Source organism: Ectopseudomonas khazarica (assembly GCF_004521985.1).
Classification (GTDB): domain Bacteria; phylum Pseudomonadota; class Gammaproteobacteria; order Pseudomonadales; family Pseudomonadaceae; genus Aquipseudomonas; species Aquipseudomonas khazarica.
The window spans coordinates 54,907-158,445 of sequence record NZ_SBHZ01000013.1 but is presented as its reverse complement, the minus strand read 5'-3'; the positions used below and the strand labels follow the sequence as shown (position 1 = coordinate 158,445).

General features: G+C 62.6%; 108 protein-coding genes (1 of these 108 only partly in view). 29 read left to right on the top strand and 79 right to left on the bottom strand.

Annotation, left to right across the window (positions count from 1 at the left end; genetic code table 11):
* On the bottom strand, positions 1-94 hold a 94-nt coding region (locus EPK82_RS25050), incomplete at its 3' end, for a hypothetical protein (RefSeq protein WP_244230016.1).
* A gap of 87 nt (positions 95-181) precedes the next feature.
* Complete coding sequence (locus EPK82_RS17810) at positions 182-403, bottom strand: DUF2835 domain-containing protein (RefSeq protein WP_080756997.1); 222 nt, start codon at positions 401-403, stop codon at positions 182-184.
* A gap of 144 nt (positions 404-547) precedes the next feature.
* On the opposite strand from EPK82_RS17810, the gene EPK82_RS17805 reads away from it, so the two are divergent.
* Positions 548-1,426: a DUF6685 family protein gene (locus tag EPK82_RS17805; RefSeq protein WP_134677537.1), complete on the top strand. Its 879-nt coding sequence runs from the start codon at positions 548-550 to the stop codon at positions 1,424-1,426.
* Positions 1,427-1,436: 10 nt separating this feature from the next.
* On the opposite strand, the gene recX is transcribed toward EPK82_RS17805, so the two are convergent.
* From recX to EPK82_RS17790, 3 genes are all read right to left on the bottom strand, one after another.
* The gene (recX, locus tag EPK82_RS17800) at positions 1,437-1,898 is read right to left on the bottom strand and encodes a recombination regulator RecX (protein ID WP_037053237.1); all 462 of its coding nucleotides are present in this window, start codon (positions 1,896-1,898) and stop codon (positions 1,437-1,439) included.
* A gap of 15 nt (positions 1,899-1,913) precedes the next feature.
* Positions 1,914-2,957, bottom strand: a complete 1,044-nt coding sequence (recA, locus tag EPK82_RS17795; RefSeq protein ID WP_037053238.1) for a recombinase RecA — start codon at positions 2,955-2,957, stop codon at positions 1,914-1,916.
* 85 nt (positions 2,958-3,042) lie between these two features.
* Entirely contained in the window at positions 3,043-3,543 is a 501-nt protein-coding gene (locus tag EPK82_RS17790; RefSeq protein ID WP_134677536.1) for a CinA family protein, read from the bottom strand.
* 110 nt (positions 3,544-3,653) lie between these two features.
* Between EPK82_RS17790 and EPK82_RS25135 the strand changes: the two genes are divergently transcribed.
* A complete protein-coding gene (locus EPK82_RS25135; protein WP_134677535.1) occupies positions 3,654-4,958 on the top strand; it encodes a methyl-accepting chemotaxis protein in 1,305 nt (434 codons plus the stop codon).
* Positions 4,959-5,390: 432 nt separating this feature from the next.
* Here the strand turns inward: EPK82_RS25135 and EPK82_RS17780 are convergent, their stop codons facing one another.
* Complete coding sequence (locus EPK82_RS17780) at positions 5,391-6,746, bottom strand: hypothetical protein (RefSeq protein WP_134677534.1); 1,356 nt, start codon at positions 6,744-6,746, stop codon at positions 5,391-5,393.
* A gap of 550 nt (positions 6,747-7,296) precedes the next feature.
* On the opposite strand from EPK82_RS17780, the gene EPK82_RS17775 reads away from it, so the two are divergent.
* Together EPK82_RS17775 and EPK82_RS17770 are read left to right on the top strand one after the other, a co-directional pair.
* Positions 7,297-7,803 (top strand): hypothetical protein, encoded by a 507-nt coding sequence (locus tag EPK82_RS17775; protein WP_134677533.1) that lies wholly within the window; start codon positions 7,297-7,299, stop codon positions 7,801-7,803.
* A gap of 15 nt (positions 7,804-7,818) precedes the next feature.
* Positions 7,819-8,505 carry an SOS response-associated peptidase gene (locus tag EPK82_RS17770; protein ID WP_134677532.1) on the top strand — a complete coding sequence of 229 codons (687 nt, stop codon included), beginning with the start codon at positions 7,819-7,821 and terminating at the stop codon, positions 8,503-8,505.
* A gap of 110 nt (positions 8,506-8,615) precedes the next feature.
* Here the strand turns inward: EPK82_RS17770 and EPK82_RS17765 are convergent, their stop codons facing one another.
* The 6 genes from EPK82_RS17765 to EPK82_RS17740 all read right to left on the bottom strand — a co-directional run bounded on the left by EPK82_RS17765 (position 8,616) and on the right by EPK82_RS17740 (position 11,861).
* On the bottom strand, positions 8,616-9,116 hold the full coding sequence (locus EPK82_RS17765) for a hypothetical protein (RefSeq protein WP_134677531.1): 501 nt from the start codon (positions 9,114-9,116) through the stop codon (positions 8,616-8,618).
* On the bottom strand, positions 9,076-9,375 hold the full coding sequence (locus EPK82_RS17760) for an STAS-like domain-containing protein (protein ID WP_167494370.1): 300 nt from the start codon (positions 9,373-9,375) through the stop codon (positions 9,076-9,078). The genes EPK82_RS17765 and EPK82_RS17760 overlap by 41 nt, the downstream gene beginning before the upstream one ends.
* 25 nt (positions 9,376-9,400) lie before the next feature.
* The gene (locus EPK82_RS17755; protein ID WP_134677529.1) at positions 9,401-10,054 is read right to left on the bottom strand and encodes a hypothetical protein; all 654 of its coding nucleotides are present in this window, start codon (positions 10,052-10,054) and stop codon (positions 9,401-9,403) included.
* A gap of 642 nt (positions 10,055-10,696) precedes the next feature.
* The gene (locus tag EPK82_RS17750; RefSeq protein ID WP_134677528.1) at positions 10,697-10,963 is read right to left on the bottom strand and encodes a hypothetical protein; all 267 of its coding nucleotides are present in this window, start codon (positions 10,961-10,963) and stop codon (positions 10,697-10,699) included.
* The gene (locus tag EPK82_RS17745; protein WP_134677527.1) at positions 10,960-11,322 is read right to left on the bottom strand and encodes a hypothetical protein; all 363 of its coding nucleotides are present in this window, start codon (positions 11,320-11,322) and stop codon (positions 10,960-10,962) included. Before EPK82_RS17745 ends, EPK82_RS17750 begins: the two co-directional genes overlap by 4 nt.
* A gap of 53 nt (positions 11,323-11,375) precedes the next feature.
* Entirely contained in the window at positions 11,376-11,861 is a 486-nt protein-coding gene (locus EPK82_RS17740; protein ID WP_134677526.1) for a glycoside hydrolase family 24 protein, read from the bottom strand.
* Positions 11,862-11,953: 92 nt separating this feature from the next.
* Here EPK82_RS17740 and EPK82_RS17735 point away from each other — a divergent pair, with 92 nt between their 5' ends.
* Positions 11,954-12,424 (top strand): hypothetical protein, encoded by a 471-nt coding sequence (locus EPK82_RS17735; RefSeq protein WP_134677525.1) that lies wholly within the window; start codon positions 11,954-11,956, stop codon positions 12,422-12,424.
* Positions 12,425-12,619: 195 nt separating this feature from the next.
* Here the strand turns inward: EPK82_RS17735 and EPK82_RS17730 are convergent, their stop codons facing one another.
* The 8 genes from EPK82_RS17730 to EPK82_RS17695 all read right to left on the bottom strand — a co-directional run bounded on the left by EPK82_RS17730 (position 12,620) and on the right by EPK82_RS17695 (position 24,389).
* The gene (locus tag EPK82_RS17730; RefSeq protein ID WP_134677524.1) at positions 12,620-12,856 is read right to left on the bottom strand and encodes a hypothetical protein; all 237 of its coding nucleotides are present in this window, start codon (positions 12,854-12,856) and stop codon (positions 12,620-12,622) included.
* Entirely contained in the window at positions 12,856-14,382 is a 1,527-nt protein-coding gene (locus EPK82_RS17725) for a hypothetical protein (RefSeq protein ID WP_244230014.1), read from the bottom strand. The genes EPK82_RS17730 and EPK82_RS17725 overlap by 1 nt, the downstream gene beginning before the upstream one ends.
* Positions 14,383-14,612: 230 nt before the next feature.
* On the bottom strand, positions 14,613-15,446 hold the full coding sequence (locus EPK82_RS17720; protein ID WP_134677522.1) for a hypothetical protein: 834 nt from the start codon (positions 15,444-15,446) through the stop codon (positions 14,613-14,615).
* Positions 15,443-16,492 (bottom strand): hypothetical protein, encoded by a 1,050-nt coding sequence (locus tag EPK82_RS17715; RefSeq protein ID WP_134677521.1) that lies wholly within the window; start codon positions 16,490-16,492, stop codon positions 15,443-15,445. The genes EPK82_RS17720 and EPK82_RS17715 overlap by 4 nt, the downstream gene beginning before the upstream one ends.
* Positions 16,492-20,073: a hypothetical protein gene (locus EPK82_RS17710; RefSeq protein ID WP_134677520.1), complete on the bottom strand. Its 3,582-nt coding sequence runs from the start codon at positions 20,071-20,073 to the stop codon at positions 16,492-16,494. The genes EPK82_RS17715 and EPK82_RS17710 overlap by 1 nt, the downstream gene beginning before the upstream one ends.
* A gap of 42 nt (positions 20,074-20,115) precedes the next feature.
* A complete protein-coding gene (locus EPK82_RS17705) occupies positions 20,116-20,556 on the bottom strand; it encodes a hypothetical protein (RefSeq protein WP_244230012.1) in 441 nt (146 codons plus the stop codon).
* Positions 20,556-23,903: a tape measure protein gene (locus tag EPK82_RS17700; RefSeq protein WP_134677519.1), complete on the bottom strand. Its 3,348-nt coding sequence runs from the start codon at positions 23,901-23,903 to the stop codon at positions 20,556-20,558. The genes EPK82_RS17705 and EPK82_RS17700 overlap by 1 nt, the downstream gene beginning before the upstream one ends.
* A gap of 78 nt (positions 23,904-23,981) precedes the next feature.
* Positions 23,982-24,389, bottom strand: a complete 408-nt coding sequence (locus tag EPK82_RS17695) for a DUF6232 family protein (RefSeq protein WP_134677518.1) — start codon at positions 24,387-24,389, stop codon at positions 23,982-23,984.
* A gap of 298 nt (positions 24,390-24,687) precedes the next feature.
* Between EPK82_RS17695 and EPK82_RS17690 the strand changes: the two genes are divergently transcribed.
* Together EPK82_RS17690 and EPK82_RS17685 are read left to right on the top strand one after the other, a co-directional pair.
* The gene (locus tag EPK82_RS17690; RefSeq protein ID WP_134677517.1) at positions 24,688-25,620 is read left to right on the top strand and encodes a hypothetical protein; all 933 of its coding nucleotides are present in this window, start codon (positions 24,688-24,690) and stop codon (positions 25,618-25,620) included.
* Between the two features lie 47 nt (positions 25,621-25,667).
* Positions 25,668-26,255, top strand: a complete 588-nt coding sequence (locus tag EPK82_RS17685) for a hypothetical protein (RefSeq protein WP_134677516.1) — start codon at positions 25,668-25,670, stop codon at positions 26,253-26,255.
* 53 nt (positions 26,256-26,308) lie between these two features.
* Here the strand turns inward: EPK82_RS17685 and EPK82_RS17680 are convergent, their stop codons facing one another.
* The 24 genes from EPK82_RS17680 to EPK82_RS17565 form a co-directional block, all read right to left on the bottom strand.
* Entirely contained in the window at positions 26,309-26,746 is a 438-nt protein-coding gene (locus EPK82_RS17680) for a type II toxin-antitoxin system YafO family toxin (RefSeq protein WP_134677515.1), read from the bottom strand.
* On the bottom strand, positions 26,747-27,226 hold the full coding sequence (locus EPK82_RS17675; protein ID WP_134677514.1) for a hypothetical protein: 480 nt from the start codon (positions 27,224-27,226) through the stop codon (positions 26,747-26,749).
* Positions 27,227-27,488: 262 nt separating this feature from the next.
* Positions 27,489-28,241: a phage tail tube protein gene (locus tag EPK82_RS17670; RefSeq protein WP_134677513.1), complete on the bottom strand. Its 753-nt coding sequence runs from the start codon at positions 28,239-28,241 to the stop codon at positions 27,489-27,491.
* A gap of 40 nt (positions 28,242-28,281) precedes the next feature.
* Entirely contained in the window at positions 28,282-28,473 is a 192-nt protein-coding gene (locus tag EPK82_RS17665; protein WP_134677512.1) for a hypothetical protein, read from the bottom strand.
* 11 nt (positions 28,474-28,484) lie between these two features.
* A complete protein-coding gene (locus EPK82_RS17660) occupies positions 28,485-28,928 on the bottom strand; it encodes a hypothetical protein (protein WP_134677511.1) in 444 nt (147 codons plus the stop codon).
* A gap of 1 nt (position 28,929) precedes the next feature.
* Positions 28,930-29,241, bottom strand: a complete 312-nt coding sequence (locus EPK82_RS17655) for a hypothetical protein (protein WP_134677510.1) — start codon at positions 29,239-29,241, stop codon at positions 28,930-28,932.
* Positions 29,242-29,243: 2 nt separating this feature from the next.
* A complete protein-coding gene (locus tag EPK82_RS17650; RefSeq protein ID WP_134677509.1) occupies positions 29,244-30,242 on the bottom strand; it encodes a major capsid protein in 999 nt (332 codons plus the stop codon).
* Between the two features lie 69 nt (positions 30,243-30,311).
* A complete protein-coding gene (locus EPK82_RS17645; protein WP_134677508.1) occupies positions 30,312-30,944 on the bottom strand; it encodes a head decoration protein in 633 nt (210 codons plus the stop codon).
* Entirely contained in the window at positions 30,941-32,125 is a 1,185-nt protein-coding gene (locus EPK82_RS17640; RefSeq protein ID WP_134677507.1) for a head maturation protease, ClpP-related, read from the bottom strand. The genes EPK82_RS17645 and EPK82_RS17640 overlap by 4 nt, the downstream gene beginning before the upstream one ends.
* Positions 32,122-33,582, bottom strand: a complete 1,461-nt coding sequence (locus EPK82_RS17635; protein WP_134677506.1) for a phage portal protein — start codon at positions 33,580-33,582, stop codon at positions 32,122-32,124. The genes EPK82_RS17640 and EPK82_RS17635 overlap by 4 nt, the downstream gene beginning before the upstream one ends.
* Positions 33,582-33,800 (bottom strand): hypothetical protein, encoded by a 219-nt coding sequence (locus tag EPK82_RS17630; protein ID WP_134677505.1) that lies wholly within the window; start codon positions 33,798-33,800, stop codon positions 33,582-33,584. The genes EPK82_RS17635 and EPK82_RS17630 overlap by 1 nt, the downstream gene beginning before the upstream one ends.
* Positions 33,801-33,814: 14 nt before the next feature.
* The gene (locus EPK82_RS17625) at positions 33,815-35,809 is read right to left on the bottom strand and encodes a phage terminase large subunit family protein (RefSeq protein ID WP_134677504.1); all 1,995 of its coding nucleotides are present in this window, start codon (positions 35,807-35,809) and stop codon (positions 33,815-33,817) included.
* Positions 35,809-36,390 (bottom strand): terminase small subunit, encoded by a 582-nt coding sequence (locus EPK82_RS17620; protein ID WP_134677503.1) that lies wholly within the window; start codon positions 36,388-36,390, stop codon positions 35,809-35,811. The genes EPK82_RS17625 and EPK82_RS17620 overlap by 1 nt, the downstream gene beginning before the upstream one ends.
* A 161-nt stretch (positions 36,391-36,551) precedes the next feature.
* Positions 36,552-37,325, bottom strand: a complete 774-nt coding sequence (locus EPK82_RS17615; protein ID WP_134677502.1) for a hypothetical protein — start codon at positions 37,323-37,325, stop codon at positions 36,552-36,554.
* Positions 37,322-37,666 (bottom strand): phage holin family protein, encoded by a 345-nt coding sequence (locus EPK82_RS17610; RefSeq protein WP_134677501.1) that lies wholly within the window; start codon positions 37,664-37,666, stop codon positions 37,322-37,324. The genes EPK82_RS17615 and EPK82_RS17610 overlap by 4 nt, the downstream gene beginning before the upstream one ends.
* Positions 37,667-37,773: 107 nt before the next feature.
* Positions 37,774-38,028, bottom strand: coding sequence for a bacteriocin immunity protein (locus EPK82_RS17605; RefSeq protein ID WP_134677500.1), 255 nt, complete (start codon positions 38,026-38,028; stop codon positions 37,774-37,776).
* 3 nt (positions 38,029-38,031) lie between these two features.
* Positions 38,032-39,768, bottom strand: coding sequence for an S-type pyocin domain-containing protein (locus EPK82_RS17600; RefSeq protein WP_134677499.1), 1,737 nt, complete (start codon positions 39,766-39,768; stop codon positions 38,032-38,034).
* Positions 39,769-39,770: 2 nt separating this feature from the next.
* A complete protein-coding gene (locus EPK82_RS17595) occupies positions 39,771-39,944 on the bottom strand; it encodes a Com family DNA-binding transcriptional regulator (protein WP_134677498.1) in 174 nt (57 codons plus the stop codon).
* 690 nt (positions 39,945-40,634) lie between these two features.
* Positions 40,635-41,000: a PA0613 family protein gene (locus EPK82_RS17590; RefSeq protein WP_134677497.1), complete on the bottom strand. Its 366-nt coding sequence runs from the start codon at positions 40,998-41,000 to the stop codon at positions 40,635-40,637.
* Positions 40,997-43,237: a VapE domain-containing protein gene (locus EPK82_RS17585; protein WP_134677496.1), complete on the bottom strand. Its 2,241-nt coding sequence runs from the start codon at positions 43,235-43,237 to the stop codon at positions 40,997-40,999. The genes EPK82_RS17590 and EPK82_RS17585 overlap by 4 nt, the downstream gene beginning before the upstream one ends.
* Positions 43,234-43,524: a hypothetical protein gene (locus EPK82_RS17580; RefSeq protein WP_134677495.1), complete on the bottom strand. Its 291-nt coding sequence runs from the start codon at positions 43,522-43,524 to the stop codon at positions 43,234-43,236. Before EPK82_RS17580 ends, EPK82_RS17585 begins: the two co-directional genes overlap by 4 nt.
* Positions 43,521-43,739: a TraR/DksA C4-type zinc finger protein gene (locus EPK82_RS17575; RefSeq protein ID WP_134677494.1), complete on the bottom strand. Its 219-nt coding sequence runs from the start codon at positions 43,737-43,739 to the stop codon at positions 43,521-43,523. Before EPK82_RS17575 ends, EPK82_RS17580 begins: the two co-directional genes overlap by 4 nt.
* Positions 43,732-44,253, bottom strand: a complete 522-nt coding sequence (locus EPK82_RS17570; RefSeq protein WP_134677493.1) for a phage regulatory CII family protein — start codon at positions 44,251-44,253, stop codon at positions 43,732-43,734. Before EPK82_RS17570 ends, EPK82_RS17575 begins: the two co-directional genes overlap by 8 nt.
* A gap of 405 nt (positions 44,254-44,658) precedes the next feature.
* Positions 44,659-44,895, bottom strand: coding sequence for a transcriptional regulator (locus EPK82_RS17565; protein WP_208651151.1), 237 nt, complete (start codon positions 44,893-44,895; stop codon positions 44,659-44,661).
* Between the two features lie 82 nt (positions 44,896-44,977).
* On the opposite strand from EPK82_RS17565, the gene EPK82_RS17560 reads away from it, so the two are divergent.
* The 14 genes from EPK82_RS17560 (at position 44,978) to fdxA (ending at position 55,825) form a co-directional block, all read left to right on the top strand.
* Positions 44,978-45,742: a LexA family transcriptional regulator gene (locus tag EPK82_RS17560; protein WP_134677492.1), complete on the top strand. Its 765-nt coding sequence runs from the start codon at positions 44,978-44,980 to the stop codon at positions 45,740-45,742.
* 241 nt (positions 45,743-45,983) lie between these two features.
* Complete coding sequence (locus EPK82_RS17555; RefSeq protein WP_134677491.1) at positions 45,984-46,586, top strand: hypothetical protein; 603 nt, start codon at positions 45,984-45,986, stop codon at positions 46,584-46,586.
* An 8-nt stretch (positions 46,587-46,594) separates the two neighbouring features.
* On the top strand, positions 46,595-46,885 hold the full coding sequence (locus tag EPK82_RS17550; RefSeq protein WP_134677490.1) for a phage antirepressor KilAC domain-containing protein: 291 nt from the start codon (positions 46,595-46,597) through the stop codon (positions 46,883-46,885).
* Positions 46,886-47,041: 156 nt separating this feature from the next.
* On the top strand, positions 47,042-47,515 hold the full coding sequence (locus EPK82_RS17545; protein ID WP_134677489.1) for a hypothetical protein: 474 nt from the start codon (positions 47,042-47,044) through the stop codon (positions 47,513-47,515).
* Positions 47,512-47,835: a pyocin activator PrtN family protein gene (locus EPK82_RS17540; protein ID WP_134677488.1), complete on the top strand. Its 324-nt coding sequence runs from the start codon at positions 47,512-47,514 to the stop codon at positions 47,833-47,835. The genes EPK82_RS17545 and EPK82_RS17540 overlap by 4 nt, the downstream gene beginning before the upstream one ends.
* Position 47,836: 1 nt before the next feature.
* Complete coding sequence (locus EPK82_RS17535; RefSeq protein WP_134677487.1) at positions 47,837-48,118, top strand: hypothetical protein; 282 nt, start codon at positions 47,837-47,839, stop codon at positions 48,116-48,118.
* Positions 48,119-48,192: 74 nt separating this feature from the next.
* Positions 48,193-48,879 (top strand): hypothetical protein, encoded by a 687-nt coding sequence (locus tag EPK82_RS17530; RefSeq protein ID WP_134677486.1) that lies wholly within the window; start codon positions 48,193-48,195, stop codon positions 48,877-48,879.
* On the top strand, positions 48,876-49,421 hold the full coding sequence (locus EPK82_RS17525; protein ID WP_134677485.1) for a phosphohydrolase: 546 nt from the start codon (positions 48,876-48,878) through the stop codon (positions 49,419-49,421). Before EPK82_RS17530 ends, EPK82_RS17525 begins: the two co-directional genes overlap by 4 nt.
* Entirely contained in the window at positions 49,418-50,326 is a 909-nt protein-coding gene (locus EPK82_RS17520; protein WP_134677484.1) for a hypothetical protein, read from the top strand. Before EPK82_RS17525 ends, EPK82_RS17520 begins: the two co-directional genes overlap by 4 nt.
* Complete coding sequence (locus EPK82_RS17515; protein ID WP_134677483.1) at positions 50,323-51,330, top strand: hypothetical protein; 1,008 nt, start codon at positions 50,323-50,325, stop codon at positions 51,328-51,330. The genes EPK82_RS17520 and EPK82_RS17515 overlap by 4 nt, the downstream gene beginning before the upstream one ends.
* Positions 51,327-51,524: an excisionase gene (locus EPK82_RS17510; RefSeq protein ID WP_134677482.1), complete on the top strand. Its 198-nt coding sequence runs from the start codon at positions 51,327-51,329 to the stop codon at positions 51,522-51,524. The genes EPK82_RS17515 and EPK82_RS17510 overlap by 4 nt, the downstream gene beginning before the upstream one ends.
* Positions 51,491-52,732, top strand: a complete 1,242-nt coding sequence (locus tag EPK82_RS17505) for a site-specific integrase (protein ID WP_134677481.1) — start codon at positions 51,491-51,493, stop codon at positions 52,730-52,732. Before EPK82_RS17510 ends, EPK82_RS17505 begins: the two co-directional genes overlap by 34 nt.
* Before the next feature lie 50 nt (positions 52,733-52,782).
* Positions 52,783-55,362 (top strand): DNA mismatch repair protein MutS, encoded by a 2,580-nt coding sequence (gene mutS / locus EPK82_RS17500; RefSeq protein WP_394346204.1) that lies wholly within the window; start codon positions 52,783-52,785, stop codon positions 55,360-55,362.
* A 139-nt stretch (positions 55,363-55,501) separates the two neighbouring features.
* Positions 55,502-55,825 carry a ferredoxin FdxA gene (fdxA, locus tag EPK82_RS17495; RefSeq protein ID WP_037053831.1) on the top strand — a complete coding sequence of 108 codons (324 nt, stop codon included), beginning with the start codon at positions 55,502-55,504 and terminating at the stop codon, positions 55,823-55,825.
* Between the two features lie 516 nt (positions 55,826-56,341).
* Here the strand turns inward: fdxA and rpoS are convergent.
* The 9 genes from rpoS to EPK82_RS17450 all read right to left on the bottom strand — a co-directional run bounded on the left by rpoS (position 56,342) and on the right by EPK82_RS17450 (position 64,373).
* The gene (gene rpoS, locus EPK82_RS17490; RefSeq protein WP_037053828.1) at positions 56,342-57,349 is read right to left on the bottom strand and encodes an RNA polymerase sigma factor RpoS; all 1,008 of its coding nucleotides are present in this window, start codon (positions 57,347-57,349) and stop codon (positions 56,342-56,344) included.
* 101 nt (positions 57,350-57,450) lie between these two features.
* Complete coding sequence (locus EPK82_RS17485; protein WP_134677480.1) at positions 57,451-58,281, bottom strand: peptidoglycan DD-metalloendopeptidase family protein; 831 nt, start codon at positions 58,279-58,281, stop codon at positions 57,451-57,453.
* 85 nt (positions 58,282-58,366) lie between these two features.
* Positions 58,367-59,305, bottom strand: a complete 939-nt coding sequence (locus EPK82_RS17480) for a DUF368 domain-containing protein (RefSeq protein WP_037053825.1) — start codon at positions 59,303-59,305, stop codon at positions 58,367-58,369.
* 25 nt (positions 59,306-59,330) lie between these two features.
* A complete protein-coding gene (locus tag EPK82_RS17475; protein ID WP_037053822.1) occupies positions 59,331-60,005 on the bottom strand; it encodes a protein-L-isoaspartate(D-aspartate) O-methyltransferase in 675 nt (224 codons plus the stop codon).
* Positions 60,005-60,754 (bottom strand): 5'/3'-nucleotidase SurE, encoded by a 750-nt coding sequence (gene surE, locus EPK82_RS17470; RefSeq protein WP_037053820.1) that lies wholly within the window; start codon positions 60,752-60,754, stop codon positions 60,005-60,007. The genes EPK82_RS17475 and surE overlap by 1 nt, the downstream gene beginning before the upstream one ends.
* Entirely contained in the window at positions 60,742-61,800 is a 1,059-nt protein-coding gene (gene truD, locus EPK82_RS17465) for a tRNA pseudouridine(13) synthase TruD (protein WP_134677479.1), read from the bottom strand. The genes surE and truD overlap by 13 nt, the downstream gene beginning before the upstream one ends.
* Positions 61,797-62,270, bottom strand: a complete 474-nt coding sequence (gene ispF, locus EPK82_RS17460; protein ID WP_037053815.1) for a 2-C-methyl-D-erythritol 2,4-cyclodiphosphate synthase — start codon at positions 62,268-62,270, stop codon at positions 61,797-61,799. The genes truD and ispF overlap by 4 nt, the downstream gene beginning before the upstream one ends.
* A 76-nt stretch (positions 62,271-62,346) precedes the next feature.
* Positions 62,347-63,189: an S-formylglutathione hydrolase gene (gene fghA, locus EPK82_RS17455; RefSeq protein WP_037053812.1), complete on the bottom strand. Its 843-nt coding sequence runs from the start codon at positions 63,187-63,189 to the stop codon at positions 62,347-62,349.
* Positions 63,190-63,260: 71 nt separating this feature from the next.
* Positions 63,261-64,373, bottom strand: a complete 1,113-nt coding sequence (locus EPK82_RS17450) for an S-(hydroxymethyl)glutathione dehydrogenase/class III alcohol dehydrogenase (RefSeq protein ID WP_037053808.1) — start codon at positions 64,371-64,373, stop codon at positions 63,261-63,263.
* Between the two features lie 173 nt (positions 64,374-64,546).
* Between EPK82_RS17450 and EPK82_RS17445 the strand changes: the two genes are divergently transcribed.
* Together EPK82_RS17445 and EPK82_RS17440 are read left to right on the top strand one after the other, a co-directional pair.
* Complete coding sequence (locus EPK82_RS17445) at positions 64,547-65,443, top strand: LysR substrate-binding domain-containing protein (protein ID WP_037053805.1); 897 nt, start codon at positions 64,547-64,549, stop codon at positions 65,441-65,443.
* A 120-nt stretch (positions 65,444-65,563) separates the two neighbouring features.
* Complete coding sequence (locus tag EPK82_RS17440) at positions 65,564-65,887, top strand: HPF/RaiA family ribosome-associated protein (RefSeq protein WP_037053803.1); 324 nt, start codon at positions 65,564-65,566, stop codon at positions 65,885-65,887.
* A gap of 3 nt (positions 65,888-65,890) precedes the next feature.
* Here the strand turns inward: EPK82_RS17440 and ispD are convergent, their stop codons facing one another.
* The 24 genes from ispD to rpsB all read right to left on the bottom strand — a co-directional run bounded on the left by ispD (position 65,891) and on the right by rpsB (position 91,838).
* Complete coding sequence (gene ispD, locus EPK82_RS17435; RefSeq protein WP_134677478.1) at positions 65,891-66,589, bottom strand: 2-C-methyl-D-erythritol 4-phosphate cytidylyltransferase; 699 nt, start codon at positions 66,587-66,589, stop codon at positions 65,891-65,893.
* Positions 66,586-66,864 (bottom strand): septum formation initiator family protein, encoded by a 279-nt coding sequence (locus EPK82_RS17430; RefSeq protein ID WP_037053844.1) that lies wholly within the window; start codon positions 66,862-66,864, stop codon positions 66,586-66,588. Before EPK82_RS17430 ends, ispD begins: the two co-directional genes overlap by 4 nt.
* Before the next feature lie 47 nt (positions 66,865-66,911).
* Positions 66,912-67,112: a hypothetical protein gene (locus EPK82_RS17425; protein WP_134677477.1), complete on the bottom strand. Its 201-nt coding sequence runs from the start codon at positions 67,110-67,112 to the stop codon at positions 66,912-66,914.
* Between the two features lie 89 nt (positions 67,113-67,201).
* Positions 67,202-68,491, bottom strand: a complete 1,290-nt coding sequence (gene eno, locus EPK82_RS17420; protein ID WP_134677476.1) for a phosphopyruvate hydratase — start codon at positions 68,489-68,491, stop codon at positions 67,202-67,204.
* Between the two features lie 146 nt (positions 68,492-68,637).
* Positions 68,638-69,483, bottom strand: coding sequence for a 3-deoxy-8-phosphooctulonate synthase (gene kdsA, locus EPK82_RS17415; protein WP_037053795.1), 846 nt, complete (start codon positions 69,481-69,483; stop codon positions 68,638-68,640).
* A gap of 3 nt (positions 69,484-69,486) precedes the next feature.
* The gene (locus EPK82_RS17410; RefSeq protein ID WP_037053793.1) at positions 69,487-71,118 is read right to left on the bottom strand and encodes a CTP synthase; all 1,632 of its coding nucleotides are present in this window, start codon (positions 71,116-71,118) and stop codon (positions 69,487-69,489) included.
* Positions 71,119-71,273: 155 nt separating this feature from the next.
* Positions 71,274-72,596 carry a tRNA lysidine(34) synthetase TilS gene (gene tilS / locus EPK82_RS17405; RefSeq protein ID WP_134677475.1) on the bottom strand — a complete coding sequence of 441 codons (1,323 nt, stop codon included), beginning with the start codon at positions 72,594-72,596 and terminating at the stop codon, positions 71,274-71,276.
* A gap of 58 nt (positions 72,597-72,654) precedes the next feature.
* Positions 72,655-73,605 carry an acetyl-CoA carboxylase carboxyltransferase subunit alpha gene (locus EPK82_RS17400; RefSeq protein ID WP_037053788.1) on the bottom strand — a complete coding sequence of 317 codons (951 nt, stop codon included), beginning with the start codon at positions 73,603-73,605 and terminating at the stop codon, positions 72,655-72,657.
* Positions 73,606-73,742: 137 nt separating this feature from the next.
* Entirely contained in the window at positions 73,743-77,273 is a 3,531-nt protein-coding gene (gene dnaE, locus EPK82_RS17395) for a DNA polymerase III subunit alpha (RefSeq protein WP_134677474.1), read from the bottom strand.
* A 124-nt stretch (positions 77,274-77,397) separates the two neighbouring features.
* Positions 77,398-77,997 (bottom strand): ribonuclease HII, encoded by a 600-nt coding sequence (rnhB, locus tag EPK82_RS17390; RefSeq protein ID WP_134677473.1) that lies wholly within the window; start codon positions 77,995-77,997, stop codon positions 77,398-77,400.
* Positions 77,997-79,130, bottom strand: coding sequence for a lipid-A-disaccharide synthase (gene lpxB / locus EPK82_RS17385; protein ID WP_134677472.1), 1,134 nt, complete (start codon positions 79,128-79,130; stop codon positions 77,997-77,999). The genes rnhB and lpxB overlap by 1 nt, the downstream gene beginning before the upstream one ends.
* Positions 79,131-79,135: 5 nt before the next feature.
* Positions 79,136-79,912 (bottom strand): acyl-ACP--UDP-N-acetylglucosamine O-acyltransferase, encoded by a 777-nt coding sequence (gene lpxA / locus EPK82_RS17380; protein WP_134677471.1) that lies wholly within the window; start codon positions 79,910-79,912, stop codon positions 79,136-79,138.
* Positions 79,909-80,349: a 3-hydroxyacyl-ACP dehydratase FabZ gene (gene fabZ, locus EPK82_RS17375; RefSeq protein WP_017363778.1), complete on the bottom strand. Its 441-nt coding sequence runs from the start codon at positions 80,347-80,349 to the stop codon at positions 79,909-79,911. Before fabZ ends, lpxA begins: the two co-directional genes overlap by 4 nt.
* 49 nt (positions 80,350-80,398) lie before the next feature.
* The gene (gene lpxD / locus EPK82_RS17370; protein ID WP_134677470.1) at positions 80,399-81,460 is read right to left on the bottom strand and encodes a UDP-3-O-(3-hydroxymyristoyl)glucosamine N-acyltransferase; all 1,062 of its coding nucleotides are present in this window, start codon (positions 81,458-81,460) and stop codon (positions 80,399-80,401) included.
* Entirely contained in the window at positions 81,457-81,960 is a 504-nt protein-coding gene (locus tag EPK82_RS17365) for an OmpH family outer membrane protein (protein WP_037053771.1), read from the bottom strand. The genes lpxD and EPK82_RS17365 overlap by 4 nt, the downstream gene beginning before the upstream one ends.
* A 43-nt stretch (positions 81,961-82,003) precedes the next feature.
* Positions 82,004-84,364 (bottom strand): outer membrane protein assembly factor BamA, encoded by a 2,361-nt coding sequence (gene bamA, locus EPK82_RS17360; protein ID WP_134677469.1) that lies wholly within the window; start codon positions 84,362-84,364, stop codon positions 82,004-82,006.
* Positions 84,365-84,451: 87 nt separating this feature from the next.
* A complete protein-coding gene (rseP, locus tag EPK82_RS17355; RefSeq protein WP_134677468.1) occupies positions 84,452-85,804 on the bottom strand; it encodes a sigma E protease regulator RseP in 1,353 nt (450 codons plus the stop codon).
* Between the two features lie 63 nt (positions 85,805-85,867).
* On the bottom strand, positions 85,868-87,052 hold the full coding sequence (gene ispC, locus EPK82_RS17350; protein WP_134677467.1) for a 1-deoxy-D-xylulose-5-phosphate reductoisomerase: 1,185 nt from the start codon (positions 87,050-87,052) through the stop codon (positions 85,868-85,870).
* Complete coding sequence (locus EPK82_RS17345) at positions 87,049-87,864, bottom strand: phosphatidate cytidylyltransferase (RefSeq protein ID WP_037053759.1); 816 nt, start codon at positions 87,862-87,864, stop codon at positions 87,049-87,051. Before EPK82_RS17345 ends, ispC begins: the two co-directional genes overlap by 4 nt.
* Positions 87,864-88,607 (bottom strand): polyprenyl diphosphate synthase, encoded by a 744-nt coding sequence (uppS, locus tag EPK82_RS17340; protein ID WP_037053756.1) that lies wholly within the window; start codon positions 88,605-88,607, stop codon positions 87,864-87,866. Before uppS ends, EPK82_RS17345 begins: the two co-directional genes overlap by 1 nt.
* A gap of 17 nt (positions 88,608-88,624) precedes the next feature.
* The gene (frr, locus tag EPK82_RS17335; protein WP_037053747.1) at positions 88,625-89,182 is read right to left on the bottom strand and encodes a ribosome recycling factor; all 558 of its coding nucleotides are present in this window, start codon (positions 89,180-89,182) and stop codon (positions 88,625-88,627) included.
* Positions 89,179-89,922, bottom strand: coding sequence for a UMP kinase (gene pyrH / locus EPK82_RS17330; protein WP_037053743.1), 744 nt, complete (start codon positions 89,920-89,922; stop codon positions 89,179-89,181). The genes frr and pyrH overlap by 4 nt, the downstream gene beginning before the upstream one ends.
* Positions 89,923-90,104: 182 nt before the next feature.
* Positions 90,105-90,968, bottom strand: coding sequence for a translation elongation factor Ts (gene tsf, locus EPK82_RS17325; protein WP_037053740.1), 864 nt, complete (start codon positions 90,966-90,968; stop codon positions 90,105-90,107).
* 129 nt (positions 90,969-91,097) lie between these two features.
* Positions 91,098-91,838: a 30S ribosomal protein S2 gene (rpsB, locus tag EPK82_RS17320; RefSeq protein ID WP_037053735.1), complete on the bottom strand. Its 741-nt coding sequence runs from the start codon at positions 91,836-91,838 to the stop codon at positions 91,098-91,100.
* A gap of 250 nt (positions 91,839-92,088) precedes the next feature.
* Here rpsB and map point away from each other — a divergent pair, with 250 nt between their 5' ends.
* The gene (gene map, locus EPK82_RS17315; RefSeq protein WP_037053733.1) at positions 92,089-92,871 is read left to right on the top strand and encodes a type I methionyl aminopeptidase; all 783 of its coding nucleotides are present in this window, start codon (positions 92,089-92,091) and stop codon (positions 92,869-92,871) included.
* A gap of 70 nt (positions 92,872-92,941) precedes the next feature.
* On the top strand, positions 92,942-95,638 hold the full coding sequence (locus tag EPK82_RS17310) for a [protein-PII] uridylyltransferase (RefSeq protein WP_134677466.1): 2,697 nt from the start codon (positions 92,942-92,944) through the stop codon (positions 95,636-95,638).
* A gap of 45 nt (positions 95,639-95,683) precedes the next feature.
* Here the strand turns inward: EPK82_RS17310 and EPK82_RS17305 are convergent, their stop codons facing one another.
* Positions 95,684-97,576 (bottom strand): methyl-accepting chemotaxis protein, encoded by a 1,893-nt coding sequence (locus tag EPK82_RS17305; RefSeq protein WP_134677465.1) that lies wholly within the window; start codon positions 97,574-97,576, stop codon positions 95,684-95,686.
* Between the two features lie 204 nt (positions 97,577-97,780).
* On the opposite strand from EPK82_RS17305, the gene dapC reads away from it, so the two are divergent.
* Positions 97,781-98,977: a succinyldiaminopimelate transaminase gene (gene dapC / locus EPK82_RS17300; RefSeq protein WP_134677464.1), complete on the top strand. Its 1,197-nt coding sequence runs from the start codon at positions 97,781-97,783 to the stop codon at positions 98,975-98,977.
* A 123-nt stretch (positions 98,978-99,100) separates the two neighbouring features.
* Here dapC and EPK82_RS17295 read toward each other — a convergent pair whose 3' ends face one another.
* The gene (locus EPK82_RS17295; protein WP_037053723.1) at positions 99,101-100,735 is read right to left on the bottom strand and encodes a Na+/H+ antiporter; all 1,635 of its coding nucleotides are present in this window, start codon (positions 100,733-100,735) and stop codon (positions 99,101-99,103) included.
* A gap of 152 nt (positions 100,736-100,887) precedes the next feature.
* On the opposite strand from EPK82_RS17295, the gene EPK82_RS17290 reads away from it, so the two are divergent.
* The 3 genes from EPK82_RS17290 to EPK82_RS17280 all read left to right on the top strand — a co-directional run.
* Complete coding sequence (locus tag EPK82_RS17290; RefSeq protein ID WP_037053721.1) at positions 100,888-101,235, top strand: ArsC family reductase; 348 nt, start codon at positions 100,888-100,890, stop codon at positions 101,233-101,235.
* Positions 101,236-101,270: 35 nt separating this feature from the next.
* Positions 101,271-102,305 (top strand): 2,3,4,5-tetrahydropyridine-2,6-dicarboxylate N-succinyltransferase, encoded by a 1,035-nt coding sequence (gene dapD, locus EPK82_RS17285; protein ID WP_037053718.1) that lies wholly within the window; start codon positions 101,271-101,273, stop codon positions 102,303-102,305.
* Between the two features lie 73 nt (positions 102,306-102,378).
* A protein-coding gene (locus EPK82_RS17280; RefSeq protein WP_134677463.1) for an aminotransferase class V-fold PLP-dependent enzyme crosses the window boundary here: on the top strand, positions 102,379-103,539 show its 5' portion. The gene runs 45 nt beyond the window's last position; the window shows 1,161 of its 1,206 coding nt (coding positions 1-1,161); its start codon is at positions 102,379-102,381; its stop codon lies off the right edge, out of view.

The window sequence follows — 103,539 nt, the reverse complement described above, 5'->3', positions numbered from 1 at the left end:
CCAGACGCCCCCCCGCCCCGATCAGGTCGATGGACAGCTCGTGGGAGGTTTCCGGGGAAAGTTTGAACAGCAGCTCGCGGGCCAGGGTGTACATGGGCAGGCTCAGCTCGACAGATAGAGGGTGGGCGGACCGGCGATTATAGCCGTGCACGCATGACGGGCGCGAGGCACCTGCGCCAGATCAGCCCAGAGGGCGTAAGCTCAGCAGCTCGCCGGCATCATTGAATTCCAGCACGAAGGAACCATGGATGCCCGCATGGGTCAAATACGGCCGCAAATGATGCGCTGGCAAACTAACTCGGCGTCCGTCGCGGCTTTGCGCCATAATCCGGTTGGCCTGGCCCCGATAGATGGCCTGCACTCGTTCGGCCGATAACGCAATATCCAGCACCAAGCTGGGCATGGAGGCACCCTCGCAAATGAATGCGGCTATTTTGCCACAGACCTACGCAGCCACAGGCGCTCACGTGCCGCACCACGCTGTATGGGCAATAGCCGCCTGTGTCTGCCACACTGCAGTAGACGCTTCAGGAGCGACCTGTCGGCCATGAGCCTGCCCGAATCCTCCACCCTTGGTGGCCGCCTGACGGCCCTGGCACAACGCCTGGGGTTGCTGGGTCGTGCCTCGCGGCAGATCTTCGCCAGGGCCAGCGTGCTGCGTCTGCCATTCAAGGTGCTACCAGCGCCGGCCGACAGCATCTGCTGGCATGAGGGCCCGCAACTGCAACAGCTGCTCCACCTCCCTCGCGGCGCCCTGTCCGGCCCGGTGCAGGAGGACAAGGCCCAGGCGCATTCCGCCCTGACCCAGGTCGTGGAGGCGCAGACGCAACAGCTGCAATCCTTCGACCTGCGCCTGATCGACGGTTTCGCCTGTACGACTCCCGCCCCCGGCTACGGCAGTTTCGAAGACTATGCGGCGAGCGAGCATTGCCGGCAGGTCCGTATCATCAGCTACAAGGACTTCCTCAAGGCCATGAGCCAGCCCTTGCCACGCTTCATGGCCGGCGACCCGGTGGAGTTGCTGCAAGCCAATTGGCGCACCCGCACATTCTGGGCAGGGGAAACACGAGGGGAAGCCTTCGCCAGCGCGATTGCCTATGCACGCAGACGCGGCCTGGAAGTGCTGCTGCCCGCCAACATGGTGCGTTATCGCCTGAGCGAGGCGGGGCTGGACAACCTGCAGCACCGCTACCACGTACTGGCCATGCCTGAAGAGGCCTGGAGCGATCCAGGCTTCATGGGCTTGCTGCTGGACAACGGCATACCCTACGCGCGCCTGTCGCTGCTGAAGAAAGCCGGCAAGCCGGAGTTCCTCCTGCTCCCCAAGGAGCACCAGGACGCCACCGCCCTGGGCGAAGGACTGCGCCTGGCCGGCGCGCCAAACGTGCTGGATTATCTGCGCCAGCTGGCAAGCGTCGCCGAGTGATCGCTGGCGTCTATTCGTCGCTGCCGCGCAACAGACGTCCGATCATGTCCAGCGAATAACCTCGATAGGCGAGAAACCGCCCCTGCTTGGCACGCTCACGAGCGTCCATGGGCAACTGACCGGCAAACTTGCGCTGCCAGGTCTCACGCAATGACTCGAACCAGTCGATAGCGCTTTCGCGCAGCGCCTGATCGATGTCGCCGCGCTCCAGCCCCCGCTGCCCCAGTTCTTCGCGAATGCGCTGCGGCCCATAGCCGGCACGCGCACGATAGGCAACGAAACTTTCCAGATAGCGCGCCTCGGACAGCAGGCCTTCCTCGGACAAGCGCTGCAAGGCCGCCTCTATCAGCTCCTGCGGTGCACCGCGCTTGCGCAGCTTGCGCGTCAGCTCGACACGCCCGTGCTCACGCCGGGCAAGCAGGTCCATGGCCGCCCGCCGAACGGCGAGCGGGTTGTCCAGTATCGCGGTCATGCGTGCGCGGCAGGCTTAGAAGTCGACTTCTGCGTCAGCCAGGTCATCGGCAGTCGCCTTCGCCGGAGTGCTGCTGACCAGCAGCTTCTGGCGAATCTGACCTTCGATCTCGCGTGCCACGGCCTGATTGTCTTCCAGGTACTTGGCGGCGTTGGCCTTGCCCTGGCCGATCTTGTTGCCCTGGTAGCTGTACCAGGCACCCGACTTCTCGACCAGGCCCTGCTGCACGCCGAGGTCGATGATCTCGCCGTTGCGGTAGATGCCCTTGCCATAGAGGATCTGGAACTCGGCCTGACGGAAAGGCGGAGCGACCTTGTTCTTGACGATCTTAACCCGCGTTTCGCTACCGACCACCTCTTCACCCTCTTTCACCGCACCCGTGCGACGGATGTCCAGGCGAACCGAGGAGTAGAACTTCAGCGCGTTACCACCGGTAGTGGTTTCCGGGCTGCCGAACATGACACCGATCTTCATGCGGATCTGGTTGATGAAGATGACCAGGCAGTTGGCATTCTTGATGTTACCGGTGATCTTGCGCAGCGCCTGGCTCATCAGGCGAGCCTGCAGGCCGACGTGCATGTCACCCATCTCACCCTCGATTTCCGCCTTCGGTACCAGGGCCGCCACGGAGTCGACGATGATCACGTCGATGGCGTTGGAGCGCACCAGCATGTCGGTGATTTCCAGGGCCTGTTCGCCGGTGTCGGGCTGGGAGACCAGCAGGTCGTCGACGTTGACACCCAGCTTGCCGGCGTAATCCGGGTCCAGCGCGTGCTCGGCATCGACGAAGGCACAGGTGGCACCGAGCTTCTGCGCTTCGGCGATCACCGACAGCGTGAGCGTGGTCTTACCGGAGGATTCCGGACCGTAGATCTCGACGATACGGCCCTTGGGCAGGCCGCCGATGCCCAGCGCGATGTCCAGCCCCAGCGAACCGGTGGAAATGGCCGGAATCGCCTGGCGCTCGTGATCGCCCATGCGCATGACCGCGCCCTTGCCAAACTGCTTCTCGATCTGGCCCAGGGCAGCCGCCAAGGCACGCTTCTTGTTCTCGTCCATTCTATCCTCGCATGTTCAAGAGGGCCGGCAGGCCACCAACAACTGTATAAGTAGCCAGTATTATTCCACAGGGCAAGTCGTCCGCCTACCCCAGGGAAGGATTTTCCTCCGCCAACAGGGCGAGAAGCCCCGTCAGTGCGGCCTCGACCGTTTGTCGGCGCACCTGATCACGGCCTCCGGCGAACTGTTTGCGCACGCTGAAAAGCCGCTCACCATCGCCCCAGGCCAACCAGACAGTGCCCACCGGCTTCTCCGCCGAGCCGCCGTCGGGGCCGGCCACTCCGCTGACCGCGACTGCGTAACGCGCGCCGCTGTGCGCCTGAGCCCCTCGCACCATCGCCTCGACGACTTCCTGGCTGACCGCACCGACGCTGGCGAACAACTCGCTGCACACGTCCAGCTGCCTGGTTTTCTGCGCATTGGAATAGGTGACATAGCCCGCCTCGAACCAGGCCGAACTGCCGGGAATGCGGGTAATGGCCTCGGCGATCCCACCGCCGGTGCAGGACTCTGCGGTGCTCACCTGGGCGCCCACCCTTTTCAACCCGTCACCCAGTTGCGCGGCCAGCCGATCGATTCTGTCCATGTCCGTCCCTCGTTCATCGAACGGACAACCCTACACAGCTTGAACCGCCAGTGGAACGCGCAAATGTCGTCTAGTGTTATCTCCGGTGACGGAACGAAAGGAGACGCGAGATGTGGCTGTCACGCAATAAAGAGCAGAAGGACGCGCCCAGCGCCGGAACGGCCGAGCTGCAGGCCATACGACAATCGATGGCGATGATCGAGTTCACCCCGGACGGCATCATCCTCGATGCCAATCGCGCCTTTCTCGAGGTGGTGGGCTACAGCCTGGAGGAGATCGTCGGCCAGCACCACCGACTGTTCTGTTCGCGCAGCCTGAGCGAGAGCCTGGCCTATCAGCAATTCTGGCAGCGCCTGCGCCAGGGCGAACACTTCAGCGACCGCTTCCCCAGACTGACGCGGGATCGCCGGGAAGTCTGGCTCGAAGCCACCTACATGCCGATCCGTGACGCCCAGGGCATGGTGACCAAGGTCATGAAGATCGCCACCGACATCACCCGTCAGGTCGCCGCCGAGCACATGCACGAGAGCTACATCAAGGCCATCGACCGCTCCATGGCGGTGATCGAATTCAACCTGGATGGCGAGGTGGTCAGCGCCAACCAGAATTTCCTCGACCTGATGGGTTATACCCGCGACGAGGTGATCGGCCAGCATCACCGGATGTTCTGCCTGGCAGAAGACAGCCACAGCGACGACTACCGCGAGTTCTGGGCACGCCTGAACAAGGGAGAGTTCATGTCCGACCGCTTTCGCCGCGTCACCAGGCACGGCCGCCAGGTCTGGCTGCGCGCGACCTACAACCCGCTGTACGACGCCAATGGACGCGTGTACGGCGTCGTCAAGTTCGCCAGCGACATCACCACCCAGGTCGAGCGCCGCGACTCCGAAGCCGCCGCCGCGCAGCTGGCCCACGACATCGCCAAGGAGACCGACGTCTCCGCCGATCACGGCACCCGCACCGTGGCGCAGACCGTCGCGGTGGTCAACGACATCGCCAGCGAACTGGCCAACGTTGCGGAGCAGATCGAAGGCCTGAACAAGCAGTCGGAACAGATCACCAGCATCGTCCAGGTCATCCGCGGCATCGCCGACCAGACCAACCTGCTGGCACTCAATGCCGCGATAGAAGCCGCACGCGCCGGTGAACAGGGGCGCGGATTCGCCGTGGTCGCCGATGAAGTCCGCCAGCTGGCCTCGCGCACCAGCCAGGCCACCCAGGAAATCAACGGTGTCGTCCAGGAGAACCAGAGCCTCACGCGTAACGCCGTGGCCAGCATGGCCACGACGCGCGAACACGCACGCACCGGCGTGGACCTGGCCAACCAGGCCGGCGAGGTGATTCGCGAGATACGCAGCGAGTCGCAGCGCGTGGTCGAAGCCGTCGCCCAGTTCTCGGTGACGTTCACCGACTGAACGCGAATCGCTGCCGATTCAGGGTCCACGCGGTGGGCGAAGTATGGGAAAATTCCCGGCTTCGTCACACCCACCGCACCTAAGGCCCGGCATGACCGATCTCTCCGCTCACACCCCGATTGTGCCGGAGTATGCAGCGGTTTCAGCACAAAGCCCGGATGTGCTGGGCATGCAGCTATGTTGCGCGAAAGGCACGCAACCCTTTAATGGCATCAGATGGCATATGGCGGCGTATGGTTTGCCCCAAATTTGCCCCAGCCAAATCGCAGCACAAAAAGGTCCGCCGCCGCAGTGAATATCCCGTCGCACCGGACCTTTGACTCCATCCACAAGCAGTACTGCCCTACGTCCGCCGCAGAAAGCCAGTTCAGCACGTCACACTCCATCCTCTAGCGCCACGGCGAATAGATCATAAGTAGGGTTTTTCTTTGGCTAAAGATCTAGACCCTTCACATACTGCGTTGCTTTATCGAGAATATATTTTTTCATATGAGCTTCAGCCAAGGTGTTTTGCCCACCTTCTAGCTCTCCAGGAATACCTTTATCGGTTGATCGCCAAGTAGGCTCCAAACAGATAAAGTCATCCTCAGAAAGTTTAATGCTTACATCAGGCTTCAGCTCACAGTTCGGCAGCGATTGTTTTTCAGGTGTCACCTGCACACCAGGCGCATCCTCTTCGAGACATGCCTCCACAAGCAGCGCGACTGCCTTGTTCAGTTGTTTATCGCCCTTTCCAGCCGTGGCCTGTACCCGACGGTATTCATTTGCGGTTTCTTCAGTGTCACGATTTGCCCCCGCATACGGGGTCGTGTCAACACCAAGCTCTGTAAGAATTGCCTTATACAGTCGACTGGCACGCATTGCCGCCTTAGCATCATCCAACTTTACAGTTGACTGTTTGAGGAGAGATCGAGTCTTTTCGTCACCGAACGCACGTATTGCGGCCAGAGATACGTTTGGTGGCAAAGGGAAAAGTCGAAGATCAATTGCTCGTAAGAGATGCGCCATAGCTGCCCTCCTAGCCCTCCAGTCTGCCACATAGATTGCTTTGTTGTCGGGTTGATCAATGAACTCTGCAACAAGATCTAGATCGATGCGATTACGACTTCCTTGCGTCAATGAAGAAACGGTTGAACGAATGGCAGAAGGCCAATCGCCCGGTAATACAACCCAAAGTCGTGCACGGACATGCGCCTTGAGAACAGACCACGTTTTATCACGCTGTTCCTCAGCATGGAGGTCAACTGCGCTGAAAAAATCCGCGATGGTTTGGCCGCCCCTTACGAGGCCCGCCGCGACCTCCTCGGTAATTCCGAATGCCTCAAGCCCATCGCCCGTTAGATTTCGAGTCGTCGTGTCCGCGATTGAGTAAAATCGATCTTTAGACAGGCCTAGGAACTGGTAGAAACCGCGACTTTTCGTATCGACCATCGAGTCGCGACCTGTGTCCCAAGCCTCTGCAGCTATCTTACGCGCTGACTGTTCGCGAGTGATTGGCCATAGCACCAAAACTGCGCCGCGAGGATCACGGAACGTCTCAAGCAACTCAGCAAATGTGTCGGCAACCGCTTCCAGATCTTTCGGCAGAGGGTTGTCGCGGCGCTCCACAAGAATAATCCGAGCTTCTGTTTCATTAGGAATATAGCTATCCAGGATAAACTCCGGCAACTGAGCAAGAGCTTCATCCTTGGGGAACGAAAACAGCCGGACATTTTGAAAATGCTTGGGAAGCGTCTTTAGAAATGTCGTCTTCCCACTTCCTGATAGCCCGAAGAGCACTTCGAACATCCCCCCCCCACCCGTTCGCACACGCTGAAGTAGGTAGTCAATTCGATCTGCAGCATGCGGCACTCGCTCCACAAATTGGCTGGGGTCTAGTCCCGCGGCGGTTGCACGTTGCTCCAAGAACTCCCAACGCTTTGGCAATTCGAGTTTAGGAAGAGTGTTCATACTGACCTTCTAGTCGATAGATACGTTAAATGATATCCAGCTGTCGGCGTTGAAACCATAACGAACGGAACAGTAGCCTGAATGCCCGCTTTTGACTGACGGTTGCCTCTATACCACTGCCGATTCGTCAGGTGCACCTAGATTGTGCAGGGTAATTCGGTCGAGTAGCTCGCCAAACCGGCTTTTGCTGGGCCAGGTGGTATGTCCAGCTAGAGCCGGCATGCGTCTGCCGGCATGTGCTGGCGTAATAGCATGAAAGGTTGCCCCAAATTTACCCCACCTGAGATCGCAGGCACAAAAAAAGTCCCGGCGCCAGAGGGACTCCCCCACGGCGCCGGGCCTTTTTCATGGATAGACAAAACACACTGTATATAAATACAGTTAACACATGAGCCTCTACGACCTCCAACATCGGCGGCCCAGCCTCACGCGCTGGATCACTTCCTACCACTACGATGCCGCCTGGCGGAACCTCGCGGATGAGCACTATTCCTATCTGCGCGACCGCGCCAATGCGTTGCTGCTGTTCAGCGAAATCTCGCTGGATATCCGCAACACCCTCGTCACCGAGGCGTATGCCAAGTACCAGGCTTTCACCCGCCTCAATGCTGATGCCGAGCAGGCCTGGACCCTGAACTACGAATATGACGTGCGCGAAGGCGACACCATCGTTGCCAAGATCGGTGAGGGCGGCCATCTGACAGCGCCAGATTTATCGCTGCTGGGCTGTGTCAGCCAAACGCCCGGCGTCGTTCCACGGATCATCCAGTATGTCGACTATTCTCCAGTCGTCATCGGCACCCTCGACGGCCTTGTGATTTACCGCCCAACAGGTAAACCATGGCGGATGGCCCTGCGGCGCAACCTCGACTTGCAACACTCGGCGGCCAGCTAGACCAAAGGAGGCGTCATGTGTGGTCGTTACGTGCCATCAGATGATCGCGCCATTGAGCAGTATTGGCACATTGGCGCCCGAGATTCAGGGCAGTGGATACGCCGCTACAACGTGGCACCCTCCACCCAGGTGCCGCTCCTGCGCCACAACGAACAAGGCCAGCTCGAACTCGACGGCGCCCGCTGGGGGCTGGTCCCGCACTGGTGGAATAAGCCGGCCCTCCCCTCGCTCAGTTTCAACGCCCGCAGCGAGGAAGCCGCGAGCAAGCCGATGTGGCGCCAGGCGATCCGCTTGCAACGCTGCATCATGCCGGCGCTCGGGTGGTATGAGTGGAACGAGAAAGAGAAAGTGCGCAACCGCGCCGGCCGGCAGGTCAATCAGCCCTACTACCACCACGCTGCAGACGACAGCATGCTGGCCATCGCCGGACTGTGGTCAACCTGGACGAGCACCGAAGGCAACCAGGTGCTGTCGTGCGCCCTGCTCACAAAGGACGCGGCCGGACCGGTAGCAGCGGTGCACCACCGTATGCCGGTGATCCTTGAGCCCGAACAGTTCGAGCTATGGCTTTCGACGGCCACCAGCGCCGAGACGATTCATGCCGCAATCTCAACCAGCCGCGAGGACTTCGAGGCCTATCCGGTCACGACCGATGTTGGCAACCACCGCAACGACTACCCCGAGTTGCTGGAACCCATTTAGGTAGCATGACACCGGATCAACTGTCGAATTCGTACGCCGCGACAACCGCAGTCAAGCACGTAAATGACCGGAAGAGACGAGCCTGCAGAGCAGCAGACCTGAGCTAACAGCTATCGATGATAAGTAGCCTGGTAACTCAACTCCAAGCATTTAATCAACGCAGAAACTTCAACATGTATCGTATAAAGCCTTTGATCCGTAGCAGCAACGGATGGCTTCGTGTCCGAAAGATAGATATTGATCATAGTTATTGACTCGCGCAATGCTGACCCGGCAACATTTTTGCGCTCAGCATCTTTCAAAGAGAGAACCTGAAGCATGCCTTCAAGCCGCTGCAAACGAGGCGCAATGTTGGCACTTAGCTTGGCATATTCCGCATCATCAGTCGTGACATACATAGTAACTGCATCATTGCCAATCTCGGTAATCAACTCAATGGCCCTATCTAAGAGCTGACGCTTCTCTTTGCGCGTCTCTCTAGAGTTCTGATCCGACGACACGACCTTCCAGCCAATAATAATGAGAACAGCAGGCACAGCCACCCTTGCCAGTTGCCAGACCCACTGATGCTCAGGCTGGCCGAGCTTTATTAATATATCCCCAACAGTCATCAACATAGCTCACAATAGAAAATTTTATTTTTAGCCGTTTCTTTAACTGTGCTGCAGTAAATCCATGCTCGCGAACCAACCCACCAAAGGCTTCATCTAAAAATGAAGACCCAAGCCCGAGCGTGCCATCGAGATCGACTTCTACACACTCACTCTGCTCGAGTGCAGGGACTAGAATATCGACCCGAAATCTTTCACCACCGCGCTCACCTTTTCTACCACCAGGCAGAACAGCAAACTGCTTAGCCACATCAATCATTATGACACCCATTATAACCATCCACTCATGAGTTAAATGCTGCCAACGGTATCCGCCACTGCACAAGTGTTCCCATGATGTTCGATGCCTCACTGCGCGATGTTACATGCCCAGATTTGCCATCAAAAATATAAACGCCTTTATTACTATATATTTTGAGCAAGCCAACACCCTGCTCCTTGACAACTTTCAATATATCTTTCAAGCCTTGACCTCGATAACTCTTACCAGTTCTACTTCGCCCAACAGTAAGAGCCAACTCAATCATTCTGTGATCATCCTTCTTCTTTCCTGGCTTATTGTAGAAAAAGCTGGCCACCTCTTCAGGAAAAGTTCGACGCAACGATCGCGGAATTCCTATTCCCAGATCACAAATACAAACACTTATATCATCTTCCTCACGCCGCGCAAAAATCCACCAACGATGTGGAACACTGATATTCGTCCCATCCTTTCGTCTGTGGATATAAGCATGTTCGGATGAGTTAGCCACAGCCTCAGTCATACCACTTGTGACGGCAACCCGGAGCGCTTTGTTCCCGCTACTGATAAGTAACTCTGGCAAAGAACCAACAATAGAGTCAAGATTATCTTCATCACCAACCTCATAGAGCCAGACTATTACATTTTCAGCTTCGATCTTCTCGATTCGAGGCTGCAAGCCCAGCTTCTGAAGCAAGCCAATATGCTGAAAAAGCTGCTCTACAACATGATTTGTCGGGTACGTGCATCTCAGTTTAGACCTGCCAGCACTATCAGCGAGCAAACGCTCAATTTCCGCTACGAAAAGAAGCGTGCCACACGGGTGTAGGGCCTCGACACCATCGAAACACAGGGTCACTGTCCGAACGTGCGGATCGACAACATAGCGCCGAATTTTCCCAAGCGTCCCAACAAGCTTGTCCCTCATTTCAGACGATGCAATGAGACTGAGTACATCAGGAAGAACTACCCTACGACCAGTAGGCGACCTGTTCGCTTTAATGGCGAGCTTTTCCCGGCGTCTCTGAACCCGTCGTTTTATACGATCAAGCCGCCTATGGCGCCTCTGGAGACGCGCTCGGTGCAGGTGGGAACGCCGAGTCTCACGCGCTTGAGAAATCTTCGATATCCGTTTCATTTTCGCCCCCAACCCTCAGTGGGTCAGGATTCTATTCGATAGCACGGCATAAGTTAACGTCTGAGCTGTTACCCAAAATTAGATGGCGAGCATTACAATCCATGACTGAACATACCGGAAAAGCATTACGCCAGGGGCCGTCCAAGACGCTGGCGCCCCCTGGCGGTCGCCTTCTACTCTCGAGCTTCAGCTCCGTTGAACCTAGCGGCACGCCTCGACGGCAGCCTCCAGCCTCAGCTCGTACCCCTTCCGCTGCAGGCGATCAGCACGCAGCGCGCGCATCTGCTCGGCAATCGAGGCGCCGATGGGCAGCACGTCGACGGCGAACACCGGCCGCTGTACGCGCTCGGTGCGGCACGGGATCTGCACCGGCACCTCGACGCGCACCAACTGCGGCTCGGGCGGTTCTGCCACCTGGCCAGCACAGCCAGCCAGTGCCAGGCCCAGGACAGCTATCAGCCGCTTCATTGCGCACGCTCCCGCCGTAGCTCATCGTCGAATGCCTGGCTTGCATCGGCGCAAGCATCGACGCCGGCCGGCGTGCGCTCCTGTAGCACCTGCTGCGCCTGATGGTCAGCCTGCATCGCCATGCCCTCGGCCTGCGCTTGCAGGACCTGCACTTCCGCCGCTCGCACCTGCGCCGCTCCGCGCAGATCCGCCAGCGCGTCGTTCTGCTCGATGACCTGGCCGAGCAGCGTGGTGCGCGTTGCCCGGCAGGCGCCGAGCGTGTCCGCATCATCTAGCCGCGCCGAGCGCTCGGCCTGCAGGTCAACCTGCAGACTGCTGACGCGGATCTGCTGCCCCACACCAACGACCATGGACAGCACTACACCCACTATCCACGGCCAGGCCCAGGATGGGACCAGCTTTACCAAGGCCATCATGCGAGCCCCCCGCCAGCGGCCAGGTAGTGGGCGATCAGGTCATCCAGCCGGTGCTCGTGCTGGCCGTACCCGGCGCCCGGCAGGCTTGCCCAAATGTTGCTGCACTTCTCGATGGCCTCGGGTATACGCCCGGCCTGAATGTCCGGCACGGCGCGCCGCTCGCGGATCTGCTGTAGGGCGATGAGGTCCTGACTTAGCGGGCTGAAGTCACGCAAACCTAACTTTTGCTTGTATGCGTCGTAGTAACGAGACAACAGCTGGTAGCGGCCAGCAGCTGTGGACTTGATGCCAAGCTGAGGCAGCGGCACCAGCTTGCGCGGATGATCGGCGTAGCCTTCAAACAGCGCCCCACCAACGATGACGTCATAGCCCTTGTCGCGCGTGCGCTGCCGTGAATGATCAGTGCCCTCGCTCCAGGCCAACATATCGAGGAAAGCGAGCACGTTGACGCCGCCCGCCTGGGCAGCAGTAATTTGAGCCATACGATTTCTCCAGGCACAAAAAAGCCCGCACTGGGCGGGCTTGGCCTATGGTTGAGGTTTATCTTCAAACGTCTAAAGCAAGGGAGAGCTTCATGGACTTCGACTTCGATTTTGACACGTCACCCCACAGAGGAGGCGGGCCGGTACCAAACTCTGACAAACGATCCGAAAAGTCCGGAATGACCTTCGAAGAGGTAAAGCTGATCCTTATTAAAAGTGTGCTTCTCCGGGGAAGAGATCGAACATCCGGAACACACCACGAAGTTCTTGTAGTGCTTGTAAATGGCATAAACATCCGAATTTCGAGAACCAACGGAGAGGACACCCTCCAAGTTGGCGCGCTTGTAGAGGGTGGAAGCACCTACGAAATGCCCACCTTGAGAACTTTTGAACCCAAACCCGGGCTCACTGCTGCGGCAGCCACAGTCGCCTACGAAACGGTCAGAGCAATGTTTCCAAGCTACGAACATGCTGATTGCCAGACATTTGCGGCTTACGCAATTCTGGAGCTTACAAACGCTTCCAAACAGGATGTCGGAATCGAAGAAGATGACTTTATGTAAGAGAGAGCCGCCTGCACGCTGATCGGACAGTCACCCCAACAGCGGCGTGACAGCCGGCTCGTGCCGTGCCATAGCCTCCGTCAGATCATCCAGACGCAGGCCATTTTCGTGGACAGCAGCAACGGCGCATCAGCTAACGGTCCGCTGCATATTTCAGCCGTCCGTCTCGACAACGCTGGCAGAGCTGCTGACCAACTACACATCAACATCAAAATGCAGCAGATCCGGCGCCGGGCCGGTGATAACGCCGTCTGCTATGTAGGCCTTGCTGTTCACCGGCACGTCGACACCGCGCACGGTGACGCGCGCACCGGTGCGCAGCTCTACTTCACTCAGGCCCGCCGTGGTGTTGATGCTGCGGACGATGGCCACCGTCCGCACACCACCAGGTAGCAAGCCGATGAAGCGCTTCCAGGGATTGATAGTCGCCATCAGTGGTGCCGCTCCAGTCTGATCTGTTGCTGTACACGCACGGCGCCAGTGCCCTGGGCGCTGATGTCCACCCCCAGGCACAGGCCGACCCACGTGCCAGTTTCCTCGGGCACCCGGTAGAGGTGCGCCGGCAGGATCAGGCCCACCCCGTGATCGTCAGCGAACGGGAACAGCGGAATCGTCACGCTGACAATCTCGATGTTGCCGCCCTTGCTCAGCTCATGGGTTCCGCGCGCTTGGTTGGCCGGCTGGTCGGTCAGCCATTCCTCGAACACGTCTGGCGTTGGGTTGTCGCCGGCAGTACCGGCACGGCGCACGAGCATCGAGCAGCCGACCGAGGTGCCCGAGGTGTAGCAGGCGTTCCACGCGGGCTGCGGCATCCACTCCCCGCCCAGGTCCGTCATCATCGCGGGCGGAATCACCCGCGTGATGGGTGCATCCACGTCGTTCCACTGCCAGGGTGGCAGCGGGTAGCGCGGCACGATGTCGAGGTGGTCGCTGTCGCGGGCCGGCAGCACCACGCCGCCAATCGTCTCGGCCAGCTTGGCGATAACCTGCATCGCCGTCTGGCTTTGGTAGCTCAGCGAGCCGGCCGGAAAGGTCCAGTCCGTTGCGGTCCAGCTGAGCGTGAAGCCCGTATTCAGTAACTCCGCCTCGGCCGCCTGGCCGGCGTTGATCTGCGTCGCGTTCAAACCACTGCGCAACGGTGCATAGGGCGCCGCCAGCAGCTGGCCACGGGTCGCACCCGTGATGGTGTAGGCCTCGCCCGGGAACTGCTGCTTGCGGGTGTAGCGCTCGATCAGCACCACCCACTTCCAGCCGTTCACATCCAGCTCCAGCTCGCCAGCGCCCTCGGCATCCGGTTGCACCAGCTCAAGCGCCGCGCGGGTAAAGATGTCGGCGCTGAACGTCCAGCTGAAGCTGTCGGCATCCAACCCTATCTTGATGTTCTTCGCCTCGATGGGCGTGCGGCTTGGCAGCGCTACGAGGTTGACGGTGTTTGCGATCATGTAGGTATCCAGAATGGTCGGATCGGGCGGCGGCTCGGGCAGCGGATTGACCGGCCCCGGATAGTCGACATAGGGCATGTCGGTCAGTACGCCGTCGACCTTGCGGGCCTTTCCCCATGGCAGAGTGCGGCCGAGGTTCAGGCGGCGCGCAGTCGACCACCGAACCCCAATACTGCCGGTATCGGCCGGTTGAATCCGTGGCGTCTCCGGCTCATACCGGAAATGGAAGTACGCCTGCGGCGTCGTCGAAGGAAAATACGGCCGTCCGCCAAACGAGAACACGAGCGGGCCATTGCCAGGTACATAGAGGCTGTCTTGCAGAGCGGTCGCCGCGTCGTACCGTGGACCGAACGCATTCACCCGACGCACGCTCACACTGAGCAGCAGATCCTTGCGCGCGGGCAACGGGTTGTAGATCAGCCGTAGCCCCAGGTCCACGGGCCTTCTGCCTTGATCCCACCGCGTGCCGAGCAGCGAATCCTTGCGCGGCATATCCACCCAGGTAGAGGCTTGCACGGCCCCCTCCCGGAGCCTAGCCCAGGACCAAACCGAGGCATTCGACAAGTCCGACGCCGGCACTGGCGCCCAGGCTGCGCGCTGATCGGCGCCGTCCTGAACATTAGCGACCTCCCATAGGGAGCCGGCACCTAGGTCAGCGGCCCGCGTTACGCTCCAGGGCATGGCCAGGCTCTGGCGATTAGCTGCAGCCGCTCGGCCCCAGCCAGCACCAACAGTGATTGCAAGCATCAGATTCTCTCGACAGGTACAGGACCGTGGGCCAAGGGCCGAAAGTAGCGCACGGCGATTGCTCGCGCGGTGCCCAACGGGCGCGATGGGTTCTCACCGATCGCAGGCCACCACTCCGGCTCAGCCTCCGGCAACTCACCCGGCTCGGTCACTTCGTAAACCCAACCGACGAAGGCCGATGGCCGAACTCGATCACCAACCGCCACAGTCAGCCCCGACACGAAGGTGACACCGAAGTCATCCAGCGCGATGGCGTAGACCGTCCCGGAAGCGGTCACTTTCAAGTCGATGCTGCCCAGGCCATCATCGAGCGTCCGACCGTATCCGGCCACCCGCCATTGCCCATCAGCCATGCGCTCGACAATCACCGTTTCACGCGCCGCCCAGACTGACTCGACTGTCGCAGCCGCCTTTAGCCGAGCATCAACGGTTGGCACTTGGTTGCCGCCATCGTTTTCGGTGAGGTTGAACAGCAGGTGATTGGCCGTCTCGCTCAGGGTCGGCCAGCGCGACATACCGAGGCGCGGCTCGCTGTATTCGTAGGCCTGGGCCAACACCTCGCGGTAGATTGCCGTCCGGGCAAACCACTGTGGGTTGAAAGAGTCCTTTGAATAGATGGCCAGCACTCCACCAGTAGCAGCGTCTGACAGGCTCACCATGTAGTCGTCTGACATGTCCCCTTCGCGCCTTACCTCAACGAAGATAGGCACTCTGAGCAGGGTGAACTTGGCAATCATCAGCGCCGCCACCGGTTTGGTGGAGAAGTTACGGCGCAGCTTATTGGCGATCACATGCATCTGGCGGAACACGCCCATCCGCGTTACAGGAATCATGTCCAGTACTTCTCAAGCAGAGAGACGATTGACGTTCCGTATCCCGTCGGCACCAGATAGAACGGCTCCCCGCCGAAATCGATAGGCCGGAGTGCCTCGCTCCAAACCGGAGAGCGGTCAAACCGACGCAGAATGGCCGGAACCCGGCGGTGCGTGTAGTAGGTGCTGATGAACACACCTGGGATGTAGCCCACGTAACCGCTATCCCAAAATGGCCGGCGCTCCAGTACAAAATCAGGTGGGGTCAGATCAACGTCCAACTTGAACCCGGCGTAGCCGGTATAGATGTTGGGATGCGCTTGCAGCGCCGGTAGAGCGCCCTGCTCGATAGTGCCACTGAGCGGGCTTCTCAAACGGCTACGCCCGTACGCATTGAGGTAGGAAAAGGCCATCTCAGATGTGAAATCATGGCTCTCGGAATATTCGGCTCCGCCCAGCACCATATGGTTTTGCACGCCCGACTTAGGAATCGTCTGGTCTTTGAACACCACATTGCCGAGGAAAATCTCGCCTCCATAGCTGCCGCCATAACTGCCGCTTGAAGGGCTATCGCCACTAGGATCATCAATCCCGTAGTAGGTCAGAAAAGAGATGTAGACCTGCGACCCCCTTGCCACAATCGTCCATCCGATGTTGTTCCCGTTCTGATACCAACCACAGGCGACCCAGTGCCGGTTCGCGCTTGCAGAGCTTGAAGCGAAAGGACCGGATCGAACGTTCTGCCCAGTCGGTGGATAGGCAGCGACATCGGTCAGGGTCTCCGACATGTAGATCTGGCAGCTGGCTCGATAGCCTCGATCATTCCACACCGAACCACGGTAGAACGTGTAGTACACACCATCCGGCGCTTTCAGCTTGAAGCCCAGCGGCAGGTCAGCATGAACCAGCGTCCAGCCCTGACCGGGCTTGGCGTCTGCCCCGGTTCCGTAACCATTGACCAGGCAAGGCACCAACAGGTTGAAGAAGGCCACTACTGAGTAATTGGAACCCAGGTTCGCCGGAGTGGCGCCTGGATCAAGGTGCGAATAAAGCACTGCATCAGCCATCAGTCTGCATCCCCACGAATCTGAAGTTTGAACTGGTCATCGTTGACGGTGCCCTGCCCGCTGATGACCGTACGGATCACCCACATCGGCCCGAGCGCCGAGTCGGTGTTGAAGCGCACGGCGTTGCCAGCCGCCCATCCAGTGCCCCAGCCTTCGCGCCGGATCGTGAAATACGGCTGGCCAGTCAGGGCGTTGATGGGTGACAGGTCGCTGCCCGTGCTGCCGGTAGCGATCACACCGAGCCGCTGCTCCACCACGTTGAACGAGGTGTTGCTCGTGAACACCAATGCCCACTTGCCATCGGTAGCGCCCGCATTAGTGATGATCGGCGGGTAACTCAGGCTGTTGTATTGCGCGGTGGTGGTGTTTCCCGCCGGGGCGTCGGTCCAGTTGGGCGCGCCTTGGCTCCACGTCTGCTGGGTAAACCAGCTATAGATCCGCGACTGCAAATCGCCCCAGGCCACGGCACTGCTCACCAGCGTCTCACCGGCCGGCAGATCCCACGGCAGCGGCGCGCTAACCCCCAGCTCGCCAGTAATCTGCACCTCGGTGCACAGGGTCATGTGCTCCACCCGGTCACGCACCAGCAGCGGCAGGCCGAGTGGGTTGCCCTCCTCATCCTGCAGCACCAGCGGGTTCGCCCAGGTGACGGCGCCCTGCTCACGATCCACCGTGAACGAATCAGCCCGCAGCACCGTACCGGCGCCGTCGACAACGGTGATATCCGCCTGCTGTGTGCGGTCGAGCTGCAGCGTGCTGCCAGCAGCCGGCGACGGCACCACCGTCTCGGCCGTGTGGTGGATCACCAGCACGTCGCCATCGCGGTACACCGGCACGCGGCCATCGGCCGGCAGGCGCACCGGGTCAAGACCCAGGAGGCCGGCATCGAGCGGCAGACGCGTTTGCACCACGGCGTTGTAGCGCAGCAGCAGCGGAATCACGGCGATATCGCTGGCCCCGGTGTCGTCGTCCGGGTCGGTCGTGAACGTCAGCCGGGTGATGCCGGTAGTCGCGTCGACAGTGCCGTGAATGATCCCGCTGTCGAACTCCCCATTGAGGTTGCTCGCCGCCGTCACCACCTCGGCGGTATCGGCGCGTACTACGGTCACCTGCATGCTGCCGGCGCGCAGCGGCGCACCTGGCGTGCGGTAGGTGGCAGCGGTCACGCTGAAACCCACAGCCGCCGTCAGGCAGGCCAGCACGCTCACAGCACCGGAGGCGTTGCCGCCGTAGCTGCTGAGCGTGGCAGTGCGGTCGGCATAGTTGACGGTGCCAACCGCCGTGCCACCGTTGGTGTTGCTGGCCACATCGCGGTACAGGATGCCCGAGCGGTCGCAGTAGGTTGAGCCGTTCCAGCTGAACAACAGCGAGCCCGGCACGATGGGCTCGGCCACGCCGGGCAGCAGCTCGACGGTGATGCCGGGCTGTGGCTGGCTTGCGCTCTGCGGATCGGTGCTCACGCTGTCGGCCTGGGCCACGTGCGTGATGGTGCCGCCGAACGACTCGCGCATCTGCACGTTGGTGGTCACCAGCACCGGCTCGGTTGCGCGTGGTGCGATGTTCAGCCCCTTGGAGCGGTTGCTGTAGGTGTATTCGGTGTAGTCATACAGCACCGCCACCTGCAGGGTGACCTGCCCGGTGGTGTAGTTGATGCTGCCGGCGCGCCCGCCCTGCCAACCGCCGTTGCCGTTGTCGTTGGCGACATTGGCAATATCGCGGAAGCCGTCGTAGATCGGCAGTACGTTGCCCGCTTCGATCACGTCCCAGTTGATAGCCGGAGCGGCCTGGCGGCGCGTGGTCATCCAGTCCACGCGCACGCTGCCCGGCTTGAGCGGCGCACCGGGAATGGTGAAGGTCGCCACGCCACTGCCGTCGCTGCTCACAGCCAGCACACCGCTGTCGACAGCGCCACGGTCCCAAGCGTAGGCAATACCGCCCGATGGCGTGGCGCTCAGCACCATAACCACCTCACCCGAGGCATAGGCGATGGTGCCAGTACCACCCGTGCCGGACAGATTGCCCTGGCCGTCATCGGTGATCTCGCGCACGGTGCCAGCGGTGAAGGTAGCCGAGAACGAGCCCGGCAGCACCCCGCCCTCGGGCAAGGTGTAGCGCACCTCCAGCGTCGGCACGACGCTGCCGCCCGAGCGCTCGGTGATCGCGCTGTCGGCCGAGCTGACATAGCTGTACACCAGCGAGCTGCCAACGTCCGGCAGCGCGTTGAGGGTCAGCGATACCGAGCCCGAGCCAAAGGCGATGGTGCCAGCGCCCTCACCGGTCAGCAGGCCGTCGCCTTGGTCGCGCAGTTCGTACCACTTGCCCAGGGCCATGAAGCTGACAGACAACGTGCCAGCGAGCGGCACAGCACCCGACAAGTTCAAGGTGTAGACGTAGCCGCGATTGCCGAGGGTGATTTCGACCTCACCCGAGATTGTGTCGCCCGTTGCCGCTGCGCCCGGGCGATAGCTACCTGTGCCGGTGCCGGTCCAGCTGGTGCCGGTACGTACCAGGGTGATCTCCCCGGTCTGGTAGTCCACACGGCCGGAGCTGAGCCAGTTGCTGCCGCTCACGTAGCGCAGGCCACCTTTGCTGTCGTCTGCGTAGGTGCCGCCGTTGACCACGACAGTCAGCGTTCCAGGCGCGCAGCCGGTGCCAAGGAATGTGCGCGACTCACCCGCAACGGCGCCGGCAGCCACGGTGAGGTTGACCGCGCGCGAGGGACCGGCCGGCACGTAGATCTGCCGCTGATAGCCGCCGAGCACATCGACCAGGGCCGATTCCTTGGCGGTGCTCGGCACCAGCTGGCTGTAAACCGATTCGACTTTCAGGCTGAGTGCGCCGCTGGTCACCGCCTCGGCCAGGGGGCTGATGCTGTAGTAGCGCGCAGCGTCGGCCACCTGGGTAGACAGCACGCGGGCCTTGGCGACGCCGCTCAGCGCGGTTGCCGAGGTGCCGGACGGCGTGACCTGGCCACCTGGGAACTCGCTCAACAGCGGCGCGCTGATCTGCAGATCCAACCGGCGCCGGGTGAAGTTGACGAAGTTGCCGTTGCCATAGTCGTAGGTGAACTGTTCCAGGCCGGCATCCACGCCGGTCAGGCGCACGTACTGCGACGCGCTGACGGTGACCAGCTGGAACACCTCGCCGATCTCCGGCACGCGCTGTTCCTCCCGCTGCACACAGGCGATAGCGCGCTGGCCGGCAAGCTGGGTGCCGAGCAGATCGAACTGCGCCGTGGTCGCGGCGGCCACGTAACTCTCAATGGCGTTCTGTGCGTCGCGGCGCTCATCGATCTGGCTGCCGGTGTTGAACAGCAGCACGCTCACGCGCGGATCGGCCGGCGCCTGGGTGACGATGGCATGCGCGCCCAGGTAGGCGTCGGCATTCTGCGTCATCGGTCCACCAAACAGCTTGCGCAGGTTGATGCGGCCGGTGGTGCGATCGAGACGGCTGATGTCAGGGAACACGTTGTTGACTTCACCGTCCACCACGGCGTTGCCGGTGGCGCGGCCGCCGCCGTCGTCTTCGTCGGTCAGCAGTTGGCTTTTCAGCAGTTTTACGTCAGTTGCGGCGATGGTCATGCCGTATCTCCGGGCAACAAAAAGCCCGCACGGGGCGGGCTGTCAGGGTTCAGGGTCAAGTTCGGGAGCCGATGGCGGCGCCACGGTGATCAGGCGCAGGGTGAGTTGATAGAGCCAGTCGTCATCGGGCGCCACCGTGCGATGAAGCGCCGAGGCCTGCACGACAGCGCCGGCCACTCGATTCCACGTCACGTAGTGCTGTGCACCGGTTGGCAACGTGAGTAGGTGCACGGCGCCGCGCACGCTGGCCATGGCCTGCAGGGCGCGAACCTTGGCCAGCGTGAACCAGGCGCCGCCATTGCTGCTGAGCGTGATCGGGCGCCCGTAGAGCTTGATGCCCTCCTGCACGATCAGCGCGCCGGTCAACGAGCGGTCCTGCTCCTGCGCAACGGGGTCCCAATCGAACTCGTCCACCCACTCCATCTGCTCGCCACCCAGGTCCGGGTTGTCGGCCAGGTCGAGGCTATCCAGGGTCAGTTGCATTACAGGCTCCTCAAGCCGGCTTGTTCGAGAATGCTCAACAGGTTCGTCTCGGCGGCGTCACCGCTCACCGCCACGTCCACCGCCGGCCGGCCCGGAATCTCCAGGCGGATGACCTTGCTTGGTGTTTGCTCAGGCTGCTGGGCGGTAGGCTGGGCGGTCTGTTGCGCTTCCATGCGCTTTTTCTGTTCCTCGGCCTGCCGCTGCTGCGCGCTCTCGCTCTCGATCTGCCGGAGCAGACCCAGGGCGCGGTTTGCATTGGCTACCGCCTGAGCGTCGCCGCCTGCCTGCGCCTCGGCCAGTTGCGCCTGCAGCTCGCGCTGGCGAGCGGCAAAGCGACGACGCTCGATGTCGTCTTGCCTGCCCTGCAGCCCGTCCAGCTCATCCTGCAGGCTCTCCAGGGTCGAGCGCGTGGACTCGCCCATTTGCTCCATACGCTGGTTGGCCGACTCGATAGCCGATTCAAGGCTGCTCAGGCTCGACGCATCGAGCAGGCTTAGTGCGTGACGCATGCCATTTGCCCGGCGCACGAACTGTTGAGCAGAAATCGCCCCGCGTTCGTAGCGATCCATCAGCCCCTGTAGCGCGGCCTGCTGGCCGAGGAATGCCTGCTGGGTTTTCAGGCTATCGCGCTGCATCTCAGCAGCCCAACGGCCCAGGCTCTGGCCAGTCATACGCTGCAGGCCGCTCTCGACCTGGCCAAGCTCCCGGGCGACTTGAGCCAGTGAACGGCGGGTCGCTTCCAGGCTGCTGGTGTCGATGCTCGGCGCCGCAGAGCTGATGCCCCGCAGCCGGTCGAACGCTTCCAGCGCGGCCTGGCTGAGCGCCGCAGCACCCTCACGGGCACGGCCGACAACGCCGCTAAAGAAGCCCTCCAGGGCGCCCATGTCCTGCTTAGCGTCGCTGGATTCCTTGCGGCGGCGCTCCATCGCCTCACCGCTGGCCTTGCGCTCGGCTTCCATGCGTCGGCCGCTTTCGCGGCGCAGCTGCTCGCTGGTGACGATGGCCTGTTGGTCCGACTTGTTCTTGTCGTCCTGGGCTTTCTTCCCCTGCTCGACTGCGCTCTTGAGTTCCTTCTGCCTGGCGCTGGTTTCCTTGAGCGCCTGGTTGTACTGGGTCGCAGTAATCGCACCATCGCCGTAGAGCTTGCGAAGCGCGGCGCGGATGTTGTTGATATCCACGTCGGTACGGGCATTGCTGATCGCATCCTGCACCGATTTCAGATCACCCAACTTGTCGTCGAGATCCGATACCAGGTCAGCGGCCCCGCCAGCGGCAGTGCCCAGTTCACGCAGCCGCGTATTCAGCACGCCGGTCGCCTGGCCGTACTCAGCTTGGCTGATACGGCCTGACTGGTACGCAGCCAACAACGCCTGACGTAGACCTTCTAGCTGCTGGCGGCTGCTGGCGGTGTCGATCAGGTTTAGGGCATCAGCCATACCGGCAATTGCCCGCTGACCTTCTGCGGAGGCATCGACCGCCTGCTGGGCAAATCGATCGTTCAGTTCGGCAACTTTGTCAGCGGTTGCCTGCGCGGCATCAACCTTAGCCTGTTCTGCCGCTAGCGCGGCGTCCTGCTGCGCCTTGGCATTCTTGACCGCCGATTGCGTGTTGGTATCCCAGGCGTCGCGGATGTCCTGGCCGTCCTGCTCGACCTGCGCCACGAAGCCGGCGGTGAGTCCATCCAAAGTGGCGCGAGCCGCCCCCACGGCGGAACGTAGTCGCTCACCACCCAGCGCATCAGGTAAAGCTTTCGAAACGAGCTCAAGCGGAATCAAGAGCTTGCTCGCCAGATCCGTAGCGAACGCCCCTACCAGCGAAAGCCCCGCAGTCAAGCCGTTGAACATCGTACGGAACGGCGCAACGAACAACTGAACGCTCTGCGCTGCTCGGTCCAACGAACTCCCGAAGTTATTGAAGAAAGTGCTGCTGTCATCGATCAGCTTATTGAGGTCAATCTCAACCAGCCTGCCCAAGAATTCCTTGGCTTTTTCTGCACCCTGCTCGAAAGCTTTAGAAAGTGACTGAGCCAGCTTATCCAGCCGACCGTCACGACTCATCTGCTCGATGTAATCGGCCACGCCGGCCAGTTGCTGCTTGGCGTAGTCGAGCGCCCCGCTCTTCGCGATGCGGTCGAGAAAGTCCGTCCAGGTATCCGATAGGTTGCTCACCAGGCCGGTGAGCGTGCCCATGTTGTCAGCTGCAGCACCCTGCGCACTGGCGCCAATCTCCTTTACCAGCGCTGCAATGACATCGCGGCCGAGCCGGCCCTTGCTGGCCAGGTCGGCCAGTTGCGCGGCGTTCTTTCCGGTTACCTTCTCCAGCATCGACCACACGGGCACGCCACGCTCGACGAGCTGCAGGATCTCCTCGGTCTGCAGCTTCTGCTTGGCGTAGGCCTGGCCGAGGGCAGAGGCGATGCCCTGCAGGCGTTCCATGCCGCCGCCAAGCTGCTCGTTCTTGTCGACCACCGCTTGCAGGGTGCCGTCCATGGGGTCGAGCCCGTAGGACTTCAGCAGCGCGAAGGCCTCGGTCACGTCCTGCATTTGCAGCGGCGTATCCTTGGCGAACTGCCTGATCCAGGCGGTAGCCTGCTCTCCCGCAGCAACGCTCCCCATCAGCGAGGCCATACGCTTGCCGAGCAACTCGAACTCATCGCCCGTGGAGAGCATTGAGCGGATGCCCCCCGCAACAGCATTTAGCCCACGCTGCACCAGGCCGAACGCAGCGTTGAGGGAGATGTAAGCCGCAGCGAAGGCCAGTACCTGCTTGGCACCTCGACTCATGCTCTCGCGCGCAGCATCAACCCGTGACGTGTGCTCGGCGGTTGCACGAGCAGTGGCAGCCTGCTCACGTTGGGCAGCCTTGAGCTGGGCGTTGTTGGCATCGAGTGCCTGACGAGCCTTGTCGACCTCGGCAGCCAGGCGCTTTTCTTCATCGGCTAGGTTGTCGGTATCAATACCCACAGCACGCGCCGCCGCCTGTTGATCAGCAAGCCCGGAGCGCAGGGTATCGAGCCCACGCTGCAGCTTGCGCGCCTCGCGCTCGGCTTCCTTGAGCGACTGCTGCAGGCCTTCGGAGCCCGGCGCGGCGGTCAGGGCATCGCGAAGTTCTTTGACCTGCAGGTCCGCCTGCACCAGGCCTCGCTCGGCTTGCTCGGCGGCTCGCTGCGTCTGCTGCAAACCACGGGCAAGGCTTCGAGCATCCTTGGCAGTGTCCAGGGCCTGGCCAAGCTGTTCGCTGGCATCCTTGAGGCTACTCAACGCCTCCTCGGACTTCTTCGCGGCAGGTGAAAGCTCGTCCTTACCTCGAAGCACGAACTGAATCAGGCGCTCTTTCAGGCCGGCCATACTTTTCTCCAGGCAACAAAAAACCCGCCGAAGCGGGTTTTGGAATTAACGGTTGTTCAATCCGTACTGCAGGCTCTCTTACCCGCGATAGACAATTGCCTCGTTCAACGCATCCTCAACGACCCTGATATCCGGCTCGCTATTGCTAGTCAGCGCTGTGGTTTCTCCAGAAGAGGTAGTGAGCACAATCTTGTACTCAAAACGCGGTTTGATGGCTCTGAACCACATAACTCCCAGTACCACGATCACGAGCGGCACAAGCTTGGCCATCAAGCCCGGGGAGGCTAAAGCGCCAAGCAGCCATAGAGTGCCGATCACAATGAGCGCAATGGGCCCTGTCTTCGAGGGAGTCAGGTCGGTCACTCCGACTTTGACTGAACTGACTGACGCCATCGCATAAGTCTGCTTGTGCGCGATGAATCGCGCGTTTGTTACCTTGATCCCATGCTGATCAAAAAACACTTTTTCGGACGCTACAGCTTCCATGGCATTCTCACCCCTGTTGTTGATAAGGCTGAATCTACCATCACATTGCCAGCACCGAAACTCGACTAAGGCCGAGTACTTTCCGCGATGCTATATTCACGCCGTAGCGGGCAACGTATTCAGCACATAGACATAGGGCCGGCCCGCCGTGCTCAGGCGATGCGTTTGTAGCCCAATAAGCCAAGACATCGCCTACACCTATTTGCGTACCGCGATAATTGACCTGGCCCAGCGCGTCGCTCACCTGCTGACCGCTAAACCCTTGCGGCCAACTGTTGGCCACCAGGTGAGCGCGGATGTGCTGCTACAGTTCGTACTGCCAGCGCTGCGACTCGGGCAAGTCCGGCACAACCAGCTACCGGGTTGCGCCCAGTTCGGCAGCGAGGTCAATTCCCGCGTCGAGCCCCGCGGTACAGGAACAACCTGCCCCCACCAGCAAACAACACTTGTTGCCTGTGCTGGCGTTTGGCTACAGTCCCTCCTAGTCAAATCGGAAGGACCCCGTATCTACATGCCTGAATATGTCTTGAACCCCCCTTGGTGGGTGGTACTCATCATCTCCGTATTCCTCGCCAAGCGCTGGGATCGAGTAGAACACTTTATTAGCGCAACCAGCAGCTATCTGATGAATCACACAAGAGGAAAACTCAGAGGGCATTGGCGTTCAAGAAGAAAGAACAAATTACTAAAAATAAAAAACATCAGGAACAGCCATATTGAAATCACAAAACTAATAACAAAACGCTACACCTACCTCATACTATTCATTTTGCTCGCCGCAATTTTCGGCTTATTGATTACAGCAGCCAAAATTAGTGCAAGGCCTCTCCAGCAAGAGCTTCTCGCATACAGCCTTATCGCGGCAGCGATTAGCATTATGTACGAAATGCTCTGGCTAACCACATCTACAAAAGTAGATAACTACATAACACTCTACAAAGCCTTCAAGAAAACAGCATTACGAAACCAGAACAAAAAACGAAGCGCAACACAAGAAGAAATTGAATCAGAGATCATCCGCACCTATCTATCCAGAGCGGAAAAAGATCATCAAGAAATTGAAAGCTTCGGCTTTACTTACGATGACGATCTAAAGCGTGATGGTTATCTAATAGTCAACTTCAAAGTCTCGTCCGACAGGTATCACAAGCGATTTCGTACACACCACTCGTTTCGCGTCTGGAGATCCGAAACACCTGAAAGAATTTGTATTGCATTAACCCAAGGGTGACCTCTTACCAAAAATCAAACTTCATAAACCTCTCTGAGAGAAACAGAATGGAACCGCTGAGCACTGGCACCGCCGCCCTAGCCTCGATCATCGGCCTTATCGGCCAATTCAAATCCGGCCGCGACAGCGCCAAGAGCCAGGACTTCAACGAGTTCATGCAGTGGCTTGCCGAGAGCAACCATGCCGAACTCAAGTCACTGATCGAGCAGAATCAGGGCACCACGATTAGCATCAAGGCCATCCTGCATCAGAGCCAAGAGGTGCTCAGCGAAAGTCTGAGCCGCATCGACGACGCATTGGCAGCCATCACTTCCGCCCTTTCAGGTTTCGGCGAGCTGAGCAAGAGCATTCGGCCGGATGCTGTTCTTTCAGATCAAGCGATCTGGATTTTGAAGCAGTTTAAAAAAACCGGAACCAGCAAACTCTCCCTTCAGATTCATTACGGATTCAAATTTTTAGTTCCGCTAGATGGATTAGCCGGAAAACTTCCTATAAAAGAGCCTAATTTCCTCACAGACGACATAAGAATGCTCTGCGAGGCGAAATTGTTGATTCCCGAGACTGACAAAAAGGGTGAACCTATTTGGCATTACACGAGACAGGCTGAAGCATTTATTGCCTCCCTCCCTGACTAGGTATGCGCAGCCATTTCAGCCACCCAATAAAAAGCCCCGCATCTGCGGGGCTTTCAGTTTTCATCTCTGAACTCCTTCGCTAACCGGGCGAGGTATCGCATGGTTTTGTCCACGCGCGCCTTCGCATGCGCATCCGGATAGAGCACGCCGAGAATGCAGTATTTATCCTCCTCGAGCTCACCCCTGACGTAAATCAGTGCTGCATCCTTGTGGGGGGCACCCTTCCTGCACTTTCGATCAGGTTGCGGAAGATTGGCCGGGAACGTATCGGGCGGCAGGCATAGGTGAATGTGCATCAGGTTTACGTTGAAAGCCAGCTGAGGCTGCAGGTAGGGAACGTCGCAGCCGAAGTAGCTAGGAAGAACGCCAGCCTCCTTATAGATCCTGAAATCTCGCGCCAGATCCTCAGCGAGCGTCGGATAAGCAGCCAGAGGATCACTGAAGAACTCTTTGAACGATAGGTGGTGAAACTCGACAGTGACAGATCCCACTTATGCTTTCGCCAACTCAATAAGCCGGCGCGTCGTATGGGCAGCTAGCGCGCGAATTGCTTCTGGATCTGCGTGGCCAGGTACAATTACGGGAGCTTTCATGGCCTGTAAAGTCACGTCGTGCAGCAGCACCATGCTCGAGCGGAGCTTGGCAAGCGAACGGCGCAGCTCAGCATGGAGCAACACGAACTGGTCTGGAACGTCTACTACCTTTAACTTTAGTTCCGTGCTGCGAACCTGCTCGATGTACCCGAGCATTTCAGCGTACTCACTGTCCGAAAGCAGGCTTCCCAGCTTGGCGGTAGACATCGCACAGGCTTCTTTTATGGCAGCCTTTGTCTCCAGTTCCATGTTGCGACACTGCTTCACGAAAGCATTGATTTTATTGGCGACAATCAAATCTTCTTGAGAAAGCTGCTGCGTATAGTCGATGGCATACCGCACCGTATCCGCCGAGGCGACGGTGGTGTAGCTAGTCATAATCCCAACCGCCCCCGATAGAATCGCCGGCGCGAGATTCCTCATCAAGCTCATCGAGCTGCTCCGAAAAGAATTGTTCACCTTGACTCCGCGCTGCAAAATCGACAGCCGTGAATCCGAACGATGCTATTGCATTGGCAACCGTTGACCCATTTTTGATCAGTAAATGCAGTTTAGTCAACGATCTGTTGAATAGCAGCCGCTAAGCCTGACAGCCACCAGGTGCTACCCCTTGACGAAAGGCCATCCCTGGCCATCTGTATCACGCCGCCTTTTCCACGATGTTCATCTCGCAGAACTTGGACAGGTCGGTGGCGGTCACCAGCGGATCGGCCAGCAACTCGGCCGGGCCTTCCAGGCGCAGGTATTCCTGGCCAAACACCGGCAGCTCGCTCAGGAGGCCGAACTTCACACGCTTCAGGTGCAGCGTGTACGGCTCGCCGCTCTGCGCATCGTTGAGGCCGGCGATGAACATTTCCAGCTCAACCTGGCTGCCGTTGAGCATCTGCACCGCGCTGGACTTCAGCTTGGTGTAGGAGACCTTCACGCCGGTGTCATCGATGTTGCTGCCGGCGGTGACGATCAGCCCATGCGGGGTGAGCAGGTAGTCAGTACCGGCCTGCAGCTCGGCATCGGCAGCAGTCTTCACGGTGACTGCCTGGGTGAGGTCGGGCAGGTGTTTGAGCGGGATCAGCTCGCCCTCGACGCCCGCGCTGATGCGCAGCTCATCGGTGACAGTACCCGCAGCAATCGGGGTGACAGTGGAGCGCGTCACGCGCGACAGGTTGGTGGCGGTCATGTCGTACATGCCGATGGTCGAGGTCACGTCGGTGACCTGCTCGCGCACGTTGCGGTTGCCGCCACCGCCGCGATAGTTGCGCAGCGTCTGGCGGTCAGTGGTGAAGCTGATGTTGAAGGCGTCGCAGTTGCCGATATCGATCAGCGGGTCCTGCGTCTGGTAGAGACGAGCGTACGGAATGCCCTCGCCGATGAACGAACGGTCGATCTGAGCCATGGGACTCTCCTAATGATCGTGGGGGGTGCGGGAGGGGCGGTTACTTGGGCTCAGCGGCCGGCTTTGCTTCTGGCTCAGCAGCGCCGGCCTTGGCCTTAGCACCTACCAGATAGCCACGCTGCTTGGCATGCTCGGCTACGTCGTCGTCCACGGTTTGGTCGCCTTTGGCGAAGTGTTGCACCTTGCCGCCCTTCTGGTAGTTGAAGGGTTTTGCCACGTTGATCTTGGGCATGGGGGTGTTCCTCACTTGAACAGCTGCACGTAGGGGATCTGAACCGGCATCACCTGAGCAGCCCAGCGCCGGCCGTTGCGCGGCGCCATAGGGGTTTCGGGTTGGAAGGCGCCCTGCTGGACGCCCGCTTGTTTGAGGCCGAGCTGTTTGCCCGCGAGCTGTACCTTCACCGCCAAGCGACCTGCACGCAGCGCAGCGAGGTAATCGCGACGCCGGGTCATCAGGGTGATGTTGACGGTGAGTCGCTCGCGCACACCGCTCGATGCCTGCCGCTCGACTTCCTCAGTCGTGCCGGGCTGCAGGATGATCAGGTCATACGGCAGCCCTTCGTCGTCAGCATCGATCACGCGCAGCACGTCATCCTCGATCACCTCTGCGCCGAAGTTCGGCACCGATGCGAGCAAGGCCTTTAGCTCGGCGAAAATCGCTGACTGCATGTCGATGGGTTGGGTCATGTCAGGGCACCACGTAGAGGGTGATCATGTGGCCGTCATCGCGCTCGATGCCGTCGATGTGCCAGGTCTTGCCGTCCATGACGAAGGCGCCTTGGCGGTCGAAGGGTTGCAGATAGCGCTTTTGCACTTCGTGCGTGCGCACCCGATCAACCGCCCCACCCTCGCCAAAGCGCTCGACGTCCTTCTCGACGATCACCGGCACACCTTCCGCCAGTACCTGGCCAGTGCGGCTCAGGTACGTGGCGGTGCCGTCGCTGAGGCTGTCCATCACTGCATCGTCGAGCGCGGCGATGCAGTCACCGAAGCCGGCCATGGTCAGATGGTCAGCTCACGGACGGACGCCGGACGGGTGCACAGGTGCAGGGGGTTGGACTGCGCCTCGCCTTCCACGCCCTTGCCGAACTTCATCATCTCCAGCTTGGAGTAATACGGCATACCTTCGGTGTTGACCGTCTCCATATAGTCGGCCGGGGCGAAGGCGCTGATGAACAGCTCCGGCACACCCATGGGCACCACATGTGCGCGGTCATCGGCCACGAACGGGGTTTTGCCGATCTTGCCCTTGTAACGCTCCCAGGTGATGCCGCCGAACTCGAACGGCACACGACGATCACCCATCAATTGCGAGGCTGCCTGCCAGTTCAGATAGGCCTCTCGCACGCTCTTGTGAGCGATCAGTTTGGACCAGAGCACTTTGCCGCAGTAGGCATGCGCGCCGGTGCTGGTGACGTTGCCGAGTACATCGTCCTGGGCGTCGAGGATCTCGGCGCACTTCGCCGACACGTCGGTATCGGGGTTGTCCAACTCCAGGCTGAAAGCCTTGGGCCGGGTAATGTCGAAGCGCTGGAAGATGTCGAACAAGACACTCGTGCCATCGGCATCCACTACCTTGCCCTTGATGGCGCCAATGCGCTGGTACTCGTGGGTGAGATCGAGCTGGCGGCGTACCTTCTCGATACGGCGCGCGACGTAGGCTTGCACCTGCATCAGTTCGGTGAGGCTACCGACAGCGCGGATGCCCTGGATCTCGTCCGCCAGAATCTGGAAGGTCTGCGGCAGGTGGACGGTGTTGAACGGGATCATGCTGCGCTTGTCGCCGGTCACCGCCTGGCCCGGGGCGCCGCGTGGGGCGGCCTTGACCAGAGCGAGGGTCATACCGTCCTTTTCGATCTGCACGGTGGTACCGGCGACGCCCTGCTCTTCGAACAAACCAGCGGCAGCGATCTGACCCGGCAGTACGTGTTCTTCGTTGATGACGGCGAGCAGCGCGGTTACGCCGAACGCCTCGTCCTGAAAAATCGTGATTTCGGCCATTATGGGCTCCTAGAAATGCGAAGCCCCGCACCTGCGGGGCTTGGGGTGTTGAGTCGAAGGGATTGGCGTTCAGCTGCGAATGACGATGCCGGTGGCCTGCAGATCGGCGCGGCCGTTGGCATCCAGGCCGGTAAGCAGGCTCTCGATCACTTCGGCGTCACGCATCACGCCCACAGCGCGTACGTCGTTGGTGGTGGCGTCCACCGAAGCGAACAGGATGCCGCTGGCGGCGCGGCGACCATCGTCGGCGCCGTCATCGTCGTAGGCCGTGTACTCACCCAGGTTGGCCAGCACAGTCAGCGTGAAGCCATCGCCTTCGGCGAAGTCGGTGGCACCTCCGCTCAGGGTGAAGGTCAGGCCGCCACCGGTGAAGGCCTGGCCTACGGTCCCTTCACCCACCTGCGCACCGGTCGGGTCGACCAGTTCGAACTTGCCGCCGTTCTCGGCCGCCTCGGAGATGGCGAGGAGATAGGCGCCGCTGATGGCCGCGCTGGTAACAGTCACCGAACCAATGGTGCCGTTACCGGTATTGCCGGCATCGGCAACCGGGGTCAGTGCATTGGCAGCGGTGATCAGAGCGATCAGCGTGCCAGCCTTGAGGATGCCGGAGCCAGCGGCGATAACCACCTCCTCGCGGCTGCGCGAACCGTTGGCCTCTGAGAGGAGGAACTCACCGGTGTAAACACCTTCAGTCTTGATCATGCGTTGTTACCTCCTTTCGAGGTGTTTTTACGACGCTGGGCGTAGACTTCGCTCGGCGTCGGGGGCTGGTGAGCGCCGGCCTGGGGGGCGTCGTCCACCGGGGGTAGGTTGCTGATTTCCACCTGGCCACTCTTGGCGGCCAGCTTCTCGAACAGCTTCGCCTTGGCCTGTTCGCCGGTGAGCCCGCCTTCGATCAGCGCCTGGGCCTCATCCGGCGCCTTGGCGACCAGGCAAGCGGCGCGAACATCCTTGGCGCGGTTGAAGTGCGACTGCACTGCATCCGGGTTGGCCAGGGCGCTGGCCTTGATCAGGTAGCTGACGCAGTTGCTCAGGCCCGCCTCGGCGCAGTCCGCCACCAGCTTGGCAGCCAGTTCGACGGCCTCGGGGGTGTTCGGGACCGGATCGGGTTCCGGCTCGGGCCTTGGCGGCTGCTCGACTTCGCCGACCAGGCGCAGCGCCGCTTCGGGCACATTGCGGTAGCGGTTGAGGATCTTGCCCAGTGCCGCGTTGTTCACCAGCGGTGCGACCTCACCAAACACTTCGTCGACGAAACCATGGGTCATGGCCTCGCTGGCGGTAAGCCAGGTGGTGTCGTTGATCATGCGACGCAGCTCGGCGTCATCGATGTTCAGCGCGCGATGCTGGTAGCTGGCAACGATGCCCTCGAAGGCCTTGTCCATCATGTCGGCCATCTGGCGAAGTTCATTGCTGTCGCCGGCCATGTACGTCCACGGGTTGTGGATCATGAACATAGCGTTGTCGGCCATACGCACCTTGTGCGCACCGCACACAGCCACGCTGCCGGCACTGAAGCACGCACCGTCGATCTGCCCGGTGCAGCGTTCGCCCAGGGCGCGCAACGCGTTGTGGATGGCGATACCATCGAAGAGGTCGCCACCAATGGTGTCGAAGTGCACCAGCACGTCCGACACGCCATCGTCGATCTCTTTCAGGTCGCGGATGAAGTCCCCCGAGGTGACACCCCAGAAGCCAATCTCGCCATAGATGTAGACCTCGATGGGCTTGCCGCCCTCCTCCCCGGCGGCCTGGATGCTGTACCAGTGTTCGGCGTTCAGATCCGGTGCACCATCGAGGTTGAGCATGCGCGGCTGGGCGAAGGCGTCGATGCCCAGGCCGCCCAGCATTACCGCCAGCGCCAGGCGGTTGGTCATCTTCTTCATTGGGTTTCCTCTTTGTCACCAGCCGCTATGGCCGTGTCGGTGGTGTAGTCGAGCCCGAGCGCCTGGGCCCGGGCGTTGTCGTCGGCGTTTTCCTGGTCGATCACTTCGGCGTCGTAACCACTGCGCAGCGCGTGCTCGCTGCGGCTGGCCAGGCCGCCTTTGATCTCCAACAGCTTGCCCTGCACGTCCTGCACGGGGTGCATGTAGGCCCAGCCTTGCGGTACCCAGCGCGTGCGCAGGTAATCGCGGCGCTTTGCCTGGTAGTCCGGCAGCTGAATTGCCCCAGCGAGCCAGGCAGCATCGAGCCAAGCCGCACGAACTGGCCGGCAGAGCTGGAACACGTAGACGCCGAACTGCAGTTGCTCGATGCGGCGACGGAACTCGTTGAGCAGCACACGCAACACGCGATCGCTGATGTCGGCCATGTCGCCGGTCAGCAGTTCATAGGGCAGCTCGATACCGGCCGCAGCCGCCATGAGCTGCTGTCGCATGAAGTCGACATAGGTGTCACCGGCTGAAGGCGGCTCGGAGAATTTCACCTCCTCGCCTTCCATGAGTTCCTGCATGGTGCCGGGCTCGAGTGCGACCATCGGCACGCCATCGGTATCGGTCTTGAATGGCTGCCCGGTTGCTGGGTCCAGCGCTGGCGGTCCATCGCCTCGAGGCTTGGTGATGAAGCCGGCAAAGAGGTTGGCCACCTCCTGCCGAAACAGCACCGCGTCGTCGTAGTTGTCCAGCGACTTGAGGCGCAGCAGCACCGGCGCCAAGCGAGGGATTCCACGCAGCTGACCACCTTCAAGTGGCTCGAAGATGTGCAGCACCTCGCTGGCAGGTATACGGTTCAGCGTGTTGAAGCTGGTGCCCAGTGCTCGGGCGTCACCGGGGTGGTTCTTCCACATCCAGTACGCTACGCGGCGCCCCACCTGGTCGAACTCGATGCCAGCGCGAACCACGTTGCCACGACGGGTAACGAAGTTGCGATCCAGCGGCACGAACTCCGGCGGCAGGATCTGCAACTGCAGCGGAACCGCCAGGCCATCTTCAGCTCGCCGATAGCGCAGCCGCACGAAGCACTCGCCGGACTCCTCGACCATGCGCGCGATCAGCGCCTGCTGGCCGTAGAAGTCGGTGAGGTTGTCGGCGTCGGACTCGTCCGTCCAGTCGCTCCAGAGCTGGTTGATGGCAGAGCGCAGCGCTTCATCCTTGATCTGTGCACGCGGCGTGATGCCGGTACCGATCAGGCTGCTGACCCGCTTGCTGATGCCGCTGGCGGCCCAAGGGTTGTTGCGTACCGCCGACTTGGAGCGCTTGCGCAGCGCTGGCAAGGCGGGAATGGCGATAGTGTTCAGTGCGGCGTCCGGGGCGTCCCAGCTCTGCGCGCGGCGACCCTGGCCAGCGCCTTCGTAGCTGTTCACCACTTGCAGCCGTACCGGTTTGGCACGTACTCGATAGCCCATCACGCCCCCTTGCCACGGCTGTACAGCCGGATTTGCCGTGGCTGGCCTGCGCGAGATTCGCGGGCGGCATCTGCGGCGTATTGATCCTCAAGCATCCGCAGCGATGCGAGCGATGCGCGGTCAAGCCGGCGGTCGCCCTTGCTGATGCTCTGCCCCTTTTCGAGCAGCTCTTTGATCGCCGCCCGCACTTCATCCAGGCGCTGCTGTGCGCTTGCCATGGGGCGCCCTCTTTTCATCGTTTCAGGTAGGCGCTTCGGGATACCCGGCGCGCGGTTGGTTGCGGTGCTGGAAGGCTGACTGGAGCCGACGCCGAGACTGGTGCAGCCGGGGCGCTGGGCTCCGGGGCTGCCTCTGCGACCGGGGCCCGCTCAGGCTGGGCTGGCTGATTAAGCAGGTCGCCTTGGCACAATGCAGCCCGCAAGGCGGCCCACTGGTGTTCGTGATAGCGATGCAGCCCCAGGAAGTTTGCTGCAGCCAGGTTGTACACCAGCAGGTCGAGCGCTTCGTTGCGCTCCGACTTGGCCTTGACCCATTCAACGCGCTTGAAGCCCTTGACGTAGCGGATGGCCTTTCGCTCGGCCACGCACTGGTCGAAGAACTCATCGGACAGATCCGAGCAAAAGTGCAGCGCCCCTGGGCCAGCCGGGAGTTCGTAGCGGTTGTAGATCCAGTCCTTGGCGGTGTCGGTACCGATCATCCACAGCTCGGCGCCTTGCTTTTCGGTCTTGCCTTGCCAAGTCAGATCAACCTTGGATGGCCGTTGAGCCAGCACCGGGCAGCCACGGCGGCTGGCACCCTTGACCGCAAGCACGTTCCGCCAACGGCGCAGGCGAGTGAACTGGTAGACCTCGGCGGTGTGGTGGCCACCGGAGTCGATACAGGTTGCGCAGATCGACATATCGACGCCGTTCACGTGCCGATATCGCTGCTTAAGCCGCTCGTCCAGTTCGTTCCAGGTGCGCTGGTCAGCCGGGTCACCCGGTATCACCTGGAAGTCCACGACCCAACGTTCCATGCCGGCGCCCCAAGCCATCACCAACAACTCCAACCGGTTGTGCTGGGTGTCGACAGAGGCCGTGAGGATCAAACCACCATCGGGCACTCGGCCGAGAAGATGACCTTCGTCTTGTGCTCGCTTGCGCAGCTCGGATGCCTTGGTCATCTCCTCCGCGCTATCCCAGAGCCGCGCCAGGCGAGTGTTGTAGAACACTTGCATGGTGCCGGGATCACCGTTATCGCGGAGCTTCTTGGCTTCGTCATACTCCTTGGCTAGATCGGTCCAGCTGACCCAACCAGCCGGCGCGTACAGGGCACTCATAGTGAAGCTGACAGTCTCGCCATCACCCGTAGCATGGGCGCGCCATTCACCAGCGGCGAGCATCTGCGACTTGTGGTGCTCATCAATCAGCGCGCAGTCAGGCGTGATGCACTGGTACTGCACGAGCTTGTAATCGGGTGTGTACTTCAGCCCCTCCCATTCCAGCACCTGCATGGTTCCGCAGTGCGGGCACGGCACGTAGTAGTGGCGCTGGTCCCCCATCGCATACAGATCGGCGATGCGCGATACGCCCTTGATAGTCGGCGAACTGGAGTAGTAGAACTTGGCGCGTCGACCAAACGTCGAGCCACGCGCCTCGGCCTGCTTGACGGGATCGCCGTCGTCGTCGACATCCAGTTCCCAGCGGTCGATCTCATCGCCATAGACATAGCGAGCTGATAGCTCTGCCAGGTTGGATGCCGATGCCGCCGTGGCGCAGTACAGAGCCCCGCCCTCGAACTCCTTGGTGTCGAGGGTGTTGCGCGAGTCACGCGAGCGCGACTTGGCAACGCGGCCGGTCAGTTCTGGCACTGCCTTGATATTCTTGTCGATCCGGCCGGAGACGCGCTTGCTGAGCTTGTCGGTCGGCAGTAGCACAAGGAAGTTGGCGGGCGCCATGTGTATGCAGCCGCCAATCCAATTGAGCGCGACCTGCGTCTTCATCAGCTGCGACGCGATCATGGTCACGATGCGCTTGGCTGGATGCACCGGTGAAAGGCAGCGCATCGGCTCGCGAGCGAATGGCGTACGGTCGGTGTGGTACTTCCCGGGCTCGGCGGCGCCAGTGTCCTTGGGGATGTACTGGTACTTGTCGGCCCACTCGTCGATCCACAGTTCGGGATCAGGCATCAGGCCTCGGCGGTATGCCGCCAAATACGCGGCGGTACCGTCGGCATACGGCTGTTCCACTAGTTCGGCTCCTTGCCTCCTTGCTCGATCTCGGCATCGATCTGTAAGAGGCGGTCGGCATCCTCAAGGGCTCGGCGCAACGCCTGAACCAGGCGGCGCTCGATCTCCCAAGGATCTGTGAGGGTGACCAGCTCGCCAGCGATCTTGGGGGGAATCCCCATCAGCAGATCGCGCAGCGCGCGGGCAGCGGTGAAGGCGGCGGAATCGACCAGGGCGCGTTCGACCAGCAACCCGCGTGTCTTCAGGTGCTCGTCCTCTGCCAGCAAGGCCAGGGCGTGCTCACGCCGTGCGCGAGCCTTCTGGTAGTCCGGCGCGGCAGCGGTGCTTGGCGCTGCCGGACTTGGCGAAGCGTTCGGCGCAATGTGCGCGTACACCCCTTTCTCAAGCCGCTCTTGGTGGTGGTGCTCTGCGACACCGGCCTTGCTGGGGTCGGCGGTGTCGTTGAGCAACGCCAGGGTCTTCTCTACGTCGACCTTGCCGCCCTCGGCCAGCACCAGGCGCCCTTGCTTTCCCAGCTTGGATACATACGGCCGAGACCAGCCGCGACTATCCGCGAACTCAGCCTTTGTCATGACCGTCATGAATTCACCTGTTAACCAGAATTACCCCGTGGGATTAACCGAATTAACCCCTGTTAACTAACTCTCAGCGCCATCCACTAGCGCGAGAACGGGGTTCGAATTACCCTTGACGACCTCGCCGGCCCTGGGGCCCCCGGCCTGTTTGTGGCACGCCACTGGCATCAGTGCCGGCGCCGACCAGCCAGCCTGGGCAGCCGACCGTTCAAGGCGTCGGTGATGGCCTTGTCGATGTTGGCCTCGAGCTGCGCGTCGTTCTCAGCGACTCGGCGCACCACGTCATGAAACTTGAAGCGTTCGCGGTACTGCGGCTGGCGGACGAAAGCGAGCACCATCGCCACGCTCTTGCCACGGCGCTCGGCGATACCGATCGGCGTCTTGCCGCGCTTTATCACGAAGAACGCCCGCGCGTGCCCCTTACGCAGGGAGCGCCGGCTATCCGTCGCAGCGTTGTCAGAGCCTGATAGCTTCATCGCCTTCAAGCCCGACAGGATCTGCGTCATGTGCCCCTTCTGGATGTTCCCGTAGGCATCCAGCCTGGCACCCGCAGCCGGCACGACGAATCGACCGGCCGGAAGAATCCCCGACTCACGCAGGTACTTCTCCGACCGGCGCGTGATCCGCTCACCGCCCTCGACTTGCGGCAGCAGGTAATCCTCGGCGCTGTATGGGTTCTTGCCCGTGCCCTGGTCCTGCACCCACACCGCCGCCTCAGGGTCAGCCGATGGCTTGGCGTGGATGATGCGAATCGAGTTCAGCACCCACGGCGTCGGCCTTGGGTTGAAGATGCTTTCCATCTCAACCCGCAGAGCCTGGCGCGCCTGGTTCGCCGTATGGTTCAGCGCATCGGCCAGTGCACGCGGGGCAAGCCCGCTGCCCAGCTGCTGCAACGCCGCCAGCGCATCGTCCAAGTCGCGGGCGTTGATGCTGCCTTTCACTTGCCCGACTCGGGCGGAGGAACATCACCCACCCCAGCCCGCTTGGCCAGCCAGCGCTCATACAGCCCGCTCGCGACATCGGCGCCCATGGTCGCGACCACGAAGCCAATGGCAGCGGCAACCAGCACATGAGCGCCTGCCGCCCAAATCAGCAGTAGAGTACTCAGGCCGAATACCACCGAGGCACCAGCCCGCAGCACTACGCGGTAAACCAATTCCCATCCACGCAGCCCGGCCTTATCCGCTCGCCACATCTCACCGCTGAAGCCAGCGACGATGGCGATGACCACCACCACCCAAATGGGCAACTCGGCCAGCGCCTGCTGTTGCTCTTGTGTCATCGCACACCTCGAAAACAAAAGCCCGGCACTTGGCCGGGCTCAGAAATAAGTAGGGCCTTCATTGAAGGCCCCCGTGCGTCCATTTTTCGTAATTGCGCTAATGCAGGCTAGCTACTCTTGAACAGAGGCTTGCCGTTAGCAATCCGCCACGACTTGATCTCCTGCACAATGCCTTCAGGAGTATCGGGGCGAGTTGCAGGGGGAAAGAACAAAAGGTCGGTACCACTTGGATGCTCGGCAATAGCAACAAAGTACTTAATCACCTCATCATTTTCGGCTTCAGTTTCGAAATCTGCCTCACAGATTTTCTTTACGAGAGTGAGGAACTCGGCCTCAGTAAACTCTTCAAGTTTGGTGAACATAAATCAGCTCCCCTCCTTATTACTATGAATTTCAATATGGCGTTTTGGCGTAACGATACGGATATTATCCAGATCATAAACAGCCCCACCAATCCCGATAGGCTCAATATGATGGAGCTCGTACTTTACTCGCCCTCCGACTTGTTCTGCCAAAGGAGCATATGGCGATCGGCCTCGCAACATAAGTTGCTTTTGCTGAGCGCTTACTTGGGCAGAAAGCTTAGGATCAAGCCCTACCTCAGTCCAAATGGCCTCCCGCATGCGATCAAAGCTCTCAAACTGCCGTCCTCGCAGTCTATCAGCAATCTGCGATGGAACAGCGGCACCGATCTCAGAGCCAGCCGTAGGTAGCCAAGCACCAGTCACATTCTCACCAAATCCTTTGGCGACACCACGTTCTTCACGTCGATTCCGGAACACGATATAGATCGGTTCAATCCCAGAATCGGCTGGGAACACAATGACGTAGTCGTCAAATGGCACATCGCCAACCGATGGGAACACCTCAAGCACAGGGTCAACTGGATGAAGGACTGGCCCTGTATAGTTTGGAATATCGGTATCTACAGGTGGCAGGACTGTCGAACTGTCATCAGGATCGACAATCGGTGTCCACACTAGGGTGCGAGGAGGCGAATCGTTGGTTTGGAAAGAATACCCGCCAGCTGCAGAATCAAAGCTAGCGGCACGGACTTTCACTCCCCGCGGCACGACACCCCCTGTTGGGGCCATGTAAATCTGCTGATATCCACCAAGTTCCTTGAATGCGAGTCTCCAGGGCACATCTAGCTCGCCCCCTTGCAATGCAAGCTCCTGCAGATCCCCGCCGGGCTGATAAATATCAGTAAGAGGTGTACTCAGCGTTTGACGGGAAGCATCGCCCAGACGTGGCGAATAACCCATCAGCACAGCGAAGACGGCGATTGTCGCTGTGGTAGTAGCAACACCCGCCGCTGCAAGCCGTTCAACCGCGCGTGCAACAGCCTCCTTCAGTGCCAGCTCAGCAGTGCCGGCAACAGCTGCAATACCGCTTGGAGCTACAACGAATGGCGTTGCACTTCCCATTGCAACAGTTGCGCTATATGTATTTGCCGCAGCCTGCTTCGACGCGAAATCTGGATCGTTCTTGATCCGAGATATTTCAGATTTGATCCCTGCCTTCTTGCCTTCAAGATAGGCAATTTCCTTATTAATCAGAGCCTCCATGGACTGAGCGCGATAAGATGCGCTCCAAATCTTGTACGCTTGATTCGGTGTACCTGAAGTGTATTTCCTGTCCCGAGAGATACGATTGTATGCGTGAACAGCGTTTGTTTTGTCTGCGAGATTGGACACACGAAACTCTGGACGCACCAAAGCGGTTTGTCGAGATAGTTCACGCCTCAGATTCCCCAACAAAGAATCAACGGTTTCCACCTCACGCTCAAGCGACTGCAAAGTTTCTCCCGCATCGCCATTATCAATAGCCATAGAGCGGATTCGCTCATCCATCGCACCCGAGACGCCAGCCACTTGACTGTTAATACTAGCCGTCAAGCTATGTATAACATTCATGAAGGCAGCAATAACGGATACTGAGTACTGTGGATGCCAAGACTTAATCGAAATATTACCGAAGTCATCCACAACATTATGAATCGGCAAGGGCTTCGCAACATACGGCGGCGGCTCCGGCAACTTCGGAATAGTAATAATTGGCGGCCTTGGTGTAACAATCATCGGAGGTAGTTCAATAGGCATTTCTAATCCTCTTGCGAAATTGATTTATCTACTTCGCTCAGAGGCGATGGCTCGGGGCTCAAAGCCCTCACATGATTCAATGCGCCGCAACGGGTGCATTTGATCTGGAGTTCGGTAAATTGGCCCACGCGGGCCAAGAGTCGGTTGCATTTGCCACAACGGCATTCTTTCAACATCTGCAAAGCCTTCAGGTATCTGCTAGGCTCGCCCCGCTCTCGCGAGAGTGAGGGGGCCTTGGCTGGCTTGCAGGTGCACTCTGCTGGTCGGCGGCCTGACTCGGTGTGTCCGCACCGGCCCAGGTCGCCCTCTCTTTGGAACAAACGAAAAAGCCCCGCTCAAGCGGGGCTTTCTTTTGGGTAGGTGCATCCCTGCACCAGGCGCCACGACCACCGGGGCGCCATAAACAAAAAACCCGGCGCGGTGGCCGGGTTTGCTGAGAAGCCGCCTAAGCGCACTTCTTCGAAGATGACTAATTTATACCCCTCCAATCCGGTGGCAACAAGCGGGACGCCCTGCCACCCCTGCAATCAGCGGCAACGCACCGGAAAAAAACGGACATATACCGAAACTGGCTACAGCGCCGCAGGCCAACGACCTACCGGACTCACTACCGCACCAACAGGCAGGACGCAAAACCCCCAGCAAAAACAAGGCGCTGCCCACCGTCCCACTTATTTTTAATCTTCTCGTGTATAGAGAGAGATTAATTAACGCTGCGCGTAACGCGCGCGCGTGCTCCTGCCTGCGCACCCCATGTGCGGGCATGTGAGAAAGGTAGGACGGCGGGACAAACCCTGCACCGGCGCGGGCTGTAGAAGTCCCGCCAGCAAAAATGCGGGCGGGACAAGCAGGGGCGGTGCGACCAATCATGCGGCGCGCTGCAGCAGCATACCCGCAATTGCCACGTGCGCGGCATGCAGGCGCTCATAAAACTGCGTCCGGCCACACCGGCAAGCCGCATACTTCTGGCTATCCCTCCGATGCGGATCACGCACCAGATAGTGCTCACGCACCACCACGGCAAGCTGCGCGTCCAGATGCTTGTTCACGATCAGCTCGATGTCAGCGCTGTACGGCAACAGCATGCGCGACCCACCCCGTGACCCACGGATCAGCTCGCCCTTGCAGTCCATCAACTGCCCCAGCACTGAGCCGCCCGATCCACCACCAGGCGGCCCGCCATGCATATCCAGCGCCCACAGCTTCAACATGTCATCCATTTCAGGGATCAAAATGCGGTCTCCTGACGAGGCGGGGTCGGCTTGGCGCCCTTCTTCCAATCATCCGGCCGCATGTACACATAGCCACGCGATCCCGTTGGCCTGTCCGGCTTGCTCTGCCGGCGCCGAGGCCACTTGAGCCGGTGCATGATCTTGCCCACCCGCATCTGCTCCGGCTTGCCCCAATGGCTCGGGTCGATGTTCAACGCCTTCTCAAGGATCTGCGCACCCGTCACGCTCTCGCCGGCAGTCGGCTGGCTCAGATACGCAATGATGGGTTCCTCCCACATATCCGCCTGATAGCGCTGGTCCTGCTCGACTGCGAATAACTCAGCCTCATCACGCTCCACCCACCAAGGGTGCCCGGCGCGATAGCAAGCTACCGCCTCGGCCCAGATCTGATCGCGCTCGGCCCGCAGGCCGTCCAGTGCCACCTTCGTGCACATAACCGGCCAGTAACGCCGGTTGCCCGTATCGTCTTTCAGGTATTCATCTTGGTTCGTCGTACCCACGAACACGCACTGGCGCGGCACATCCAGCACCCGGCGCCCATAGCTCTCCCGGTACGTATCCACCGAGGCCGAGAAAAACTGCTTGGCGCGCGTCGACTCTGCCTTGTTGAACGCATCCAGCTCGCCCAGCTCCACGATCCACTTCCCCCGGATCGCCTGATAGCCATCCTTGTCGCCCAGGTTGAACGGCGTATCCATGAACCACAGCCCGCCCAGGATCGACATCGAGGTCGACTTACCCGCGCCCTGGGCACCCTCGAGGATCAACACCGAGTCCGCCTTACAGCCCGGCTGAAACACCCGAGCCACTGCAGACAACGGCCAGCGCTTACTCACCTTGCGCGCATACTCACCATCAGCCACACCAAGGTGCCGCTGCAGCCAGGTCTCCAGCCTCGGCGTGCCATCCCACTCCAACCCATCAAGGAACTCGCGCACCGGGTGAAACGCATTGTCATGCGCCACCGAGTTCACCGCCTCCACCACATGCGCAGTCTTCACCCGCAGGCCGTAGGTCTCGGCCAGCCAGTTCATCACCTTGATGTCATCGAGGTCGCTCCAGTCCCCGGCGCTACCCCCATACGGCGGCGTGCGCAACTTGCGGATCTTCGAGCTGAACGAATCGAACGCAATCACCTTGCCCCAGCGGTCATCGTTGCCCAGGATCAGCGCCACGTTGTACGGGTGAGCAATCATTCCGCCCTTCTCCGCATACTGCAGCTTGTCCCGCCAGGGCGCGTCAGTGGCCGGCCGCACAACCGCCTCCACCTGGCGCTTCACCGCCTCAAGCCCCTCCGCGCAGTGCAGATCGTTGAAGTCCGTCCACTTGTCCTCGCGCTCGCTATCGAACACCGGCAGCACAACCCGGCCGCCCGTGATATGCGCCGCGTTCTCGGCCTTGATCCGGCCCACGTTCACCGGCTTGCCCTGAATGACCGTCTTCCAGTCATCGTCAGCGCAGAACACCAGCGGCCGGCCCGGATAGCGCACCCGCAGCCCCTGCGCCACCGGCAACAGGTTGCCCGCGTCGAAGCACACCGCCACCGTCAGCGAAGTGGCCATGTACAGGCTTGCGCCCGTCGCGTAACCCTCGCAAACCAGAATGGTGTCGCCTGGCTCAGGCTCCGGGCCAAGCAGGTGAACCGCCCCCTCCTTCTCCAGGCCATAGGGCCAATAGGTCTTGTTCCGCCCCAGCTTCGGCACCACAGCCGGGAACAGCACCTGTAGACCAACGATGTCCCACGTCTTCACGCTACGCATGGGCACCAGCGCTGTGCCTGACTTACGCTTGTAGCGCAGGCCAAAGCCGCCAACGCGCTTGGCGTCCAGGTACGCGCAGTGCCCCTTTTCCTCCAGATACTTCCAGATACCAGCGGCCCGGCGCGCCGCCGTGCGATGCTTCTTCTGCTCGGCCTCGGCGGCCTTGCGCTGCCCCTCCTCGGCGCGGGCCTTCATCACGGCGCGATCCTCGGCCGAGATCTTGCCGCCCTTCGGCTTGATCTTCTGCCAGCTGCCCTTCTCGCCCGAGCGCCAATCACCGAAAGCGCCGCAGTAGAAGGTCTCGCCCTTCGAGCCCGTGTGCTCATAGATCACATACCAGCCCGTCTTCTCAGGCGCCTTGTCGCCCTCCACCTCACAGCGGGTGCGCTTGCCGATCACCAGCGGGGTTTCCGGTCGCAGATCGCCGGCCTGCAGCTGGGTCAGCACGTCGTCGAGTAGCTCGTGACGGTCGGTCATACATCACCCCCGTCCGGTTCTGTCGGGCTATCAACCAGCTCAACATCAGGCCGGCCGTTTGACGTGTTCAGCGGCCAGCGCTGCGAAGCCTTGCCCGTGACATCGTTCACTACTACTACCGAGAACTCGTGCCAACCAACCTGACGAACAACCCCGGTGAAGCTGCCGTGGTAGTGATTGACACGCACACGCCTGCCCACGAACTGGGCGTGCATCGCCTCGCTAATACGGGCATTCAGTGCGTTTCTTTCTTCATCCAGGCGCTGCAGTTCGGGATACAGGCTCATCGCCCACCCCCTTTGCTCTCCAGATACGCCTGGCAGTCAACGCAACGCAGACAAGGCAGCTTGGCCAGTGCCTGCACGCGCTCGAAGGGGATCGTGATGCCGCACTCTTCGCACGCTTCGGCGACCGGGCATTGCCGGGCAAGCTCACGGGCGGCCAGCTGGCGATCCAGTTCGATCAGCATCCGGTCATTCGCAATATCAGCGATATCAGCCATCCGCCTGACCCTCCTCATGCTTGAGGCGCACCGCAGCGCGCAACCGGAACACCGCCTGCAGCATGCGCACGGCCAGCATCTCGAACTGGGCCAGCTCATCGTCATCCACATGGTCATCGGCCAGCGCCTTCGCCAGCTGCTCGCTCAGGTTGTTCTCGCTACGCAGCATCCCGGTGATACCCGTCAGCAACGATTGCGGCGTGTCAGTTTCGTGAAGCTCAGACACATCAACGCCCACCCAGCCAATCGGCTGCAGCAGTGCATCAACAATGCGAGGGTCGCGGGTCAGGTCGAGAATCAGCTGCAGCTCATCGACGTTCACCCGGTGTTTCGGGTTGGCGCCGGTGCGGCTCAGCTTGTGATTGAGGGTCGAGGGGCTGATCACCCCGTCGACTGCGGCAATGGCTGTGGCACCGCCCGGGTAATCGTGCGCCGCGTGGTACAGCGCCTGTTGTAGCGTCAGGATCGAACGCTGGGCGCGCTCGACACTGTTCATGCGTGGTCGGAAAGACATGGACAACTCCCGGAGCCACGCCCGAAGGCACGGGCTCCCATAGTCAGGTGGTCGCATGCAGCCGGCGAACCGACCGCACCCCAGGCAAGGCCCGTGCTCCGCACAGACCCTGCCCTCAACAGCCCGCACGCTGGTGGTGGCAGCGAACGGGCAACCCCAGGCATCCCGGCCCAGGTGCGGCGCGTGGTGGTGGCACGCGCCAGGGAGGTGGCAGCAGCCGGAGCAAACTGCCAGTGACCAGGGCATGACGTGTTGCTATAGTCACGCCGTGGCTCCCCTTAGTCAGGTGGTCACAGCTAGCCTGTTAATCTGTGGTGGAGAGGCAGGCAACACAGAGCCCCAGGGCTCTGGCGGCCACCGCTACAACGGGGGCCGGGAAACAGGGCGCCAAACGGCGCCTTTTTTCTAAGCGGCAACTGGTGTTTCAGCCGGCACGGGAAACAGCTCGGGAAGATCAGGCCGCAGCTCATAGCCCTGTACAGCGCCATCGCAGGCGCGGACCACAGCAGGTACACGCTCAACCGGGACGCCACGCTTCTTCCACTGCGAAATGGCCATCGGGCTGACGTTTAGCAAGGCCGCCAGCTTTCGGCCGCCGCCCACAGCCTTGATGGCTCGGGCGATGGGGGCATCGTGATGCATAAACAATCCGTATGGAGTGAATGACTAAAATAGACATTACGTTTATTTCAACACTCTGTCTAGCCCCGTAAACTTGGTGTTTATGAATACATCCGGCCAGCGATTACGCGAATACCTCGACAGCCAAGGCATGTCCTATGCGGATTTTGCCAAGCGCATGAATGTAGACCCGCAACACGTGAACAATTGGTTCAAGCGGGGAGTGCCAAAGGCACGAATATTCGAAGTAGCAGACGCCCTCAAAATAGACCCACGCTGGCTTGCTGATGGCATGGCCCAAGCGCCCAGTGCGCCCGCGAAAATCGGCGTGAACCAGGTCCATTACGGCGGGCCTGATGAGGTGACCCCGCTCGAACCACTGCACCCTTGGGACGACAAGACCCCGTTAGAACCAGATGAGGTAGAAGTGCCCCTGTACAAGGAAGTTGAGATTGCAGCCGGCAGCGGCCGCACAGCAGTGAGGGCTATTGAAGGACGCAAGCTGCGCTTCTCCTACGCCACTCTGCGCGCGGCCGGAGTAGATCCCTCCAGTGCATTCTGTGCGAGCGTCAACGGTGACAGCATGGCGCCTCTGATCAATCACGGCGCAACCATTGGCGTGGACCGGGCGAGCACCAACATCATTGATGGAGAGATTTACGCGCTAGAGCACGATGGCATGCTGCGTGTGAAGATTCTCCACCGCATGCCGGGTGGAGCCATTCGCCTCCGCAGCTACAACAGCGACGAGTTTCCTGACGAGACCTACACCCCGGAACAGATCATCGATCAACACATCGTTGTCCTCGGCTGGGTTTTCTGGTGGTCCGTACTCCGCACCAGGCGTGGGCCGACCCTGGCTCGATAAACAAAAAATACACATTGCGTTGACACAATAATAAACGCGCCGTTTAATTACCTCGTCTCTCCACCACAGAGCCGAGGTAAAACATGTCTGCATCTGTTCACGCGCTCCCGTCCTGCAAGACAGAGCGCATCTTTGAACTGCGCCGTGCCGCCCAGGCCACCGGCTGCCGGTTCTCCCGCGTAAAACCCAAGCCCCGCAACGCGCCGGCCCCCTTCGACCCGAACGATGGGGGGCGTGCCGCATGAACTTCGCCCTGCCCGAAGACAACCTGCTGCGCCTGCTGGCCCAGCTCAACATGACCGGCACCTTCAACCACACCGTTTCGCGCATGCCCTACAGCCGCGAGCAGGTGACGTTCCGCATCCGCATCGAGCGCGGTAACCCGGCGACCGCCGTGCGCATCGAGATGGGCGAAACGGTGCACAGCATGGACATGAAAACCGACGATCCCGAAAAGCACCTGAAGGTCGCCGACTTCATCGACGCCATTGCCAATGGCCGTGTGGACGGCGGCGAGCCTGCCCCGCCCCGCGTCACTCGCGTGCCCCTGCTGCCCGAGCCGGACGCCCTGCTCTCCACCGACCAGACCAACCGGCTGCGCTACATGGTGCGTCACGGCGGCTTTGCCAGCCTCGAAACCGGCCTTGCGCTGCCCATCAACGTCGCCGTTCACCGTACCCGCCCGGTCGAGGGCGTGACGATCATCGCCAGCATTGGCACCGCGAAACCACGCACCAAGTGCTTCACCGTGCGCGGCGATCAGTACGAGTGCCTAAAGCGCCTGCTCAGCAGCATCGAGCACCTTCACATCGTCGCCACGCCCCAGCGCGCGGCCGCAGCGTAGGAGGTCACATGAGCCATTCACTCAAAGACACCGCCGAGCGCCTGGGCCTCAAGCACCGCGACATGATGAAGCGCATGCGCGAGAAAGGCCTGCTGGACAAGTTCAACCGGCCGGCCAATCCCGAGCTGACCAAGCTCTATCTGGTCACGCGTGAATACCGCTACGACCACCCGGTGTACGGCGTGCAGTACCCGCGTACCACCCGCGTCACCGATGCCGGCATCCCGTGGCTGGCCGACAAGCTCGGCATCGAGCGCCCGATGCCAGAACCGCAGGCAGACCCGCGCGATGTCGCCTGAACCCCCGCTCCGGCCCCGCCAGTACGCAGCAGCCATAGTCGCGCTCAAGAGCAAAGACGAACGCCGCACCGCACTGGCCGAGGTCCCGGAGCACCTACGCAACCTCGTGCGCACCCACGTCGAAATCGCCTGGAACCATCCACAGAGGAAAGACTGATGGACACCCGACTGATTGAGTCTCTGCTGATCGAGCTGCTCAAGCTCCCAGCCGAGCGCTTCACCCAGGACAAGATCCTGGCCAACCTCACTCTGGCCGCCACAGCTGCCGGCCTCTCCCTCACCACCGAAGGCAGCACCCTGCAGCGCGAGCATCTGCAGCTGGCTGCTGCGCTGGAGCACCTGGCCGCCGACCTTGGCTGCCAATACCGCGCCCGCGCCATGTTGCGACTCGGCGCCGAGCTGGACGGCATCGAGCTGGGCGCCGTTATCGAGCCAGTAGACAGCTCCGCCCCACTACCGCGCTTCGTCGCGTTCGGCTCCACTGCCCGCGCCACCCTGGCTGGCATCAATGCAGAGCTGCGCAAGACGCTCCAGCCACAAACCAAACCAGCCCCGCCACGCATCGCCGGCCGGGTCAGCCTCAAGCGCCTGGCGGACCAGCTTGCTGACGACGAGGCGCACGCGGCATGAGCCAGGCCACCCAGCGCGAGCTGCGCCTTCCTGCCGCCCCTCGAGCGCAGACCGTTGAGCTGCTATTCCGGGTGTTCGGTGACCTGCTGGTGCCCGTCGAGCGGCTGCGCGCGCAGTACTTCGCCAAGCTCAACGACGACAACTTCACCCGCGCCCTGCGCGAGCTGCGCGTGCCGCTACCCGTCACCAAGCTCGACGCCAGCGCCAAGGGCACCAAGTTCGTCGACATCCGCCACCTGGCCGTACTCATCGACACCCAAGCCGACGCCGCCGACGCCGAGCTGGCCGAGAAGATCTGCCCGCCAGAGCAGGAGGAATGACATGGAGACTCAAGCCCCCACCCAACGAGCGCTGTTCCGCACCGACGCCGACCTGGCTGCCGAGTACTGGGCAGACAAGGAATGGAAGAAGTTCGCCGTCGACATCAAGAAGGGCAACCACAAGAAGCTGACTTACCAACACACGACCTACGTGCGCGCCCGCACCGGAGCTGACGCCGTTGAATGGGTAAAGAGCAACCTCGGCCTGTTTCTGGCGCCATCCAGCTGCTGGTTCGTGGCCAGGCTTGCCGGCCCACGCGAACTCGGTTGTGACATTCGTTAATCGCAACACCAAAACCACCTGACAGCCGCACCCGCTGCCACCACCAGCGATCGGCAAACACGAGGAAGACCACCATGGAACTCACCACAGCTCAACAGTGCGCTCTGCTTGTCATGCTCACCACCAGCGCGCTGGCCTGCTTCATCTTCTACAGCATCGGCTTGCGCACAGGCCGCGACGCAGGCAAGAAGCAGGGCGCCGACAGCGCAACCGCTACCTGGGAAAAGCTGCTGCAAGCCAAGAACGTCGCCAATGAGGACCTGCAGGCCCAGCTCGACGCCCGCACCCGCGAGGCGATGACCCTGCGCAACAACGTCAAGGCCGAGGCCGAAGACCACGCCAAGGTCGAACGCGGCCTACTCAACCGCCTGGCCGCAGCCTCGCCGTTGAGCGATGAAGACCACGCCGTGCTGATCGCTGTAGTCGCCAAGCTGGAGCTGGCAGCCGACACCTTTGCCGGCCTCAACGCCCACGACCACGCCCGTTTTAGCCGCCACCTCCAAGCCCAGGTGCTGGACATGGCCGAGCGTATCAAGAAGGCCCAGGCCAACACCCAGCCCCACCCAGACAGCGAGCTGATCGACTGGCTGGAGATGGACGCCGGCTTCAGTTTCGACCTCCAGACGGCCCATCTGTACTTCGATTGCAACCCCGAAGGACTGAATCCGGTCACCAACAGCCTGCGCGAGATCGTGCGCCGGGCAATGGACCAGGCAGCTCGCGAAGACTTCGACACCGCAAACATGGAGGACGCAGCATGACCTTCATCATCACTCGCAGCGCCAAGCGCTTCGATCTGCTCGAACCGTCCGCCCACATGGTCGACCCGGCCGATATCGCGTGGTCGCTCAGCATGCAGTGCCGCTTCAATGGCCACGTGAAAGCCTTCTACAGCGTCGCCCAGCACTGTCTTGTTGTCGCCGACCTGGTGCCGGCCCAGTACCAGCTGGAAGCCCTGCTGCACGATGCAACCGAGGCCTACGTGGGCGATCTGGTCAGCCCACTGAAACAGGCCCTGCCCGAGTACCGCCAGATTGAAATGCGCGTATGGCACGCCATCTGCCACCGGTTCGACATCGACCCAGTGCTGCCGCCCTGCATCCATGACGCCGACCTGATCGCCCTGGCCACCGAAAAGCGCGACCTGATGGCCGACCACCCCGACGCCTGGCCATGCCTCACCGGCACCAGCCCCGCGCAGTTCCGCATCAAGCCAACCAGCCAGGCCGACGCCTGCCTGGCCTACTTCAATCGCCTGATGGAACTACTGGCCACCACCAATCGCGCGAGGGCTGCAGCATGAGCTGCGAACAGTACATCGCCAAGTCTTTCAGCAAGCACAACAGCCAGTTGATCGACTACATGAACGACCTGATCGAAGACTACCAACGCCAGGGCTACGTCCTCACGGTCCGCCAGCTGTACTACCAGCTGGTAGCCCGTGACGTGATCGAGAACACCCTGCAGTCGTACAAGCGCACGGCCAACCTGATCAACGACGCCAAGTTGGCCGGGCATATGGACTGGGACGCCATCGAGGACCGCACCCGCGAATTTCTGACCAACCCGCATTGGGACGCCGGCAGCTCCATCCTGCGTAGCGCGGCCCAAAGCTACGGCCAGGACATGTGGGCGAATCAGGAGACTCGCGTGTTCGTAGTGATCGAGAAGGAAGCCCTGATCGGCGTCTTGACCGGCACCTGCCGTAAATGGGACGTGCCCATTCTGGCCGCGCGCGGCTACCCGAGCGGATCTGTCCTGCGTGGGTTCGCCGAGGAACACCTATTGCCGGCGTTGTACGTCGGCCAGCGGGTGCGCGTGCTGCACCTGGGCGACCACGACCCGAGCGGCATCGACATGACGCGCGACCTGATCGAGCGGCTGTCGCTGTTCACTCGCCACGAGATGGACGATAGCGACCTAGACCGCATCGCCCTGACTATGGACCAGATCGACGAGATTAAGCCGCCAGAGAACCCGGCCAAGTCCACGGATTCGCGCTTCGCCGCGTACCGTCGCCAGTACGGCACGAGTAGCTGGGAGCTGGACGCACTGTCGCCGCAGTACCTCAACGACCTGCTCGAAGGCCATATCGAGGACAATGTGGACCTGGGCGCATGGGCAGAGAAGTCGGCCGAGGTTGACGCCGTGCGCAACGACCTGCGCCACCTGGCTCGCTCTCAAGAAGAGAAGGAGGCACGGTCATGACCCAAGCCCCCGCCGCCACCGTAGCCACTGCCGTGCGACAGCACGGCGGCGGCCGCCACCCGCTGAACCTGCTATGCACGGCGCCGGCCGGCCGCCTGCAGAGCTCGCGCGGGGGCGTTATAGACCGCCGCGCCGAAGGCGCGACGTCATCCAATACCCTGCCCGCCAGCCGTGCAGCAGCTGCACACCCCACGCCAGGCGTGCGCCGCGCCCGCGAGTTGAGCCCATCGCTCCGCTCTCAAAACCGCCCGCACGCGCAGCTTGTCGAGGGGTATGGGCTAGCCAGCAGTCTCTTTGGCTCCCTTCCAATAATTGCTGAGCAGAATATCTCGATGCTCTTCTTCAACATCTATAAGGAATTGGCGAGCAGGGGCAACTCTCTTGTCCCACGCTTCGATATTGGTCTTCGCGAGAACATGGATCATCTGGTCATCGATCTCATACATCCGCAAAGCAGAGTCGATGTCGAGCAACAATTTCTTTGCATCCAGAAAGAGGCTCCACCATTCAGCGTTCTGCTCAGAGTCAATGAGGGCGGCAAGGCGCTGCTGCAGTCCAGTGATCCATGCCCTGAAGTGCTCTTTGTCATGCCATCCAAATCGATTTCCGCTGCTCCGAGTCCTCAGCTCATTAAGAAACTGATCAACCTCAATGCATGCCCTGAGCCCCATAAGAGCGTTTTGGTGCTCCGCCCTCATCTGCTCAATATGACTCTGCCTCGCGTCTTGCTTCCGCTGCCAGGCCGGTATGCCGATGGCAATGAGGATGCCAATGACGGAACCAATTGCCTGAACCCAAGCAGGTGCATGCTCACTCCCCCACGGCACAAGCAAACCAAGTATGACGGCCGGAACAAGGGCGTAAGGGCTAATCAAGAATCGAACAAGGCCGGCGAGCGTGATCCGTACATGGAACTCCCTATTGAACATGCCAACCTCCTGGCGGTGATGATGCCAATGAGCTTGCCGGCCCTCTGCCACTATGTCCAGCGAGGTGCAGCATGAGCACACCGCGCTGGGTCCTCATCCCCAAAGCTGCCGAGATGTTCGGCTACAGCACCAACGCCATTGAGCACAAGGTTAAGGGCGGCATGTGGTCGCAAGGCCGCATGTGGCGCAAGGCGCGTGACGGACGGATCTTCATCAACATCGAGGAGGTAGATAAGTGGGTCGAGCAGTCCCCCCAGGAAGCGGCCTAGAGACCGAGCTGGCGAAACACACCGGGGTCGAGATCCATGGCAACAGCATCCGCATCGTATTCATGTGGAAGCGCCGCCGCTGCCGCGAAACCCTCGGCCTGCCGGTCACCAAAGCCAACATCAAGCATGCCGCCCAGCTCCGGGCGGCGGTGCTTCATGCCATCAAGACCGGCACCTTCGACTATGCCCAGCACTTCCCCGAATCACGCCGGGCCGGCAACTTCAGCAACACCCGCGACGAGCGCCTAAGCGTACTGCTCGCCCGCTACAAGCCACTCAAGGCCGTCGATATCACCGAGGAAACCGAGCGCCGGTATGGCCTGGCTCTCGACATCTGCGTTGAGCTGCTGGGTAAGGATCGGCTGGCGAGCGTGCTGCTGCCCGAAGATATCCAGAACCTGCGAGTTACGCTGATCACCACCCGCACCACCTCCACGGTAAACCACTACCTGGCTGTTCTCGCCGGTCTCCTGAGCTGGTGCGAGGCAAACGGCTACTGCAGGCCGGGCCTGGCAAATGCCTGCACCCGCTTCGAGATGACCGACCGCGACCCGGACCCACTCACCAAGGCCGAACTGGCCGAGCTGCTGAACAAAGGGTGCCTGCACCCAATGGACCGGGCCGCCGTGACACTGGCCGTTTACACCGGCCTGCGACCTGGCGAACTCGGCGCGCTGGCCAGGGAGGACATCGACCTGGCAAAAGGGCAGATCCACGTGAACCGCGCCATCACCAGCCAGGGCACCTTCAAGCTGCCGAAGACCGGCAAGCGCCGCACCGTGCTGCTTTTCCCGCCGGCCCTCGAAGCCTGCCGCGAGCTGCTTGCCATTGAACACGGCATCGCCCCGCAGACCATCGACGTGCAACTGAACCGCCATGAAGCCCAGCAGGAAACCGTCACCCCGCTGATCTCGCCAACCATCCAGGCGCGCAGGAAACACGTAAACCCCTGGTTCATCCCGTCGTCGTGGAATAGTAAGTGGGCCAACATCCAGCGCCGCGCGAAGATCCGCCCGCGCCGGCCCTACCAAACTCGGCACACCTACGCCTGCTGGTGCCTGGTCGCCCGTGGTAACCTCGCGTTCATCGCCAAGCAGATGGGTCACAAGGACTTCACCATGCTGGTTCAGGTGTATGCCAAATGGATGGACGACGAGTCCCCGAACGAGCTGCAACACATCTGGTCAGGCATGCAAAGCACCAACTGACTTGCCCCAATCCTGCCCCACAAAAATTTGCGCCTAGCTCTAAGTTACTGATGAATAAAGCAATTTCTGATTTATCCCAGCACACCCCGATGATGCAGCAATATTGGAAGCTGAAGAACCAGCACCCGGATCAGCTGATGTTCTATCGCATGGGCGACTTCTACGAGATCTTCTACGAGGATGCGAAGAAGGCCGCCAAGCTGCTGGACATCACCCTGACCGCGCGCGGCCAGTCGGCCGGTCAGTCGATTCCCATGTGCGGCATCCCCTTCCACTCGGTCGAAGGCTACCTGGCCAAGCTGGTCAAGCTTGGCGAGTCGGTGGTGATCTGCGAACAGGTCGGCGATCCGGCCACCAGCAAGGGCCCGGTCGAGCGCCAGGTGGTGCGCATCATCACTCCCGGCACCATCAGCGACGAGGCCCTGCTCGACGAACACCGCGACAACCTGCTGGCTGCCGTGCTGGGTGACGAGCGCCTGTTCGGCCTGGCCGTGCTGGACATCACCAGCGGCCGCTTCAGCGTTCAGGAAATCAGGGGCTGGGAAAACCTGCTGGCCGAACTGGAGCGTCTGAACCCCGCTGAGTTGCTGATCCCCGATGACTGGCCACAGGGCCTCCCGGCCGAAAAACGCAAGGGCTCTCGACGTCGCGCGCCCTGGGACTTCGATCGCGACAGTGCCTTCAAGAGCCTGTGCCAGCAGTTCGGCACCCAGGACCTGAAAGGCTTCGGCTGCGAAAACCTGACACTGGCCATCGGCGCCGCCGGCTGCCTGCTGGGCTACGCCAAGGAAACCCAGCGCACCGCCCTGCCCCACCTGCGCAGCCTGCGGCACGAACGCCTGGACGACACGGTGATCCTCGACGGCGCCAGCCGCCGCAACCTGGAGCTGGACATCAACCTCTCCGGCGGGCGCGACAACACCCTGCAATCGGTGATGGATCGCTGCCAGACCGCCATGGCCAGCCGCCTGCTGGGGCGCTGGCTGAACCGTCCGCTGCGTGATCGTGCCGTGCTCGAAGCGCGTCAGAACGCCATCGCCTGCCTGCTCGACGGCTACCGTTTCGAGACGCTGCAACCGCAGCTCAAGGAGATCGGCGACCTGGAGCGGATCCTGGCCCGTATCGGCCTGCGCAACGCCCGACCACGCGACCTCGCCCGCCTGCGTGACGCTCTCGCCGCACTGCCCGAGCTGCAGCAGGCGATGACTCCGCTGGACACGCCGCACCTGCAGCAACTGGCAAGCAGCATCGCCACCTACCCCGAGCTGGCCGACCTGCTGGCCCGCGCCATCATCGACAACCCGCCGGCGGTCATCCGTGATGGTGGCGTGCTGAAGACCGGCTACGACACTGAACTGGACGAACTGCAGGCGATGAGCGAGAACGCCGGCCAGTTTCTCATGGACCTGGAAGCGCGCGAGAAGGCCCGCACCGGCCTGGCCAACCTCAAGGTTGGCTACAACCGCGTGCACGGCTACTTCATCGAACTGCCGACCAAGCAGGCGGAATCGGCTCCCGCCGATTACATTCGCCGGCAGACGCTCAAGGGCGCCGAGCGCTTCATCACCCCGGAGCTGAAGGAATTCGAGGACAAGGCCCTGTCGGCCAAGAGCCGTGCCCTGGCCCGCGAGAAGATGCTCTATGACGAACTGCTGGAGCGCCTGATCGGTCACCTGGCGCCGCTGCAGGACAGTGCCGCGGCGCTGGCCGAACTGGACGTGCTGAGCAACCTGGGCGAACGCGCGCTGAATCTCGACCTGAACCGCCCGCGCTTCGTCGAAGAACCCTGCATGCGCATCGACCAGGGTCGCCACCCGGTGGTCGAGCAGGTGCTGACCACGCCCTTCGTGGCCAACGACCTCGACCTCGACGACAACCGCCGCATGCTGATCATCACCGGCCCGAACATGGGCGGTAAATCCACCTACATGCGCCAGACCGCGCTGATCGTGCTGCTGGCGCACATCGGCAGCTTCGTCCCTGCCGCCGCCTGCGAACTGTCACTGGTCGACCGTATCTTCACCCGCATCGGCTCCAGTGACGACCTCGCCGGTGGGCGCTCGACCTTCATGGTGGAAATGAGCGAAACCGCCAACATCCTGCATAACGCCAGCGAACGCAGCCTGGTGCTGATGGACGAGGTTGGCCGTGGTACCAGCACCTTCGACGGCCTGTCGCTGGCCTGGTCGGCGGCCGAACACCTGGCCCGCCTGCGCGCCTTCACCCTGTTCGCCACCCACTACTTCGAGCTGACCGTGCTTCCGGAAAGCGAGCCGGTGGTGGCCAACGTGCACCTCTCGGCCACCGAGCACAATGAGCGCATCGTCTTCCTCCACCACGTCCAGGCGGGGCCTGCGAGCCAGAGCTACGGCCTGGCCGTGGCACAGCTGGCGGGCGTGCCCGGCAGCGTGATCAGCCGCGCCCGTGAGCACCTGGCGCGTCTGGAAGCCACCAGCCTGCCGCACGATCGACCTCGGCAAGAGCCCGGACAGCCGCAAGCACCGATGCAGAGCGACCTGTTCGCCAGCACGCCGCACCCGCTGCTGGAGCAATTGCATACGATCAATCCGGATGATCTGACTCCGCGTAAAGCGTTGGAACTGTTATATACATGGAAGACGCAGATCTAACGCTCAATACAACAAACTGCTAGAATCGCGCGCAATTTTACGACCGCCCGGTTTACAGCCTGAGCCGCGGCCCCTGACAGAGCGCCTGAGAGCCCTTCACAGAAAGGGCCCAGGCCGCCGCCCGAGGAGAGAATCAGACATGACCTTCGTCGTCACCGACAACTGCATCAAGTGCAAATACACCGACTGCGTGGAAGTCTGCCCGGTGGACTGCTTCTACGAGGGCCCGAACTTTCTGGTCATCCATCCTGACGAGTGCATCGACTGCGCCCTGTGCGAGCCGGAGTGCCCCGCCCAGGCCATCTTCTCGGAAGACGAGGTGCCGGAAGATCAGCAGGAGTTCATCGAGCTGAACGCCGATCTGGCTGAAGTCTGGCCGAACATCACCGAGAAGAAGGACGCCCTGGCCGACGCCGAAGAGTGGGATGGCGTGAAGGACAAGCTGCAGCACCTGGAGCGCTAAGCCGCTGCAGAACGCAAAGACCCGCCAAGTGCGGGTCTTTTGCATTATGGGATAGCGTCGCTCGGAACAGTCGGCGCACCGCGGTGCACATCGCGGAGGCCAGTTGCCGGCGCCACGCCTGACGTGGCGGGTGCCCTTGCGGATTGCGGGCAGGAATGGCGGGCAAAAAAAGGGGCGGCTTGCGCCGCCCACTTTTATTCCCTAGTCCCTTTATTTCCAAGCCCATCATCCTGATGAATCGCTTCTTGCGATGTTCCTGATCATCGTCCTGATGACCTGTGCTTATCCCTAAGCACGGTTGTGATATTAGCCGCTACAGACTTCCCTGCAAGCCGGCAAAAACCGCCCCCATCCAGTTTTTGAAAATAAAAATACCTTCAAAAACAATGAGTTAAAAAATAAAAAGACAAAAACAAGAGGCAGCCGCCCCAAACGCTGACAGCGTCTGTAAGTGATGGCTTACACGGGGACGCAGAAAAAACCCGGCCGAAGCCGGGTTGGTGATCGAGGCGAACGCTACTGGAACAGTGCGTCGCTCGAAAGGCCATTCTTTTCGAGGATCTCGCGCAGACGCTTGAGCGCCTCCACCTGGATCTGCCTGACCCGCTCGCGGGTCAGACCGATCTCCTGTCCCACCTCTTCCAGCGTACAGCTCTCATGGCCACGCAAGCCGAAGCGGCGTACCACGACTTCACGCTGCTTGTCGGTCAGGTCCGAGAGCCACTGGTCGATGCTCTGGGACAGGTCATCGTCCTGCAGCAGCTCACACGGGTCGGTCGGACGATCGTCGGTCAGGGTGTCGAGCAACGTCTTGTCCGAGTCCGGACCGAGCGAGACATCCACCGAGGACACCCGCTCGTTGAGGCCAAGCATGCGCTTGACCTCACCCACCGGTTTTTCCAGCAGGTTGGCAATTTCTTCCGCTGAAGGCTCATGGTCGAGCTTCTGGGTCAGTTCACGAGCCGCACGCAGGTATACGTTGAGCTCCTTGACCACATGAATCGGCAAACGGATGGTTCGCGTCTGGTTCATGATGGCCCGTTCGATGGTCTGGCGGATCCACCAGGTCGCATAGGTTGAAAAACGGAAACCACGCTCCGGATCGAACTTCTCCACAGCGCGAATCAACCCCAGGTTCCCCTCTTCGATCAGATCGAGCAGAGAGAGGCCGCGATTGACGTAACGCCGAGCGATCTTGACGACCAGGCGCAGGTTGCTCTCGATCATGCGCTTGCGCCCGGCAGGATCGCCCTTCTGCGCCAGGCGCGCGAAGTGCACTTCCTCTTCGGGAGTGAGCAAGGGAGAGAAACCGATTTCGTTGAGGTAAAGCTGAGTGGCGTCGAGCGCCCGGGTGTAATCGATGTACTTGTGCTGCTTGGAGGGAGCGGCGTTCTTGGTCTTGGTACGCGCGACCGGTGCTTCCACCTCATCGCCCTGAACCTCGCCCAAGACGATACCCGGCTCCATGAGGAGCAGCTCATCGTCGACGTCAAACTCCGGCGCTTCTTTTTTTGTGAGAGCCATTGTTGTTGTCCCTAGCTGAGTTCGACAACAGACTCTGGCGGAACCGTCCTGGCCATACCTGAGCCCGTCCCTCCCACGAGATGGAACGAGTCAGCGGCGGATCAACGACGTGGCAGGTATTGCAGTGGATCGACAGGCTTACCTTGGCGGCGAATCTCGAAGTGCAGTTTCACCCGGTCGGCCCCTGTTGATCCCATCTCGGCAATGCTTTGCCCGGCTTTGACCTGCTGCCCCTCCCGTACCAACAGCCTGCGGTTGTGACCGTAGGCACTTACGTAGGTGTCGCTGTGCTTGATGATGATCAATTCGCCGTAGCCCCGCAAACCACTCCCGGCGTACACCACCGACCCATCAGACGCAGCTAAAACAGGCTGTCCTAATTCCCCGGCGATATCAATGCCTTTATTCAAACTACCGTTTGAGGAAAAACGACTGATCACCGAGCCCTGCGTTGGCCAGGCCCAGCCGCTGGCCGAGCGGCTCACGGGCGTTACAGGTGTCGTGGCAGGCGTGCTGGCGACAGGCGGCTTGGCCGGCTTGGTCGCGGGCGGCGCGGTGACGGGAGTAGCAGGCTGAACCGGCCTGCTGGTTGTCGGCGTGCTGCTGCGAACGGGGGTCGACGCCACCGGCTGGCTGGCCAGGGCGCGATTGTCGAAGCGAATGATCTGGCCGACACGGATCAGGTAGGGATCACGCAGGCCATTGTGGGCAGCCAGGGCCTTCCAGTCCCAGCCGAAGCGGAAGGCGATCGAGTACAGGGTGTCGCCGCGCTGCACCACGTAGTGACCACTGCGCACGGGCTGACGCTGGATCACCGGCGCCCGCCCCTGGTTCTGCCCGCGCTCCACCACCTGTACGCCACCGGGAGGCGAACTGACGCAACCGGCCAGCGCGGCAACGGCGAGCGTGGCCAGTGGCAGGCGCAGCGCCATGGCGGCGCGAAGCAGAACGTGAACGACGGTGCGACTCACCCGATGGCTCCCTGAATGATTCCGAGTACGGCGTATTGTGCCGTATTTATTCGGCGCGACCAGCATCGGCGGGTTGACGCTGTGCCAGCCACTCCAGGCCCAGCACCAGCACGATCCCGCCAATCGCCAGCAGCACGGCAATCAGCAGCTGCGCATCCTGGCCGCTGATCTCGGCAAAATGCCCGGGCAGCAGGTTGTGCTGCAACAGCGGCACCTGCTCACCCTTGCTGTCGATACGCCAGGTGAGCGTCTCCTTCCAGGGCCAGACCTTGTTCAGCGAACCGAGCATCAGGCCACTGAGAAAGGCCAGGCTCAGATCACGCCAGCGCGCCAGCAGCCAGCTGAGCAGCCGGGCGAAGCTGAGCAGCCCGAGCAGGCAGCCGGCGGCGAACACGCCCAGCACCAGGAGGTTGAGATCCTTCACTGCCCCCAGCACCACCGAGTAGAGCCCCAGCAGCAGCAGGATGAAGCTGCCGGAGATTCCCGGCAGGATCATCGCGCAGATGGCGATCGCCCCCGCCAGGAACAGGGTCGGCAGGTCGCTCCCCCAGTGCATCGGGGCGGCCACGGTGATCCAGTAGGCGAACCCCAGGCCGAGCAGGAAACTCAGCACCCGCGTCCAGTTCCAGCGCCCGATCTCACGCCCCACCAGGTAGGTGGACACGAGGATCAGACCGAAGAAGAACGACCAGACCGGTATCGGGTGATGCTTGAGCAGGTAGGTGATCAGCCGTGCGAGGGTGAGGATGCTGGTCAGAATGCCGCTGAACAGCACCAGCAGAAAGGTCGCATTGGCTTTCTGCCAGGCGTCCTTGATACGGCCGCGCAGCAACAACAGAAGCGCATCGGGAACGCTGGCGATGGAGCGCAGCAGCTCGTCGTAGATGCCGCTGATGAAGGCGATGGTACCGCCGGAGACGCCAGGCACCACATCGGCAGCGCCCATGGCCATGCCCTTGGCGTAGAGCAGGAAATGTTTCTTCATGGATCCTTCCAGAACGATAAAGCGGTCAGGCCAGTGGCCCGTTGAGTAACGGCACGAAACGCACGGCATCGAGCACGTGTCGGGAAAAGCCCTCCTCCTCGCGCACGATCAGCAACAGTTGCTGCACGTCGCCGCTGCCGACCGGTATGACCAGGCGACCACCCGGTGCCAGCTGGTCGAGCAGCGCCTGCGGTACCTGCGCAGCGGCGGCGGTGACGATGATGCCGTTGTACGGGCCCAGCGCATTCCAGCCTTCCCAGCCATCACCCCAGCGAAAGACCACGTTGCGCAGGCTGAGTTCGACGAGGCGCTCCTTGGCGCGCTCCTGCAGCCCCTGGATGCGCTCCACGGAGAACACCCGCTCGACCAACTGCGCCAGCACGGCGGTCTGGTAGCCGGAACCGGTGCCGATCTCCAGCACCTTGTCCAGCGGACCGGCGGCCAGCAGCAACTCGGTCATGCGGCCGACCATGTAGGGCTGGGAAATGGTCTGGTTGTGACCGATGGGCAGTGCGGTGTCCTCGTAGGCGCGGTGCGCCAGCGCCTCATCCACGAACAGATGGCGCGGTGTACGGCGGATCACTTCCAGCACCCGCGCGTTGGACAATCCTTCCTCGTAGAGGCGCTGAATCAGCCGCTCACGGGTGCGTTGCGAGGTCATGCCGATCCCGCTGCGCTGCATGTCGTCCTGTCCACGCATCAGAAGATTCCCTCCAGCCAGCCGTCCATACTTTCGAGGGCTTCATTGAACGTCCGGTCGAGCCGCAGCGGCGTGACCGAAACATAGCCCTGCATCACGGCGTGGAAGTCGGTGCCCGGGCTGCCATCCTCGACATCGCCCGCGGCCGCGATCCAGTAGCCTTCCTTGCCACGCGGATTGACCGCCTTGACCGGCGCCGGCGCGCGGGCACGGTGGCCCAGACGGGTCAGCTGCACACCGCGGATATGTTCGAGCGGCAGGTTCGGCACGTTGACGTTGAGCACGGTACGCGGTGGCAGGTCGAGCTGCGCGTGCGCCTCGACCAGCTTGCGGGCGAAATAGGCAGCCGTCGGCAAGTTGTCGGGCAGGCGCGACAGCAGCGAGAAGGCAAACGCCGTCTTGTCCAGGAAACGCCCTTCCAGCGCAGCGGCGACGGTGCCGGAATAGAGCACGTCATCACCCAGGTTCGCCCCCAGGTTGATACCGGAGACGACCATCTCCGGCGTCTGCTCGAGCAGGCCGTTGATGCCCAGGTGCACGCAGTCGGTCGGGGTGCCATTGAGGCTGATGAAGCCGTTGGGCAGCGCCACCGGATGCAGCGGACGGTCGAGTGTCAGCGCACTGCTGGCACCGCTCTTGTCTTCGGCCGGCGCAACCACCACGCACTCGGCGTAATCGGCCAGCGCCTGGTGCAACGCGGCGATACCGGGTGCGTTCACCCCGTCGTCGTTGGAAATCAGAATTCGCATGGAGTATCCGTCTGCCCTGTCGGCATGAGGTCGACGAGCTCGCGCACCAAGACGGTGGCGAAACTCCCGGCCGGCAGGACGAATGCAAGTTGCAGAATATCGGGTTCCGGATAATGCCACGTAAGGCTCTGAATGGGGAGGCGCAGAATGCGTCGTTCGTGAGCCATGCCCGCCTTGCTCAACCAGGCGAGCAGCGCCGGCTCCTCACTGCCGACCGCCTGCTCCAGCTCGTTCACCGCCTGCGCGGTCGGGGGCAGCCCTTCGCCCCAGAGCGGCCCGGTGGGGTGCAGATCGAGGATCGCCAGGCGCGGATCCTGGCACTCGGCCTCCCCGGCCATGAAGAAGCTGCGGCTGGTGGTGAAGGCCAGCAGATCGCCGACGCACGCCTGGTTCCAGCTCCCTGCGGCGACCCGCTCGGCCAGCACGCGGTTGAACAGGTAGCTGCGTGCCGAGGACAGCAGCCGCGAACGCAGGTTGCGCTGCACCGGCAGCTCCTCGCGCTCGGCATGGCGCCGCGCCTCCAGCAGGTTGCCACCGTCGAAGCCGAAACGCTGCAGCCCGTAATAGTTGGGCACGCCCTGTTCGGCGATCTGCCGCAAGCGCTGCTCCAGCGCCTCGCGGTCGGCCTGCAGCGCGGTCAGGCGCAGGATGAAGCCGTTGGCCGAATGGGCACCGCGCTGCAGCTTGCGATTGTGTCGCTCGCGCTTGAGGATGCTCAGCGCCGGGCTTTCGGCGGCCGCCAGATCGGGGTCGGCCTTGCCTGGCAGGTGCAGGCTGAACCATTGCCGGGTGAGTGCCTGGCGATCCTTGAGGCCGGCGTAGCTGACCGCCTTGAGGGGCAGCCCCGCAGCGCGGGCGATGCGACGGGCGGCATCCTCGGTGTTCAGGCCGCGCTTCTCCACCCACAGCCAGAGGTGTTCACCCTGGCCGGTGAGCGGAATGTCCAGCACTTCATCGACCTGGAAGTCCTCGGCGGTGGCCTTGAGCACGGCGCGCCCGCAGGCCTCGCCATGGGCACGCGGGCCCAGCAGCTGCTGCTCGTTCATGCCTTGACCAGCAAGGCCACGGCATGCACCGCGATCCCTTCCTCACGCCCGGTGAAGCCCAGCTTCTCGGTGGTGGTGGCCTTGACGTTGACCTGATCCAGCTGCACGCCGAGATCCGCAGCGATGCACGCGCGCATGGCCTCGATGTGCGGCGCCATCTTCGGCGCCTGGGCGACGATGGTGGCGTCGACATTGCCCACCGCGAAGCCCTTGGCCCGCACCAGCCCCATCACGTGACGCAGCAGCGCGCGGCTATCGGCGCCCTTGAAGGTCGGATCGGTATCGGGAAAGTGCTTGCCGATGTCACCCAGCGCCACCGCGCCGAGCAGGGCGTCGCTCAGTGCGTGCAGCAGCACATCACCGTCGGAATGAGCGACGAGACCGAACCTGTGGGGAATCCGCACGCCACCGAGGGTGATGAAATCGCCATCGCCGAAGCGGTGTACGTCATAGCCATGACCGATACGCATAAAGAACAACGCCCTGAAAAAGTCAGGGCGCAATTCTAACCGGTTTGCCGGCTCGCTCGGATGAAATCCGCTCGACTCAGGCCTGAGCCAGTGCCTGCGCATGGTGGCGCAGGTGATCCTCGATGAAGCTGGCGATGAAGTAGTAGCTGTGGTCATAGCCAGGCTGCAAACGCAGGGTCAGCGGATGGCCGACCGCCCTGGCAGCCGCCTCCAGCGCCTCGGGCTTGAGCTGGTTTTCGAGGAAATCGTCACGATCGCCCTGATCCACCAGGATCGGCAGACGCTCGCTGGCCTCGGCCAGCAGCGCACAGGCATCCCACTCTTTCCAGCGCGAACGGTCTTCGCCGAGGTAGCGTGACAGTGCCTTCTCGCCCCAGGGGCAGTGCATCGGATTGCTGATCGGCGAGAACGCCGACAGCGAGCGATAGCGCCCCGGGTTGCGCAGCGCGCAGACCAGCGCACCATGCCCGCCCATCGAGTGGCCGGCGATGCCACGGCGGTCGGACACCGGGAAGTTGGCCTCGATCAGCGCGGGCAACTCCTGCACCACGTAGTCGTGCATGCGGTAGTTGCGCGCCCAGGGCTCCTGGGTAGCGTTGACGTAGAAGCCCGCGCCCTTGCCGAAGTCCCAGGCGTTGTCCGGGTCACCCGGCACATCGTCACCACGCGGACTGGTATCCGGCGCCACGATAACCAGCCCCAGCTCGGCGGCCAGGCGTTGCGCCCCGGCCTTCTGCATGAAGTTCTCGTCGGTGCAGGTCAGCCCGCTCAGCCAGTACAGCACCGGCAGCCTGCCGCCCTGCTCGGCCTGCGGCGGCAGGTAGACGGCGAACACCATGTCGCAACCCAGGGTGGTGGAACGGTGGCGATAGCGCTTGTGCCAGCCACCGAAACTCTTCTGGCAGGAAATGTTTTCCATAAGCCCCTCCGGACAGCGTCAGGCCACAAGCGCCAGGCCACTGGTCGCTTGTAGCTCGTCGCTTGCCGCTATCAGAAATGGATGACGGTACGGATGCTCTTGCCTTCGTGCATCAGCTCGAACGCCTCGTTGATCTCGTCCAGACCCATGTTGTGGGTGATGAAGGTGTCCAGCGGGATTTCACCCTTCTGCGACTTCTCCACATAGCCCGGCAGCTCACTGCGGCCCTTGACGCCACCGAAGGCGCTGCCGCGCCAGACACGACCGGTGACCAGCTGGAACGGACGGGTGCTGATCTCGGCACCGGCCGGTGCCACGCCGATGATGGTCGACTCGCCCCAGCCCTTGTGGCAGCACTCCAGCGCGGCACGCATCAGTTGCACGTTGCCGATGCACTCGAAGCTGTAGTCGACGCCGCCGTCAGTCATTTCGACGATGACGTCCTGGATCGGCTTGCTGTGCTCCTTCGGGTTGACGAAGTCGGTCAGACCCAGCTCGCGGGCGACCGCTTCCTTGGCCGGGTTGATGTCGATACCGATGATGCGCGAGGCCTTGGCCATCTTGGCGCCGATGATCGCCGCCAGGCCGATGCCACCGAGACCGAAGATGGCCACGGTAGCGCCCTCTTCCACCTTGGCGGTGTTGAGTACGGCGCCGATGCCGGTGGTCACGCCGCAACCGAGCAGGCAGACCTTGTCCAGCGGCGCTTCCTTGGGGATCACGGCAACCGAGACTTCCGGCAGCACGGTGTACTCGGAGAAGGTCGAGCAGCCCATGTAGTGATAGATCGGCTCGCCGTTGTAACTGAAGCGGGTGGTGCCGTCCGGCATCAGGCCCTTGCCCTGGGTGGCACGCACCGAGCTGCACAGGTTGGTCTTCTGCGATTTGCAGAATTTGCACTCGCCACATTCGGCGGTGTACAGCGGGATCACATGGTCACCGACCTTGACCGAGGTCACGCCCTCACCGACCGCCTCGACGATGCCGCCACCCTCGTGCCCCAGCACGCAGGGGAAGACGCCCTCGGAATCCTGGCCAGACAGGGTGTAGGCATCGGTGTGGCAGACGCCGGTGGCGACAATGCGCACCAGCACTTCACCGGCCTTCGGCGGCTCGACATCGATCTCGACGATCTTCAGCGGCTCGTTGGGGCCGAATGCGACGGCAGCGCGGGACTTGATCATGGAAGCTCTCCTGAGCGTGAGTGAACGTGGCGAGCAGTCTAGATCAAGCCAATAAAGAGATAATCAGAGAAATATCAAAACATTATTGCTACACAGGGATAATATGCCGCCTGCTGCTGACAGCTGCTCGCGGATCACCCGCCAGCCGGCACCCGCAGCCCGATGGAGAACACATGAATCGCTGGGAAGGACTCGACGAGTTCGTCGCCGTTGCCGAATGCGGCCAGTTCAGCGCCGCCGCCGAGCGCCTGGGCCTGTCCACCTCACAGGTCAGTCGCCAGGTGGCGCGCCTGGAAGACCGACTGCAAAGCCGCCTGTTCTACCGCAGCACCCGGCGCGTGGCGCTGACCGAGGCCGGCCAGCTGTTCCTGCAGCATTGCCAGCGCCTGCAGGATGCTCGCGAGGAGGCCCTGCGCGCGGTTGGCGATCTGGGGGCGGAACCCAAGGGCCTGCTGCGCCTGACCTGCGCCGTCGCCTATGGCGAGCGCTTCATCGTGCCACTGGTGAACGACTTCATGGCCCGCCACCCCCAGCTGCGCGTGGAAATCGAGCTGAGCAACCGCCAGCTCGACCTGCTCCACGAGGGCCTGGACCTGGCCATCCGCCTGGGACGACTGCAGGACTCGCGCCTGATGGCCGCGCGCCTGGCACCTCGCGAGATGTACCTGTGCGCGGCGCCGGAGTACCTGCAGCGCTACGGGCGCCCGCATTCGCTGTCGGAACTGGCGCGGCACAACTGCCTGATCGGCAGCAGTGACCACTGGGGCTTTGCGGAAAACGGCCGGGAAACCCAGGTTCGCGTGCAGGGCAACTGGCGCTGCAACAGCGGTCAGTCGGTACTCGACGCCGCGCTACGCGGTTTCGGCCTCTGCCAGCTGCCGGACTACTACGTGCTCGAGCACCTGCGCAGCGGGCGCCTGGTGTCGCTGCTGGAGCAGCACCGCCCGCCGAACACGGCGGTGTGGGCCCTCTATCCGCAGCAGCGCCACCTCTCCCCCAAGGTCCGCCAGCTGATCGATACCCTGCGCTCCGGCCTCAGCCAGCGCGCCGAATACCGTGTGCCGAGCTGACGCCACGCTGAACGGTCATGGAATGTCACAAGCCGGCGAGAAACTCGGACGCGGCAACAGCGTCGTAACCATGAGCCCCGCCGACGGGGCTTCGCCACTCATCAGCATGAGGACATGGTTATGCAGGTTCTGGTCAACAGCGGTAAGCACGTTGCCTCCTCGATGGCCCTGAAGGACGACATTCGCAGTCGCGTGCAAGCCAAGCTGCAACGCTACGAAGACCATCTCACCCGGATAGAACTCCACCTCTCCGACGAAAATGCGCTCAAGAACGGTCCACAGGACAAACGCTGCAAGGTGGAAGCGCGGATGAAGGGCCGTGACCCGCTGACGGTTTCCCACGATGCGGCCGAGTTGCAGCAGGCCATCGACGGTGCGGTGAACAAGCTGACCCATGCACTGGAACGCAACCTCGGCAAGGATGCCAAGCGCTGGGCTCACTGAGACTCAGCGCGGCTCCGACCACAGGACCTGCAGATACTGCAGGTCTTCCGGGCGGGTCACCTTGAGGTTGTCCGCCCGCCCCTCGACCAGACGCGGCGCCAGTCCGACCCACTCCATGGCCGACGCCTCATCGGTAATCGCCACCTGCGCCCGCAAGGCCTGCGCCAGTGCCTGGCGCAAGGCGCCGAGGCGAAACATCTGTGGCGTATAGGCTTGCCAGATCACGCTGCGATCGACGGTTTCCTGCACCCGTCCGTCGGCGCCGGCACGCTTGAGGGTATCGCGGGCGGGCACCGCCAGCAGGCCACCGACCGGGTCGTCGGCCAGGCTGTCCAGCAGGCGTTGCAGGTCTTCCAGAGCCAGATTGGGGCGGGCAGCGTCATGCACCAGCACCCAGTCGTCGTCGGCCGCGCCTTCGTTCTTCAGGGTTTCGAGGCCGGCCAGCACCGAATCGGCGCGCTCACGCCCACCGGCGGCCCGGCGGATGCGCGGATCGCTGGCGACGGCCAGCACAGGCCAGTACGGATCGTCAGCCGCCAGGCTCACCACCACCCCACGCAGAGCGGGATGATCGAGAAAGCGCTGCAGCGTGTGCTCGAGAATGCTGCGACCGGCCACCTGCAGGTACTGCTTGGGACGATCGGCAGCCATGCGCGCGCCGATACCGGCGGCTGGAATCACCAGCCAGAATCTCGCGCTCATTCGGTCAGCAGGTAGAGGGTCTCGCCCTCTTTGAGCATGCCCAGCTCCTGGCGTGCACGCTCTTCGACGGTCTCCATGCCGCGCTTGAGCTCCATCACCTCGGCCTCGAGGATACGGTTGCGCTCCAGCAGGCGCTCGTTCTCGCCGCGCTGCTCGGCAATCTGCTGCTGCAGACGACTGACCTGGGCAAGACTGCCCTCGCCGACCCACAGGCGATACTGCAGACCGGCCAGCAACAGGATCAGCACGATGAACAGCCAGTACGGACTACGCATGGAGCGGCGGCTCGCGAAATGAGTCATCGGCATGGTAGGGGCTGCGTTCATGCTTGAAAAGAAGCGGACTGATGAGTGACATGGGTTTTAAGGTCCTGCATCCGTGCAATGGTTCCCTGATGGCGACGAGGCGCCCACGAAAAAGGGCGACTTGCGTCGCCCTTTTCCAAAGCCAAACGATCTTGCGAGTCAGCGTCCTGCCAGGAAAAACAGGTGCGGAAGCGGAGTTTACTGAAGCCAATGAGCATGAGTCACTCCACTCCCCCTTCGGGCCGCGCTGAGGCGGCTTGCCGAACCTGTTCCTGACGCTGCAGGAGCGACGCGCAACAGGCCGTTGTCAGCCGCGGAACTCGGCGCGGCCGTTGTACGCGGCCTTGCCACCCAGCTGCTCTTCGATGCGCAGCAGCTGGTTGTACTTGGACACGCGGTCGGAGCGGCACAGCGAACCGGTCTTGATCTGGCCTGCGGCAGTGCCCACGGCCAGGTCGGCGATGGTGCTGTCTTCGGTTTCGCCGCTGCGGTGCGAGATCACGGCGGTGAAACCGGCGGCCTTGGCCATCTGGATGGCTTCCAGGGTCTCGGTCAGCGAGCCGATCTGGTTGAACTTGATCAGGATCGAGTTACCGATCTTCTCGTCGATACCACGCTTGAGAATCTTGGTATTGGTGACGAACAGGTCGTCACCGACCAGCTGCACCTTGGCGCCGATCTTGTCGGTCAGCACTTTCCAGCCGGCCCAGTCGGACTCGTCCATGCCGTCTTCGATGGAGATGATCGGGTAGCGCTGGGTCAGACCGGCCAGGTAGTCGGCGAAGCCTGCGGCGTCGAACACCTTGCCTTCGCCTTCCAGGTCGTACTTGCCGTCCTTGAAGAATTCGCTGGAGGCGCAGTCCAGGGCCAGGGTCACGTCGTCACCCAGCTTGTAGCCGGCGTTGGCCACGGCTTCGGCGATGGCGGCCAGCGCGTCTTCGTTGGACGCCAGGTTCGGCGCGAAGCCACCCTCGTCACCCACGGCGGTGTTCAGGCCACGGGCCTTGAGCACGGCCTTGAGGTGATGGAAGATCTCGGCGCCCATGCGCAGGGCATCGGCGAAGTTCTTGGCGCCGACCGGCTGGACCATGAACTCCTGAATGTCGACGTTGTTGTCGGCATGCTCGCCGCCATTGATGATGTTCATCATCGGCACCGGCATGGAGTAGACGCCCGGCGTACCGTTGAGGTCGGCGATGTGCGCGTACAGCGGCACGCCCTTGGCCTGCGCGGCGGCCTTGGCGGCAGCCAGGGACACGGCGAGGATGGCGTTGGCGCCCAGCGAAGCCTTGTTCTCGGTGCCGTCGAGTTCGATCATCGCACGGTCCAGCGCCTGCTGATCGGTCGCGTCCTTGCCCAGCAGCAGGTCGCGGATCGGGCCGTTGATGTTGGCCACGGCCTTCAGTACGCCCTTGCCCAGGTAGCGGCTCTTGTCACCGTCACGCAGCTCCAGCGCTTCGCGCGAGCCGGTGGAGGCGCCGGAGGGTGCGCAAGCGCTACCGACGATGCCACCTTCGAGGATGACGTCGGCTTCCACGGTGGGATTGCCACGGGAGTCGAGAACCTCACGACCCTTGATGTCGACGATCTTTGCCATTCTTGTTAACACTCCAATAGTTGACGGTAAGACGGCAGCAGCGGGCTGCGCGAGACCGCCGCTGCCCACGGGCAGGTCGGCGGCACACTCTGACTCACGGGTCAGGGGGATTTTCTGGGGCGGCACTTTACCGGATTGCGACCGGTTCAGGCAGTCTCGATCGGCGGAAAACTCTTCACCAGGTCGTCCAGCTGCTTGAGCTGAGCGAGGAAGGGCTCCAGCTTGTTCAGGCGCAGCGCACAGGGACCATCGCACTTGGCGTTTTCCGGCTCCGGATGCGCCTCGAGGAACAGACCGGCCAGGCCCTGGCTGATACCGGCCTTGGCCAGGTCGGTGACCTGGGCACGGCGGCCGCCGGCGGAATCGGCACGACCGCCCGGCATCTGCAGGGCATGGGTCACGTCGAAGAACACCGGGTACTCGAACTGCTTCATGATGCCGAAGCCGAGCATGTCCACCACCAGGTTGTTGTAACCGAAGCTCGAACCACGCTCGCAGAGGATCAGCTGATCGTTACCGGCTTCCTCGCACTTGTGCAGGATGTGCTTCATCTCCTGCGGCGCGAGGAACTGCGCCTTCTTGATATTGATCACCGCACCGGTCTTGGCCATGGCCACCACCAGGTCGGTCTGCCGCGAGAGGAAGGCCGGCAGCTGGATGATGTCGCACACTTCGGCCACGGCAGCCGCCTGATGCGGCTCGTGAACGTCGGTGATCACCGGCACGCCGAAGGTCTTCTTCACTTCCTCGAAGATCTTCATGCCCTCTTCCAGGCCGGGGCCACGGAAGGAGGTGACGGAGGAGCGGTTGGCCTTGTCGAAGCTGGCCTTGAACACGTAGGGGATACCGAGCTTCTCGGTGACCCGCACATACTCCTCGCACGCCTGCATGGCCAGGTCGCGCGATTCGAGTACGTTGATACCCCCGAACAGCACGAACGGCTTGTCGTTGGCGATCTCGATATCGCGGACCTTGATGATCTTCTGAGCCATGCCTTAGACCTTCTTCCCTTTCTGCGCCAGCGCGGCGTTGACGAACCCGCTGAACAGCGGGTGGCCGTCACGCGGCGTGGAGGTGAATTCCGGGTGGAACTGGCACGCGACGAACCACGGGTGATCCGGCGCCTCGACCACCTCGACCAGCGCGCCGTCACCGGAACGGCCAGTGACCTTCAGGCCGGCGTCGGTCAGTTGCGGCAGCAGGTTGTTGTTCACCTCGTAGCGGTGACGATGACGCTCGACGATCACGTCCTTGCCATAGCAGTCATGCACCAGCGAACCGGCCTGCAGCTGGCAGTCCTGCGCGCCGAGGCGCATGGTGCCGCCCAGGTCGGAGCTTTCGCTGCGCTGCTCGACGCTGCCTGCGGCGTCCTGCCATTCGGTGATCAGACCCACCACCGGATGCTGGCTGGCCATGTCGAACTCGGTGGAGTTGGCGTCGCTCCAGCCCACCACGTTACGGGCGTACTCGATGACCGCCACCTGCATGCCGAGGCAGATACCCAGGTAAGGGATCTTGTTCTCGCGGGCGTACTGCACGGTCTTGATCTTGCCTTCCACGCCACGCAGACCGAAGCCGCCCGGCACCAGGATGGCGTCCACGCCTTCGAGCAGCGCGGTGCCCTGGTTCTCGATGTCTTCGGAATCGATATAGCGCAGGTTGACCTTGGTCCGGTTCTGGATGCCGGCGTGGCTCATCGCTTCGATCAGCGACTTGTACGCGTCCAGCAGTTCCATGTACTTGCCGACCATGGCGATGGTGACTTCTTTTTCCGGGTTGAGCTTGGCATCGACCACGCGGTCCCACTCGGAGAGGTCGGCACTGCCGCACTCCAGACCGAAACGCTCGACGACGAAGTCATCCAGGCCCTGCGCATGCAGCACGCCCGGGATCTTGTAGATGGTATCGACGTCTTCCAGGCTGATCACCGCACGCTCTTCGACGTTGGTGAACAGGGCGATCTTGCGCCGCGAGGACACATCGATCGGGTGATCGGAGCGGCACACCAGCACGTCCGGCTGCAGGCCGATGGAACGCAGTTCCTTGACCGAATGCTGGGTCGGCTTGGTCTTGGTCTCGCCGGCGGTGGCGATATACGGCACCAGGGTCAGGTGCATGAGCATCGCGCGCTTGGCGCCGACTTCGACGCGCAGCTGACGGATCGCCTCGAGGAATGGCTGCGACTCGATGTCACCCACGGTGCCACCGATCTCCACCAGGGCCACGTCGGCATCGCCGGCGCCCTTGATGATGCGACGCTTGATCTCGTCGGTGATGTGCGGGATGACCTGGATGGTCGCACCCAGGTAGTCACCACGGCGCTCCTTGCGCAGTACGTCTTCGTACACGCGGCCGGTGGTGAAGTTGTTGTTCTGGGTCATGGTGGTGCGGATGAACCGCTCGTAGTGGCCCAGGTCGAGGTCGGTCTCGGCGCCGTCCTGCGTGACGAACACCTCACCGTGCTGGAACGGGCTCATGGTGCCCGGATCGACGTTGATGTAGGGGTCCAGCTTGAGCATGGTGACCTTCAGGCCCCGCGCCTCCAGGATGGCCGCCAGTGAAGCCGAGGCAATGCCTTTCCCCAATGAAGAAACAACACCACCCGTGACGAAGATGTAGCGCGTCATGAAAAACCCTAGAAGTCTGCGTTTAAGCGGTCAGTGCCGCCGGGGAAAGCGAAGGAGCGCCATTACTCGCAACAAACAATGGCAAGCCCGCCAAGCTCCCTGGGGGAGTCGGCAAAAGCTGTATTAAGACGGGAGCGTAGTCTACCCGAAACGCCTTACCAGCTCAAACCTTGCGCGCCGATCGGCGGCGACCAGTGAAGACGCACGCCGCACGCCTGTAACGACGCTGATTGCGCCAGATTTGCCACGGCCATCAACTCGTCGCCATCGAACAACAATGGCAGTCGCGGACGCACGAACGCCGGCACTCGCCACTCGTTGAGCAGGCGCTTGAGGTCGCGCCTGCCACGCTCCGGCAGGTGCAGCGATTCGCCACCCAGGCGGTAGCGCAGGTGCCAGCGCCCCGCAGGCAACTCACCCCGTATCTGCACCTGGCCGTTGCCAGGCAGTTCGGATGCGCCCTGCACGCGCACAATGGCAGGATCGGGCAGCACGGGCGGCGCCAGCCAGTCAGCGCTGAGCCAGTACAGACGGCCATCGGCGCGGTGCAGCTCGCCATCCGCCAGCTTCCAGACGGGCGACGCATCCCCGGCCGCGTCGCGCAGGTCACGCCAACCGACCCAGTGATCGCTGTCGGGCATGCGACTCAACGGCGCCAGCCAATGACGCAGCAGATTGCGCTGCCGCGCATCGCTCAGTTGCGTTACCAGCGACAGCTCGAGTGACGGCAGCGCCAGCCAGGGAAAGAGCGGTTCGCCCTGCGCAGCATGCAGATCCATGCAGGCCAGCTCGCCCAACAGCTGCTCGGCCTCGCTCAGGTGCACCGCGCTGCGCGCGAGAGCGACGCCAGCCTGGGGCCAGCGCTCGGCCAGCAACGGCATCACCCGCTGGCGCAGGAAGTTGCGGCTGAATCGTGTGTCGGCGTTGCTCGGGTCTTCGATCCAGCTCAGCCCGTGCGCCTCGGCGTAGCCCTGCAGTTCGGCCCGCGAGCAATCCAGCAGCGGCCGCAGCAGCGTCCCCCGCCCCAGCGGGCGCTGCCCTGGCATGGCCGCCAGGCCACGTACACCGGCGCCGCGCAGCAGGCGAAACAGCAGCGTCTCCGCCTGGTCATCACGGTGCTGGGCGCTGAACAGCACCGCATCCGGCTGCAGGTGCTCGGCAAAGGCCGCGTAGCGCGCCTGCCGCGCCGCCTGCTCGACACTGGCCTGCGCCGCCACCTGCACCGCAACCACCTGCAAAGGGATACCCAGCGCTGCGCAGAACTGCCGGCAATGCTCAGGCCAGGCCGCAGCGACCGGTTGCAGGCCGTGCTGCACATGAATGGCCGAGAGCGCTGGCACGGCCTCGCGCCGAGCCAGCTCGGCGAGCAGATGCAGCAGCACGCTGGAATCCAGGCCGCCAGAGAAGGCAACGCACCAGGCCGAGGCGGTGCGCCAGGGCGCCAGGGCCTGGCGCAGGCGATTATCGAGAGCAGTCATCGACGCAGCTTAAAACAACAACGGGCCCGAAGGCCCGTTGTGATTTGTACAGGATGGATCAGGCGATACCGTAGCTCATCAGGCGGTCATAACGACGCTTGAGCAGCGCCTCGGTGTCGTGCTCCTGCAGGCTGGCCAATTGCTTGGTCAGTTCCTGGCGGATCGACTCGGACGCGGCGGCAGGATCACGATGCGCGCCACCCAGCGGCTCGGCGATGACCTGGTCGACGATGCCCAGGTCCTTCAGACGCTCGGCGGTGATGCCCATGGCTTCGGCAGCGTCCGGCGCCTTCTCGGCCGTGCGCCAGAGAATGGAGGCGCAACCTTCCGGCGAGATCACCGAGTAGGTGGAGTACTGCAGCATGTTCAGCTGATCGCAGACGCCGATGGCCAGTGCGCCGCCGGAGCCACCCTCACCGATCACGGTGGCGATGATCGGGGTCTTCAGGCGCGCCATGACGCGCAGGTTCCAGGCGATCGCCTCGCTCTGCCCGCGCTCCTCGGCGTCGATGCCCGGGTAGGCACCGGGGGTGTCGATGAAGGTCAGGATCGGCATCTTGAAGCGCTCGGCCATTTCCATCAGGCGGCAGGCCTTGCGGTAGCCTTCCGGGCGCGGCATGCCGAAGTTGCGGCGCACCTTCTCGCGCACTTCACGGCCTTTCTGGTGGCCGATGATCATCACCGGCTGATCACCCAGACGCGCCACACCACCGACGATGGCGGCGTCGTCGGAGAAGTGACGATCACCGTGCAGCTCGTCGAACTCGGTGAAGATGTGCTGGATGTAGTCCAAGGTGTAAGGGCGGCGCGGATGACGGGCGAGCTGGGCAATCTGCCAGCTGCTCAGGTTGCCGAAGATGCTTTCGGTCAGGGCGCTGCTCTTGTCCTGCAGGCGGGCAATCTCGTCGCCGATGTTCAGCGAGTTGTCATTACCGACCAGGCGGAGCTCTTCGATCTTGGCTTGCAGGTCGGCGATCGGCTGTTCGAAGTCGAGGAAATTCGGGTTCATAGTCATCCGTCTTGCGTCGACGGCCAAGTGGCCGGGGAGCTGTATCCATTAGGCGCCCTACCTTAAGGGATAGGACGCAGCGGGTCGACACCCGCAGGTGCCTTTGCCGATGCCTGGGGGAATTTCCCCTCTCGCAATCAGCGGTAGTGCAAAAAGACGTTGTCGCGCCCGAACTGGTCACGCAATGCCTGAATCAAAGTGTCAGCCGGGTCGATTCGCCAGGCGTCGCCGAACTGAAGCAAGGCGCGTGCCTCTTCACCACTGTAGTCCAGCGTGACCGGGCAGGCGCCCTTGTGCTTGCTGCACAGTTCCGCCAGCCAGCGCAGACGATCGCCCTTCAACGCGGCACTGGCGACCTTCAGGCGCAGGCTGTCGGCCAGGCCGGTGCGCGCCTCCTCCAGGCTCATCACGCGCTTGGCACGCAGGCGCAGGCCACCGGAGAAATCGTCGTTGCTGACCTCCCCCTCGACCACCACCAGTGCATCGTTCTGCAGCAGCGCCTGGTTGCTGGCGAAGGCATCGGCGAACAGCGAGGCCTCGATGCGCCCGGAACGGTCGTCGAGGGTGATGAAGCCCATCTTGTCGCCCTTCTTGTTCTTCATCACCCGCAGGTTGACGATCATCCCGGCGATCGTCTGGGTATCACGGGCCGGCTTCAGCTCGACGATGCGCTGGCGGGCGAAGCGGCGAATCTCGCCCTCATACTCATCGATGGGGTGACCGGACAGGTAGATGCCCAGGGTGTCCTTCTCGCCCTTGAGGCGCTCCTTGATCGGCAGCTCGCGCGCCTTGCGGTGGTTGGCGTACATGTCCGCCTCGGGCTCGCCGAACAGGCCGCCGAACAGGTCCATGTGACCGCTCTCGGCGCTGCGTGCGGTCTGCTCGGCCGACTGCACCGCCTCCTCCATGGAGGCCAGCAGCACGGCGCGGTTCTTGTCGACGCTGGCCTGGTAGGCCTTGAGCTCGTCCTGGTAGTAGGGGCCGAGACGATCCAGGGCACCACTGCGGATCAGCGCTTCCAGGGTGCGCTTGTTGATGCGCTTGAGGTCGACGCGATTGCAGAAGTCGAACAGGTCCTTGAACGGCCCGCCTTCGCTGCGGCATTCGACGATGGCCTCCACCGGCCCCTCGCCGACGCCCTTGACCGCACCCAGGCCATAGACGATGCGACCGTCGTCGTTGACGGTGAACTTGAACTCGGAGACGTTCACATCCGGCGGGTCGATGCGCAACTTCATGTTGCGGCACTCTTCCACCAGGATCACCACCTTGTCGGTGTTGTGCATATCCGCCGAGAGCACCGCCGCCATGAACGGCGCCGGGTAGTGCGCCTTGAGCCAGGCGGTCTGGTAGGACACCAGGCCATAGGCCGCGGAGTGCGACTTGTTGAAGCCGTAGCCGGCGAATTTTTCTACCAGGTCGAAGATGTTACCGGCCAGTTCCGCGTCGATGTTGTTGTTGGCACAACCTTCGATGAAGCCGCCGCGCTGCTTGGCCATCTCCTCGGGCTTCTTCTTGCCCATGGCGCGGCGCAGCATGTCCGCCTGACCCAGGGTATAGCCACCCATGACCTGGGCGATCTGCATCACCTGTTCCTGGTACAGGATGATGCCGTAGGTCGGCTTGAGCACCGGCTCCAGGCCTGCGTACTGGTAGTCGGGGTGCGGATAGGACAGCTCGGCACGGCCGTGCTTGCGGTTGATGAAGTCGTCCACCATGCCGGACTGCAGCGGCCCCGGGCGGAACAGCGCCACCAGTGCGATCATGTCTTCCAGGCAGTCGGGCTTGAGCTTCTTGATCAGCTCCTTCATGCCGCGCGATTCGAGCTGGAAGACCGCGGTGGTCTCCGCCTTCTGCAGCATGTCGTAGGTTTTCTTGTCGTCCAGCGGGATGAAGTCGATGTTGACCAGTTCCTCGTCGGAGGCACCGTCGCGCTTCTGCACGCGATGGATGGTTTCCATCGCCCACTTGATGATGGTCAGGGTACGCAGGCCGAGGAAGTCGAACTTGACCAGGCCGGCCTGCTCGACGTCGTCCTTGTCGAACTGGGTCACCAGGCCGCCGCCCTCCTCGTCACAGGCGATCGGCGAGAAGTCGGTGAGCTTGGTCGGCGCGATGACCACACCCCCGGCGTGCTTGCCGGTACCACGCACCACACCCTCGAGCTTGAGCGACATGTCCCAGATTTCCTGGGCTTCCTCGTCGTTCTTGAGGAAGTCGCGCAGCGGTTCCTCCATCTCGTAGGCCTTCTCCAGGGTCATGCCCACTTCGAAGGGGATCATCTTCGACAGACGATCGGCCAGGCCGTAGGACTTGCCCTGAGCGCGCGCGACGTCACGCACCACCGCCTTGGCCGCCATGGAACCGAAGGTGATGATCTGGCTCACCGCGTTGCGCCCGTACTTCTCGGCCACGTAGTCGATCACCCGGTCACGGCCATCCATGCAGAAGTCGACGTCGAAGTCGGGCATGGAGATCCGCTCGGGGTTGAGGAAACGTTCGAACAGCAGGTCATAGGCCAGCGGGTCGAGGTCGGTGATCTTCAGCACGTATGCGACCAGAGATCCCGCACCCGAACCACGGCCCGGACCGACCGGCACGCCGTTGTTCTTCGCCCACTGGATGAAGTCCATCACGATGAGGAAGTAACCGGGGAAACCCATCTGGATGATGATATCGAGCTCGAAGTTGAGGCGGTCGATGTAGACCTGCTTCTTCGCCTCGTAGTCCGGCGTGTCCTTGGGCAGCAGCACCTCGAGGCGCTCTTCCAGGCCCTCGAAGGACGCATGCCGCAGGTAGTCGTCGATGCCCATGCCGCCCGGCGTGGGGAAGTCCGGCAGGAAGTACTTGCCGAGCTGTACCTCGATGTTGCAGCGCTTGGCGATCTCGACGGTGTTTTCCAGCGCCTCGGGCAAGTCGGAGAACAGTTCCCACATTTCAGCGGGGCTCTTCAGGTACTGCTGGTCGGAGTAGTGCCGTGGCCGGCGCGGATCGTCCAGGGTGCGGCCTTCGCCGATGCAGACGCGGGTTTCGTGGGCCTCGAAGTCGTCCTGCTTGATGAAACGCACGTCGTTGGTGGCCACCAGCGGCGCCTCGACACGATCGGCCAGCGCCACCGCCGCGTGCAGGTACTCTTCGTCACCGACACGGCTGGTGCGCTGCACTTCCAGGTAGAAGCGCTCCGGGAACACCTGCATCCACTCGCGCAGGCGCGCCTCGGCCTGGGCCTCGTCACCAGCCAGCAAGGCCATGCCGACCTCGCCCTCGCGCGCGCCGGACAGGGCGATGAGCCCATCGGCAGAGGCCTTGACCCAGTCGCGCTGGATGATCACCAGGTCGTTGCTCTGCCCTTCGGACCAGCCCCGCGAGATCAGCTCGGTAAGATTGCGATAGCCCTTGGCGTTCATCGCCAGCAGGGTAAGGCGGCTCAGCGGGCCATCTTCCTCGGCGCTGGCCATCCAGATGTCGGCGCCGCAGATCGGCTTGACCCCAGCGCCCATGGCGGTCTTGTAGAACTTCACCAGCGAGCACATGTTGCTCATGTCGGTGACTGCCACTGCCGGCATACCGCCCCCGGCAACGGCCTTGATCAGCGGTTTGACCCGCACCAGGCCATCGACCAGGGAATATTCGGTGTGCAGACGCAGATGGACGAAAGCTTGGGTCATGGGCGGCCTTGCAGGTGAAAACGACAAAGCGCGGATTGTAGCCTAAGAGGGTCTGGCTTAGGGCCAGACATTCGGGGCGCAGTGCGCATCGATCAGCGGAGCCGGCCAGGAGCAGACACTGCGCCTACACGGACTCCAGCAAGGCGCGGACCGGAGCGAAGGAACGCCGGTGGATGGGCGTCGGCCCCAGGCGCTTGAGCGCCTCGAGATGCACCGGCGTGGGATAGCCCTTGTGCCCGGCGATGCCATAGCCGGGGTAGAGACGGTCCATCTCGAGCATCTCGCGATCACGGCTGACCTTGGCCAGGATCGAGGCAGCGGCGATCGCCGGCACCCGACTGTCCCCCTTGACCACCGGGGCGCTGGGCACGGCCAGTTTCGGGCAGCGATTGCCATCGATCAGCGCCAGCTTCGGCGTCACCGCCAAGCCTTCCACGGCACGCTGCATGGCCAGCATGGTGGCATGCAGGATATTCAGGCGGTCGATCTCTTCCACCTCGGCACGGGCGATGCACCAGGCCAGGGCCTTCTCGCGGATTTCGTCGAACAGCGCCTCGCGGCGGGCCTCGGTGAGCTTCTTCGAATCGTTCAGGCCCAGGATCGGACGGGCCGGATCGAGAATCACCGCAGCCGTCACCACCGCACCGCAGAGCGGGCCACGGCCGACCTCATCGACGCCGGCGACCAGCTCCTCGACCAGGGTAAAGTCCAGGCCCAGCTGCATCAGCCTCGCTCCGCCAGCTTGAGCACGGCATCGGCTGCCGACACCGAGGCATCGCGCCGCAGTGCACGGTGGATCACATCGAACCCCTCGGTCTGCACCTGACCGCCATCGATCAATGGCGCCACGGTCTGCGCCAACGCCTCGGCGGTCGCCGCATCCTGGATCAGCTCCGGCACTAGCAGGCGCTCGGCCAGCAGGTTGGGCAGCGAGATATAGGGGCTTTTCACCAGGCGCTTGAGAATGCGATAGGTCAGCGGCGCCACACGATAGGCCACCACCATCGGCCGCTTGTACAGCAGGGCCTCCAGGGTCGCCGTACCGGAAGCGATCAGCACCGCGTCGCAGGCGGCCAGCACCTCATGCGAGCGACCATCGAGCAGGGTCAGCGGCAGGTCGCGCCCGGCCAGCATCTGCTCGAGCTGCTCACGGCGCTCCGGGGTGGCGCATGGCAGCAGAAAACGGATGCCCGGGCGCAGCGCACGCAGACGAATCGCCGCATCGAGAAAGAGTTCGCCAAGACGCGCCACTTCGCCACCCCGACTGCCTGGCATCAGGGCAACCACGGCCTCGTCATGCGGCAGATCCAGCGCGTCGCGTGCCGCCGCGCGGTCGGCGTGCTGCGGTATGGCATCGGCCAGGGGGTGACCGACGAAGCGCACCGGCACCTGATGCGCATCGTAGAACTGCGCCTCGAACGGAAACAGAGTCAGCATCAGATCGCAGGCTTCACGGATCTTCAACACGCGCTTCTGCCGCCAGGCCCACACCGACGGGCTGACGTAGTGCACGGTCCTGATCCCGGCGCGGCGCAGCTTGAGCTCCAGGCCCAGGTTGAAATCCGGTGCATCGATGCCGATGAACACATCGGGCTGCGCCGCGATGAGGTCGCGTGCCAGCTGGCGTCGACGCCCCAGCAGCTCGAACAGGCGACCGAGCACCTCGACCAGCCCCATCACGGCCAGGCGTTCCATCGGGAAATAGGATGTCAGGCCCTCGGCTTCCATGCGTGCACCGCCCACGCCGACGAACTCGACGTCCGGGTGGCGCAACTTGATGGCCTGCATCAGGCCCGCTCCGAGAATATCGCCGGACGCCTCACCGGCGACCAGTGCGACGCGAAGAGGTCTAGTCATGGGATTCAGCGAGTGATGCCGCGTGTGGACGCCTGAATGGAGTCGCGGAATATCGCGACTTCCGGGAACTGGGCCGCGGACTCGGCCAACTCGGCGAGCGCCTGCTCGACGGTCAGGCCCTGGCGGTAGACCAGCTTGTAACCCTTGCGCAGCGCGGAGATGGCTTCGGCGGAGAAACCACGACGGCGCATGCCTTCGAAATTCATGCTGCGCGCTTCGGCCGGGTTGCCGAATACGGTGACGAACGCCGGCACGTCCTTGCCGATGGCGGTACCCATGCCGGAAAAGCTGTGCGCGCCGATGCGGCAGAACTGATGCACCAGGGTGTAACCGGACAGAATCGCCCAGTCGTCGACCCATACATGCCCCGCCAGCGCGGTGTTGTTGACCAGGATGCAGTGATTGCCGATGACGCTGTCATGACCGATATGGGCATAGGCCATGATCAGGTTATGGTCACCGATGGTGGTTTCGCTGCGGTCCTGCACGGTGCCACGGTGAATGGTGACGCCCTCGCGAATCACATTGTGATCACCGATCACCAGGCGCGTGGGCTCGCCCTTGTACTTCAGATCGGGGGTATCTTCGCCAACCGAGGAAAACTGGTAGATGCGGTTGTGCTTGCCAATCACGGTCGGTCCCTTGAGCACCACGTGCGGACCGATCACGCTACCCTCGCCGATTTCCACATCGGGCCCGACAATGCTCCAGGGGCCGACGACGACGTCGTCGGCCAACCTGGCACTGGGGTCGATGATCGCGCGAGGGTCAATCGAACTCATAGCTTGCGTTCCGCACAGATGATTTCAGCGGAGCAGACTTCCTTGCCATCGACAGTGGCGCGGCACTCGAATTTCCAGATGCTGCGACGGTCGCTCAGGTACTTGGCTTCCAGTACCAGCTGATCGCCCGGCGTGACGGGAGAGCGGAAACGCAGCTTGTCGGAACCGACGAAGTAGTACAGGGTGCCATCGGCCGGTTTCACGCCCATCATCTTGAAGCCGAGAATCCCGGCAGCCTGGGCCATCGCCTCGATGATCAGCACGCCCGGCATGATCGGATGCTCGGGGAAGTGGCCATTGAAGAACGGCTCATTGATGCTGACATTCTTGTAGGCGCGAACAGTCTTGCCTTCGACGTCCAGGTCCACCACACGATCCACCAGCAGGAAAGGATAGCGGTGCGGCAAATATTCACGAATTTCGTTGATGTCCATCATGTCCGGTTAAGCCTGTAAGAAAAGAAAAGAGCACGGCAGCACGCCATGCTCAGGCATCAGATGAGACATTCGCCGTCTGGGTCACGGCGGCCAGCTGCTTTTCCAGCTCTCGCAGACGCTTGGCCATCTCGTCCAACTGACGAATGCGTGCCGCACTCTTCTTCCACTCGCCTGCCGGTTGCATGGCGGTTCCGGAAGAATAGGCGCCCGCTTCGGTGATCGAACGCGTCACCATGGTCATACCGGTGACGAACACGTTGTCGCACACCTCGATATGACCCACCATGCCGACACCACCTGCGATCATGCAGTTGCGACCGATCTTGGTGCTGCCGGAAATCCCGCAACAGCCCGCCATCGCGGTGTTGTCGCCGATCTGCACGTTGTGCGCGATCATGATCTGGTTATCCAGCTTCACGCCGTTGCCGATCAGGGTGTCGGACAGCGCACCACGGTCCACGGTGGTATTGGCGCCGATCTCGACGTCATCGCCGATGGTCACCCCACCGATCTGCGCGATCTTCTGCCACACGCCCTTCTCGTTGGCGAAACCGAAGCCCTCGCCACCGATCACCGCCCCGGACTGGATCACCACGCGCTTGCCGATCCGCACGTCGTGGTACAGCGTCACGCGCGGTGCCAGCCAGCCGCCGTCACCGATCACGCTGCGCGCGCCGACCACGCAATGCGCGCCGATGCTGACGTCCGCGCCGATACGCGCGCCACTTTCGATCACGGCAAAGGCACCGATACTGGCACTCGGATCGACCTGCGCATCCACTGCGACCTGGGCAGTGGCATGCACGCCGGCCGCCGCCACGGGCTTGCGATCGAACAGATGGGACAGCTGCGCGTAGGCAAGATAGGGGTTGGCGACGATCAGCGCGTCACCCGCGTAGCCTTCCGCATCGGCAGCCGTCAGCAGCACCGCGCCGGCCTGGCTCTCGGCCAGGAACTTGCGGTACTGGGCGTTGGCCAGGAAGCTCAACTGTTCGGGCCCGGCCTCCTGCAAGGTGGCCAGGCCCGAGATGACCTTGCCTTCGGCGCCACGCAGGGTGGCGCCCAGGCGCTCGGCCAACTGGCCGAGGGTAACTGTCACGGCCATGCTCAACGCATCTGATTCATGCGCTCGATGACCTGGCGAGTGATGTCGTACTGAGGTTTGACATCGATCACCGCACCGCGCTCGAGAACCAGGTCGAAGTTGCCTTTCTTGATGACTTCCTCGACCGCCTTGTCCAGGTTCGGCTTGAGCTTGGCCAGCATCTCGCGATCGGCAATGGCCTTGGCTTCGTTCAGCTCCTTGGACTGGAACTGGAAATCACGGGCCTTCTGCTTGAACTCGAGCTCGAGACGCTCACGCTCGGCCTGCTGCATCTTCTCGCCTTCCTTGACCATGCGGTCCTGGATGCGCTTGGCGTCGCTTTCCAGGGTCTTGAGCTTGTTCAACTGCGGGCCGAATTTCTTCTCGGCATCGACGGCGTAACGCTTGGCCGCATCAGACTCGAGCAGCGCCATCTGATAGTTCAGTACGGCCACCTTCATTTCAGCGAACGCCGGAGTGGCGATCAGGGCGGCGGTGAACAGAACCAGTTGAGTCAACTTACGCACAATGCACTCCTGCAACAAAACTGTTGGCTTTCGGTGAAACAGATTAGAAGGTTTGACCCAGGGAGAACTGGAACACCTGAGTATCGGCATCATCCGGCTTCTTGATCGGCATGGCCAGGCTGAAGCTCAGCGGACCGAGCGCGGTGATCCAGGTCACGCCGACACCCACGGAGCTGGCCAGGTTGCTGAAGTCGATATCGCAGCTGTCGCTGATCTTCTTCTGGCTCGACGAGCAATTGGTGTCGAACACGTTACCCACGTCCCAGAACAGCGCGGTACGCAGCGAACGCTGGTCCTTGACGAACGGCAGCGGGAACAGCATCTCCACGCCACCCTGCACCAGCACGTTACCACCGAACGGCAGCGGATCCTGGTCCGGATCGGCCAGCGTGCCGGGCTTGGTACCGGTACTCGGCGTGCTGCGCGGGCCCAGACTGCTGTCCTCGAAACCACGTACCGAGTTGAAGCCACCGGCGTAGTAGTGCTCGTAGAACGGCAGCTCCGCGGTGCTGCCATAGCTGTCGCCGTAACCCAGCTGGGTATGGAAGCGCAGCGTGTAGTTGTCACTGAGCGGCGTGAACACCTGGCCGCGATAGTCGAGCTTGTAGAACGACAGGTCGCTGCCCGGCAGGGTGGTTTCCAGCACCAGGCTCTGCGAATGGCCACGGTTGGCCAGCACGCCACGGTTGAGGGTCGACTCGGACCAGCCGATGGAGCCCTTGAAGTTCAGGTAGTTGTCGCCCTCGGCGTCGATGAAGTCGAAGATCTCGTCGACGGTGTAGCGACCGGTGTCGATAGTGTCCTGCTGCACGGTCAGGCCGTAGGTCAGGCGCGACGTCTCGCTGATCGGGTAGCCGATGTTGACGCCTGCACCCAGGCTGTCCACCGAGTAGCTGGACACGTCGACATCGAGCTCATCGTAGTCGGTAGTGCGGTAGAAGGCGTTGTAACCCAGGCTGACACCGTCGACGGTCCAGTAGGGGTCAACGAAGCCGAAGCTGTAGCGGGTCTGGTATTCGCTACGGGTCAGGCCGATGCTGACCTTGTTACCGGTACCCAGGAAGTTGTTCTGGCTGATCGAGCCACCCAGGATCAGACCGGCGTTCTGGGCGAAACCGACGCTGGCGGTGATCGAGCCGGAAGGCTGTTCCTCGACGCTGTAGTTGACGTCGATCTGGTCGTCGGTGCCCGGTACCTGCGGCGTTTCGACGTTGACTTCCTTGAAGAAGCCGAGGCGCTCCAGGCGCACCTTGGATTGATCGATCAGGTAGGTCGAGGCCCAGCCACCTTCCATCTGGCGCATCTCGCGGCGCAGCACTTCGTCCTCGGACTTGGTGTTGCCACGGAAGTTGATGCGGTTGACGTAGGCACGCTTGCCCGGATCGACGAAGAAGGTGATCGAGACGCTGTTGTCTTCGTCATGCGCTTCCGGCACGCCGTTGACGTTGGCGAAGGTGTAGCCCTCGTTGCCCAGGCGGCGAGTGATCAGCTCGCTGGTGGTGGTCATGATCTTGCGCGAGAAGACCTGACCTTCCTTGACCAGCAGCAGCGCACGCACGTCTTCTTCCGGCACCTTGAGGTCGCCGGAGAGCTTCACGTCGCGAACGCTGTACTTCTCGCCCTCTTCGACGTTGACGGTGATGTAGACGTGCTTCTTGTCCGGGGTGATGGATACCTGGGTGGAGCTGATGTCCATGTTGATGTAGCCGCGGTCCAGGTAGTACGAGCGCAGGCGCTCGAGGTCACCGGAGAGTTTCTCGCGGGCGTACTTGTCGTCGTTCTTGAAGAACGACAGCCAGTTGGTGGTCTTCAGCTCGAACAGGTCGGTCAGGTCTTCGTCGGAGAAGACGGTGTTGCCGACCACGTTGATGTGGGAGATCGCCGCAACGGTACCTTCGTTGATGGTGATCTTCAGCGCCACGCGGTTACGCGGCTGTGGAATCACTTCGGCCTCGATCTCGGCCGAGTAGCGGCCCTGGGCCACGTACTGACGCTGCAGTTCGTTACGCACGCCTTCGAGCGTCGCGCGCTGGAAGATCTCGCCTTCCGCCAGGCCGGACTGGTTCAGGCCCTTGAGCAGGTCTTCGGTGGTAATGGCCTTGTTGCCCTCGATCTCGATGCCGGAGATGGAAGGACGCTCGACCACGGTGACGACCAGCACATCGCCATCGCGACCGAGCTGGATGTCCTGGAAGAAGCCGGTGCGGAACAGGGAACGGGTGGCGTCGACCAACTGGCGGTCGTCGACCTGCTCGCCCACGTTCAACGGCAGCGCGCCGAACACGCTGCCGGCGGAGACCCGCTGCAGACCGTTGACGCGTATATCGGAGATGGTGAAGGACTCGGCGTGAACTTCGGCGATCATCAATGCGGACAGTACCGCAGGTAGCAGCAGACGTTTCATGAAGTCCTTTCTTATTCCAACTGACGATAAAAGCTGCCGCTCGAGGCGACACTTCTTGTAAATCTCAAGAACGCAATCCAGCAATGCTTACAGACGGCTGAGATCGTTGACCAACGCCAACAACATGACCCCGATGACCAGACTGATGCCGATCTGCATCCCCCAACCCTGAACCCGCTCGGACAAGGGGCGACCACGCACCCACTCGACCAGATAGAACAGCAGATGCCCACCATCCAGTACGGGAATGGGCAAAAGATTGAGAACCCCCAGGCTAATACTCAGATATGCAAGGAATTTCAGGAAATCCCCCAGCCCTGACTCAGCCGAAGCGCCCGCCACTTTAGCAATGGTTATCGGCCCGCTCAAGTTTTTTACCGAGAGCTCTCCGAAGAGCATTTTCTTCAGCGAATCAAGGGTCAGCAGGCTCATCGCCCAGGTCTGACGGACACCTTCGGCAACGCCGTCGAGCGGCCCGTAGCGCACCTCGCGCAACATTTCCGGCGGCCATTCGACACCCTGCACGCCAGCCCCCAGGTAGCCGCTGCGCGCCTCACCCTCGCCCCGCGCAGCCAGGGTCAGACGCACGTCCTGCGCCTGACCGGCGCGCTCGTAGCGCAGGGTCACATCGGCGCCGGGAAGCTTGCGCACGCGATCGACCAGGTCCTGCCAGTCGGCCAGCGGCTCGCCGTCAAGCGCCAGCAGGCGGTCGCCCGGCTTCAGGCCGGCAGCATAGGCCGGCCCCTTGGAATCGACCTCGGCCAGAACCGGCTCGAGCACCGGGCGCCAGGGGCGAATGCCGAGCGAGCCGATCGGGTCCGGCTCATCGACACCGCGCAGCCAGTTGTCCAGCGGCACCTGCCTGGAGGTCTCCACGGTGGAACCGGGTTCGAGCACGCGCAGATTCAGGGTACCGCTCTCCCCCAGGCGCCGAACCAGCTGCAGGTTGACTGCCGCCCAGCCCGTGGTGGCCTCGCCATTGACCGCGACGATTTCCTGTCCGGCCTGCAGGCCGGCTGCTTCCGCCAGGCTGTCGGGCTGCACCGCGCCAATGACCGGGCGCACCTGCTGACTGCCGAGCATCGCGACGAACCAGAAGAACAGCAGTGCCAGCAGGAAGTTGGCCACCGGCCCGGCTGCGACGATGGCGATGCGCTGAGCCACGCTCTTGCGATTGAATGCCTGATCGAGCTGCTCGTCCGGCACGCTGCCCTCGCGCTCGTCGAGCATCTTCACGTAGCCGCCCAGGGGAATGGCGGCCACCACGAATTCGGTGCCCTGACGGTCATGCCAGCGCAGCAGCGGCGTGCCGAAGCCGACGGAGAAACGCAGCACCTTGACCCCACAGCGACGGGCCACCCAGAAATGCCCGAACTCATGGAAGGTCACCAGCACACCCAGCGCGATCAGGGTGCCAACCAGCATGTACAGCCCACTCATTTCACTTCTCCAGCCCTACACGCCGCTCATGGCCTGGCGCACGTCGGGTCAACACAGGCTCGCTCAATGACCGGCAAGCCATTCTCCAGCCAGCGCGCGCGCTTGCGCATCGGCCTCGAATACCGCGTCGAGCGCTTCGACAGCCTGCACCGGTTGCGCGTTCAACACGGACTCAATCATACGCGCGATATCGATGAAACGTATGCGCCCCTGCAGGAAGGCCTCGACGGCCACCTCATTGGCGGCATTGAGCATCGCCGGCGCACTGCCGCCGGCCTGCACGGCCTCGCGGGCAAGGCGCAGGCAAGGGAAACGCTGTTCGTCGGGGCGCTCGAAATCGAGGCGACCGACCGTGAACAGGTCCAGCGGCGACACGCCCGAGTCGATGCGCTCCGGCCAGGCCAGTGCATGCGCGATCGGCGTGCGCATGTCCGGGTTGCCCAGCTGGGCCAGCACCGAGCCATCGACGTAATCGACCAGCGAATGAATCACGCTCTGCCGATGGATCACTACCTCGATCTGCTCGGGGCGCGCATCGAACAGCCAGCACGCCTCGATCAGCTCCAGGCCCTTGTTCATCATGCTCGCCGAATCGACAGAGATCTTGCGCCCCATGGACCAGTTCGGGTGAGCACAGGCCTGCTCGGGGGTCACGTGTTCCAGCGCCGCCAGCGGCGTTTCACGGAACGGCCCGCCAGATGCGGTCAGCAGGACGCGGCGAACCCCAACCTGCTGCAGGCCCCGGGCATAGTCACCGGGCAGGCACTGGAAAATCGCATTGTGTTCGCTGTCGATCGGCAGCAGCACGGCACCGCTGCTCCTGACCGCCTGCATGAACAGGGCGCCAGACATCACCAGCGCCTCCTTGTTGGCCAGCAACACCTTCTTGCCGGCCTGCACAGCCGCCAGCGTCGGACGCAGGCCCGCCGCCCCGACGATCGCCGCCATCACGCAGTCGACCTCGGCATCCGCGGCGACTGCGCACAGCCCCTCCTCGCCGCACAGCACCTGGGTATCCAGCCCGTAGGCCTGCAGGCTGCCCTGCAGGGTACGCGCAGCCTGGGCATCGGGCACCACGGCGTAGCGCGGACGGTGCTTGAGGCACAGCACCCGCAACTCCGCCAGGCGCGAGAAGCCGCTGAGGGCGAAGACCCTGTAGCGCTCGGGGTGACGCGCGATCACGTCCAGCGTGCTCAGCCCGATCGACCCGGTGGCGCCGAGCACCGTGATGCGCTGCACAGCACTCACAGCGCGCCCCACCCTGCCAGCCAGAGCAATGCGGCGAACAATGGGATGGCCGCCGTGAGGCTGTCGATGCGATCGAGCACGCCACCATGCCCAGGCAGCAGGTTACTGCTGTCCTTGATCCCGGACTGGCGCTTGAACATGCTTTCGGTCAGGTCGCCGATCACCGAGATGAACACCACCAGAGCGGCGCCGACCAGGGCCAGCACCAGCCCCTTGAATGACCAGCCCTGCTGCAGCCCGACCAGCAGGGTGATCAGCAGGCTGGCGGCCAGACCGCCATACACCCCTTCCCAACTCTTGCCCGGGCTGACCTTGGGCGCCAGCTTGCGCTTGCCGAAGGCCTTGCCGGAGAAATAGGCACCGATATCCGCACCCCACACCAGCACCATCACCGCGATGATCAGCCCGTTGGCCTGCGGCCACTGCTTGAGCAGCACCAGCCCCTGCCAGGCCGGCAGCAGGATCAGCAGGCCGATCAGCAGGCGCCGGGGTACGTCACCCCAGAAGCGACTGCTGTAGGGGTACGTCAGCACCAGGAAGGTCGCGGCCAGCCACCAGAACACGGCCACCACCAGCAGCCAGGGGGCCACGACCGGCGTCAGGTACAGCACGCCAAGCAACGCCGCGACCACGGCGGCATAGCCCACCCGCTGCGCCTGCGCCTCAAGACCAGCCAGACGCGCCCACTCCCAGGCACCCAGGGAGACGACCACGCCGATGAACAATGCGAAGGCAGCGCCGTCGAGCAGGAAGAATCCGCCCAGGGCAATGGGCAACAGCACCAGTGCCGTGATGATTCGTTGTTTGAGCATCAGGAACGCGCCTCAGCCTCTACCTGCTCGCTGGTCTTGCCGAAGCGACGCTGGCGGTTGGCGAAATCGGCCAGCGCCTTGCGCATGGCCTCGTGCTTGAAATCCGGCCAGTACAGGTCGGAGAAGTACAGCTCGCTGTAGGCCAGCTGCCAGAGGAGGAAATTGCTGATGCGATGCTCGCCACCGGTGCGGATGCACAGATCGGGCAACGGCAGATCGCCGGTGGCCAGGCACCCCTGCAGCAGCTCGGGGGTGATGTCCTCGGGCTGCAGGTGGCCGGCTTGCACCTCTCGCGCCAGGCGCTGGGCAGCCTGGGCAATGTCCCACTGACCGCCATAGTTGGCGGCGATCTGCAGGATGAAACGACGACTGCCCGCCGTCTGCAGCTCGGCCTCGCGCATCGCCGCCTGCAACTCGGGATGAAAGCGCGAGCGATCACCGATGATGCGCAGGCTGATGTCGTTGTCCTGCAGACGCCGGGCCTCGCGGCGCAGCGCACTGAGGAACAGCTCCATCAGCGCGCCGACCTCTTCGGCCGGGCGCTGCCAGTTCTCACTGGAGAAGGCGAACAGGGTGAGCACCTCGACACCCGACTCGGCACAGACCTCGATCACCGCGCGAACCGCATCGACCCCGGCCTTGTGCCCTGCCACTCCCGGCAACAGGCGTTTCTTCGCCCAGCGATTGTTGCCGTCCATGATGATGGCGACATGCCGCGGCACCGCCTGCTTGTTCTTGTCCATGTCAGGGCGCTCAGCCGTCAAACGGCCATCAGGTCCGCTTCCTTGACCTCCAGGGCCTTGTCGATGTCAGCGACGAACTTGTCGGTGATCTTCTGCAGCTCGTCAGCGGCACGACGCTCTTCGTCTTCGCTGATTTCCTTGGCCTTGGACAGTTTCTTCAGCTCGGCCAGGGCATCGCGACGCACGTTGCGCACGGCAACCTTGGCATCTTCCGCCACACCACGCGCCTGCTTGGTGTAACCCTTGCGGGTCTCTTCGGTCAGGGCCGGCATCGGCACGCGAATGGTGGTACCGGCGCTGCTCGGGTTCAGGCCGAGGTCGGAGGTCAGGATGGCCTTCTCGATGGCGGCGCCGAGGTTCTTGTCGTGCGCGACGATCTTCAGGGTACGGGCGTCCTCGACGGTGATCGCGGCCACCTGGTTCAGCGGCATGTCGCTACCCCAGGCCGGCACCTTGACGCTATCGAGAATGCTCGGATGGGCACGGCCGGTACGAATGGAAGCCAGGTTGCGACCCAGCGCATCCAGGGACTTGCTCATACGCTCCTGGGCGTCTTTCTTGATGTCGTTGATCATTGTGCTTCCTCCTCGATCAGGGTTCCTTCGGCGCCACCCACCACCACATTGAGCAGGGCGCCTGGTTTGTTCATGTTGAAGACACGCAGCGGCATGGCGTGATCGCGGCACAGGCAGATGGCCGTCAGGTCCATGACGCCCAGCTTGCGATCGAGCACTTCGTCGTAGGTCAGACGCTCGAATTTCTCGGCATGCGGGTCCTTGAACGGGTCGGCAGTGTACACGCCATCCACCTTGGTCGCCTTCAGCACCACGTCGGCATCGATCTCGATGGCGCGCAGGCAGGCGGCGGAGTCGGTGGTGAAGAACGGGTTGCCGGTACCGGCAGCGAAGATCACCACTTCACCGGTCTTGAGGTGGCGCATGGCCTTGCGGCGGTCGTAGTGGTCGGTGACGCCGACCATGGAAATGGCCGACATGACGATGGCCGGGATGTTCGAGCGCTCCAGCGCGTCGCGCATGGCCAGGGCGTTCATCACCGTGGCCAGCATGCCCATGTGGTCACCGGTGACCCGGTCCATGCCGGCTGCGGACAGTGCGGCGCCGCGGAACAGGTTGCCGCCACCGATCACCAGGCCGACCTGCACGCCGATGCCGACCAGCTGGCCGACTTCCAGCGCCATGCGATCGAGCACCTTGGGATCGATGCCGAAGTCTTCCGAGCCCATCAGGGCTTCGCCGCTAAGTTTGAGCAGAATGCGTTTGTAACGAGGTTGGCGACCAGTCGTCTGCTGAGCCATTGCAAGTCTCTCCTGCGGCGATTTGAATGCTGTATGCAGCACGGGGCTGCAATTGTCCGACACCCCCAGGGCGTCGATGGTCACCTTTCACGGCAACCCTACTACTTTGCTGCCCCCTAGTCGGCAAAGAGGCCGCACGCGCAAGCGGGCAGCCTCTTTGGGGCACTCACCGAAACCGCTGATTACTGCTTGCTGGCAGCAACCTGGGCGGCAACTTCGGCAGCGAAGTCGGTCTCGGCCTTCTCGATGCCTTCGCCCACTTCGTAACGTACGAAGGAAACGACTTCAGCACCGGCTTTCTTCACCAGGTCACCGACCTTGACTTCCGGGTCCATGATGAAGGCTTGCTCGACCAGGCTGGCTTCGGCCAGGAACTTGGCGATACGGCCTTTGACCATGTTCTCGACGATGTTCTCCGGCTTGCCGGCGATTTTCTCGGCGTTCAGCTGCAGGAAGATTTCCTTTTCCTTGGCAACCAGCTCTTCGGAAACCTGGTCCGGCGAAACGACGGCCGGGTTGGAAGCAGCAACGTGCATGGCAACGTGCTTGGCCAGTTCGTCGTTGCCGCCTTTCAGGACAACCAGAACGCCGATGCGGTGGCCGTGCAGGTAGGCACCAACGGTGTCGCCGGAGACAGCGGTCAGACGACGGATGTTGACGTTCTCGCCGCACTTGGCGACCAGCGCTTCACGAGCGGATTCGCGGGAAGCGATCAGCGGAGCGGCTTCAGTCAGGTTCTGCGCGAAGGCTTCGTCCAGGCTGTCCTTGACGAAGGCCTTGAAGTCGTCCTGCAGAGCCAGGAAGTCGGTCTGCGAGTTGACTTCGATGATCAGGCCACGGCCGCCTTCGACGCGAACGGCGATGGAACCTTCGGCGGCGATGTTGCCGGCCTTCTTGGCAGCCTTGATGGCACCGGAAGCGCGCATGTCGTCAATGGCCTTCTCGATATCGCCACCAGCGGCAACCAGCGCCTTCTTGCACTCCATCATGCCTTGGCCGGTACGCTCGCGCAGTTCTTTAACCAGGGCTGCAGTAATTTCTGCCATCTTGAAAATCCTCTCGGTAGGTCTTCAACCATTCACCTGCCAGGCAGGCGATCAAATCTTTGAGTGGCAAAAAGGGGGCCTAGCCCCCTTCTTGCACAGCGCATAACGCTAGATGCTTTGCGTTACCGCTTAGCCTTCGGCGCTCTCGGCAGCCGCTTCTTCGACGAACTCTTCGGTTGCGCCGCCAGCGTTGCTGCGACCACGGACCACGGCGTCGGCCATGGCACCCATGTACAGCTGGATGGCGCGGATGGCGTCGTCGTTACCCGGGATGATGTAGTCAACGCCTTCCGGGCTGCTGTTGGTATCGACAACGCCGATGACCGGGATGCCCAGCTTGTTGGCTTCGGTGATGGCGATGCGCTCGTGATCGACGTCGATCACGAACAGAGCGTCCGGCAGGCCGCCCATGTCCTTGATACCACCCAGGCTGCGATCCAGTTTTTCCAGATCACGGGAACGCATCAGGGCTTCTTTCTTGGTCAGCTTGGCGAAGGTGCCGTCCTGGGACTGGGTTTCCAGCTCGCGCAGGCGCTTGATCGAAGCACGGATGGTCTTGTAGTTGGTCAGCATGCCGCCCAGCCAGCGGTGATCGACGAACGGCGAGCCGCAACGAGCAGCTTCTTCGCGAACGATCTTGCCAGCGGAACGCTTGGTGCCAACGAACAGAATCTTGTTCTTGCCAGCAGCCAGCTTTTCAACGAACGACAGCGCGTCGTTGAACATCGGCAGGGTTTTTTCGAGGTTGATGATGTGAATCTTGTTACGCGCGCCGAAAATGTACTTGCCCATTTTCGGGTTCCAGTAACGGGTCTGGTGGCCGAAGTGCACACCGGCCTTCAGCATATCGCGCATGTTGACTTGGGACATGATAGTTCCTTGATAAGTCGGGTTAGGCCTCCACGTATCCCAGCTTCCAACCCTTGCGGGCACCCAGGAAACCGTGTCGATACGTGTGTGGGTTTGAGCTTTCGGACTCAGTGCCCGTAAAGCGGCGCGTTTTATACCACACAAAGCAGCCGCAAGCTACAAGCTTGGAGCAGCAAGCTGCCTTTTGGGGCTTGCGGCTCGTAGCTGTTAATATAGCCGCCTTTATCTGTATGCCTTCCGAGAGCCTGCCATGACCGTCACCATCAAATCCGCCGAAGAAATCGAGAAAATGCGCGTGGCCGGCCGCCTGGCCGCCGAAGTGCTGGAAATGATCGGCGAGCACGTCAAGCCCGGCGTCACCACCGACGAACTGGATCGCCTGTGCCACGACTATATCGTCAACGTGCAGAAGGCCATCCCCGCCCCGCTCAATTACAAGGGCTTCCCCAAGTCGATCTGCACCTCGATCAACCACGTGGTGTGCCACGGCATCCCCAACGACAAGCCGCTGAAGGACGGCGACGTGCTGAACATCGACGTCACCGTGATCAAGGACGGCTACCACGGCGATACCAGCAAGATGTTCATGGTCGGCAAGGTTCCCGAGTGGGCCGAGCGCCTGGCCAAGATCACCCAGGAGTGCATGTATAAAGGCATCGAACTGGTCAAGCCGGGCACCCGCCTGGGCGATATCGGCGAAGTGATCCAGAAGCATGCCGAGAAGAACGGCTTTTCCGTGGTTCGCGAATACTGCGGCCACGGCATCGGCGCCGTGTTCCACGAAGAGCCGCAGGTGCTGCACTACGGCAAGGCCGGCACCGGCATGGAGCTCAAGGAAGGCATGACCTTCACCATCGAGCCGATGATCAATCAGGGCCGCCCGGAAACCCGCCTGCTCGGCGACGGCTGGACCGCCATCACCAAGGACCGCAAGCTGTCCGCGCAGTGGGAACACACCATACTGGTCACCGCCGACGGCTACGAGATCTTCACCCTGCGCGCTGACGACACCATCGCCCGCACCTCGGCCTGAACCCGAGTGCGCCCCGAGCGCAATGGCGCGCGGGGCGCACCCCACCACTCGTATTTAAGGAAGGCACTGCATGCCGCAGATGGACCCCGAACTGTTTGACCGTGGTCAGTTCCAGGCCGAGCTGGCGCTCAAGTCCAGCCCCATCGCCGCATTCAAGAAAGCCATCCGCCGCGCGCATGAAGTACTGGATGCGCGCTTCCATGCCGGCCGCGACATCCGCCGCCTGGTCGAAGACCGTGCCTGGTTCGTCGACCAGATCCTCCAGGAAGCCTGGAAACGCTTCGCCTGGAGCGACGAAGCCGACATCGCCCTGCTCGCCGTGGGCGGCTACGGCCGTGGCGAGCTGCACCCCTACTCGGACATCGACCTGCTGATCCTGCTCGACAGCAGCGATCACGAGATCTTTCGCGAATCGATCGAAGGCTTCCTCACCCTGCTCTGGGACATCGGCCTGGAAGTCGGTCAGAGCGTGCGCTCGGTCGATGAGTGCGCCGAGGAGGCGCGCGCCGACCTGACGGTGATCACCAACCTGATGGAAAGCCGCACCATCGCAGGCCCCGAGCACCTGCGTCAGCGCATGCAGCAGGTCACCAGCACGGACGAGATGTGGCCGAGCAAGCACTTCTATCTGGCCAAGCGTGAAGAGCGCAAGGCGCGTCACGGCAAGTACAACGACACCGAATACAACCTGGAGCCCAACGTCAAGGGTTCGCCCGGCGGCCTGCGCGATATCCAGACGGTGCTCTGGGTCGCCCGCCGCCAGTTCGGCACGCTCAACCTGCAGGCACTGGTCGGCCAGGGTTTCCTGCTGGAGAGCGAATACGCCCTGCTCTCCTCCAGCCAGGAATTTCTCTGGAAGGTGCGCTACGCCCTGCACATGTTCGCGGGCCGCGCCGAAGACCGCCTGCTGTTCGACTACCAGGCGCGCATCGCGGCGCTGTTCGGCTACAAGGACGGCGACGGCAAGCGCAGCGTCGAACACTTCATGCAGAAGTACTACCGGGTGGTGATGGCCATTTCCGAGCTGTCGGACCTGATCAACCAGCACTTCGAGGAAGTCATCCTGCGCGCCGGCGAGACCAGCCAGGCCACGCCGCTGAACAGTCGCTTCCAGGTGCGTGACCGCTATATCGAGGTCACCCACCCCAACGTCTTCAAGCGCACCCCCTTCGCCATCATCGAGATCTTCGTGCTGATGGCCCAGCATCCCGAGATCAAGGGCGTGCGCGCCGACAGCATTCGCCTGCTGCGCGACAGCAGGCACCTGATCGACGACGACTTCCGCAAGGACATCCGCAACACCAGCCTGTTCATCGAGCTGTTCAAGTGCCGCGAGGGCATCCACCGCAACCTGCGGCGCATGAACCGCTATGGCATTCTCGGCCGCTACCTGCCGGAGTTCGGCCATATCGTCGGGCAGATGCAGCACGACCTGTTCCACATCTATACGGTCGACGCGCACACCCTCAACCTGATCAAGCACCTGCGCAAGTTCCGCTGGCCGGAGCTGGCGGAGAAATTCCCGCTGGCCAGCAAGCTCATCGAGCGCCTGCCCAAGCCGGAGCTGATCTACCTCGCCGGCCTCTACCACGACATCGGCAAGGGCCGTGGCGGCGACCACTCGGAGCTGGGCGCGGTGGATGCCGAAGCCTTCGCCCGTCGCCACCACCTGCCCGCCTGGGACAGTGCCCTGATCGTCTGGCTGGTGCAGCACCACCTGGTGATGTCCACCACAGCCCAGCGCAAGGACCTTTCCGACCCGCAGGTGATCCACGACTTCGCCCAGTTCGTCGGCGACCAGACCCACCTGGAATACCTCTACGTGCTGACCGTGGCCGACATCAACGCCACCAACCCCAGCCTGTGGAACTCCTGGCGCGCCAGCCTGCTGCGCCAGCTCTACACCGAGACCAAGCGCGCCCTGCGCCGCGGCCTGGAGAACCCGCTGGACCGCGAAGAGCAGATTCGCCAGACGCAGAGCGCGGCCCTGGACCTGCTGGTGCGTGGCGGCATCGACCCGGACGACGCCGAGCAGCTGTGGAGCCAGCTGGGGGATGACTACTTCCTGCGGCATACCGCCAGCGACGTGGCCTGGCACACCGACGCCATCCTCCAGCACCCCGACGATGGCGGGCCGCTGGTGCTGATGAAGGAAACCACCCAGCGCGAGTTCGAAGGTGGTACGCAGATCTTCATCTACGCACCGGACCAGCACGACTTCTTCGCCGTGACCGTGGCCGCGATGAGCCAGCTCAACCTGAACATTCACGATGCGCGGATCATCACCTCCACCAGCCAGTTCACCCTCGACACCTATGTGGTGCTGGATGCCGACGGCGGCTCGATCGGCAACAACCCGGCGCGCATCCAGCAGATCCGCGAAGGCCTGATCGAAGCCCTGAAGAACCCCGACGACTACCCGACCATCATCCAGCGCCGGGTACCGCGCCAGCTCAAGCACTTCGCCTTCGCGCCGCAGGTGACCATCCACAATGACGCGCAGCGCCCGGTGACCATCCTCGAGCTGACCGCCCCGGATCGCCCCGGCCTGCTGGCACGCATCGGGCGCATCTTCCTCGAATACGACCTGTCGCTGCAGAACGCCAAGATCGCCACCCTCGGCGAGCGCGTCGAGGACGTGTTCTTCGTCACCGACGCCAACAACCAGCCGCTGTCGGACCCGGAGCTCTGCGCACGCCTGCAGGAAACCATCGTCCGCCGTCTGTCCGAGCCCAGCAGCCCTACCCCGGCGCAGATCACCTTCTGACCCCGGCTCATGATGTGGCGCCGGACGCCACATCATGAGCCAGGATCAGATTCTGAAGCTGTCCACCAGCTGCTTGAGCCGGCCGACCTGCTGATCCAGCTCGGTACAGGCGCTCAGGCTGGCCTGCAGGTTGCGCACGCCGTCTTGGTTGAGCATGTTGATCTCGGTAATGTCCATGTTCAGGCTCTCGATCACCGAGGTCTGTTCCTCGGTGGCAGTGGCCACCGACTGGTTCATGCCGTCGATTTCGCCGATGCGGCGAGTCACGCCCTCCAGCTTCTCGCCCGCCTGACCACCGATGCGCACGCTGTCATCACTGAAGCGGCGACTCTCGCCCATGGTCGCCACCGCATCACGCGCGCCGGCTTGCAGCTGCTCGATCATCTGCTGGATTTCCAGGGCCGAACTCTGCGTGCGCTGCGCCAGGTTGCGCACCTCATCGGCCACCACGGCGAAACCTCGCCCGGCCTCGCCGGCACGCGCCGCCTCGATGGCCGCGTTGAGCGCCAGCAGGTTGGTCTGCTCGGAGATACCCTTGATCACGTCGAGGATCTGGCCGATGTCGCTGCTCTTCTCGCTGAGCACCTCGATGTGCCGACCGGAGGCCTGAATCTTCTCCGACAGTTCGCTCATCGAGCCCAGCGTGCGGTCGACCATGCCCTGCCCCTCCTCGGCATCGCGGCGCGCATCGCTGGCCTGCACGGAGGCGTCGGCGGCATTGCGCGCGATCTCCTGGGCTGCGGCGCCCAGCTCGTTGATCGCTGCCGCGACGCTGTCGGTACGCGATGCCTGCTCGCTGGAGTTATCCATGGACGCGTTGGACGCCTGCACCACCGTGCTCACCCGGGCATGCACTTCACGAGTTGCCGAAGCCACCTCGCGGATCGACTCGTGAATTCGCTCGACGAAGCGATTGAAGGCGCCAGCCAGCTCACCGAACTCGTCGCCGGAGGCGATCGTGAGGCGCTGCGTCAGGTCCCCCTCGCCCTCAGCGATGCCGCCCATGGCATGGCTCATCACGTGCAGCGGGCGCAGCAGGATGCGGATCAGCGCGCCCAGCAGCAGCAGAATGGCCACCACACCGATGATCGTCACCATCAGCGCGGAGACGCGGAACTCGCTGAGCGCAGCGAAGGCCTTGCCTTCGTCGACCGACAGGCCGACGTACCAGCGCACACCGGCCAGCCCCTGCACAGGCAAGAAGGTGACCAGGCGGGCGCTGCCATCGACCGCCGAAGCGCTCTGCAGCGTGGACTCCAGGCGAGGCGCCCCGCCCGGGAACAGCTCCGTCAGGGTCTTGAGCACCAGGCTCTTGTCAGGGTGCACCAGCACCGTGCCCTTTTCGTCGACCAGGAAGGCATAGCCCATCCCGCCCAGGTCGAAGGAGTTGAGAATGTCATCGACCGTCTGCAGTTTCAGGTCGCCGCCGACCACCCCCAGCAGGTTGCCACCCGCGCTGACCGGGCGCGTGATGGTGATCAGCAGGCCGTCACGCGGGTCGGCGGCCAGATAGGGCGCGGTCAGCCCCGGGCCACCGTTGCCCTGCGCGCTCTTGTACCAGGGCCGCTGGCGAGGATCGTAACCGGCGGGCAGCTCGCTGGCGGGGAACTGGGTGTAGGTGCCATCAGCCTGGCCAAAATAGGCATAGAGGAAGGCGGAAGCGATGCTGCGATGCTGCAGGCTCCTGCGCAGGGGCGCCGGCGAGCTGTCGTCCTGCACCGACTCGGCGAGGTTATCCAGCAGCTGCATGCGTCCATCCAGCCAGTGCTGGATGTTGCCGGTTGAGACCAGACCGACATCATTGAGGTAGTTGGACAGGCTTTCGCGGATCGCCGTGCGCTGCAGGTAATCGTTGTACAGCGCGAACGATGCGAAGGCCGCGATGACCACAAGGGAAGCAGCCAGCATGATCTTGTGACTGAATTTCAGGGTGCGCATGGGCAGAGTTCGCCATGAAAAGGGGGAGAGAACGGGTTAGGCCGACGCTATCGGCGCGCGACGCCGGGCCTTGAGCGCTGCGTGCGTCGCAGACGCGACCTAAACGGACGAAAATCGGACGGACGAAGGGAATTTCCCCGCAAGGCCTGCCGTGCTAGTGTCGCCAGCTTTGTCACCGCCTCACAAAGGACCCGTCGGATCATCATGAACCACGCCCTCGCCCAGCTGCAGCCCTACCCGTTCGAGAAGCTCCGCGCCCTGCTCGCCGACGTGCAGCCTGCCAGCGACCGCTCGCCCATCGCGCTGTCCATCGGTGAGCCCAAGCACCGCTCGCCCGACTTCGTCGCCCAGGCGCTGACCGCCAACCTCGACAAGCTCGCCGTCTATCCGACCACCCTGGGCCTGCCGGAGCTGCGCCAGAGCATCGCCAACTGGTGCGAACGGCGCTTCGCCGTGCCGGCTGGCTGGCTGGATGCCGCGCGCCACGTGCTGCCGGTCAATGGCACCCGCGAGGCCCTGTTCGCCTTCACCCAGGCCGTGGTCGACCGCAACGCCAAGGGCCTGGTGGTCAGCCCCAACCCCTTCTACCAGATCTACGAAGGCGCGGCGTTTCTCGCCGGCGCAGAGCCGCACTACCTGCCCTGCCTGGAGGCCCACGGCTTCAACCCGGACTTCGATGCGGTGCCGACCGAGGTCTGGCAACGCTGCCAGATCCTCTTCCTCTGCTCGCCGGGCAACCCCACCGGCGCACTGATCCCGGTCGAGACCCTGAAGAAGCTGATCGCCCTGGCCGACCAGCATGACTTCGTGATTGCCGCCGACGAATGCTACAGCGAGCTGTACTTCGACGAGGCCGCGCCACCGCCCGGCCTGCTCAGCGCCTGTGCCGAGCTGGGCCGCAGCGATTTCGCACGCTGCGTGGTGTTCCACAGCCTGTCCAAGCGCTCCAACCTGCCCGGCCTGCGCTCCGGCTTCGTGGCCGGCGACGCCAGCATCCTCAAGCACTTCCTGCTGTACCGCACCTACCATGGCTGCGCCATGCCGGTACAGACCCAGCTGGCCAGCGTTGCCGCCTGGAACGACGAGGCCCACGTGCGCACCAACCGCGACATGTACCGCGAGAAGTTCGCCGCCGTGCTGGAGATCCTCGCCCCGGTAATGGACGTGCAGCGCCCGGACGGCGGCTTCTACCTGTGGGCACGCACGCCGGGTGACGACGCCACCTTCACCCGCGACCTGTTCGCCAGCGAACACGTCACCGTGGTGCCGGGTTCCTACCTGTCGCGCGAAGTGAACGGCGTCAATCCCGGCGCCGGCCGCGTGCGCATGGCCCTGGTCGCGCCGCTGGCCGAGTGCATCGAGGCCGCCGAGCGTATCGCCCGCTTCATTCGCGGCGCCTGAACGACTTCAAAAGCAGTCGCGGCTGAAGCCCCTCCCACAGCTGCTTGGTTTGTAGGAGGGGCTTTAGCCGCGAGCCTCTGACTCCGTAGCCCGGATGTAATCCGGGCTACGCCTATCCGTGACTCAGCTCTTGTGCAGGCGCGCCTCGGCGATATCCAGGTCGCGCAGGATCTCGGCCAGCATGTCGTCATCCAGCTCGTTGTCCTTGCGCATGCGATACAGCTCCAGGCGCTGGGTACGCAGCGCCTGCAGACGCAGGCGGTACTCCAGGCGATCGACCTCGCGCTGATGCTCACGCGCCTCCTCGCCACCACGGGCACGCTCGAGCAGATCGCGGTACTCACTCATCAGCCTCGCCTTCACCTCGACCGAAGCGATTGCGCCCTCGGCATCGGCGGCGCGTTCGTCCTCGGACTCCAGGTAGCGAATGGCCGACTCCAGCATCAGCGCGCGATGGCGGTTGAGCTCACGCTCGTGCACGGCGGCGTTGTCCTGCGGCAGACGCGGCAGGATGCGTGGCAAGGCGACGCTGGCGACCAGCAATGACAACAGGATCACCCCGGCAGCGATCAGGATCAGCAGGTCACGCTCGGGGAAGGCCTCGCCGCTGTTGAGCAGCAACGGCAACGACATCACGCCGGCCAGGGTCACCGCCCCACGCACACCACCGAGCGTCAGCACCGCGCTGAGGGCGATGCGTGACTGCCCGGCGAACCGCGTGGGCTCGCCGCGCAACCGGCGCAGCGCCCCGGACATGCGCCAGTAGCTGTAGACCCAGACGAAGCGCAGCAGCATCAGCACGGCGTAGATCACCACCACCATGGCCAGGGCCTGCAGCGCGAAACGCCAGGGCGTCGCGTGCCCGCCCAGCGCGGCGCCGAGGATGTCCGGCAGCTGCAAGCCGAGCAGCAGGAAGATCAGGCCGTTGAAGGTGAACTCCAGCAACGCCCAGACGCTGCGGTTGAGCATCCGCGTCGAGGTCTGCCTGGGCAGCAGATCGAGGCGGCTCTGCATCATCCCCGCCGCGACGGCGGAGAGAATCCCGGAGAGCCCCAGGTGCTCGGCGGCGACGTAGGCGGCGAATGGCAACAGCAGCAGGAGCAGCACATGCGGGGCGGGGTCTTCCCAGCCCCGGCCGATCATCCAGGCACGCAGCCGCCCCAGCAGGTAGCTGAGCGCCACGCCGATGGCCAGCCCGCCAAACGCCACCAGGAGAAACTGCAGGCCGGCATCGGTGATCGAGAACACCCCGGTGAGCGTCGCCGCCACGGCGAACTTGAACGCCACCAGGCCGGAGGCGTCGTTCATCAGCGCCTCGCCCTGCAACAGGTTGTTCAGGGTGTTGGGCAAACGCCCATGGGTGATCGCCGAGACGGCCACCGCATCGGTCGGCGAGAGCACTGCGGCCAGGGCGAAACAGGCCGCCAGCGGCACCTGCGGCAACAGCCAGTGGATGACCTGCCCGGCCCCCAGGATGGTGAAGAACACCAGGGCGAACGCCAGCAGCAGGATCGGCGTACGCAGCTCCCGGAACTGCCCCTTGGGCATGCGCCAGCCGTCGACGAACAGCAAGGGCGGGATGAACAGCAGCAGGAACAGCTCGGGATCGAGGCGCACGTGCATGCCCAGGACCGGAATGGCCAGCAGCGCACCGATCAGGATCTGCAGCAACGGCAGCGGCAAGGGGATGAACTGAGCGGTAATACGGGTGCCACTGACCACCAGCAACATGGTCAGGATGGTGTAGAGCAATTGCATGGTGCGAAACCGGCGGGAACGGGCGGGAGGCTGCGATTCTAGCGCCGTAACACTTCGCAGCGACAGCCACCGCCCAGCCGCGATATGACGTGGCATAATGGCCCGCCGTATTTCCCGGAGCTTCCGGCACGCCACTCATCAGAGGAAGATCAATGAGTTACGTCCTGTATGGCATCAAGGCCTGTGACACGATGAAAAAGGCCAGAACCTGGCTCGAAGAGCACCAGGTCGACTATGCCTTTCATGACTACAAGAGCGCCGGAATCGACCGTGCGAGCCTGGAGAAGTGGTGCAACGAGCATGGCTGGCAAACCATCCTCAACCGCGCCGGCACCACCTTCCGCAAGCTGGACGACACCCAGAAAAGCGACCTCGACCAGGCCAGGGCCATCGAGCTGATGCTGGCCCAGCCCTCGATGATCAAGCGCCCGGTGCTCGACCTGGGCGACAAGACCCTGGTCGGCTTCAAACCGGATAACTACCAAGCCGCGTTGGCCTGATACCTCACCCGATTTCGTTGCAAGGAACCCATATCATGAGCACCACCCTCTTCAGCATCGCCTTTGGCGTCGGTACCCAGAATCGCCAGGGCAACTGGCTGGAAGTCTTCTACGCGCAGCCCCTGCTCAACCCGGCAGCCGAGCTGGTCGCCAAGGCCGCCGAGAAGCTCGGCTACCAGGGCGGCAACCAGGCCATCGCCTTCACCACCGCCCAGGCGGCCGACCTGGCCGAGGCCCTGAAAGGCGTGGACAGCGCCCAGGCCGCGCTGCTGACCCGCCTGGCCGAAAGCCACAACCCGCTGGTCGCCACCTTCCTCGCCGAAGACGGCGCACCGAGCAGCACGCCGGAGGCCTACCTCAAGCTGCACCTGCTGTCGCACCGCCTGGTCAAGCCGCACGGCCTGAGCCTGGCCGGCATCTTCCCGCTGCTGCCCAACGTGGCCTGGACCAGCCAGGGCGCCGTCGACCTCGGCGAGCTGGCCGAACGTCAGCTGGAAGCACGCCTGAAGGGCGAGCTGCTGGAAGTGTTCTCCGTGGACAAGTTCCCGAAAATGACCGACTACGTGGTACCGGCCGGCGTGCGTATCGCCGACAGCGCCCGCGTGCGCCTGGGCGCCTACATCGGCGAAGGCACCACCGTGATGCACGAAGGCTTCGTCAACTTCAACGCCGGCACCGAAGGCCCGGGCATGATCGAAGGTCGCGTCTCCGCGGGCGTATTCGTCGGCAAGGGTTCGGACCTGGGCGGCGGCTGCTCGACCATGGGCACCCTGTCCGGCGGCGGCAACATCATCATCAGCGTCGGCGAAGGCTGCCTGATCGGTGCCAACGCCGGTATCGGCATCCCGCTGGGTGACCGCAACACCGTGGAAGCCGGCCTGTACATCACCGCCGGGACCAAGGTGAACCTGCTCGACGAGGGCAATGCCCTGGTCAAGGTGGTCAAGGCGCGTGAGCTGGCCGGCCAGGCCGACCTGCTGTTCCGCCGCAACTCGCTGACCGGCGCCGTGGAGTGCAAGACCCACAAGTCGGCCATCGAGCTGAACGAAGCCCTGCACGCTCACAACTAAGAGGCAGCGCCAAGCTGCAAGTCACGAGCCGCCGACGAGACGGCTCGAACTTGCAGCTTGCGGCTCGAAGCTCATGGCTCTCATCTCCCCCTGGCGCGCCGACTTCCCCGGCATTCTCGCCCTCGAAGCCGAAGGCCAGACCTACCTCGACAGCGCCGCGACCGCGCAGAAGCCGCAGGTACTGCTCGAAGCCCTGCTCGGCTACTACGGCACAGGCGCAGCCAACGTGCACCGTGCCCAGCACCTGCCCGGCGAACGCGCCACCCGCGCCTTCGAGGCCAGCCGCCAGGACGCCGCGCAGTGGCTCAACGCCGCCAGCGCGGAGCAGATCATCTTCACCCGCGGCACCACCGAATCACTCAACCTGCTCGCCTATGGCCTCGAGTCGCAGTTGCCGGGCGACGGGCAGATCGTCATCAGCGCCGCCGAACACCACGCCAACCTGTTGCCCTGGCAACAACTGGCCCGGCGTCGCAACCTGGAGCTGGTCGTGCTGCCGCTGGACGCCAGTGGCAGCGTCGACCTGGAACAGGCTGCCGCGTGCATCGGCCCGCGCACCCGCCTGCTGGCCGTGACCCAGCTGTCCAACGTGCTCGGCCGCTGGCAACCGCTGCCGCAGCTGCTGGCCATGGCCCGCGCCCAGGGCGCGCTGAGCGTGGTCGACGGCGCCCAGGGCGCGGTGCATCAGCGCCCCGACGTGCAGGCGCTGGGCTGCGACTTCTACGTCTGCTCGGCGCACAAGCTGTACGGCCCGGATGGCGTCGGCCTGCTCTACGGCCGCGGCGAGGCCCTGGCCCGGCTGCAGCACTGGCAGTTCGGCGGCGAGATGGTGCAGGACGCCGACTACCAGCAGGCCAGCTTCCGTCCGGCGCCGCTGGGTTTCGAAGCCGGCACCCCGGCGGTCAGCGCGGTGATCGCCTTCGGCGCCGTGCTGCGCTGGCTTGGCGCCCTGGATACGAACGCCGTGGCGGCCCACGAGAGCGCCCTGCACAGCGCCCTGCTGAGCGGCCTGCAGGCACGCTCCGGCATGCGCCTGCTCGGCGCGCCGCAGACGGCGCTGGCCAGCTTCTGCATCGACGGCGTACACAACGCCGACCTGGCTCACCTGCTCAGCGAACAGGGTATCGCCGTGCGCGCCGGCCATCACTGCGCCATGCCGCTGATGAAACAGCTCGGCCTCGGCGGCGCGATCCGCGTATCGCTCGGCCTGTACAGCGACGGTGACGACCTGCAG

Coding starts and splice junctions, on each gene's coding strand:
- EPK82_RS17675 (WP_134677514.1), bottom strand. CDS start 27,226: ATGACTAGCTACACCACCGTCGCCTCGGCGGATACGGTGCGGTATGCC.
- recX (WP_037053237.1), bottom strand. CDS start 1,898: ATGACCGCGATACTGGACAACCCGCTCGCCGTTCGGCGGGCGGCCATG.
- EPK82_RS17750 (WP_134677528.1), bottom strand. CDS start 10,963: ATGAAGCGGCTGATAGCTGTCCTGGGCCTGGCACTGGCTGGCTGTGCT.
- rnhB (WP_134677473.1), bottom strand. CDS start 77,997: ATGCAGCTGGGCCTGGACTTTACCCTGGTCGAGGAGCTGGTCGCCGGC.
- EPK82_RS17595 (WP_134677498.1), bottom strand. CDS start 39,944: ATGTTGAAAGAATGCCGTTGTGGCAAATGCAACCGACTCTTGGCCCGC.
- EPK82_RS17565 (WP_208651151.1), bottom strand. CDS start 44,895: ATGCATCACGATGCCCCCATCGCCCGAGCCATCAAGGCTGTGGGCGGC.
- EPK82_RS17345 (WP_037053759.1), bottom strand. CDS start 87,864: ATGCTCAAACAACGAATCATCACGGCACTGGTGCTGTTGCCCATTGCC.
- EPK82_RS17450 (WP_037053808.1), bottom strand. CDS start 64,373: ATGATCAAGTCCCGCGCTGCCGTCGCATTCGGCCCCAACGAGCCGCTG.
- lpxA (WP_134677471.1), bottom strand. CDS start 79,912: ATGAGTTCGATTGACCCTCGCGCGATCATCGACCCCAGTGCCAGGTTG.
- dapC (WP_134677464.1), top strand. CDS start 97,781: ATGAACCACGCCCTCGCCCAGCTGCAGCCCTACCCGTTCGAGAAGCTC.
- bamA (WP_134677469.1), bottom strand. CDS start 84,364: ATGAAACGTCTGCTGCTACCTGCGGTACTGTCCGCATTGATGATCGCC.
- EPK82_RS17560 (WP_134677492.1), top strand. CDS start 44,978: ATGAATACATCCGGCCAGCGATTACGCGAATACCTCGACAGCCAAGGC.
- EPK82_RS17730 (WP_134677524.1), bottom strand. CDS start 12,856: ATGGCGACTATCAATCCCTGGAAGCGCTTCATCGGCTTGCTACCTGGT.
- EPK82_RS17580 (WP_134677495.1), bottom strand. CDS start 43,524: ATGAGCCTGTATCCCGAACTGCAGCGCCTGGATGAAGAAAGAAACGCA.
- EPK82_RS17655 (WP_134677510.1), bottom strand. CDS start 29,241: ATGGCCGGCTTCGGTGACTGCATCGCCGCGCTCGACGATGCAGTGATG.
- EPK82_RS17715 (WP_134677521.1), bottom strand. CDS start 16,492: ATGGCTGATGCAGTGCTTTATTCGCACCTTGATCCAGGCGCCACTCCG.
- frr (WP_037053747.1), bottom strand. CDS start 89,182: ATGATCAACGACATCAAGAAAGACGCCCAGGAGCGTATGAGCAAGTCC.
- rpsB (WP_037053735.1), bottom strand. CDS start 91,838: ATGTCCCAAGTCAACATGCGCGATATGCTGAAGGCCGGTGTGCACTTC.
- tilS (WP_134677475.1), bottom strand. CDS start 72,596: ATGACTGCTCTCGATAATCGCCTGCGCCAGGCCCTGGCGCCCTGGCGC.
- EPK82_RS17670 (WP_134677513.1), bottom strand. CDS start 28,241: ATGGCTCAGATCGACCGTTCGTTCATCGGCGAGGGCATTCCGTACGCT.
- ispD (WP_134677478.1), bottom strand. CDS start 66,589: ATGAGCGCGAGATTCTGGCTGGTGATTCCAGCCGCCGGTATCGGCGCG.
- EPK82_RS17700 (WP_134677519.1), bottom strand. CDS start 23,903: ATGGCCGGCCTGAAAGAGCGCCTGATTCAGTTCGTGCTTCGAGGTAAG.
- EPK82_RS17400 (WP_037053788.1), bottom strand. CDS start 73,605: ATGAACCCGAATTTCCTCGACTTCGAACAGCCGATCGCCGACCTGCAA.
- tsf (WP_037053740.1), bottom strand. CDS start 90,968: ATGGCAGAAATTACTGCAGCCCTGGTTAAAGAACTGCGCGAGCGTACC.
- ispF (WP_037053815.1), bottom strand. CDS start 62,270: ATGCGTATCGGTCATGGCTATGACGTACACCGCTTCGGCGATGGCGAT.
- EPK82_RS17660 (WP_134677511.1), bottom strand. CDS start 28,928: ATGACCCAACCCATCGACATGCAGTCAGCGATTTTCGCCGAGCTAAAG.
- EPK82_RS17805 (WP_134677537.1), top strand. CDS start 548: ATGAGCCTGCCCGAATCCTCCACCCTTGGTGGCCGCCTGACGGCCCTG.
- EPK82_RS17635 (WP_134677506.1), bottom strand. CDS start 33,582: ATGGGCTATCGAGTACGTGCCAAACCGGTACGGCTGCAAGTGGTGAAC.
- EPK82_RS17740 (WP_134677526.1), bottom strand. CDS start 11,861: ATGGCTCAAATTACTGCTGCCCAGGCGGGCGGCGTCAACGTGCTCGCT.
- dapD (WP_037053718.1), top strand. CDS start 101,271: ATGAGCACCACCCTCTTCAGCATCGCCTTTGGCGTCGGTACCCAGAAT.
- EPK82_RS17520 (WP_134677484.1), top strand. CDS start 49,418: ATGAGCTGCGAACAGTACATCGCCAAGTCTTTCAGCAAGCACAACAGC.
- EPK82_RS17575 (WP_134677494.1), bottom strand. CDS start 43,739: ATGGCTGATATCGCTGATATTGCGAATGACCGGATGCTGATCGAACTG.
- EPK82_RS17720 (WP_134677522.1), bottom strand. CDS start 15,446: ATGATTCCTGTAACGCGGATGGGCGTGTTCCGCCAGATGCATGTGATC.
- EPK82_RS17645 (WP_134677508.1), bottom strand. CDS start 30,944: ATGATCAAGACTGAAGGTGTTTACACCGGTGAGTTCCTCCTCTCAGAG.
- EPK82_RS17775 (WP_134677533.1), top strand. CDS start 7,297: ATGAGCCTCTACGACCTCCAACATCGGCGGCCCAGCCTCACGCGCTGG.
- EPK82_RS25135 (WP_134677535.1), top strand. CDS start 3,654: ATGTGGCTGTCACGCAATAAAGAGCAGAAGGACGCGCCCAGCGCCGGA.
- EPK82_RS17530 (WP_134677486.1), top strand. CDS start 48,193: ATGGAACTCACCACAGCTCAACAGTGCGCTCTGCTTGTCATGCTCACC.
- EPK82_RS17510 (WP_134677482.1), top strand. CDS start 51,327: ATGAGCACACCGCGCTGGGTCCTCATCCCCAAAGCTGCCGAGATGTTC.
- dnaE (WP_134677474.1), bottom strand. CDS start 77,273: ATGACCCAAGCTTTCGTCCATCTGCGTCTGCACACCGAATATTCCCTG.
- EPK82_RS17630 (WP_134677505.1), bottom strand. CDS start 33,800: ATGGCAAGCGCACAGCAGCGCCTGGATGAAGTGCGGGCGGCGATCAAA.
- EPK82_RS17515 (WP_134677483.1), top strand. CDS start 50,323: ATGACCCAAGCCCCCGCCGCCACCGTAGCCACTGCCGTGCGACAGCAC.
- mutS (WP_394346204.1), top strand. CDS start 52,783: ATGAATAAAGCAATTTCTGATTTATCCCAGCACACCCCGATGATGCAG.
- fdxA (WP_037053831.1), top strand. CDS start 55,502: ATGACCTTCGTCGTCACCGACAACTGCATCAAGTGCAAATACACCGAC.
- EPK82_RS17665 (WP_134677512.1), bottom strand. CDS start 28,473: ATGCCCAAGATCAACGTGGCAAAACCCTTCAACTACCAGAAGGGCGGC.
- eno (WP_134677476.1), bottom strand. CDS start 68,491: ATGGCAAAGATCGTCGACATCAAGGGTCGTGAGGTTCTCGACTCCCGT.
- EPK82_RS17710 (WP_134677520.1), bottom strand. CDS start 20,073: ATGACCATCGCCGCAACTGACGTAAAACTGCTGAAAAGCCAACTGCTG.
- EPK82_RS17475 (WP_037053822.1), bottom strand. CDS start 60,005: ATGCGTGGACAGGACGACATGCAGCGCAGCGGGATCGGCATGACCTCG.
- EPK82_RS17480 (WP_037053825.1), bottom strand. CDS start 59,305: ATGAAGAAACATTTCCTGCTCTACGCCAAGGGCATGGCCATGGGCGCT.
- map (WP_037053733.1), top strand. CDS start 92,089: ATGACCGTCACCATCAAATCCGCCGAAGAAATCGAGAAAATGCGCGTG.
- EPK82_RS17810 (WP_080756997.1), bottom strand. CDS start 403: ATGCCCAGCTTGGTGCTGGATATTGCGTTATCGGCCGAACGAGTGCAG.
- EPK82_RS17695 (WP_134677518.1), bottom strand. CDS start 24,389: ATGGAAGCTGTAGCGTCCGAAAAAGTGTTTTTTGATCAGCATGGGATC.
- EPK82_RS17550 (WP_134677490.1), top strand. CDS start 46,595: ATGAGCCATTCACTCAAAGACACCGCCGAGCGCCTGGGCCTCAAGCAC.
- EPK82_RS17735 (WP_134677525.1), top strand. CDS start 11,954: ATGGACTTCGACTTCGATTTTGACACGTCACCCCACAGAGGAGGCGGG.
- EPK82_RS17765 (WP_134677531.1), bottom strand. CDS start 9,116: ATGACTGTTGGGGATATATTAATAAAGCTCGGCCAGCCTGAGCATCAG.
- fabZ (WP_017363778.1), bottom strand. CDS start 80,349: ATGATGGACATCAACGAAATTCGTGAATATTTGCCGCACCGCTATCCT.
- EPK82_RS17570 (WP_134677493.1), bottom strand. CDS start 44,253: ATGTCTTTCCGACCACGCATGAACAGTGTCGAGCGCGCCCAGCGTTCG.
- EPK82_RS17310 (WP_134677466.1), top strand. CDS start 92,942: ATGCCGCAGATGGACCCCGAACTGTTTGACCGTGGTCAGTTCCAGGCC.
- EPK82_RS17685 (WP_134677516.1), top strand. CDS start 25,668: ATGGAACCGCTGAGCACTGGCACCGCCGCCCTAGCCTCGATCATCGGC.
- EPK82_RS17585 (WP_134677496.1), bottom strand. CDS start 43,237: ATGACCGACCGTCACGAGCTACTCGACGACGTGCTGACCCAGCTGCAG.
- EPK82_RS17600 (WP_134677499.1), bottom strand. CDS start 39,768: ATGCCTATTGAACTACCTCCGATGATTGTTACACCAAGGCCGCCAATT.
- EPK82_RS17555 (WP_134677491.1), top strand. CDS start 45,984: ATGAACTTCGCCCTGCCCGAAGACAACCTGCTGCGCCTGCTGGCCCAG.
- EPK82_RS17425 (WP_134677477.1), bottom strand. CDS start 67,112: ATGCTCATTGGCTTCAGTAAACTCCGCTTCCGCACCTGTTTTTCCTGG.
- recA (WP_037053238.1), bottom strand. CDS start 2,957: ATGGACGAGAACAAGAAGCGTGCCTTGGCGGCTGCCCTGGGCCAGATC.
- kdsA (WP_037053795.1), bottom strand. CDS start 69,483: ATGGCTCAGAAGATCATCAAGGTCCGCGATATCGAGATCGCCAACGAC.
- EPK82_RS17620 (WP_134677503.1), bottom strand. CDS start 36,390: ATGACGGTCATGACAAAGGCTGAGTTCGCGGATAGTCGCGGCTGGTCT.
- EPK82_RS17445 (WP_037053805.1), top strand. CDS start 64,547: ATGAATCGCTGGGAAGGACTCGACGAGTTCGTCGCCGTTGCCGAATGC.
- EPK82_RS17770 (WP_134677532.1), top strand. CDS start 7,819: ATGTGTGGTCGTTACGTGCCATCAGATGATCGCGCCATTGAGCAGTAT.
- pyrH (WP_037053743.1), bottom strand. CDS start 89,922: ATGGCTCAGCAGACGACTGGTCGCCAACCTCGTTACAAACGCATTCTG.
- EPK82_RS17540 (WP_134677488.1), top strand. CDS start 47,512: ATGAGCCAGGCCACCCAGCGCGAGCTGCGCCTTCCTGCCGCCCCTCGA.
- EPK82_RS17790 (WP_134677536.1), bottom strand. CDS start 3,543: ATGGACAGAATCGATCGGCTGGCCGCGCAACTGGGTGACGGGTTGAAA.
- lpxB (WP_134677472.1), bottom strand. CDS start 79,130: ATGACTAGACCTCTTCGCGTCGCACTGGTCGCCGGTGAGGCGTCCGGC.
- fghA (WP_037053812.1), bottom strand. CDS start 63,189: ATGGAAAACATTTCCTGCCAGAAGAGTTTCGGTGGCTGGCACAAGCGC.
- truD (WP_134677479.1), bottom strand. CDS start 61,800: ATGAACGAGCAGCAGCTGCTGGGCCCGCGTGCCCATGGCGAGGCCTGC.
- uppS (WP_037053756.1), bottom strand. CDS start 88,607: ATGGACAAGAACAAGCAGGCGGTGCCGCGGCATGTCGCCATCATCATG.
- EPK82_RS17410 (WP_037053793.1), bottom strand. CDS start 71,118: ATGACGCGCTACATCTTCGTCACGGGTGGTGTTGTTTCTTCATTGGGG.
- EPK82_RS17640 (WP_134677507.1), bottom strand. CDS start 32,125: ATGAAGAAGATGACCAACCGCCTGGCGCTGGCGGTAATGCTGGGCGGC.
- rseP (WP_134677468.1), bottom strand. CDS start 85,804: ATGAGTGGGCTGTACATGCTGGTTGGCACCCTGATCGCGCTGGGTGTG.
- EPK82_RS17485 (WP_134677480.1), bottom strand. CDS start 58,281: ATGGCGCTGCGCCTGCCACTGGCCACGCTCGCCGTTGCCGCGCTGGCC.
- surE (WP_037053820.1), bottom strand. CDS start 60,754: ATGCGAATTCTGATTTCCAACGACGACGGGGTGAACGCACCCGGTATC.
- rpoS (WP_037053828.1), bottom strand. CDS start 57,349: ATGGCTCTCACAAAAAAAGAAGCGCCGGAGTTTGACGTCGACGATGAG.
- EPK82_RS17305 (WP_134677465.1), bottom strand. CDS start 97,576: ATGCGCACCCTGAAATTCAGTCACAAGATCATGCTGGCTGCTTCCCTT.
- EPK82_RS17780 (WP_134677534.1), bottom strand. CDS start 6,746: ATGTTCGAAGTGCTCTTCGGGCTATCAGGAAGTGGGAAGACGACATTT.
- EPK82_RS17295 (WP_037053723.1), bottom strand. CDS start 100,735: ATGCAATTGCTCTACACCATCCTGACCATGTTGCTGGTGGTCAGTGGC.
- EPK82_RS17705 (WP_244230012.1), bottom strand. CDS start 20,556: ATGCAACTGACCCTGGATAGCCTCGACCTGGCCGACAACCCGGACCTG.
- EPK82_RS17610 (WP_134677501.1), bottom strand. CDS start 37,666: ATGACACAAGAGCAACAGCAGGCGCTGGCCGAGTTGCCCATTTGGGTG.
- EPK82_RS17290 (WP_037053721.1), top strand. CDS start 100,888: ATGAGTTACGTCCTGTATGGCATCAAGGCCTGTGACACGATGAAAAAG.
- EPK82_RS17525 (WP_134677485.1), top strand. CDS start 48,876: ATGACCTTCATCATCACTCGCAGCGCCAAGCGCTTCGATCTGCTCGAA.
- EPK82_RS17650 (WP_134677509.1), bottom strand. CDS start 30,242: ATGGCCGAAATCACGATTTTTCAGGACGAGGCGTTCGGCGTAACCGCG.
- EPK82_RS17440 (WP_037053803.1), top strand. CDS start 65,564: ATGCAGGTTCTGGTCAACAGCGGTAAGCACGTTGCCTCCTCGATGGCC.
- EPK82_RS17430 (WP_037053844.1), bottom strand. CDS start 66,864: ATGCGTAGTCCGTACTGGCTGTTCATCGTGCTGATCCTGTTGCTGGCC.
- EPK82_RS17545 (WP_134677489.1), top strand. CDS start 47,042: ATGGACACCCGACTGATTGAGTCTCTGCTGATCGAGCTGCTCAAGCTC.
- EPK82_RS17760 (WP_167494370.1), bottom strand. CDS start 9,375: ATGATTGATGTGGCTAAGCAGTTTGCTGTTCTGCCTGGTGGTAGAAAA.
- EPK82_RS17535 (WP_134677487.1), top strand. CDS start 47,837: ATGGAGACTCAAGCCCCCACCCAACGAGCGCTGTTCCGCACCGACGCC.
- EPK82_RS17605 (WP_134677500.1), bottom strand. CDS start 38,028: ATGTTCACCAAACTTGAAGAGTTTACTGAGGCCGAGTTCCTCACTCTC.